Below are 115343 nucleotides of genomic sequence, written 5' to 3' on the forward strand. Positions count from 1 at the left end.
GCGGCTAGCGGAATTGTGTCGTGATCAGGATAGAGGCATTGTGTTTGAGGCTGGAATATATACGGGCCTATTGCTTCCTGCCATGTTAAAAACGGAGCAAGATGCTGTTCAGTTGCTGGCTGCATGGCGACAGGAACTAAAGCCTTGGGTAAATGAAATCTATGGGGCTGCTGGCGCTCCGGTAGACATTCTTAGCGATATCCCCAGATCTTTTGAACAAGCGTTACGATTATTGGAGCGTACGTTTTTGTTCCGGGCAGAAAGAGTCATGCTTCCCGGAGACCTACGTGAATGGGAGACAGTCCATGCTGAAATGGATGAAGCGTCTGACAGAGCCTCGGATGACCCCATGCGTTATGCAGAAAAGCTGTACTATGCGCTGGATATGGCTAATGGTAAAGCGGCGACCCGTGTCATTAAGGACATGGAAATCCAATTTCCACAGATTTATCGTACAGAATCTGCAATCAAGGCGGCATTCGCTCAGACATTCACACTGGCACTGAACAAGTATGCAGCTGGACAAGAACACAGCCGGACCGTGCTGGAGGAGCACTCTAACCTGATTACCAATGTATATGCTTATTCAACATTGGGCGAGCTGGTGGATCACTCGCTCGAGCATGTGTTGCAGTGGATTGGCCAGACTGATACGAGTGGCAAGGAGATCATCATGAAGCAAATGATTGACTTTATACATGGTCATTATGATGAAAATTTGCGACTGGAGTTACTGGCGGATATGTTCAATTACAATAGTGGGTATTTGGGCAAACTGTTCAAAAGTCATACAGGCGAGGCCTTTAATGCCTACCTGGATAAGGTAAGGATTGAGCGAGCAAGGGAATTGCTTGCACAGGGGATTAAGGTGCACCAAGTGGCGGGTCGCGTGGGATATGCGAATGCAGATTATTTTCATAGTAAATTTAAAAAATATGTTGGTATGTCGCCTTCCTCCTATCGTAATCAGACCCAAAAAAACGGAGGAACAGATGGCTGTTGATCGATTTTCTAAGTTTAACGTTATGAAGTCTCTCTTGCAGATGTCGGAGGTATGTCCTTCGAATGAAGAGAGGCTTTTTTTATATGTTGAAAAAGGACGGATCAATAGAAAATGTCACATTCATTATGGATTTTAAGGCATTTTCATAAAAACGCCATCGTTATGACACAACTTTGACACGATGTTCACATTTTTGATTCTATTTCATTTAAATTTATTCTATATAATGGGGATAATCTGAAGCCCGGTTATGGCAACCATGGCAAGTTAGCTGAGTGGGTCATTTCCTAAAAAAGTGACGGTTTCATATGTAAGAGTGTGAATACAATCACAAATACAAAAGACTTCAGATCACAAACATTAAATCATTGTTAAGGGAAGTACAGGGGAGGAGCAGCATCATGGACGTATTGGATTTGGCACGGTTGCAGTTTGCAACCACTACGATTCTTCATTTTGTTTATGTGCCGATCTCCATTGGATTGTCATTGTTGGTGGCAATTATGGAGACTATGTATGTTATCAAGAAAAAGGATTTGTACAAAAAAATGGCTCAATTCTGGGGGACATTTCTGCTGATTAACTTTGCGCTAGGGGTAGTCACCGGGATTTTGCAGGAGTTCCAGTTCGGAATGAATTGGTCGGACTTTTCCCGTTTTGTCGGTGATGTATTTGGTACGCCGCTAGCCATTGAAGCATTGCTCGCATTTTTCCTGGAATCGACCTTTATCGGTCTATGGGTGTTCGGCTGGGAAAGATTATCCAAAACTGTCCATTTAATTTGCATGTGGCTAGTAGCGATCGGTACGATGCTCTCGGCTTTGTGGATTTTGGCTGCCAATTCATTCATGCAACGTCCCGTAGGATATGGGGTTGTAAATGGCCGGGCAGAAATGCAGGATTTTGCTGCCTTGTTAACGAACGAGCAGCTTTTGTGGGAGTATCCTCACACCATTTTTGCTGCCATTGCAACCGGCGCTTTTCTCGTAGCAGGTATTAGTGCTTGGAAGCTAATGCATAAAAAGAATATGGACTTTTTTAAACCTTCTTTTAAATTGAGCATTATTGTTGCATTAATCTGTGCCATTGCTATTCCTTTGTTTGGTCATGGACAGGCTCAATATTTGATCAAAACACAGCCCATGAAGATGGCAGCCAGTGAAGCTCTGTGGGGAGACAGCGGCGATCCGGCGCCTTGGACGGTTATTGCAAATATTGATCCTGATAAGCAGGAAAATACCTTTGAGATTAAGGTTCCGTTTGCACTGAGCTTTCTGTCGTATAGCAAGTTTTCTGGCTCTGTGCCTGGTATGAAGGAACTTCAAGCACAGTATGAAAAGACCTACGGTCCAGGTGATTATATTCCGCCTGTCCGTACGACCTTCTGGAGCTTCCGCATTATGATTGCGGCAGGATGTGCCATGATTGCACTTGCTCTGTACGGAGCTTACCTGAGTTTTCGACAAAAATTGGAGGGCTCACATCGTTGGTTCTTCCGCCTTATGCTGTGGGGGATATCGCTCCCGTTCATTGGGAATACAGCAGGCTGGATCATGACAGAAATGGGACGTCAGCCGTGGACTGTGTTTGGCTTGCTTCAAACGAAAGATTCTGTTTCACCTACCGTTGTAGCAGGAGAAGTGCTGTTCTCCCTGATTGCATTTACGACGCTGTATCTCATTTTAACGGGTGTACTGGCATTCCTGTTTGCTCGCACCGCTCGTAAAGGCCCAGATATTGAGCCGCATCAGCATACAGTCATTCATGATCCATTTGCTCAAGGAGGTGACAGCATTGTCGTTAAATGATTTATGGTTCTTATTGATCGCAGTGTTGTTTACAGGCTTCTTTTTTCTAGAGGGCTTTGATTTTGGCGTGGGGATGGCAACAGGATTAGTGCCGCGTAATGACCAACAAAAACGTTTGATGATCAATACGATTGGTCCATTCTGGGATGCCAACGAAGTGTGGCTGATTACAGCAGCAGGTGCGATGTTTGCCGCCTTTCCGCATTTTTATGCAACGATGTTCAGCGGATATTATCTGGTATTTGTGTTTATTTTGCTAGGTTTGATCTTGCGAGGAGTCTCCTTTGAGTTCCGTGGCAAGGCCGAAGGAAAAGGGTGGACAGGAACGTGGGATACTTGCATTCTGATTGGCAGCTTCCTGCCGCCGATGCTGTTTGGTATGGCCTTTGCGGCTTTGGTGAAAGGTGTACCTATTCAGCAAAACATGGATTTGAAAGCCGGATTTTTGGATGTGTTCAATGGATACACCGTATGGATTGGACTGACAGTGGTCGGAATGTGCCTCATGCACGGGCTGACGTTCATTTCTCTGCGGACGATTGGTGAAGTCAGAGATCGTGCTCGTGTGATCGCGTCCAAATTTCTTCCGGTATTGGGAATTCTACTTGCTGGTATGGTGGTATGGACTTATTTTGCAACGGATTTATTTGCACGTCGTGGTCCCTTTATGTATGTTGCGGTTGCGGTGGGAATTCTCGCCTATGTGCTGACATGGTATTTCCTGAGGCAGCGCCGCGAAGGATGGGCTTTCGGGATGACAGGTGTCATCATTTTGCTAAGCTTCGTTTCGTTATTCGTTGGCTTGTTCCCAAGATTTATGGTGAGCTCGATCAACAGTGCTTTTGATTTGACGATATATAATGCAAGCTCCAGTCATTACACACTGAAAGCCATGACGATTGTTGCAGCAACGCTTTTACCCTTTGTGTTGGCTTATCAGGCGTGGAGCTATTTTGTTTTCCATAAGCGTCTCAGTGAGAAGGATCATCTGGAATACTAATGGATAAAGCCTGGTTTGAATTAAAGGGCATTCGGCCAGTAATGCTGCTGCTGGCCGCCCTTTCCCTGCTCCAGGGAGCAGCGGTAATTGCACAAGCCATCTTTTTGGCAAAGGCTGTAACGGTTTTCTTTAATAAAAATCCGCTGGTAATGGCTTGGCCATCGCTGGCGTTGTTTTTCGCGGCTTTTGCAGTGAGGCATACGATGATTTGGCTGCAACGCCGGACAGCCGGTCGTTTCGCCGAAGCAGCAGGCGCTTCCTTACGGGAGCGTCTGCTTGCGCGTTTGTTCGAGCGGGGTCCGGGTTTTGCCGCACGGGAAGGAAGCGGCAAGTTGGTGACGCTAGCGCTGGATGGTGTGGATCGGTTTCGCAATTATTTGGAAATATCCATTCCTCGTATGATAGACATGATGGCTGTAACCTTACTGGTGCTTGTGTATGTTTTCACATTAGATATGATTTCAGGTGTGATTTTGACGACTACGATGCCGATTTTGGTGGGCTTCTTTATTTTACTCGGCTTGGCGGCGCGAAAACAGGCAGACAAGCAGTGGCGTTCCTATCGTCTATTATCACATCATTTCACGGATTCGTTGCGTGGCCTACAGACACTAAGGTTTTTGGGACGCAGTCGGGCGCATGGGGAAAGCGTAGGGAAGGTCAGCGACCAATACCGTACGGCAACGATGCGTACGCTGCGGGTAGCGTTTCTTTCTTCATTTGCCCTCGATTTTTTCAGTATGCTGTCGGTCGCTTTTGTAGCAGTAGGCTTGGGGCTGCGTCTGATTAGTGGTTCGGTGGGACTGGAGGCAGCGCTTGCGGTGCTTATTCTGGCACCGGAATATTTTATGCCTATACGCCAGTTGGGATCAGACTATCACGCCTCATTGGACGGTAAGGAGGCTTGGGGAGCGATACGCTCCATTCTCGTTGCAGAGGATGAAACGATAGAGCCGAAGACAGCTAATGATAAAGGATTAGACATCACGGGGCAGAACATCCTCAAGCTGTCCGATGTGTGTTTTCTTAATGAAGACGGCTCCGCCCGGCTTGAACATGTGTCTGCAAGTGTTGAACCGCACATGAACATGATTGGCATCGTCGGAGCGAGCGGTGCAGGCAAAACGACATTGCTTAGTCTGCTTGGCGGCTTTTCTGACCCCACTTCAGGTGAGCTGATCCTTAATGGATGCCGATTATCTGTGGATACCAAAGCTGAATGGCAACGGCATATTGCCTATATTCCACAGCATCCTTACCTGTTTAGCGCTACTTTGGCAGATAATATTCGCTTTTATGAACCGGAAGCATCCAACCAGCAGGTAAAGTGGGCGATTGACGCGGTTGGACTGCGTGAACTGGTGAATGGCCTTCCGGGTGGATTGAATGAGTCTATTGGGGAAGCAGGTCGGACATTGAGTGGAGGGCAGGCGCAGCGGATTGCCTTGGCACGGGCTTTGCTTAGTAACCGTCCGATCATTTTATTGGACGAGCCTACGGCACATTTGGATATTGAGACAGAATGGGAATTAAAACAGACCATTTTGTCCGTATTGAAACACAAAAGAATGTTTCTTGCCACCCATCGGCTGCATTGGATGCCGGATATGGACTGTGTCTGGATGATGAATCAAGGCCGTCTGGAAGAGGTAGGTTCCCATCAGCAACTAGTTGCCCAAAAGGGAGAATATTACCGATTGCTGACGGGAATGTCGGAAGGAGGGGACGGACGATATGAGAGCAACGGACAATAGTAGCCAAGGCTGGTTTTTGCCTTATCTGAAACACTATTTTTGGGCCTTTCTAGCAGCAGCTCTTTTGGGTGCGCTGTCCATTGGGTGTGCAGGCGCGCTGCTCTTTACGTCCGGCCATCTGATTACTCGTTCGGCCTTAAAGCCTGAAAATATATTAATGGTGTATGTGCCCATTGTGCTTGTGCGAACGTTTGGTTTTAGTAAAGCCGTCATTCAGTATCTGGAACGCTTGGTAGGCCATGATGCTGCGCTGCGCCTTGTGTCTCGTATGCGAGTACGCTTGTATCGGGCAGTGGAACCGCAGGCGCTGATGATCCGCAGCAAATTTCGTACAGGGGATCTATTGGGATTGCTGGCGGAGGATATTGAGCAGCTTCAAAATATCTATCTGAAGCTGGTTCTGCCTGCGTTATCGGCTTTGCTGATTTATGCAGCAGGCATCTTGGCGCTTGGCTGGATGGACGGAACATTTGCCTTGCTGATGGCGCTATATGGGGGATTTTTGCTTTTCATCGCCCCGGCTATCTCACTTTGGACCTCACTCGCCAAACGGCGTACGTTCAAGCAGGAACGGAGTAAAGCCTATCAGGAACTGACGGATGCTTTGTTCGGCATGAGTGATCTGGTGCTGAGTGGACGGACTGGGCATTTCCTTAACACCTTTACACAACGGCACAAGAGGGCAGCCATGGTGGAAAATTCACTTCGTCGGAACGAGTGGCGTTCTCATTGGATCGCACAATGCCTGGTAGGCGGCGGAATTGTAATTATGACTGTGTGGGCCGGAGGACTGGTAGCACAGAATCGCATTGAAGCCACATGGCTGGCATCCTTTGCCTTAGTAACTTTTCCGTTGCTGGATGCCTTCGTCCGCGCTGGAGAAGCGGTGGTTCATGCGCCGGAGTATCAGGATTCACTTCGACGGCTAAAGGATTCCGAGAAAGATACATCTGCACTTGCAGCACGATCAGATGCAGGACAACCAGCAGCAGACGATGCAGCAGATACTAAAGAAGAACAGGCTACCGCTCAGCGATTAAGCCACGGGGGAGAGCTACTGCTGAACAACGTAAGCTACCGCTATGCTGCAACGCAGGAATGGAGTGTGCGTAATATCTCCCTACACGTACCCCAGGGGGGGAAGGTTGCATTGCTTGGCCGCAGTGGTGCGGGCAAGTCTACGCTGCTGAATCTGATTCAGGGAGCATTGCAACCTGATGAAGGGAGCGTCACTGTCGCAGGCGTTCCCGTATTTACAGGTGGAGCATACTCCAGTCTGTTTGCGGTGCTAAACCAGCAACCGTATTTGTTTGATACGACGGTAGCCAACAACATTCGTTTAGGACGACCCGACGCTTCACTGAATGAGGTTCGTGCAGTGACGGAGCAGGTAGGGCTTGGAGCTCTGATTGATTCTTTACCAGAGGGTTACGATACAAGAATGCAGGAGACGGGCCTTCGCTTTTCCGGTGGAGAAAGACAGCGCATTGCACTGGCGCGGATTTTGCTGCAAAACCATCCGATTGTTTTGCTGGATGAGCCGACAGTGGGGCTTGATCCACTGACGGAGCATGAACTTATGCAGACGATGTTTCGCGTACTGAAAGGCAAAACATTGATCTGGATCACTCATCATCTCACGGGTATGAAGCATATGGACGAGGTGATCTTTATGGAACAAGGCACCATCTCCATGCGAGGCAGTCATGATGAGCTTTGGCGCGATCATGCCCGGTACCGTAATCTGTATAAGCTGGATCATCCGGGTCTGGAAAATTAGTGATGATCACCATGTCGGATAATATGATTCATCTGCTAGAAGCTTTGAAACAAGGTATTTAAAATTTCGATTAACTTTTATATACTGGTTAGAGTTGATGCGTCACATGCTCATGTAGACATTCAACTGGAGGGGGCTGAAAGAAATGAAAACACTCATCTCTAAACATTGGCATTTGATGCTGATTGGTTTTGTAGCCCTGATCATGGGCGGGTTTGTCTTGTTTTATTTTCAGGGGAGCGTGTCGTCGTTTCCGGCCGTTCAACCTAAACAAGCTCAGGAAGAGCCAGATGAAGCCAAATACGAGATTGTGACAGTAGGTGTAAAAGGGGACGGTTTCTATCCTAAAAATATTGAAGTGAAAGCCGGCGTTCCAACCAAGATCAATTTCAAGAAAATGACGTCTTTTACTTGCATTGATGAAGTACAGTCGTTGAAGATCGGAATGGACGTTTACCTGGATCACGAAAATAATTATTTTACCGTCCAGGACTTGAAACCGGGCATATATGAGTATAATTGTGGCATGTACATGTACTACGGGACGATCACAGTAAAATAAATCAAAAAAAGCTTTCTGGCACATTGATGCCAGAAAGCTTTTTTTCTTTTAACTAGGTGAATTGGGACAGTATGTGTATATATATCATCATCCAGCTGTGGTGCAATATGCACTATCCTTTACCTCTGATCAGCTTACATTAGCTGATCTTTTGTTTTTTCTTCTCTCAGGAATTTACATGAGAACGGAGCAGGCGGAATGGTGCTGTACAAGCGATAGCGGTCGCCTTTGTCACCGGATTTCAACCTTTGTCTGCTTATCCAAGAAATCCGGGGACAACAGCGATGGGAAGCACCATCCGCATGCGTAGTGGCTTCAATGTAAATCTTAATCCACTCCCCATATATCTAATTTTGAACTGATTTTTCTCCTAATTCGTCGGGTACCCGCTTCTGAGCCAGCAAAGTATGATAATAGTATCTAGAGATGAGGAGGAGCTTGTTATGGGATCTTCAACTGAAACCGCTTCCAGCGCTGATACTGCGATTCCTGAATCCAATCGGGGAAGACCGCGTAAGGCTCGCGGATCGAAGCCCGAACGCGGTGAAAAAGGCCTGTGGAACAGCGTGAAACAGCAAAAGTATCTTTACTTTATGTCCATTCCTTTCGTCATATGGGTGTTTGTTTTCAGTTATTTTCCACTATGGGGCTGGACAATGGCGTTTCAAAATTATAAACCAGCCAAATCGTTTTGGGATCAAAAGTGGGTAGGGTTGGACAACTTTATTGAGCTTTTTCAGGATGAACGTTTTTATCTGGTATTACGCAATACGCTGGCGATGAGCCTGATGGGTATTGTTTTTGGTTTTGTTGTACCTATCTTTTTTGCAATTCTGTTAAATGAGTTGCGTGGTATGCTGTTCAAGCGAGTTGTGCAGACAGTATCCTACCTCCCGCATTTTGTATCCTGGGTAGTTGTGGCCGGATTGGTGACGAAAATGCTGTCCATTGACGGAGGGATTATTAACGATATATTGGTAGCGCTTCATATTGTGGATGAACCGATTCAGTTCATGGCCAAGGGGAGTTGGTTTTGGTACATTGTAACCGCTTCCGACATATGGAAAGAGACGGGTTGGAATACGATTATTTATTTAGCCGCCATCACAGGAATTGATCAGGAACAGTATGAAGCTTCGCGTGTGGATGGGGCCAGCCGCTGGAGACAGATGTGGCATATTACACTGCCGGGTATCCGCTCGACTATCGCCATTCTGTTTATTATGGCGATTGGGCATCTGGTCAGCAATGGTTTTGAAAAGCAGTTCTTACTTGGCAACAGTCTCGTAACGGATTATTCGGAAGTGCTGGATTTGTATGCACTGAATTACGGGATTAATTTGGGCCGCTTCTCTTACGGGACGGCAATAGGCATTTTCAACTCAATGGTTAGCATTCTATTGTTGTTTACAGCGAACGGTATATTCAAAAAACTGACCAAAGAAAGCATCATGTAGGGAGGGAGAAGCGAAATGACGAATAAGGCATTTAACGCTACACGGTCAGAAAAGCTGTTTGACTTGTTCAACTATATCTTAATGGCTCTGATCGTGGTGTTGACGCTGTACCCGTTTTTGAACGTACTGGCAATTTCCCTGAACAATTCGACGGATACGGTGCGTGGCGGTATTTATATATGGCCGCGCCAGTTTACACTCGAAAATTACAAAACGATTTTCCAATACGATGGCCTGCTTCGGGGTCTGCAGGTATCCATTTTACGTACAGTGGTTGGAACGCTGCTGGGACTCATCTGTGCTTCTATGCTTGCATTTACGCTGAGTCGGGTCGATTTCCGCGCGCGCAAGTTCATATCCACGTTTCTGGCGTTGACGATGTATTTTTCCGGCGGGATGGTGCCTGTGTTTATTTTGATGCGTGATTTGCATTTGCTGGGTTCGTTCTGGGTGTATATTTTTCCGGGGCTGATCAGCGCATTTAACGTTTTTGTCATTCGTTCCTTTATGGATGGTTTGCCATATGCGTTACAGGAGTCTGCCAAGCTGGATGGAGCAAATGACTTTACAATATATTGGAAGGTTATTCTACCGCTGTGCAAGCCTGTACTGGCGACAATTGCTCTTTTTTTAGCGGTAAATCAATGGAACGCATGGTTTGATACGTACTTGTACAACGGAACCGCCGCACAATGGACAACGCTGCAATTTGAGCTGATGAAGATACTGCAAAGTACGCAGCAAGGCGGCGCCAATATGGCGAATAACAACGATATGGCTAAGCAAATGGCTCAAATTTCGCCAGAGTCGATTAAAATGGCAATCACGATTACCGTCACGCTTCCTATTTTGCTCGTATATCCATTCCTACAAAAGTATTTTGTAGGCGGTATGACACTGGGAGCTGTTAAATCATAACAATCAAATCGTTACAGTCCATTCACAACGGTAAAATCCTACAAATGCAGGAGGTCTTGAACATGAAAAAACACTGGTCCAGATTTGTACTGATTCCCTTGCTCGCCGTATCTCTTGCAGCACTCGCAGGTTGCGGTGGAAGCGATAAAGCAGCAAAGGAAGGCTCATCCAGCGGCACAGATCCGATTACGTTTAGCTTCTTCGGAGCAGATACAAGCCCGCAATGGAATGGAATGAAAGATGAAATAGGCAAGGAAATCACCAAGAAAACAGGTGTAACTTTGAATGCGGAATTTGATGTCAGCGGCGGAGGTGGAGATGACCGAATTGCTTTGATGGCAGCAAGTGGAGAATACCCCGACCTCGTTTCTCCTAAAGCGAATATTAACAAGCTTGTGGATGCGGGGGCCATGATTGATCTGACCGATCTGATTAACGATCACGCGCCTAACCTCAAAAAGCTCTACGGTCCTTATATGGATCGGCTGAAATACAGCAATAAAGATCAAGCTATCTATGTTATTCCTACGTATGCAGGTGTTGGACAGGAGAGTTTTGATGCGACGGGAGGATTTGAAATTCAGCATAAGGTGCTTAAGGAGCTGGGATATCCCAAGGTAAGAACCTTACAGGATTTTGAAAACGTACTCAAAACCTATGCCGCCAAGCATCCGACGATCAATGGCAAAAAAACGATCCCTCTCACGCTGGATGCGGACGACTGGAGAATTATGATTACCGTAACGAACCCTGCCTTCCAGACGACTGGAGCGCCGGATGATGGTGAATATTTTATTGATCCCAAAACATTTGAAGCCAAGCTTCATTACAAACGTCCGGAAGAAAAGGAATATTTCCGTTGGTTGAACCACATGTACAATGAAGGGCTGCTTGATAAAGATTCGTTTGTGCAAAAAAGCGACCAATACAAATCCAAAATTGCCAGCGGTCGTGTCCTGGGTCTGATCGACCAGGAGTGGGGTTATCAGGATGCCGAAAATGCATTAAAAGCGTCAGGTAAGTCTGATGCCAGCTATGCACATTTTCCAGTTACACTTTCGGAGGAATATAAGGATCGTTCCTTTCAGGATACAGGCTTTGCGTCCGGTTATGGTGTAGGAATTACGGAAAGTTGCAAGGACCCGGTGCGGGCTATTAAATTCCTGGATTATTTAGCTTCTGATGAAGGACAGGTGCTTGTGAACTGGGGAATCGAAGGTAAGCACTATGAAATCAAAGATGGCAAACGCGTCATTCCTGCCGATGTATTGGATCAAAAAACGAACAATACAACCAGCTTCAATAAATCCACTGGAATAGACTTGTACACATTAATGAGCGGACACTATGGTGACGGGGTGAAAGACTCTACGGGTAACTACTACACTGCCAAATTCCCTGAACAAATTATCGCGGCTTATTCGAAGCCGGAGAAAGAATCACTTAAAGCGTATGGCGTAAAAACGTGGAAGGAACTGTTTCCAGGAAAAGAAGAATTTGATGTGAAGCCTTGGGGCGCGGCCTATAACATAACGACAGACAATGAATCCAACTATAACGTTACATTCAAAAAAACGACAGACATTATCCGCAAACGGATACCGGAAGCGATATTAGCACCAGCTTCCAATTTTGATACGATATACGACAACATGATTAAAGAACTGGATGCCGCCGGAGCTGTCCAAATGGAACAGCAATACACGCAACTGGTGAAGGACAGAGTGGAGTTATGGAGTGGGAAAGCGTCTAAATAGCAAGTCCATTTATCCAAACTTTGAAATCTCGGAGTGACAGAGCGCATGCGCCATGGGCAACACGGGAGCAGCGCTTTGTCTGACCCTGATGAGGGAGGGTTTGACGTGACGAAAAGCGAAAGGCCACAGTCCCTGCGGTTATGGTATCGCCAGCCTGCTGAGGTATGGGAGGAAGCATTGCCAGTTGGCAATGGACGGCTGGGAGCTATGGTATTTGGCGGAATCAGGGAGGAGCATTTGCAATTAAACGAGGATACGCTCTGGTCCGGATTCCCCAGGGATGGCGTTCAGTATGATGCATTGCGATATTTAGAACCTGCCAGAAAGCTGATTGCAGATGGAAAATACAAAGAAGCCGAACAACTGATTACTTCAAACATGCTAGGCCGCGATACAGAAGCCTACCAGCCTTTGGGAGATTTGTGGATTACGCAGGAGAACCTAGGGGAGATTGCGCATTATGAACGGGAACTGGATATGCAGACCGGAACGGCAGCGGTCACTTTTCAGAGTGATGGAGTCCGCTATACTCGTGAAGTTATCGCCAGTGCACCCGATGGAGTCATTATGGTGTCACTGACTGCGAGTAAGGTCGGAAAAATCCATGCATCTGTGCGCATCACTACCCCCCATCCTTGTGAGGATGAAGTTGGAGAGAATGCACTTGAGAATTCCTCCAAATGGGCTAGCGATGACGATCCATCCGAGGAACCGACCAGGGACTTTATTACGTTGACTGGACGAGCGCCCAGTCATGTGGAATCTAATTATCACGGCGATCATCCACAGTCTGTCGTTTACGAAAATGATTTGGGGATGGCTTTTGCCGTTCAGGCGAGGGTTATTCCCGAGGGAGGAACCTTGACGACGGGAGATGACGGAGCATTGATCATCTCGGACGCGGATAAAATCACGGTGTATTTGGCAGCAGCTACCGGATTTCGGGGATTCCAGGCTATGCCGAATAGTGATGCAACGGAGTCAGTAGAAGCGTGCAAAGTTACTCTAGACGGAGCGATTTCGCTGGGAAGTGAGCAGGTGCGGCAACGCCATGAGCAGGATCACCGGAAGCTGTTTGACCGTGTTGCATTAGAACTGGGAAGTGACACACTAACCGACGAGTCCGTTCTCCCGACCGACCTGCGATTAGAACACTATCAGAAAGGTCAGGCAGACCTGGGGCTGGAAGTGCTGTTATTTCAGTATGGACGCTATTTACTTATGGGCAGTTCACGTCCGGGCAGTCAGCCCGCCAACCTTCAGGGCATCTGGAATGACCGGGTACAGCCGCCGTGGAATAGTAACTATACAACCAATATTAATACACAGATGAATTATTGGCCCGCAGAGGTGTGTAATCTTGCCGAGTGCCATGAGCCATTGCTGCACATGATTGGAGAAGTCGGTCGTACGGGACGTAGGGTCGCTTCCATCCATTATGGGGCTCAAGGATGGACAGCTCACCACAATATAGATGTGTGGAGAAACGCCGGACCGTCAGGTGGTCATGCCAGTTGGGCATTTTGGCCGCTTGGGGGTGTATGGCTGACCGCTCACCTATGGGAACGTTATCTGTTCACCTTGGATACAACCTATTTGGCAGAACAGGCTTATCCGCTTATGAAGGGGGCGGCGGCCTTTTGCCTGGACTGGCTCGTGGAGGACCCGGATGGTCGGCTCGCAACGTCCCCATCCACATCACCTGAAAATAAATTCATCACTCCCGGCGGCGAGGATTGCAGTATATCCATGGGCTCCACGATGGACATGACGCTGATTCGGGAGCTATTAAGCAACTGTATTCAAGCCGCAGACCTGCTGGAATTAGACGATGAATTCCGCAAGCGCTGCGAAGAGACACGGGAACGATTAGTCCACTATCAAATCGGCCGTCACGGTCAGTTACAAGAATGGTTGGTCGATTTTGAGGAAGCGGAGCCTGGTCATCGACATGTTTCGCATCTTTACGGGGTTTATCCCGGCCGACAGATCCATATCCGCGATACTCCGGAGCTGGCTGAGGCGGCCCGCATATCGTTACGCCGCCGGCTCGATCATGGCGGCGGGCATACCGGGTGGAGCTGTGCCTGGTTGATTAACCTGTACGCCCGGCTGGAAGATGGCGACACTGCGCATCGGTATGTTCGCACGTTGCTGTCGCGATCGACCTACCCTAATTTATTCGACGCTCACCCGCCGTTTCAGATTGACGGTAACTTTGGTGCGACGGCAGGCATCGCAGAAATGCTGCTGCAAAGCCGCCTGGGTGAGCTGACGCTATTGCCGGCCCTGCCATCGGCATGGCCGGAGGGAAGGGTCAGCGGCTTGAAAGGGCGTGGCGGGATTACGGTCAGCATGGAGTGGTCCGGTTCGCGGCTCGTCCGTGCGGAGCTTACCGCATCTGTCCAGACGGGAAGCTGCACGATTCGCAGTGCACACCCGTTTAGCGCAGATGCTCGTCAGGCTCAGCCTGATCCCAAGCACGGAGGATTTATTTTGTCATGGATTTTTACCAAAAAGCAGGAAAAAACGAATGAACATACGATTATAATTGAGGGAGAGGGAGAGACACAATGACTATTTTTCAATTTCCGCAGGACTTTATGTGGGGTACCGCAACAGCCGCCTACCAAATCGAGGGGGCATATCAGGAGGATGGGAGAGGGTTGTCGATCTGGGATACCTTTGCCCATACGCCTGGTAAAGTGTTTAACGGGGATAACGGGAATGTAGCTTGTGATAGCTATCATCGCTACGAAGAAGATATCCGTCTCATGAAGGAACTGGGCATTCGTACATATCGGTTCTCGGTGTCCTGGCCGCGTATATTCCCGAATGGTGACGGTGAAGTCAATCAAGAAGGATTGAACTATTATCATCGCGTTGTTGATTTGTTGAACGACAACGGGATTGAACCGTTTTGTACACTGTATCACTGGGATCTGCCACAGGCGCTACAGGACGCTGGAGGGTGGGGAAATCGTCGTACGATACAGGCATTTGTCCAGTTTGCGGAAACGATGTTCCGTGAGTTTCACGGTAAGATACACCATTGGCTCACGTTCAATGAACCTTGGTGCATCGCCTTTTTATCCAATATGTTAGGAGTTCATGCTCCGGGTCTGACGAATCTCCAGACAGCGATTGATGTAGGACATCATCTGCTGGTCGCGCATGGCCTATCTGTACGCCGATTCCGCGAGCTAGGCACCAGTGGCCAGATCGGTATCGCTCCCAATGTCTCCTGGGCTGTTCCTTACAGCACCTCTGAGGAAGATAAAGCGGCTTGTGCGCGCACGATTTCTCTGCATAGTGACTGGTTTCTCCAGCCTATTTATCAAGGCTCGTATCCTCAGTTTTTGGTAGACTGGTTTGCGGAGCAGGGAGCCACCGTACCTATACAAGATGGAGATATGGACATTATCGGTGAACCTATAGATATGATCGGTATCAATTATTATAGTATGTCGGTTAATCGCTTTAATCCGGAAGCAGGCTTTCTTCAATCTGAAGAAATCAATATGGGACTACCTGTAACGGATATCGGCTGGCCGGTGGAGTCACGTGGGCTGTATGAGGTACTACATTATTTGCAAAAATACGGTAACATCGATATTTACATCACAGAGAACGGGGCTTGTATCAATGATGAAGTCGTAAACGGAAAGGTGCAGGATGACCGTCGAATTTCGTACATGCAGCAGCATTTGGTGCAGGTGCACCGGGCGATTCATGACGGCCTCCATGTTAAAGGGTATATGGCCTGGTCACTTATGGACAATTTTGAGTGGGCAGAGGGATATAATATGAGATTTGGCATGATTCATGTCGATTTTCGCACACAAGTCCGTACCCCCAAGGAAAGTTACTATTGGTATCGAAATGTAGTAAGTAATAACTGGTCGGAGACTAGACGTTAAATCAAGAGAAATGATCTGAATATAAAGCAAATTTAGGTCTGCCTCCGCTCCCGTTTGTTTAAATAGGAGGTCCTCTGGGGTAATAATAGCCAAGATGAATTACAGATGGTTCTAGTATGTAGAGACCGGCAGGAATAATAAAATAAAAAATGTGCATACTGAAAAAAATACCTGGCGAGGGCACTTTTTAAACTATTTTAAACTAGAGGGAGTGGAGGGTATGGCTTCGAATTTTAGAAAATCAGGATCAAGTGATAACCAAATGAGCCGCACGGTATCTGTTATTTCTTTGATCGCTTGCATTGTAGGTATTATTCTTATTTTGCTTGATATAGGGAATTTAACCGATCGTAATATCTATTTAATGACAGGCATTGGCGCCTTTGCTGCCGGAATTTTCATTTTTCTAATCGGGAAATCATTTGTCATTGCCCGTAAGAAGGAAGACCAAGAGAACGGGCATCGTTAATGCAATGGTTATGCTGTACAGAAAACGGATAACGAGAACAACAGCGCGGGGCTTCGAGCAGTGTGACATGATAACTGTAAGGAGTCCCGATTTTTGCTTTAATATAGCTTTTTTAAGATACTTCAAGATGCATAGTTAACGTTTTATATGTCATTTTTGAATTAAAAAGAAATTTTGAATTTGCAAGAGAAATTTTATTTTTAGAGAGGTTTTTCACAAAAATCGGACAAATAATCGACAATTCTGTTAACAATAAAAAAAGTGGCCGCTTTTCTGCTATCTTATATAAGGGCAACATTACAGGAGTTCGTTAGTCTTGAGTAATTTACTATTTTAAGGAGAGGGGAACAACATGAACAAAAAACCAAAAGCGATTATTGCGTTGGTTTTGACCGTGCTCACGGTAGCATTGCTCATTTGGACGTGTTTTTATGCTGGCGGAAAATACGTTGTTTTCGATCCGAAAGGACCAATTGGGCAAGCACAAAAAGAGCTGATCATTCTTACAACGGCATTGTCTGCGCTTATAATTGTACCGGTTATGATTTTGACTTTCTTCATCGTTTGGCGGTATCGAGATACCCCCACAAACAAGGTGAAGTATCAACCTCACTGGGATGACAGCAAAAAGCTGGAAACCACATGGTGGGCTATTCCGATTATCGTTATCTTTATTATTGCGGTTATCACTGCGAGATATACCTACTTGCTGGAGCCTTCCAAGCCGATTGCAAGTACGCAAAAGCCAGTAACGATTCAAGTAACTTCACTGGACTGGAAATGGCTCTTTATGTACCCGGAGGAAGGTATAGCTACAGTGAACCAAGTTCACATTCCTAAAGGTGTTCCAGTCCGTTTTGAACTGACTGCTGACGCCCCGATGAACTCATTCTGGATTCCGCAATTGGGCGGTCAAATCTACACCATGTCAGGCATGGCCATGAAACTGCATTTGCAGGCCGATCACGAAGGAACTTACTTTGGCTCGGGTGCAAACTTTAGCGGTGAGCATTTTGGACAAATGCGTTTTGATGTAGAAGTCCAGTCGGATGAAGAGTATAAAAACTGGGTCGCTGACATCAAGAAGCAGTCGAAGCCGCTGACGAAAGACGGCTATTTGGCGCTTGCAAAACCAGGTTTGTCCCAGCCTGATGAATACTCTTCGATTCCAGACGGCTTGTTCAAAGAGATTGTTAACAAGTATGTAGTGGAAGGCGCTCCTAACCCCCATGCTGGACATGGCGGAGCTACATCCACAGAAGATTCATCCAAATCCGGCACAGAAGATCATGCTGGAATGGACATGAGCGGACACAATTAAATGATTATAGGGAAGGAGGCCCCCAATGCTTGACAAAATAAAAGAGTTTGCATCCACTTTCTTCGTTACTGGAGACCCGATGATCTATGGAGCGGACGTTTCCATCGCATTAGCAACGATCGGGATCGTGTTTGTGCTCACTTATTTCAAAAAATGGGGCTGGCTTTGGAAAAACTGGTTGACTACGGTTGACCATAAAAAAGTCGGTATTATGTATATTCTTGCGGCCATCTTGATGTTATTCCGCGGAGGCGTGGATGCATTATTGATGCGTATTCAACTTGCTACACCGGATGTGACACTCCTACATCCTGAGCATTACAACCAGATTTTTACAACTCACGGCACAATCATGATCTTGTTTATGGCAATGCCGTTGATGTTTGGTTTGTTTAACATCGCCGTACCCCTTCAAATTGGTGCGCGCGACGTTGCGTTTCCTTTCCTGAACGCATTGAGCTTCTGGCTTTTCTTTATGGGTGCGATGTTGTTCAACTTGTCCTTCGTTATCGGCGGTTCGCCAGATGCAGGCTGGTTGAGTTATCCACCGCTCTCAGAACTGCAATTTAGTCCTGGCGTCGGTCAGAACTTCTATATCTGGGGTATTCAGATTTCTGGTATAGGTTCATTGGCTACAGGGATCAACTTTATTGTTACCATTATTAAAATGCGCGCACCTGGTATGACTTGGATGAAAATGCCTGTCTTTACGTGGTCCGTATTTTCATCATGTGTTATTATCATTTTCGCGTTCCCGATTCTGACGGTTACTTTAGCGTTGCTATTCCTTGACCGCTTCGGAGGAGGACACTTCTTTACCCTTGATTTCGGCGGTAACCCGATGATGTATATCAACTTGATCTGGATGTGGGGTCACCCTGAGGTATACATCGTAGTATTGCCAGCTTTCGGTATTTATTCCGAGGTTATCAGCGTATTCTCCAAAAAGAAATTGTTTGGTTACAAATCCATGGTTTACGCAATGTTCATTATTGCGATCCTGTCCTTCTTCACGTGGGCGCATCACTTCTTCACGATGGGATCAGGCGCAGATGTTAATGCATTCTTTGCGATTTCGACGATGGTTATCGCAATACCAACAGGGGTTAAAGTATTTAACTGGCTGTTCACGATGTACCGGGGTAAACTCGAATTTAAAACTCCGATGATGTGGTCTATTGCATTTATTCCGAACTTCTTGATTGCAGGTTTGACGGGCGTCATGTTGTCTGTAGCGCCTGCGGACTTCCAGTTCCATAACAGTTACTTCCTGATCGCTCACTTTCACTCCGCTCTAATTGGTGGGGTAGTGTTCGGTTACTTGGCAGGTCTGTACTACTGGTGGCCTAAGATGTTCGGTTTCACATTGCCTGAAACGCCTGGTAAATGGGCTTTCTGGTTCTGGAATATTGGTTTCTATGTATGTTTCATTCCGCAATATTCCCTCGGTCTGATGGGTATGACACGTCGTCTGAGCACTTATGGCTGGGATACTGGCTGGCAGCCGCTTAACATGGTGTCAACCGTTGGGGCATTCCTGATGGGGATTGGTTTCTTGTTCCAGGTTCTTCAAATTCTTCTGGGTATCAAAAATTACCGCAAGCTGAAGGATACAACTGGCGACCCTTGGGGCGGTCACACGTTGGAGTGGTCCATTCCTTCACCTGCACCGGAATACAATTTTGCTACCATTCCGCAAGTAGAAGAACGCGATGACTGGTGGGCAGAAAAAGATAAACGTGCAAAAGGTATTTTCAGAAAGCAACCGCCAATTGAAGCGATTCATATGCCGAAAAACTCGGCGATTCCATTCATTATGTCGGTATTCTTTTTCATTGCAGGTTTCGGGTTCGTATTTGGATGGTCGTTCTTCTATATTCCAGGGCTGATCGGCGTGGCAATTTGTATGATTTGCCGTTCGTTCTTCTCCTATGATGGCGACTACTATATCCCTGCGGATGAAGTAAAACGCACGGAAGCGGCAATAAGGGGGTCTGTATAATGGCACAAGCTGCAGCACATCACAGCCATGATCATGACCACGGGCATCACGATCCGCAAGAATTGAAGATGCTTGGTTTTTGGATCTTCCTCGTAACGGACGTAATCCTGTTCAGTACCTTGTTCGCAACCTTCGTTGTCCTTCGGAACAACACAGCCGGAGGACCAGGTGGCGCAGAGCTGTTTAACATGACGGGCGTTATTATTGAAACGTTCCTCTTGCTCACAAGCAGCTTCACAAGTGGTCTGGCTGTGTTGGCTATGAACAAAGGAAGCATGAAGGGATTAATCAGCTGGTTAATCGTGACAGCGATCCTGGGTCTTGGTTTTATCGGTTTTGAAGTTTACGAGTTTGTTGAGATGGTACATGAAGGTGCCAACTTTGGAACCAGTGCGTTCTTGTCGGCATTCTTCACATTGGTCGGAACACACGGACTTCACGTTTCGTTAGGTCTGGTTTGGATGATTGGACTTATGTTCCAGTTGAAAAAACGCGGGCTTACTCCAGAGACGAAGGGCAAAGTTTCGGCATTGAGCTTGTACTGGCACTTTTTGGACGCTGTCTGGATCTTCTTGCTGACAGTTGTCTATTTGATGGGGGTGATGTAGATGGCACAGCATCAATCAGGAGCGGGTTCGCATGGTCATGATGATTCTCACGGTTCAGTGAAATCCTATGTTATCGGGTTTATTCTGTCCATCGTACTGACCATCATTCCTCTCTTCGTGGTTATGAATCATATGTTGAGCCGCACTTCGACCATGGTTGTTATTTTAGCCGCGGCAGTGCTGCAATTTCTGGTTCAGCTTTTCTTCTTCATGCACATCCGTGAAAGCAATGGACCACGTTGGAATGTTATGACTTTGATCTTTGGTGTTGTGATCCTGTTGACTGTCGTTGGCGGTTCTGTATGGATTATGGAATACAACATGGTAGCACACTAATAAGTCACACTATTTTAGATAAGAGGAAGCGGCTCTATGCCGCTTCCTCTTTTTTTATAAAGGACCTGCTAGAATTTAAACTGTGGCTTCTTGAACTCAAGTTTGCACGCGTGTAAAATGGAATTGTATAACAGAAGAGTGAAAAAGATAATACTAATGGAGAGTGAGGAAAACGTCATGAACACCGAAATATTGTTTAAACCTTTTAAGATAGGTAACTTATCGCTTCCCAATCGGATGGTTATGGCTCCCATGACACGAAATTTTTCTCCCCAAGGTATTCCAGGACCTGAGGTTGCCGCGTATTATCGTCGCCGTGCAGAAAATGCTGTTGGATTGATTATTACAGAGGGAACAGCTATCAATCATCCCGCCGCTGTGGAGCACACAGGCATCCCTAACTTTTATGGTGAGGGATTGAAAGGATGGGCTAAGGTAGTAGAGGAGGTTCATGCGGCCGGCGGCAAAATTATACCGCAGCTCTGGCATGTGGGTACAGCCCGGAAAATAGGTGCGGATAACCAACCGAATCCCGAGGCATTGCCTGTCGGTCCTTCAGGTATTTCTCCCGCAGGTGAAAAGGTAGTTGAGCCATTGACGGAGGTGGAAATTACGGATATCATTGCAGCCTTTGCTCAGGCCGCTGCCGATGCCAAGCGGGTGGGGTTTGACGGCATTGAGCTTCATGGAGCACATGGCTATTTAATAGATCAATTTTTCTGGGACAAAACCAATAAGCGTACCGATCAATATGGAGGCGATTTGGTTCAGCGCACCCGGTTTGCGGTCGAGGTCATTGAGGCTTGTCGCCGTGCAGTAGGCCCGGATTTTCCAATTGTACTGCGATTCTCCCAGTGGAAGATGTACCATTATGGAGAAAAGCTGGCACAGACACCGCAGGAACTTGAACAGTTTCTTGCCCCATTGGTACAAGCCGGGGTGGATGTATTCCATTGCTCAAGCCGCCGTTTCTGGGAGCCAGAATTCGAAGGGTCAGATCTAAACCTGGCAGCATGGACCAAAAAGATAACAGGCAAGCCAGTGATTACGGTGGGGTCAATTGGTTTGGAGAAGGCCTTTTTGAGTGATTTGGAAAAAAACAATGATCGTCAGACTGATCAATCGAGTAGTGTAGAGGCCAGATTAGAACAACTCGTGGAGCTAGTAGAACGAGAGGAAGTTGATCTGGTTGCAGTTGGACGTGCATTGCTGGTTGATCCGGCATTTGCAGTAAAATTACGTGATCAACAGATAAAAGAAATAATTCCTTACAATGATGAAGTATTAAAAACGTTGAATTAGGAAAATTTCGGTTACAGGGCAAGCTGTAATATAAGCTATTCGTAAATTCTACGAATTTGCTATAATAGGAGCATCAAGTCGAAATACACGGGGTGAAAAGGATGAATTCTGAAACGGAAGCTTTGGATTGTGAGCCGGCTTGTCACGGTTCAGATCAGGAAATTGAGCGTATAAAATCTTCCCTAGTTGAGGATTCCATCGCATACAAAATGTCGGAGCTGTTTAAAGCGCTAGGTGACCCGACACGGATCAAGCTGATTTATGCCCTGGCTCAAAAGGAACTGTGTGTTCATGATTTAACACAGGTGTTGAACATGGGCCAATCTGCAGTATCCCACCAGCTTCGTTATTTGCGCAACCTGCGTATTGTCAAACGACGCAAGGAAGGCAAGACAGTGTTTTATTCACTGGATGATAATCATGTGGAGCAGATTTTTTTGCAAACCCATCAGCACATATCACATCAATGATTTTTGACAAACCAACAGCAGGGCGCCAAGCAATTGGCGCTCTTTTGGTGTTTGTCCATTGAAGTCGATTTTTTTTCGTTAAAAAGGGCTATGATCATTGACTTTTGCCCCTAAACCTGAATATAATGACCTTAACAAATAATATATGAACAGTTGCTCATATATAGCTAATTGGAGGCCAATTATTATGGATGCTCTAAAAAGAAATGAACGGCATGAATGGGTTTTGGAAGGTCTAGATTGCGCCAACTGTGCTCTAAAGATTGAAAATGGAGTCAGTAAAATAGAAGGGGTCCTCGATTGCTCGGTCAATTTTGTAACAAAAACGTTGACGATGACCACAACTTCGGATCAAAAAGAAGAGATTTTTCGCCAAACGGAACGGAAGGTCCACAGACTTGAGCCTCATGTTCGGATGGTTGCCAAAAGTGCGGGTGGACGCTTGCGCGAAGACAGTCGAAGTGGCGCTGGTGCAGTAGAGGCAAGCTGCACAGAGGATTGCGCATGCGGTCATGAGCATGAGGGTGAAGGACATAATCACAATGATGGAAAGCATGCTGCTCACAGTCATGGTGGTCATAGCCATGAAGCACATGGCGCACACGATGGGCACGACCACGGTAATCATGCACACATGCACCACAATCACCATGCAGTGCACGATCATGGTGAAGCTACCCATGCTCATTCACATTCACATTCGCATTCGCATGATGATAGTCATGCCGGGCATACGCATGATCATGGTACGGACGGTATGCGCCGCATGATTGCACGTCTGTCCATAGGAGCGGTTATTGCGGCTGTTGCCTGGTGGTTACCTGTCGAAGGTGTGGGCAAGCTGGCTCTATTTTTAGTGGCATATATCATCGTTGGCGGTGATGTTGTCTTGCAGGCTGCACGCAGCTTGGTGCGTGGAATGGCCTTTGATGAGTATTTCTTGATGACGCTGGCTACGGTGGGCGCATTTGCTATTGGGGAATACCCCGAAGGCGTAGCTGTCATGTTCTTTTATCAAATCGGAGAGCTATTCCAAGGCATTGCAGTTAACCGTTCACGTAAGTCCATCAGCGATCTGATGGATATTAGACCAGACTATGCCAACCTGAAGACGGCTGAATCCGTACGAAGGGTGTCTCCAGAAGAGGTCCGTATTGGAGATTTGATAGTGATCAAGCCGGGTGAGAAGATCCCGCTGGACGGTAAGGTTGTAGAAGGCAAGTCGCATGTCGATACCTCGGCGTTGACCGGTGAATCTGTGCCTCGTACCGTTGAGCCGGGAAGCAGTGTGATGAGTGGATTTGTGAACACGAACGGACTTCTGACGGTAGAGGTCAGCAAAGAATTTGGTGAATCTGCGGTCTCTAAAATTTTGGAACTGGTGCAAAATGCGAGTGCCAAAAAAGCGCCGACTGAAAAGTTTATCACGAAGTTTTCCAGATATTATACTCCTGTAGTGGTTATTGTAGCGTTGTTGCTGGCGGTTGTTCCTCCGCTTGTTGTGCCAGGTGCACAGTTTGCAGATTGGATATATCGTGCGCTTGTTTTCCTCGTTATTTCTTGTCCGTGTGCGCTGGTGGTGTCCATTCCACTGGGCTTCTTTGGCGGAATCGGGGCAGCCTCCCGTTCAGGTGTGCTGATCAAGGGCGGTAATTATCTTGAAGCCCTGAATCATGTGAAATATGCTGTTTTTGATAAAACAGGTACGCTCACCAAAGGTGTTTTCCACGTGACAGGGATTTATCCTGCCGAAGCTTTTACGAAGGAAAGTCTGCTGGAGACTGCTGCATTGGCCGAGATGCACTCCACGCATCCTATCGCAGCTTCTCTGCGTGAAGCTTATGGCAATGAACTTCAAACGGAGCGAGTCCAGCAATATAGCGAAATATCCGGTCACGGGATTCAGGCTCAGATCGATGGGCGCTTGGTATTGGCCGGAAACGCTAAGCTGATGGAGCGGGAGCATATTGCTTTTAATGTGGCGCAGCAAGCAGGACCATTGGATGTAGGAACGGTCGTACATGTGGCTGTAGACGGAACGTATGCCGGGTGCATTCTAATATCGGATGAGGTTAAGGAGGACGCGGCCAAGACGATTGCTTCGCTGAAAAAGCTGGGGGTGGTAAAAACCATCATGCTAACAGGTGACAATCGGACAGTTGCCGAAGCTGCAGGACGTCAGTTAGGCCTGGATGAAGTACGGGCAGAACTGTTGCCTCAGCATAAAGCCGAAGCCATTGAGCAGTTGTCTGCAAGTAAAAAAACGAGCGATAAAATCTTGTTTGTAGGCGATGGAATTAATGATACACCTGTACTTGCTTTGGCAGATGTTGGTGTAGCGATGGGTGGTTTGGGCTCAGACGCTGCAATTGAAGCAGCAGATATCGTAATCATGAACGACGAGCCTTCAAGGCTGGTGACGGCGATTCATATTGCTCAACGCACACGCCGTATCGTATGGCAAAACATTATATTTGCGCTAGGTGTCAAAGTAGTATTTCTCTCATTGGGCGCGTTTGGTATTGCTACCATGTGGGAGGCTGTATTTTCCGATGTTGGTGTAACACTGCTAGCTGTATTAAATGTGATGCGTGTGCTGAAGGTTGGTACTGACGAATAAAAAGGGAACCCCCCGTTAACATTGGATGTAGGCATCCTATGAAAACAGGGGGTGTTTCTTTATGGCTGCCATTTTTGTGCATACATGTGCTTTCCGCAGTATAGATCTATTTTTCTCATATATAGTAGTTGTGCAGAGATGTATAAATGTGGGGAGGGCCTAATACGTTTAAGGTAGGGACTTAATAAGTAAGGCCCACGTAACATTCGGTTGCTCAGCAATGAGTAAGCGTTTTCTTTATTTGGAGGGGTACTCGAATTCGTGTGTGCCAACTTGCTGACGAAAGAAAGGATGGATTAATGGCATGGAGGCTAAACTGATGCATGTATTCGCAGAGCTGTTGGGTGGCATAAACAGCAGGGATTGCAACGTTCCAGAGCCAGGTAAGGAGTCTGCTGCACGGAGATTGGCTATGGAGACGCTAAGAGCAGGAAGCCATCAAGTATCTGCTTCACAGGAGGAAGATCCATTGGGCTGGCTGGTTGGTTTAGCCGAGCAGGGTGCAATCAGTCGAGCGGAGGCATTGCTGGCTGCAAACCCGGAATTACTTGGAGAATCGATGCTGAATAACGGCAATGATACAGAGCAAGCCATGGATACACTACTAAAATGGAGCGATGAATACAGCGACACCTCCATACGGCTTTATGCTGATGCTCCTGCAAGTATGAGTCGTAAAAGTACAGGAATACGCGATCTTGACGGTTATAGCCTTCTGCATGGTCCATTGTCACTGGCATCCGGCCGCGTGAGGGAATTATGCTATGCCTATTTGGACGCGGCAGAGTCTGGACAAAAGATTCATGCCCTTGCCGGGGAGCTCGATCCTATCCTTGTCCCCGGTTCCCGTGCATCCGAGACGTACACAACATTTAATAAAGCATCTGGTTTGCCTGGATTGTGTGAGCACCTGTCCCGACGAATCATTGGCCTGCTGGAAACAGAGTACGAAGGCTTGTTTGAGTTGCTGGACGGATTGCCGCTGACTATAGCTTTGACTGAGCAGAACAATGCAGTGGGCATTGGAAGCCTGCAAGATATGCAGTTGGAGGCCCTACTGCGTGCAGCGTTGCGAAGCATGCGACAGGGAGGAGAACCACGGCTGGAGATTATGGTGCGCAATCCTACTGACGTAAACCAGTTCCAGACCATCCGAGACTGGATTGACGGCGTTGCCGAGCAAACGTTATGTGGCCGCCTGCGGTGCGTTCCATATCGGGTAGGTGTACTTTTGACGGTTGATACAAGTTTGGTGCTTAATGCAGGTCAAATAGGGGATGAGCAATCCGCACAGTCGGAGAAGTCGGACAACGCCGATAACATGTCCGAAGTGAGCGCACGACAGACCAAGCAGGCGGCTCAAGCCGCAGATTTGGCACGCTTTGCCGATACGGTCATTTTAGAAGTTTTACCAGCTCCATCTGCTGGTATCAGAGCTGGGGATCCGTTGATTCCATCTGTTGCTGATGGGCATGAGAATGCTAATGATACGATAAAACGCATAATGGAAGCTGTTCGGCGTGTAAAGCCTGAGGTTCCTATATGGGTGGCGATAGATAAAATTCACTATTTCCTAGATAGGAATTGGATCTGGGAGAACGAGCTAACGGGGGTCATTTGCTCAGACCCAGCAGTTCCTACTGTACGTCTTGCGGCTGCGCGTTGGAGGCTGCAACAGCAAGCCAATCGGCAACACACTTCAGAAACTGCACACACCCATGCGTGGAAGTTTCCACTTTAGCCTGAAGAATTTATGTGATAGAACGCTTTGAAATATTGAGGATACCTGCGTTGTTTACGCGGGTATCTTTTTTATTTAGGCTATTAGCAGTTTACAAGCGGAAAAGAAAGGGTATATAATAAAACAAAAGTTTCTCTAAGACAAAATAATTGTATAGATGCAAAAATGATTATCATTCTCACTGCCAAACATGCTGCTTCGGGCTTCCCGAAGCAGCATGTGCTATTTTAGGGCACTTAACAATGGATATCATTCTCAATGAAATGCAAGTACAAGGAACAAAAAATGGAAAGGAACGTGACATGATGCAAGCAGTTCAACGACTACAAGATACATTGTCTCCCTCTAACCGAGCACTTTCAAAAAACAGTGGCAGCGGACGCCCCGGTCCAAATCGCAAGCCGCAATTTCAGCTCAAAAGCATGCTGAAAAATAAGGAGATGCAGGCTGCTCTAGGCAGTGGAATACTAATGCTGATGGCATGGGGGGTTTCACATTGGTGGCAATGGCTATCCGTCATTCTCTATGTGGTGTCTTATGCCCTTGGAGGCTGGTCCAAAGCCAGAGAAGGGATTGAAACCCTGATCCGAGAACATGATTTGGATGTTAATTTACTCATGATCGCTGCGTCTTTAGGAGCTGCGGCCATTGGCTACTGGAATGAAGGAGCCATGCTGATTTTTATTTTTGCACTCAGCGGTGCGCTGGAGAGCTATACCACGGAGCGTAGTAGTAAGGATATTTCCGAGCTCATGGCGTTGAAGCCGGAAACAGCTTTGCGCTTGTCTCACGAGGGAACAGAAACGGTTGGCATTGAGCAGCTGTTGCCAGGCGACCTGCTGCTGGTTAAGCCGGGCGAACTAATTCCGGCGGACGGTCGAGTCTCCAAAGGTGTGTCGGCAGTGAATCAGGCATCCATTACCGGGGAATCTGTTCCGGTAAACAAGATGGCAGGTGACGAAGTATATGCAGGCACCATCAATGGAGAAGGCGTGCTGTATGTGGAGGTCAGCCAGTCCTCGGAAGATACTTTATTTTCAAAAATTATTCGTATGGTAGAAGAGGCACGGACCGAAGTTCCCGATTCCCAGCGATTTATTAAAACATTCGAATCGGTATACGCCCGAATTGTTGTTGCCGTCACGTTGATCGTCATTGTAGGTGCGCCCATTGTATTGGGCTGGACCTGGGCAGCGGCGTTTTACAAGGCGATGGTGTTCCTTGTCGTGGCCTCACCTTGTGCGCTGGCTTCATCCATTATGCCGGTAATGCTATCCGCTATTTCCAACCGTGCTCGGCGGGGCATCTTGTTCAAAGGTGGCGCACATGTGGAGAATATGGCACTGACATCTGTCGTTGCTTTTGACAAAACGGGCACGTTAACGAAGGGGTCACCTGTGGTCACGGATTGGATTATCGCCCCAGATTACGATGCTGATGAGCTATTGCATATTGTCGCAACAATCGAAAGCTATTCCTTACATCCGCTGGCACGAGCGATTGTAGCCAAAGCCGAAGCTGAATTGGAACAGAGAGAGCTTCTCACAGCCGAGCAAGTGCAGGCCCTTACCGGATGGGGAATGGAAGGCATCATAGGTGGGGTGAAATGGAGAATCGGTCGCACGAATGTGCTGGATGAACCTGGCCTTCTGGCTGGACCAGAGTGGGTGGAGAGTCGGGCCCGACTGGAAGCCGAGGGCAAAACCGTATCCATCATTCTTGCGGATGATCGGATTGCCGGGATGCTGGCGCTGCGTGACGAGTTGCGTCCACAGGCGCGCGAGTCCGTGAAACGTCTGCAAGCACAGGGTATCCGGGTCGTCATGCTGACCGGAGACCGACCGGAAACGGCTGCCGTGATCGCGGCGCAGGCTGGAGTCGACGCCGTATATGCTGGCTTAATGCCGGAGGACAAAGTCAGTCATATTCGTATGCTGCGAGAGCAATACGGGCATGTCGTTATGGTCGGCGACGGTGTGAATGATGCTCCGGCTTTGACTGCAGCTACTGTAGGGCTGGGCATGGGGATGCATGGCAGCGGAGCAGCACTGGAGGTTGCAGATGTGGTGCTAATGAACGACGGAATCGAGGAGATTGCTCCGACGATAGCACTGGCGCGCAAGGCGCAGCGAGTGGTCAAACAAAATATGATCTTCGCGGTAAGTGTCATTGTGCTGCTGGTGATCAGTAACTTTGTGCAAGATATAGCCCTGCCTTTTGGGGTCATTGGACATGAAGGCAGCACACTCCTAGTCATTTTGAACGGCCTGCGTTTATTGCGCTCATAAGAAAATAATCCAATTCACAAATCACAAGATTACAAACAAGAAGGAGCATTCAACCCTCTTACATCCAAGGGGGGATGAATGCTCCTTCTTTGGCAGTATCAGTCTATTTTGTATGCAAAGCAGGTTCATCTCATATCTTTAATTTGCGACTGCTGTACACCTATCTATGACGCGGTGTAGATCGCCGCAAGAACAGGGAAAACAATAATCCCGCCAGCGCAATCCCGGTTGCAATGATGAAGGCATCATTAATGCCATGGATCGTCGATTCTGTAACAGCGCTTCGGTATACCTGTTGTAGCGCGAGTGCAGAGCCGCTTTCCGCAGAAATACCCGCCGATTGTGCAAGGGTTTGTCCCAGTTGCGATACGCCTTCCGTTACAGAAGCATTCGCTGTGGTAGCGACATTCGCATAATCTGCCATATGAACTGTAGTCCGGCTACTCATTACTGTAATAAGCCAAGCGGTACCGATAGATCCAGCGATTTGCCGTACTGTATTGGACATGGCAGTACCATGACTGCCGAGATGGGCAGGTAGCTGGTTTAGCCCTTCCGTCTGGACGGACATCATCAGCAATGACATTCCGAAGCTGCGAATCGTATAGATGATCATAATATGTCCGTAGGTGGTGGCATCGGTCAGCAAACTGAATTCCCAGGTTGTGACTGCTGTAATGATCAGTCCAATGATCGCCAATGGCCTTGCGCCTATACGGTCAAATACTGCCCCTGATATCGGTGACATCACACCCATCAGCAGTGCACCCGGCAACAGCAGCAGACCGGATTGCAGCGGTGTAAAGCCGCGTATATTTTGCAAATAGATCGGCAGTAGCAGCATCCCGCCGAACATGGTCATATTGACGGTAGCCCCAACCAGCGTAGATACCGTAAAAATATCGTATTTAAATACACGGAACTCCAGCATAGGCTGCAACATATTTAGCTCGCGTACGACGAAAAATACAATAAACACGATCCCGAAAGCGAGCGAGAGTATGACCGTATTGCTACTCCAGCCTTTGTCTCCAGCCGAACTAAAGCCATACAACAGGAAGCCAAACCCAAGGGTGGAGAAGATGGTTCCCAACAGGTCAAAGTTCGGTTTCGTTAGCTTGGATACATTTTTGAGCCAGCGTATGGCAAACAGAATATCAATGACCGCCAGCGGAATAACGAGTAAAAATAGTAGCCGCCAGCTGTAATGCTCCACAATGTAGCCGGATAAAGTCGGTCCAATCGCCGGGGCAAACATCATGGCGATTCCCATAGTACCCATGGCAGCGCCCCGTTTTTCTGGAGGAAACATAGTCAGGAACACGTTCATGACCACAGGCATGATGATGCCTGCTCCGCTGGCCTGGATAACACGTCCAACCAGCATAGGCGCAAAGCCGGTACTGGCAGCACAGACGACAGACCCGGCAGTAAATAACCCCATCGCGGAGATGAACAGTGCACGTGTTCCGAATGACTCAATCAGAAAAGCAGTGATAGGAATCAAAATTCCGTTTGTCAGCATATATCCGGTGGATAACCATTGAACGGTTGTGGCAGATACATTGAAGTCATTCATCAAGTGTGGAATAGCCACGTTAAGCAGCGTTTGATTCAAAATCGAAATGAAGGCGCCTAGCAGTAGCACGGACAGAATGCGTCCGACGGACATTTTTTGATCCATGACAGCCTCCTACTTGTGGACTCTGATCGTTGCACTCATTCCCGGGATAATACCTAGGCCCTTGTAACCTTGAATGGAAATGTTGACAGGCACGACCTGCGTCACCTTGGTATAGTTGGCAGTGGTATTGGAAGTGGGCAGCAGTGAAAAGGTGGATGCGGTTGCCAGACCGATCTTTTCGAGTTTACCGGTCAGGGATGTATCTGGGTAAGCATCAATATACACATCTACGGTCTGGCCTACTTGAAGATCCTGCACAGCCGTTTCGTCTATATTGGCAGTAATCCAAAGATTGTTCAGATCAAATGCTTTCGCTAAAGGTGTGCCCGCCCCGACTATTGAGTTGTTGACTGCGGTTTGCTGTACGATGGTACCGTCAGTCGGGATCGTAACGCTGATCCGGCTTCCGCCTCCCTCTACACTACCAAGCGAGCTGCCAGCGGTATACGTTTTACCAACTTCAGCGTTCCAGCCCGTGAGCTTTCCTCCGCTTGGAGAGGCAACAGTAACTGCTTGTCCGCTTACTTGTGCATTGTCGGTTTTTATGTAGTTGGCGGATTGATTGTAGTAATAGGCGGCGGCTCCACCTCCTGCGAGAATAATGATGATTACGAGCAGATTAACTAATATGGCGCGCGAATTCATATTGTGCATGCCTCCTTAGTGTTTTTGGATGTTCAAAGTATGCGTCAAACGATTCATAATATTCAGATGGATTCTAGGAAAGGTTAAGAGCGTATGCAAAAGGATGATCTTGCTGATAAAGGATGATGCGCATAATGACGACCAGAATCATGATTGTATATGACAGTGAAAATGGACATACCGAACGTCTCGCTCGCTCAATCGCAGAAGGAGCACGCCTGAATCACACAGAAGTGGCGCTAAAGCATGTGAATGAGGCCGATGTGAATGAGCTAGTAAGCGCGGATGCGATCATATGGGGGTGCCCGGGTCATTTTGGTACCATCAGCAGCGGTCTGAAGAGCTGGATTGACAAGCTCGGATATTTGTGGGCGCAGGGCAAGCTGGTGGACAAAATCGGTGCAGTATTTTGCACAACTGCTACCGTTCATGGTGGATTGGAATCAACGCTTTTGAATTTGATTACTCCTATGCTTCATCAAGGCATGATTATTGTAGGCCTGCCCGCTAGCATCACGGAAAATGCGCTCTACGGCTCCTATTACGGTGTAGGGGTAACATGTCCGGTGGAGACAGACCCCGATGGACCGCCCAACCTTCCAACGGGCGATGATCTTGCGTTAGGTCGCTCTTTGGGCAAACGGGTTGCTGAGATGGCGGGACGGTACCGTAGCGCTGAAAGAGAATAGGAGGCCGCCGATGACCATTGCTTTTATCGCAGTAGCTGTGGTTGCCTTGATCTTTTTGCTGGTATTTAACACAAAGATGACGCGCAAGTCCTCGGCCAAGAATCGCCCCAGCCAAGAGGAATCCCGGCAAAGAAGTAAACGTCCTTATCCTGTGCAAGTGGAACCCAAGGCGCATGAATTAGCGGAACATAACGGAGAGATGCCGCCTAAGGATTCCGAAGTTGAAGAACATCGTGCCAAGGAGCATCAGAAGTTGCCTGATATCCAAACGGATATGAAGGTGGAAAAAGATCGCAAGAACATAGAAGGTGCTTACGGGGATCAGGATTATCGTGCAGCTTTGCGTGGTTTTGCTGGAAAGGACGGAGAAAAGGATGGAGGTTCCCCAAGATCCAATGGGAAGAAAGGGACTTCCAAAAGTAAGGACGAACAGTACCGTGAAGCACTGCGTTCCATGAACCAAAAAAAATGAGGTCCCATCATTTGAACATGGCAAAAAGGCTGCTTTTCTGTCTGAATTACAGGCAGAAAAGCAGCCTTTTTGTGCTGCGCGGCTATAGCCATTCGGTTAGCCCGATCATCGTAATCAAGCCAAGAATAAAAGAGAATGTGGCGATCCGCTGGTTACCGTCCCCGTGACTTTCGGGAATCAGTTCCTTATAGACAATAAACATCATAGCCCCGGCGGCAAAAGCAAGGCCATACGGCACCAGTCCGTTCACCCAACTGCTTAAATAAAAGCCGATCAGACTGGTGATGATTTCCACAGCTCCCGTTAGGGTAGCAATGCCCAATGCCTTGAAACGACCGATGTTTTGATTCACAAGGAATAACGCTACAATAAAGCCTTCAGGGGCATTTTGCAGACCGATAGAGAAGGCAATGAGATTGCCTAGATTCTGAGTCTCACTCGCGTAGCTGACCCCAACAGAGAGCCCTTCCGGCAAGTTGTGCAACGTAATAGCTGCAATAATGAGAAAAGATTTGGACTCCAATTGAAAAGTTTTGGAATCCGGGTCCTCCAAATCGGCATGGGGGATATACATTTCCATCACCAGTAATACGAGGCAACCAAGCAAAATTCCCGCAGTCAGCACGAACCAATTGGAATGCTGGATCGCTTCTGGAATAAGGTTATACACGGATGCAGAGGTCATAATTCCTGCGGCATAAGCCAGCAGAACATCGCGAAGCCGATGCGTGATATTACGCATAAACAATATAGGTACGGCGCCGAGTCCGGTGGACAGGGCAGAAATTAAGCTACCTACGAAAACGTCATTCATAATCGGGATAATCCCTCCATACCTCATTTATCTTTAAACTTCGCTTCATGAAAACTTCATTTGACTGTTTACAGCTCTTTCCGCATAATGAAATTAGGATTTAGAATCAGTCTAAGTCATAAGAAGCTAGAAAACAAGTGATTCGTTTTTACAACATCCGGGTGTCCACTTTTTGGGATGAGCTTCTGCTGGCACTACTTTTAGAGTATATGCAGCAGCCCAGCGCCCGGTACCGAAAACTCGCTATATAATACTTATGATATTTTAGGAGGAACCAAGATATGTACAAGTCCATTATTATAGGTACCGGCCCTGCCGGTTTGACCGCCGCTATTTACCTGGCACGTGCTAATATGAACCCGCTGGTAATCGAGGGACCACAGCCAGGTGGACAATTAACCACGACTACAGAAGTTGAGAATTTCCCAGGCTTTCCTGAAGGAATCATGGGACCTGATTTGATGGATAATATGCGTAAGCAAGCGGAGCGTTTTGGCGCTGAATTCCGCACAGGCTGGGTGAACAAGGTAGACACAACTGCTCGTCCATTTACGCTGGATGTAGAAGGTTTGGGTGAACTGGTTACCGATACGCTGATTATTTCCACAGGGGCGACTGCCAAATACCTGGGGATACCCGGTGAACAAGATAATATCGGACGCGGCGTGAGCACTTGCGCTACCTGTGACGGGTTCTTCTTCCGCGGCAAAGAAATCGTTGTTATCGGCGGTGGGGACTCTGCACTGGAAGAAGCTAATTTCCTGACTCGCTTTGCTTCCAAAGTAACGTTGGTACATCGTCGTGAAGAATTGAGAGCTTCTAAAATTATGCAGGATCGTGCTCGTGCGAACAGCAAAATTGAATGGGCGCTCAATCGTACTCCTATCGAAGTAGTTGCAGATGAAAACGGAGTAACTGGCTTGAAAGTGCTAAACAACGCAACAGGTGAAGAGGAAATCATTACAGTGAGCGGCGTATTCGTGGCAATTGGTCATCATCCGAATACAGGCTTCCTCGAAGGACAAATTACAACGGATGCGAACGGTTATATCGTCGTCAATCCGGGTACCTCCGAAACAAACGTGCCTGGCGTATTCGCTTGTGGCGACGTACAGGATACACGCTACAGACAAGCGATTACCGCAGCAGGTAGTGGTTGTATGGCTGCTATGGACAGCGAGAAATACATCGAAAGTCTGGAGCACAGCGCACTTGCCCTGTAATGATATTTGGAAGTATGAATAAATATAATGTAACAAAATAAATGATGAGGTGATATTCATGGAAAAAGCAATAGTTTACACATCTACAAACTGTCCGCATTGCCGTCAAGTAAAAAGCTACCTGGCTGAAAAAGGTGTCGAATACGAAGAACGCAACATTGAAACCAATGAAGCTTTTGCGCAAGAGGTTTGGGATATGGGCATTCGCGCTGTTCCATTGACTTTGATCGGAGAAGAACGTATTTCCGGTATGAACAAAACCAAGTTTGAAAAAGTGTTGAACGCTTAATCCAACCTAACAGCAGATAACGGATTTTGCAAAATCCTAAGCAAAAAAAGCGTACAGGAACCTGAGTGTTCCTGTACGCTTTTTTTATAAAGATACACGTACACGCCCGAGAAAAGGAGCTGTTGCCGCATAGGCGGCACCTAGCATCGTCGAACGGCTGCCAAGCGTGGAGAAACGAATCTGTAGTTGCCGGCGGTGATAGGGCAGGGCACGTTCGTCAATCACTTTACGCATACTTTGCTCCAACCAAGGTCTGGCTTCCGCGAGTGGACCGCCAATGATAAGCATGCCAGGGTTGAGGCTGTTCACAATGTTGGTAATACCCACACCCAAATATCGCCCGATTTCACCAAGGACGCTTAATGTACTCACATCACCTTGCTGGGCAAACGGTAATAATCCCGCTGTATTATGTGCGGGCAGCTTCAAGGTGGATGCTACATACGCCTTCTCCGAAGCATACAGCTCCCAGCAGCCTCGGCTGCCGCAGGAGCAGAGGCGCCCATTCCAGTCAATGGACATATGCCCGCTCTCGCCCGCGTATCCCCAAGCCCCTTGATACGGCTTGCCATCAATGATAATTCCGGCCCCGATCCCGGAGCCTGCACTGATGTAGACCAGATCCCGCACCAGCTGCCGATGATCGGCGTCCATACCATAGTACAATTCGCCTTGTGCACCGACGTTGGCCTCATTATCCACCACTATGGGAAGACCCAGCTCTGTCTCCAGCTGCTGCCGCAGCGGAACCTCTTCCCAGCCCAGATTGGGTGCGAATAAAACATTTCCGGTTTCATCCACCATCCCTGGTACCCCCAACCCAATGCCGACAATACCGTGAGGGGAGGGAGGGGTGACCTGCATGAGCTTCTGAACGAGCTTACGGATTTGTTCGATGACAAAGTCAGGATCATGCTGGGTTAGAGAAAGGGTAAGCTCTGTTTCAATGGTACCTGCCAGATCGGTCAGAGCGCCCTTGATGTACTGTACACTAACCTCGATACCAAGTACAAAGCCTGCACGGCTGTTGAACAGCAGCATTAAAGGTTTGCGCCCACCGCTGGATTCTCCTAATCCTGTCTCATACACCAATCCATCGGTGATAAGCTCTGCAACCAGGTTGGACACGGTGGCCTTGTTTAATCCGGTTTGACTGGATAACTGTGCCCGGGATAGAGGGGCATGAAGGCGGATGCGCTCCAATACAATGGATTTATTCAGCTTTTTGACAAGCGCCTGATCGCCAGTAACATTCATGGTTATTTCCCTTCCTGTTGATGTAATTCCCGTTATTATATCATAAAAATAAACTTAGTTTAAGCAATAGACAAAGTTTCTTGGCTGTGCTAGAATCGTTTTTGTAAACGTTTACTACAAAGGAGGAACTTATAATGGCTTATTTCGAACAAGTATCCAAAATTAACTTTGAGGGCAAGCAATCCGATAATCCTTTTGCGTTCAAATTTTATAATCCTCAGGAAATAGTAGCGGGAAAAACGATGGAGGAGCATTTGCGTTTTAGTATGGCCTATTGGCATACGCTGGTTGCAGGCGGCTCTGATCCTTTTGGAGTAGAGACTGCGGAACGCCCATGGTCCAAGTTTACCGGACTTGATTTGGCGAAGGCACGTGTGGAAGCTGCCTTTGAGCTGCTGGATAAACTGAATTTACCTTATTTCGCCTTCCACGATGTGGATATTGCTCCTGAAGGCGCGTCACTGAAGGAATTTTACAGCAATCTGGATACCATCGTGGATCTGATTGAGGAGCACATGAAGGCTACGGGGAAAAAGCTGCTGTGGAACACGGCGAACATGTTTAGCCATCCACGTTATTTGCATGGAGCTGCGACGACTTGCAATGCAGATGTATACGCACACGCAGCTGCTCAAATTAAAAAAGGACTGGAAGTGGGCAAACGTCTGGACGCAGATAACTACGTATTCTGGGGAGGCCGTGAAGGCTATGAAACACTGCTGAATACAGATTTGAAGTTGGAACAGGACAATTTGGGACGGATGTTCCATATGGCCGTGGACTACGCGCGTGAAATCGGCTTTGACGCTCAATTCCTGATTGAGCCAAAACCGAAGGAGCCAACCAAGCATCAGTATGATTTTGATGCGGCGACGACGATTGCCTTCCTGCAAAAATATGATCTGGATCAGCATTTCAAGCTTAATCTGGAAGCTAACCATGCCACTTTGGCGGGTCATACTTTTGATCATGAAGTACGTGTAGCACGGGTTAACGGCATGTTGGGTTCCCTGGATGCCAACCAAGGTGATTTGCTGCTGGGCTGGGATACGGACGAATTCCCGGTTGATCTGTATGATGCCACACTAACCATGTATGAAGTACTGCAAAATGAAGGATTAGGCCGTGGCGGTATCAACTTTGATGCCAAGGTGCGCAGAGCATCGTTTGAGCCAGAAGATTTGTTCCTCGCGCACATCGCAGGTATGGATACGTATGCGAAAGGATTGAAGGTAGCGGCCAAACTGATCGAGGATCGTGTGTTTGAGAACTTTATTGAGAAGCGGTACAGCAGCTTTAAAGAAGGCATTGGAGCAGACATTGTATCCGGAAAAGCAACGCTTGCTTCCCTGGCTGAATATGCTCTGGCGAACGAAGCACCACGCAAAAACGTGTCCGGTCGTCAGGAATATCTGAAAGCAACATTGAATCAATACATTTTGGCTGATTAATGCCGGAATATATATATGAATAAGGGCCGTACGATCACAGGGAAGGAGGAACTCCAATGCAGGAGAAGTTAAAACAGGAGCTGGAGCGCTATGTCATCGGCGTGGATTTGGGTACCAGTGCGGTCAAAACGGTGCTGGTCAACCGTAAGGGGCAGGTGGCTTATGAAACCTCTCAGTCATATCCTCTTCATCAGCCGAAAGCAGGGTATAGCGAACAGCAGCCTGAAGACTGGGTGCGTGGGACGTTAGCATCGTTGAAAGAGCTTGTAGAGAAGGCCGGAATCGCCGGAACAGATGCTGTGGACGGCATCAGCTTTTCGGGGCAGATGCACGGGCTTGTGCTGACTGACAAGGAAGGCCAAGTGCTTCGTCCAGCTATTCTATGGAATGACACGCGCACAACGGCACAATGCCGCCGTATTGAAGAACAGCTCGGGCCAGCGCTGCTAAGTATCGCGCGCAACCGCGCGCTGGAAGGCTTCACGCTACCCAAGCTGCTGTGGGTGCAGGAGCATGAGCCAGACGTGCTGGCTCGTGCGGCCCATTTTATGCTGCCCAAAGATTATGTGCGCTATTGTCTCACAGGAGAGTTGGCGATGGAGTATTCGGATGCGGCGGGCACACTACTGTTGGACATCGCGAATAAGCAGTGGAGCGAAGAGATCGCAGCTACGTTTGATCTGCCGTTGTCACTGTTCCCGCCGCTGGTGGAATCCTTTGACCAGACGGGTACACTATTGCCGGAGATTGCGGAGCAGAGCGGGCTTTCGTCTGAAACCAAGGTCTATGCAGGTGGAGCAGACAACGCATGTGGCGCGATTGGTGCCGGCATTTTGAGCGAAGGCCGCACCTTGTGCAGTATCGGCACCTCAGGAGTTGTGCTTTCCTATGAGGAACGCAAGGATATCGACGTTCAGGGACGGGCACATTTTTTTAATCATAGTGAGCAGGATGCTTATTATATCATGGGGGTTACACTCGCGGCTGGATACAGCTTGACCTGGTTTAAGGATACCTTTGCGCCGGAACATTCTTTTGATGCGCTGTTGGAAGATGTGAACTCGATCGAGCCAGGCAGCCGAGGGCTGCTGTTCACGCCTTATATTGTAGGCGAACGTACCCCTCATCCGGATGCAGCTATTCGAGGCAGCTTTATCGGGATGGATGCAGGGCATAAGCTTCCGCATTTTACACGAGCAGTGCTGGAGGGAATTACGTTTTCGCTCAAGGAATCCATTGATATTCTCAGAGGCACGGGCAAAACGGTGAATGAAGTGATTTCCATCGGCGGCGGTGCGCGTAATGAGACATGGCTGCAAATGCAGGCCGATATTTTTAACGCGGATATCGTCAAGCTGGAAAGTGAGCAGGGTCCTGCCTTGGGAGCGGCTATGCTGGCTGCATATGGTAGCGGGTGGTTTGAATCGCTGCAGGCGTGCGCTGAAGCTTTTCTGCGTGAAGCAGCAAGATATACGCCAAATCCGGAACGTGTGGCACAGTATGAAGGCTTATACGAGCTATACCGTGAAGTTTATCTACACACGCGGGAGCTAAGTGAGCAATTGGCGGTCTATCGGTAATACAGTGAACTTTGAACGTAAATGAGAAGCGGCTTCGGGTGTAGGAATCCCCGAAGCCGCTTATTTCATGGATGATAAGTTTTGGATTAAACACTTTTCTTCATTTTTGCATGACCTTCATTCACCGAGCTCACGGCACAGCCTGGGCATGACTTGCTCGATGAACAGCCAGCACAGGCGCCTTGGCGGCTTTTTCGCAAAAATCTTACCAGCACCCACGCACTGTAACCGAGGATCACCAATAAAATAATGATATTGACCATGGAATCCACTTCCTTTTATATACTCTAGGGTCTGACTTAACCCCAACCTAATAATCTGCCACACTGATAGATCAAGACGGCGATGATATATGCCACGGTCAAAGGATAGATCACAGAAAATGCGGTCCAGCGCCAGGAGAGTGTCTCCTTGCGAATAACCGCTACCGTAGCCAGACACGGCACATACAACAGAATGAACACCATAAAGCTAAATGAGGCAAGCGATGTAAAAGCATGACTGACTTGCAGTTCCAATCCCTGCATATCGGGAACATGATAAATGATATTCATCGTTGAGACGATAACCTCTTTGGCCATAAAGCCTGTAAGCAGAGACGCGCCTGCTTGCCAGGTGCCAAAACCAAGAGGGGCCAATAGAGGTGCAAACCATCCTCCAATCGTAGCGAGCAGGCTGTCATCCATTTCTACGCCAAAGCCCTGCGGACCGAAATTGGACAAGAGCCAGATGCCTACAGAGCCTGCAAGAATAATCGTTCCGGCTTTACGGACGAAGCCTTTGACCTTCTCCCATGTGCTGCGAAATAATGTAAGAGCCTGCGGCACCCGATAGGGAGGGAGCTCTACGATAAAGAGGGAGGGCTCACCTGATAAAATAGATACTTTGGAAAAAATTTTGGCAAGTATAAGCGATACCGTGATCCCTAACACATACATCAGCATGATAATGCTCGCCGCATGTGACGGGAAAAACACACCTGCAAACAACGCATAGACTGGCAAGCGGGCCGAGCATGACATAAAGGGTACCAGCAACGTTGTAATGAGGCGTTCTCTTGGTTGTTCTATGGTGCGCGCTGCCATAATAGCCGGCACATTACAGCCAAATCCGATGATGAAGGGAATGAAGCTTTTTCCGTTCAAGCCCACGGCTTGCATCAAGCGATCCATGAGTATTGTGACCCGTGCCATGTAGCCGGAGTCTTCGATCACCGAGATAATCAGAAATAAAATAGCAATTTGAGGCAGAAAAACAAGCACACCCCCGACCCCAGCCACGATGCCGTCCACGACTAGACTTTGCGTAAAAGCGGACGCGTTCAAGTGAACGAGTAATTCAGTAATCCAGTTGCTGAGTGTCCCTGAAAAAAATTCATCCAGCATATCTGAAAGAATGGTACCCGCCCAATCGAAGGTAAACTTAAAGGTAGTGTACATTAACAGTAAAAAGATCGGAATCCCCAAGTACCGATGAGTTAGCAGTGCATCCAGCTTATCAGTCAGGCTGTGCGGTCTGAGTTTGGATGTGTCAACTGCCTTGGTGCACAGCTCAGCAATCCATGCTGTTCTTACAGAACGAATATGTTGAGCAGGGGTGCTGGCATGCTCCTCCCTGAGAAGCTCTTCCTCGCAACGCTGGATGCGTGCAGTTACTTGCTCACGCTGTGTCTCATTCGTCATCCATTCCATGACGACCGGATTGTTTTCCAGACATTGCAGTGCAGCCCAGCGGAGCTGAGGCACAGATGTATTCGGCAGCAAGCTGCAAATATCCGCAATAGCAGCTTCGACGGCAGGGCCGTAATCTATTTGAAAAGCATTGGATGTATGTCTGACCTCTCGAAGGGAAGCAAGCATTTGCTTACTTCCACTACCTGTACGTGCCACCATCGGAATAATGGGAACGTTCAATTGATCAGCCAACAGTTCCTTGTTCACCCGAAGACCGGTGGCATCGGCTACATCGGTCATGTTTAAGCCGAGTACAAGCGGACGGCCGTATTCCAATAATTGTACGGTCAGATATAGATTGCGCTGGAGCTGGGAAGCATCCACGATGTTAATTAGCGCCGCAGGCGGTTCTTCCAGCAAATAACGGGTTGCGACCCCTTCATCCAGCGACAGAGGGAGTAAAGAGTAGGCACCCGGCAAATCCACCAATACGGCAGACTTGTCACGCAGGATTCCTGTTTTCTTTTCCACAGTGACGCCGGACCAGTTTCCTACTTCTGCATACGTACGAGTCAACTTGTTGAATAATGAGGTTTTTCCTGTATTGGGATTGCCGAAAAGAGCGATCATGTCCATGTCGGAACGACCTCCAGTTGCTTCACTTGATTTTGGCGGAGGCCGACTAACTGGCCGTTGCATTCAATGACGATCGGGCCGCCCAATAAACTGATCTTTTTTAAGCGTATAATGGAGCCTTCGTTGATGCCCATGTCTGTTAAACGGCGGCGCAATGAGGGGTGAAGAGGGGCAAGAGATTGCAAACGCACAGTCTGACCTAATGGTGTACGAAGGAGTGAGATACATTCTGCCATGGTGCTCAGCCTTTCTGATCTAGAATGAGAATCAATATCATTTACTTCCGATGCCAGTACCATATCATGAGGAGTACTAGATTGCTGTGATAAAATTCTCTGCGAACGACATGTTTATGTAAAGCCCTCCCTGTTATATAACAGATTAAGGTGTCGCAACCTGCCTTTAAATGCACTCATACCCGCTTGCAACCGACAAAACTAGAGCGTTTGGGGCAACTGTTTTTATGGTAAGATAGAGCTGTTTACAACTATGCTAAGAAGGGCAGGAACGCTCTGTATGAACAGAAAAATCGGGGTTAGGCTTGTAAAATGTCTGGTTGCAGGTGCAGCGCTGGCTGTGTTGCTGCCGCAGGCTGTAGAGTGGGGCAACAATGTGTATGCGGCGTCGGTCAAGCCGGCTCCCTCCGTATCATCGCAGCAGCTTCAAAACAAGCTTTTACAGGCAATGGCTACGCGGAGTGAAACGCTGACCTTTACATATCAAGGGCGAGTGAACGGTCTCAAGCAGCAGTTACAGACAGCCATCCAACAGGCGATGGAGAGCGATCCGTATGTGAATTATACGATCAAAAGCTACGCATTCAGCTATACAGGCACAACCACCTCCGCCCAGGTTACGATTCGTTTAAGCTACCGGGAAACGAAGGAACAGACGGCATATGTGGATAGCACAGTGCAAGCTGTGCTGGGGGATATCATTACGAAGGGAATGACGGATCATGAAAAGGTGAAGGCCATCCATGATTGGATCGTCGTTCGCCTGAAGTATGATGAAGCACAGCAAAAGTACACAGCCTATGATGGTCTGAAAACGGGAAGCACGGTCTGCCAGGGTTATTCGCTGTTGGCTTATAAAATGCTCGAACGAGCAGGGATTACAAATCGGATTGTGGAAGGTAGAGCAGGAGGGCAGTTGCATGCATGGAATCTTGTTTTATTAGATGGCCGATGGTATCACATGGATACGACATGGGATGACCCGACCCCCGATCGCGCGAACGAGGTAAGCACTTCATATTATCTGCTGACGGATTCAGAAATGCGGCGGGATCATTCGTGGGTTAAACAATATCCTCAGGCGAACACATCGTACCGCGAAACCTTATCGGCATTGATAGCTGCCGGAGGAGCAAAGGCTGCCGTGTATCAAAAACTGTACAATAACCTGGAATATCCATTGCAAGACGGCAAGGGACTGGTTAAATCATCAGCTGACATTAAGGAACAGGTTCGGAAGATGATAACTAAGGGAGAAACGTCACTTACTTTTGGCTATCAAGGGACGGAACGAAGTCTTAAGGAGGATTTACAGTCCTTGTATCAACTCGACTTGAAATCCATTTCCTATCAGATTACGGATCTCGGAAGTACCGGCAATCTTCGGGTAACCCTGAAATGGACTTAATTATTCGGCTGTAAAAAAGCCACCTTATCAAAGGAGTATTCTAATTTATATGCACAAGCGTTCCTTTACCTATTTGCTTGGCACGCAGACGATGTCCAATGCGGCCGACATTCTTTACATTATGGCACTTGTGTCGCTGGTTTTTCATGAAACAGACTCGATCTTCTCTTCAGTGCTCGTTCCGTTGCTGCGGATGGGGGCGCAGATGATCAGCGGCTTTTTGGCACCGCTCATTTTGGCCCGATTCCAGCTTCCTTTTATTTTATTCGTTTCCCAGTTTGGACAACTGGCTTTCTTCGCTATTCTGCTGGGACACTTATGGTCAGCGGGCACAGAGCCCGTATGGGTGATTGTGTTCGCGTTGGTGGCAGCCATGTCCTTTCTGGACGGCTGGACTACACCTGCTCGCAATGCACTGATTCCCCGCCTTGCTTCTGGGGAAGGACTCATGCGGGCAAACAGTCTGGTATCGGTCAGTGATCAGACGGTGCAATTAGCAGGGTGGGGGCTTAGTGGTGTGCTCGTAGCTATGCTGGGCTCGGAAAAAACATTGCTGGTGGCTGGCGGTCTGTATATGATAGCACTGATCTTCACCAGCTTGATTCGAGATCCCCTAGAGGGCAAAGCTCATTATTTGCTTCAGCCTGGAACAAGGGTACAAAATGGGGATTCCTTGGCTTCTGAGGTTGTAACCGAGCCGGGACAAGGGCAACATGACTTGCCTCCAGCGCAGTTGGAAGATAAGCTGTATGGTCCGGAATCAGAGAGCCCAGCGGTGCCTCCTAAACGTAAAAAAGAAATACTGCGTGAAGGCTGGAGTCTCATCGGAGCCAGTCACAGACTGAAGGCTCTTATTTTTATGGATATGATTGACCTGCTGGGGGGATCGGTTTGGGTAGGCGCGTTCACGCTTGCCTTCGCTCAGCAGGTCTTGCACAAGAGCGAGGCATGGTGGGGATACATTAATGCGGCGTATTTTGCAGGTGCGATTGGTGGTGGCATCATAGTCCTTGCCTGTGTCAAGCATTTGCAGCGCAGACTGCTGCCCGCTATGCTGGTGGGGATGGCAGGCTACGGGCTGCTGACGGCTTGGTATGCACTGAACACATTACCGCCACTAACGCTGCTTATCGTGCTGTTGATGGGACTACCTGCGGAAATGTCGGTCGTCTCCCGCCGCACGATGATGCAAATGAGTGTGTCGGTACATGATTTGCCCAAGGTGCTGTCCGCCCAGGCTACGCTGACAAGCCTGACGTTTTGTATTTCGCTGCTTTTAATGGGCTGGATTGCAGATCATCTGGGTATCGTTAATTTGTACTTGTTTTCAGCAGTGCTAACGATGATTGCTGTCATATACGGTATTTTTAGTCGTCGTGCCTTATCTATGTCTTTATCAGCTGAAGTAGCTACTTCTTCCAAATAAACAGAAAAAGAAAAAGCCCGTCTCCGGGCATATACAGGGGAACATGCGGATAATGGTCTTGGGACCAGGTGTACCAGCGTGTATTCCCTGATATGTGGAGACGGGCTTTTTAGCACTGTGTTCTATTATTTATCCGAAGACGGATTTGAACTCAAATCACATTCTTTTAGCGGAACGATTTTAGTACGTTTGATCCATTTGTAGCCAAGCCACAGCAGAAGGAACAGCGGCACACTCATATACGTAGCGATCATCGTTTTCCAGTCAATCTCCTGTCCAGTGAAGGCATCCGTCCCTTGCCCGATAATGACAATGATACATAGAGCAAAGGCAAACAACGGTCCGAACGGGAACCAGCGGGCTTTGTAGGGAAGCTCACTCAGACTGTGACCCTGTGCAGTAAAGGCACGGCGGAAACGATAGTGGCTGACGGCAATACCGACCCACGTAATAAATCCGCACATTCCAGAGGCATTGAGCAGCCAGTTATAGACTACACCGTCTCCGTACAAGGAGGCGAGAAAAGCAAGCATACCAACAGCAGTCGTGATCAAAAGTGCATTCATAGGAATGCCACGTCGATTGATACGCCCAAGGAAACGGGGAGCCTTGCCTTCCCGCGCCAAAGCGTACAGTACCCGAGTCGCTGCATACATACCCGAGTTGCCTGCTGACAATACGGAAGTCAAAATAACGGCGTTCATGACCGAGGCAGCAATGGCAAGCCCTGCTTTTTCAAATACGAGCGTGAACGGACTGACTCCGATATCACTGATATCTCCCCGCAGCAGATTCGGATTCGTATATGGAATGATCAAACCAATCACGAGAATCGCGAGAATATAAAAGAACAAGATACGCCAGAAGATTTGACGGATGGCACGTGGCACATTGTCACGCGGATTTTCGCTTTCGCCAGCGGCTACCCCAATCAGCTCGGTTCCCTGAAAGGAAAAGCCCGCAGCCATAAATACGCCCAATACAGCGAAGAATCCACCATGGAACGGGGCATCTCCTACCGTGAAGTTGGCAAAGCCAACCGCAGGACCACCCATGATGCCGAAAATCATCAGCACCCCTACGGCCAAAAAGATAATTACAGTCACAATTTTAATCATCGCAAACCAGTATTCGGATTCACCGTAGCCTTTGACCGTCAACGCATTCAGCAAGAAGATTATGGCGAGAAATAACAGACTCCACCAGGCAGAGTGGCTTTCCGGGAACCAGTATTTGATTAGCACGGTCGCTGCTGCCAATTCGGCAGCAATTGTCACTGCCCAGTTGTACCAGAAGTTCCAGCCCATGGCAAAACCAAAAGCCGGATCGACGAAGCGACCTGCATAGGTATTAAAAGAGCCGGATTCAGGCATAAACGTAGCCAGCTCACCGAGGCTGGTCATTAAGAAGTAGACCATGAGGCCAACTGCTGCATAAGCCAGCAGGGCACCGCCGGGTCCAGCTTCGGCGACCGCGCCTCCACTGGCGAGGAATAGCCCTGTTCCGATAGAGCCGCCGAGGGCGATCATCGTCATATGACGGGCTTTGAGACTTTTACGCAAGGTTGCGTCAGATGTTGCTTTGTGTTGCACGTTCAAACACTCCTTCATGAAATTGTATTTCATGTCAGGGCAAGAGCCAGAAGGAGGGGGAGTATATAAATCAAAAGACCGCAGGGAATACGCCTGCGGTCTTGTCTATGCATTCCGCACCATACCTTCTTCTATAACAAGATAGCTCAACACACGTGTCTGTGTTAGGACATCGCGTGACAGTTCTGCTCCTTTCGGTTAGCAGCCCCAGCATACGGAGTATTTACAAAGAGTCAGCTCCGCATACTTCGGCGGGTGTACCTTTCTACTGGAATCTCAGACGGCTCTTGGCGTCTCCTCCAGTGTACTGATTACATCCGCGACCTCTACCTCATCATAAAACAGGTTGATGAGGTGTATGACATGATATTTTATTGTATAGCGAACTACAGTATATCGTACCTGTACACCTTCTGACAATCGACAATTTTTAGAAAATCCACTTATCGATTCTTAAATCAAGAGTTCCGCTTGGCCATCTGCTGCCAAACCGTACCTGCGGCTTGTTCGCCTGATTCGATGCGCTCCAGTGCCATTTTAGCTTGCAGACTGACCTCAAATTCGGGGTCATCGACGGCCTTCTCCAGCGCATCACGCGCATCCTCGGTTCCAACCTCGTATAGAAAACGGGCTGCACGCCAGCGAACCAGCTTGCTGCTGTCCGACAGGGCTCCGATCATAGCGCTGGTAGCGACGGGATCGCCAATGTCCGACAACGTGTCGCCAGCAGTGCGGCGTACTGCCGCTGAAGGATCGCGCAGCGCCTCGAACAGCAGTTCCATTGCCTCCGGTGAGCGAATATCGCCCAGATAGACGACTCCCAGCCGCCGTAGCTGCATTTTGTCGTCATGTAGCGCTTGCCGGATCAACGGCAAATGCTCAGGCGTCGGCTCCAGCCGATCCAGCGCAGCGTAGCGTGTGCGCCAGTCTTCGTGTTGGAGGGCCTGCTTCAGCTCGGCATCGCTCCACTCGCGGCGTTCCTCCACGAATTCGCTGTTGTCCGCGCCGTGGGCAATCGCCTGCTGGATAATTTGTTCCAGCCGATCCTGCGGAAAGGCTGCCTCCAATTCCTGCTCAACCTCGCGGGCAATATCCGGCAGTTCACCGTAACGGACGCCGTAATCACTCAGCTTGCGTTCTTTGATCAGTGTTGCACTTGCCACGCGGGTAACGGCTTGCACGAAGCGGTCGGACAAGGAAATTCGTTCCTCCTGCTGTCCTGCCTTAACCCTAATTTGCATGGGAAGACCGCGGAAAAATTGTACAAAAACCTGTGCTTCGCCAAACGCTTCTCCCGAGGTTTCCTCCGGTAAATCCCAGTTTGCGTCAGCACCTTCCTCGCCTAGCTGATCCCGGACTTGACCCAGAATAGTAGACCAATCCGCATTTCCTTTACGGTCAAGGGCTACAAAATCGGTCGTGTGAAACACGCTTTTGACCCCTTCAATCGCCAGCATACGCCGGATAAATGGGGGAGCGGAACGTTCATTGTCCCGTGTATATGTTCTGCGGATACCTGCTTCCAGTCGCTCATCCAGATGCAGCATCATGGTGTTCGGACTGGGAGTTGGCTCGATAGATGTTATCTTCATAGCTCGGTACAGCCTCCTGTTCAAAAGTTCTCCATATATCATATATAGCTTATCTGTATTGTACCTCATTCTGTGTATGTCTCCAAAGAGAGAGTTTTTATTTATGAAGAAAATACAATGATATATATCACATTATTGATATAAGCATACCTGATGGATATGGAGGTTGTTTGAATAAAAACAAAATGCTATATGGGCCGAACTCAAAAAAGTCACAGGAAAACGGAGTAGGCAGGATGGTGCTGTCTATGCATTCCGCTTCAACGAATCATTTTGCTTCTGATGGATCAGGAGAGAAGCGATAAATCCCACAGACAGAACTGCCGCCAGCAGCATAAACGTAGTTATCTGATTGCCGCCATTTCCCATCAAACGAATGGAAAGCATAGGTGCTAGACTCGTACCGGCAAACAAAATGAAGGTATACAGTGAGACGGCTATGGCCCTTGCTGTACCGCCGAGCTGGCCAACTATTGCAATAAGTGAAGGGACACTTAGGGCAATGCCGCTAACAAAACATACACTTAATACCACGATAGCCATTAGAGAATGCGTCATTCCCATCAGCGCCAAGCTGAGAATGGAAAGAAGAAGAGCTGTACGTAGTAAAAGGTGAACACCGAATTTCAGGGCCAGTTGTCCGGCGAATGGGGAGAGAAGCATGCCGATGATGCCAGCGGATCTGACGTATAGCATCTGTTTGCTATTCAGGCCAAATTCGGGACTGCCAAGGTAGCTTCCCAAAACCGTATACATGCTCACAAAGGACATCAGAAGAACAAAAGCGATTGTGTAGCTTAACCATAAAGGATACGAGCGCAGAACGGTCCCCAACTGGCCGAAGGCTGCCCAAATGCGAACCCCTCGTTGCGGAGAGGGAGCTTTAGGCAGGAAAAAAAGAACGATCAGGAAGGTGATGGCGTACAAAACACCTAGCATCCGAAATACCATATTCCATCCGATCTGTCCACTAATGACAATACTAAATACCTGTCCGGTAATACCTGCCACGAGAAAGCCAGTGCTGATAAAGCCGATAGATGTTACCCGTTTTTCAGTCGGAAACATATCTACGGCATATGCGAGAGCAACGGGGGAAAAGGTGGCTGCCGCCAAACCCTGAAGCAAGCGTAGTGCAACTAATACGGAATACTGACTGGTTAAGCTGAGGGAAAACGACAGGATCGTCAATGCGAGCAGTCCAGCGACGATAACCTGCTTGCGTCCAAAGCGATCAGACAATCCTCCATAAATAAGACATCCCACCGCAAAGCCTAAGGAAAAGATACTTCCCGGCAGAGCCGCTTCAGCTAGTGTTTTTTCAAATACTTTAGCGAAGAGAGGGACCAAAGGGATCGTTACATATAGGCTGGACATCACGGCAACCGCTGACCAGCATAGGATTACAGTCATCCATACATAAGGGAGAGCAACATTTTCCTTCTGTATAACGCTATCATTTGTTCGTAATTTACTCATCAATAGAACACTCCTTCATCAAATAAGTAGTTTGAGATACAAACAATTAAATATATTAGATAACCTAATTATACGTTTAAAAAAAATTATCTGCCCACCCCCAGTTTATCTTCCATATGATGATGAATTTTTTCTATAATTCGCAAAAAAACGATCTGCTCCTCGGGCTCCAAAATACTTGCTAGGGAAGCACAGGAAGACCAAAATACAGGAAGCACTTGCTGCACAAGGTGAGATCCCGCTTCTGTAATGCGTACATGAATTTTTCGCCGATCTATAGAACTATGTTCTCTGATAATCCAGCCTCGTTGCTCTGTCCAATCCAGGAGGGATGTTGCAGATGCACGTCGGATGCCTAGACGGTCGGCAATCATAGAAGGGCTCATCTGGGCCTGAGATTGGTGCAGTGTCAACAGCAACAATAAATCTAGCTTACTCTCTGTCAGGCCGTAAGCAGCTAGATCCAAATCTATTGCGTCGAGCGTATTATCACTGGTCCATAGCAAAAAGAGACCAATACGGGCAAGTTGCCGATCCGTTTCTGCAAGGGCAGTTTGATCCATTAACTCCAGATAAGGTTCGGGTCCCAGACGAGGAAGAGACTGCTGGACGGTGTCCCGCTTACTTTGTTTTGGCGGCATAAGTTCACTCTTTTCATATAATTAGGTTATCTAACTATAAATAATATAACGTATTGCCATGCAAAAGACAATATCTAGCAAGAAATACTGCCACATTCCATACAGAAGCAGGGTTAAAAATCAGTTGAATGAACCAAACTGTGAGTAGGTTACCAAATTGCGCCAATAGATAAGTGAAGGAGGCGTTCCTATGTTCCGCAAGCAGGAAAGAACGCTCATTATTGTATGTATAGTAATTGCGGCCATTATGCTATATGCCGTAATTAAAAGCATAGCTCGCTTGACTCCCTAGTTGGTAATCAAGAGTGATTTCGAAGTTTTCCCTATTAAAAATGTGAAATGAAGGAGTGAAACCCATTTGTCTTCACTGGACCCTGTATTGCTAAGCCGGATGCTGACCGGGATTACCCTGTTTGTTCATATCGTATTTGCATCCATCGGCGTTGGTGTACCTTTAATGATTGCACTTGCAGAATGGCGCGGGCTGCGAACCGGTGATCCGCATTATACACTACTGGCCCGGAGATGGGCGCGAGGGTTTGTCATCACTGTTGCCGTGGGTGTCGTTACAGGCACCTCCATTGGTCTTCAGCTCAGCTTGCTTTGGCCTACCTTTATGCGGGTGGCTGGACAAGCGATTGCACTGCCCCTGTTTTTAGAGACGTTTGCTTTTTTTATCGAAGCAATATTCCTAGGCATCTACTTGTATACTTGGGATCGGTTTAAAAGTAAATATTTTCACTTAATGCTGCTCATCCCGGTAGCGATTGCCTCGTCTGCATCAGCGGTTTTTATTACGACTGTGAACTCGTTCATGAACCAACCTCAAGGCTTTACACTCAAAAATGGAGTCATGACCAATATTCATCCCATCGAGGCTATGCTAAACCCTGCCACGCCGACCAAAGTGTCTCATGTACTGGCTTCCTCGTATACATTGAGCGCAGGGGTGCTGATGGGGCTGGCTGCTTACAGCATGCTGCGGGGGCGTAACCACCCTTATTTTAAAAAGGCGCTGAAGCTGACGGCCACCTGTACCATTGTGTTTGCCATCAGTACAGTGATGATTGGAGACGCATCAGGTAAATTTCTGGCCAAATATCAGCCGGAGAAGCTGGCTGCCGCCGAATGGCATTTTGATACGATGACGCACGCCCCCTTTGTATATGGTGGCTTTATGGATGAAAACGGTGAAATCAAATACGCTCTGAAAGTGCCTTATGCACTTAGTGTGTTGGCCGGGAATTTGCCTAGTACGGAGGTTAAGGGGTTAAATGACTATCCGGTGGAGGAGCGTCCGCCGCTGTCTATTCATTATATGTTTGACCTCAAGATCACCACAGGAGTGCTGATTCTCGTCATCCCACTGCTATATCTGATCCGCAAGCGTTTGCCAGGTCGCAAACCCTACCCCAGATGGCTGCTGTTAGCGCTCATTCTGGTCGGACCGATGGCGATGGTAGCTATTGAGCTGGGCTGGATGTTTGCGGAGGTCGGCAGACAGCCGTGGATTTTACGCGGATATATGAAGGTGTCCGAAGCAGCAACTACTTCTACAAGTGTTGGGTGGATGCTAGTGTTGTTTGTTATTTTGTATCTGGTGTTGTGCTTCTCGGCCATCAAGGTACTCAGCAAACTATTCCGTAATAAGGATGCCGTGGAAGAGATAAGACAGCTGGGCCTGGAAGGGGCTGAAGGCAAGTGAACTATGAGATTGTAGGCATCGCCATTTTGTGGACCTTCCTGTTTGGATATTTGCTTGTGGCATCCATTGATTTTGGTGCAGGCTTTTTCAGCTTTTACAGTGTGCTGACAGGCCACCAGAACAAAATCCACAATATCATTCAACGGTATCTGTCTCCAGTATGGGAGGTTACGAACGTATTTCTCATCTTTTTTGTGGTGGGATTGAACGGTTTTTTCCCGGATGCAGCTTATTACTATGGGACGGCGTTACTCGTTCCCGGTAGTATTGCAATCGTGCTGCTCGCAATCCGGGGAGTATATTATGCTTACAATACGTATGGGCATTCGGGTAAAAATAATATCGTCTACATGGCGTTGTATGGTGCGACTGGATTACTGATTCCCGCGGCACTGTCGACGGTCCTCGCTATTTCGGAAGGCGGCATTATTTTGGAAAACAGCACAGGTGTTCATCTCCAATGGGGTCAGCTATTAAGCAACCCTTACACGTGGGCGGTTATTATTCTGGCGCTGGTGAGTGTATTGTATATATCGGCGATGTTTTTGTGCTTTTATGCCAAAAGGGCAGGGGACAAGGTCGCTTTCGAAATTGTACGAGGGTACGCGTTGCTCTGGAGTGCTCCTACGATTTTGGCGAGTTTGTTCGCATTTTTTCAGATTAACAAACAAAATCCGGACCATTTTGCCAATATGCTCAGTATGGCCTGGATGTTTGTCGCATCCTTCATATGCTTTGTAGGGGCAGTTTATCTGGTCTGGCAGCGGCGCCATTTGGGTATCTCCTTCATCCTGGTGATGCTGCAATTTGCATTTGCCTGGTATGGCTATGGCCGGTCACATCTTCCGTATGTTCTGTATCCCTACATTAATGTATATGACAGCTTTACGAACTCTACGATGGCATATGCATTGATTACGGCGTTTGTTGCGGGTCTGCTAGTGCTGATTCCTTCGCTGATCCTGATATTGAGATTGTTCCTATTCGATGCAAAGTATGTACGAGGACAAGCGGGAAAGAAAGGGTGAGTTAGAGTGGTTGCTTTCGAGCATTTTACGATCATGTATGAGTCGCCGATCATTATCGTGGTGGCGATTGTGTTTTTGTTCATTTATTCGGCACGCTTTAAAAACCCACAGGACTGACAATAACATGTGGAGCAGGCCTTCTGATAGACCCGGAAGGTCTGTTTTTGCTGTATTATAGCAGAATTTCCTTTACAGATGTGATTGAATTATACTTTACATATATCAGGATGTTGCATCATTTCATGTTCACATTTGAGTGACAATATATAGTTAAATTGAACCGTTGTGTTTTTGGAGAACGGGTCTGTCAGGGAGGGGGCTGCATCATGCCTAAAGTGCGTTTTAACAATATGGATCATGTAAATACCGATAAAACCATCAAGCAATTCAGACAATGGCGACAGGAGCGACGCAGCAAAATAAAGGATTATACGTTCGTTGTGCCAAACCATCCCCCGGAGCTGGAGTTCCTGCATCATAATCGGGAAATGGCGACGGCGACATGGGTGGGCCATTCCACCTTTTTTATTCAGTACCTTGGGCTGAATATTGTCACTGATCCGGTGTGGGCAGAGCGTATGGCTTTTGATAAAAGGCTGGCTCCACCCGGCATTCGCATTCAGGATGTGCCACCACTGGATATCATTCTGCTATCACATTCGCATTATGATCATTTACATTTGGCATCGTTGCGGAAGTTATATCGTGCAGACACATTGATGCTCGTACCCTCGGGGTTAAAGTCGAAAATGATCCGCAAAGGCTTTCGCAACTGCCATGAGCTGCAATGGTGGGAGCATTTTACGGTAGGCGGGGTGCGGATTACATTTGTTCCGGCACAGCACTGGACACGGCGTACGCCGTTTGATACCAATGCTTCGCATTGGGGTGGATACGTTCTGCAAAGTGAGCAGCAGGTGATTGGTTCTGCCACGTCTGTTGCAGGCTCAGATGCTCATGCAGAATCCGATTCAACGGAGGCACCTACGTTGTATTTTGTGGGAGATACCGGATATTTCCGTGGGTTTAAGGAGATTGGCGAGCGCTTTGCCATTGATCTGACCTTTATGCCGATTGGCGCGTATGAACCGGAATGGTTCATGACCTCACAGCATGTGACACCTGAAGAGGCGTTGCAGGGCTTTGTGGATTGCGGCGCAGATCAGATGATCCCGATGCATTATGGAGCCTTTAAGCTGGCGGACGATACGCCGAGAGAGGCGCTGGATCGTCTCGAAGTAGAGCGAGAGCGCTTGGGGATTGCAAAGGAACGCATCCATGTACTGGGGCACGGAGAGACGCTAAAAATTGGGCGCCGTTGCTCAACCAGAATCTGAGGGATTCAATAAAATACGTATATAAGAGGATTTTGCAAAAATCCAATAAGCGGCCCAGCGGACAATTAATATTGTCTGCCGAGCCGCTTTTTTTAGTTCTATGCTACCGTTCAGAATTAAACGGCTTCGATCTCACTCGCCAAAGAGGAGTCATTGTTCGCAATGGGATGACGAACGATTTTAACCTCATAGAACGTGATTTTATTTTCAATAATATAGTCTGGAATTTGACGGTGGTTGTGGGATTCACGGAACGCTTCACTTTTCGTCCAGCCTTGGAAGTTCTCTTTTTCCTTCCAGCGTGTGCTAATCGTTACTTCCTCATAATCCTTCGTGTTTTCCGTCAGCAGCACTTCCAGACCGAGGAAGCCTTCCATCTTTTCAACCTGTCCTTCTTTGTTAAATCTTTCGATGAGCAAATGGGCATTACCTGGTGTGATTTTAGATGTGTTTGTAACGATAACCATATTAAATTCCTCCTGAATGATGTGGTATGGTCGGTATAATAACCGGATAGCCATCCTCAAATTTGATGGTAGCGTTCATTTCATAAATGTCGCGAAGAAAAGCAGACGTCAAAATCTGACGGGGTTCGCCAGCAACGGCGATTCGTCCCCTTTTAAGCGCAATCATATGATGACAATAGGCCGCAGCTTGCTGCAAATCATGCAGTACCATAACAATCGTCAAGCCGGACTCGTGATTAATACGCCGCAGCATATCCATAACTTCAAATTGGTGGGCGATATCCAGAAAAGTGGTCGGTTCATCGAGCAAAAGAATACCCGTTTGTTGGGCCAAGGCCATTGCAATTCGCGCTTTTTGTTGTTCACCTCCCGATAGAGTATGGAACATCCGATCTGCATAGGGCTGAATGCCCGTGATTTCCATGACATGGTCGATAATTTGCTGATCTTGTCTGGTAGGTCGTGTCCTCAAGCCCTTGGCATGAGGAGATCTTCCATAAGCGACCAGCTCACGAACCGTTAATAACGGCAAAATATCCTTCATTTGCGGCAGCATTGTAATCGTCTGAGCCAAATCACGCCGCTTGTATTCCTCCACGGGCTTGCCCAGTATAGAAACCTTGCCCTGATCCTGCTTGAGCAGCCGGGTCAAAATCCGCAAAAGAGTAGACTTGCCTGAGCCGTTGGGACCGACAATGGCGGTGAGCTGGCCAGCGGGCAAGGTAATGTTCACATCGTCCAACTGGAAATATCCGCGTTGTAAGGAGAGATGTTCACCCTGAATGGCTGTCATCCGAAATTCCCCCGTTTCTTGAGCAGGATTAAGAAGAACGGTGCCCCAATGACGGCCAGCAAAATACCGACAGGCAGCTCAATCGGGTCAAACCAAGAGCGTGCGACTGTATCCGCTAGGACAACCAGTGTCCCACCGCCCACAATGGAAAGGGGGAGGAGGAAACGATAATCTTCCCCGATGAGTAGCCTTATAACATGGGGAACGACCAGTCCTACGAACCCGATCAGCCCGGCTACACTGACCGCCGTGCCGGCGAGCAGGGCAGAGAGCAAGATAATGAGCATCCGTTGAAGCTCTACCCGCTGGCCTAGCAGCTGTGCTGAATCGTCGCCCAGCAGCAGCAAATTCGCAGGCTTAATCGCAAACAAAGAGGCGATTAAGCCAATGATAGCGTAAGGAGCCATGAACTCCAGATGATGCCAGCTGCGTCCATTTAACCCGCCAGATAGCCAAGGAAGTACTGCCTGTACGCGGTCGCTGTACATGACCATCACGCCGTTGGTGAGCGCGCCCAACAACGCGTTGATCGCAACGCCAGCCAGCACAATTTTGACAGGGGAAGCCCCTCGGTCCCAAGCCAGTAGGTAAATGACGATCGCACTCAGAAAGGCTCCCAAAAAGGCGGTTACCGGAAGAAGGTAACTAAGCTGTGGAAGCATCACCATCGTAATAACGGCAGCAAGTCCACCTCCAGCCGATACACCAATAATGCCTGGGTCAGCCAATGGATTTTTCATGACGCCTTGAAGAAGTGCTCCTGAAGCTGCGAGACAAGCGCCTACCAATAAACCTACCAATACTCTGGGGAGTCGGAGATCCATTAGGATCGTGCGATATGTGGATTCATCATTATGTAGCAAAACCTGATTGATTTCTTGAAGTGGAATCGAAACCGAACCGTAGGCCAGACCGTACACAGAGACGGCTAGCAATAAGATCGGAAGGATAATCCAGGCGATGGTGCGTCTTCTGGCGCGCTGTAGTTTGTTCATCGCCATCGCCTATTTCGCCGGATACAGCTTTTGGTGCATCAAATCCAGCGCTTTAGTGACCCGTGTCCCTGGATTTGTCCCGAACAAATCTGAAGGTAAAACCTCGACCTGGCTGTTTTGGACTGCCCGGATTCCGTTCCAAGCTGCATTTTCCTGCATTTCTTTTATAAATGCGGCTTTAACCTCTTCCGTATTACCATGGGTCATGATGAAAATGTAGTCAGGGTCAGCCTGTACGATGCGTTCTGTGTTCAACTGCGCATATTGCGGGAAATTTTGCAGGCCCGGAAAATCAGCGGCGATATTGGAACCACCTGCAACTTCCAAAATGTTTCCGCCTAGAGAATTCGGCAGCGCTGCCATGTACGTGGCCGGGGCTCCGTAAACCAGCAACACCTTCGGTTTGGAGGTAGAGGCTGTTTCTTTTTGCAGCTTGGCTACTTGTTGGTCAATTTGTTGGTTCAGCTTTACGGCCCCGTCCTGCTTTTGCAGTAATTGTCCGTACAGCGTAATTTGTGACTGGATATCCTGAACTGAATTAGCCCCAGTCAGCAGCAGCTGTGAACCGACTCCTTCAATGGCTGGGATGTCTTTTTCATTCATAGGATAGTTGCCTAGTACGACATCCGGTTTGAGCATCGTAATTTTCTCCAGATCTACTTCATGAGTGGAACCTATTTGCTGAACGTTTTCAGCAGCAGGTACGACGGAAGGTCCATTGGAGTTGGGCCTCCCCACGGCTGTCCCGCCCAATGCGTAAATAATATCTAGATCGCCATTACTGAGCGCAACGATATGTTGAGGGACCTTTTGAAACGCCAACGTCCGTTTTGAGAAATCAGTAACTTGAATCGTCACGCCGCTTGTCGTGCTTGAAGTGGTAGATACGGAAGCACTGACTGGTTTGTGATCTGCGGTCGAGGTACCATTACTACATCCGGTAACTGCCAATAAAAGCGCTGCGGATGACCACAACACATAAGATTTCATGTTATTCCTCCTGCAATTTTCAAGTTAAACAATAATGATAATCATTTTCATTTATGTATAAGAGAATGATAATGAATATCACTGAGGATTGTCAATTGAAAAAAGTAAATTTTAAAATAAATTTTGAACTAAAAATAAAAGAGAGTCATTCGAATTATAGAAGAAGGAACTACAAATTTTTATTAAAAAATAGCATATATCAAGGGATTACGTACACACAAATACATATTGACATTTTCGAAAAGTGTAAGATATATTGGTGATGGGTTTACTTGATTTTGCGAAATTATGGAATAGAGAGGTGGGGAGACAAGCTCGAAAAGAGCTATTTTTTTTAAATTATTAATTGAGAATGATAATCAATTAGTTTATTCTCGTGGGGAGGGACTGCTGTCAAAATGAAGAAGGGGTATTCTGCAATTATTGCTGTGTTTCTGCTGGTGAGTGTGCTGAGCTTTTGGCCAACTTCGTCATCTGTAGGAGCCGCTGCGGCTTCTCCAAAATTGGCGGATGGTACATACACGCTCAAATACAATATTCTCAAGGCAGAAAATGATTCAGTGTCCATGGCTAATGATTATTTTGAAAAACCAGCTAAGTTGTATGTAAAGAAAGGTCAAATGACCATGCAAATTAAGCTGAATCATAGCGAATGGACAACCGGGTTTAAAGTGGATTATAAAGGCAAAATCATCGATACCAAAGTCATCCAAAAGGATGCCAAAACCGATACTCGCACCGTGCAATTTCCAATTGCGAGTATCAACAGCCCGTTGATCTCTAAAATTCATGTTACTGTCCCTGCATACAATTACGATCATGACTATACGATCCGCTTCGCTTTTGATTCCAAAAGCATCAAAAAAGTTGCAGCCGTCCAGTCAGCGAAATCAGCCAAATCTTCCAAAAAGTAAATTCAGGCTATCTTTATCGTTCATAAAATCAACATAAATTCAAGCATAAAAAATGAAGGAGTGTGTGTAGATATGAATATGGTAATGAATCGCTTTGAGCAATTTTCTTTCAAGAAGGTATTCGTAGCATTGATCATGACAGCACTTGTTTTTGCACTGATGGCTCCACTCTCTGCTAAAGCAGCAGCAGCCGACGGCACTTATAACGTAGATTATACCGTTCTGAAGGATCAAACCAATGAAACTTCTCGATTAGACAGCTATCTGACAAAGCCTGCTCAGGTTACGGTAGCCAATGGCAAAAATGTCGTTCGTCTGACTGTGAAAAGCAGCAATCTGATTACAGCGTTCAAAGTAGAGCAAAATGGCGTACTGCAAGATGCGACTGTAGTCAGCACAAATACCGCGAACAACACTCGTGTAGTGGAATTCGAAGTAGCTGACCTGAATGCAAAAGTAAATGCTTACGCTGAAATCACAATCCCAGTAGTTAACTACACAGGCAAGTACGATGTACAACTGCAATTCGACGAAATCTAATCCAAAATAAAACGTAAAAGGAGATTGAAAACATGAACATGATTATGAATCGTATGGAGAAGTTGTCTCTGAAAAAAGTAATGCTCACTGTATTGATGGCTGCGCTTGTTTTTGTGGTACTAGCCCCATTCTCAGCTAATCAAGCGAACGCGGCTTTGCCTAATGGAACGTATCAATTGCCTTATACCGTTTTTAAGGATGGAACCACTCAGCCATCTTACATGGATACCAATGGTTATGTGAAAAAACCAGCTACACTGATTGTTACGAATGGTCAATACAAAGTGCGTGTAGCTATTACCAAAAGTGCTTGGGTTACTGAATTTAAAACTCAACAAAACGGTCAGTATGTGAATGCGACTGTGGTCAGCACATCCGGCGATACAAGAATAGTTGAATTCCCGGTAACTAGCTCGTCTCAAAAATTGAATGTCAAACTGCATGTAAGCGTACCTAAAGAATACACTGGCGGTATTCCTTACGATCACGACTATGTTGTTCAGTTCCAATTCGACGACAGCGATATCTAAGGGTTTCTTTTTGAAAATATGATTTTGAATTGAATACTCATTTGGAGCTCAGTTCCAGAGCTCCAAATGAGTATATTTTAAGTAGGGGGATACATCACCTTGAAAAGCCGATTTAACAAATATATTACGACATTCGCTGCTATTCTAATGTTGTTTTCTTTATTTTCACCATACGCAGGAGCAACACCCGAGGATGAATCCACTTCGTCGAATTTGCCTGACTCAAGCACTACAGTGACTAGTGCTACGTATGCTACTTATGAGTATCCGGTAGAACTGCCCGGTCCATATGTTGAGCCTACCAATGCTATAACTACTACTGAAGCGACTTATGCAGATGGAGAATACCTGATTGATTATAAGCCTTTACGAAAGACAGTCAGCGGAAGCACCAAGGACTCGAGTTTTAAAACAAACTATACCTATCCTGGAGACTTGATCATTAAAGATGGAAAATACCATTTTTCATTTAAATTTGCGGAGGCTCAAGGACTTTCGAAATTTTTAGTAGAACAAAACGGGGAAACGGTTCCCGCCAAAATAGAAGTAGATTCCGGAAAAGCTTCGGGAACTGTTAGCTTCGATGTTTATGATTTTCATCAAAATGTAAATACAGAGTTTGGATTTAACAGTAGTTCTCCATGGTATGTAGATACCGATCCAGACCGTTCAGTGAAGGAATGGATTGAGTTTGATCCTTCCAGTTTGAGACTTAAAAACTCAACGGAGAATCCAACCGTTCCACCAGTGACACCGCCGGTAACGCCTCCTAGCACAGGAGAAAAATTAGCTGATTTGGACTTTACCCTCTTGAAAGATGGAACAGATGAAAAGTCTATGATGGATGGGTATACAGAGAAACCAGGCTCACTAATAGAGCGTGGAGGTAAACAATATGCCCGGTTTACATTAAAGAATAGCAAGCAAATTGATGGCTTCAAAGTAGAGCAAAATGGAGTGTTAACCGATACCTCTATTGTAAGTGAAGATCAAAATGCGAATACACGAGTTATCGAGTTTGAAGTAAAAGAACTGCCAGCCAAGCTGAACGCATGGGTGAGCATCAACTGGCCTGAGCTTAGCTACGTGCATACTTATAATGTAGATCTTCAGCTGTCTTCTGTACCTGTACCAACAACTTTGGCGGATGGAACGTACGCTATTAACTTTAATACCCTGCACGCAACTAAAGATCAGCCATCAGCCATGGCGCAATATCTGTTGTCTCCAGCGACTTTGACAGTAGCGAAAGGACAAAAAGAAGTTTCTTTCACCATTAAAGACAGCACTACTGTAACAGAATTCAAAACAGAGCAAAACGGGACACTTACGGATGCAGATATTGTAAGTGAGGACAAGACAGTCAATACGCGTGTTGTGAAATTCAAAGTAGCCGATTTGGACGCGATTTTGAATGCACAGGTACATGTGAGTACGACTTATCCAGGTGGGGTTTATGAGATGGATCATAAACTTCGTCTTCAGTTCGATAAAAATAGTATCACAGAAAATGGAACCTCTCCGGAAACAAAATCCAATCTGGACTTCACTCTTTTGAAGGATGGAACGAATGAAAAGTCTATGATGGATGGGTATACAGAGAAACCAGGCACCTTGATTGAACGTAATGGCAAGAAGTATGTCCGTTTTACCTTGAAAAACAGTACGCAAATTGACGGCTTTAAGGTAGAGCAAAACGGAGTATTAACTAATGTTGCTACAGTAAGTGAAGACAAAACTGCAAATACACGAGTTATTGAATTCGAGGTTAAAGAAATACCTGCTAAGTTAAGCGCATGGGTAAGCATCAACTGGCCTGAGCTGGGCTACGTGCATACTTATAATGTAGATCTTCAATTGGCATCTGTGCCCACATCACCTAGCTTGGCGGATGGAACGTATTCTATTAACTTTAACACCCTGCACGCAACCAAAGATCAGCCATCAACCATGGCACAATATCTGTTGTCTCCAGCGACTTTGACGGTATTGAAGGGACAAAAAGAAGTTTCTTTCACCATTAAAGACAGCACTACTGTAACAGAATTCAAAACAGAGCAAAACGGGACACTTACGGATGCAGATATTGTAAGTGAGGATAAGACAGCCAATACGCGTGTTGTGAAATTCAAAGTAGCCGATTTGGATGCAATTTTGAATGCACAAGTGCATGTGAGCACCACCTATCCAGGTGGGGTTTATGAGATGGATCATAAGCTTCGTCTTCAATTTGATAAAAACAGCATTACGAATGCTCCAACCCCGGTTGATCCTGGGACGCCAGGCACACCAGGCACGCCCGGAAAGAATTTAGCTGATGGAACGTATTCGATCAATTTCGATGCGCTGCACGCAACCAAAGATCAAAAATCGGCCATGGCGCAATATTTATTATCTCCGGCCACGCTGACGGTATCAAAAGGCAAGTATGAAGCCTCCTTTACCATCAAAGACAGCACCACCGTGACAGAGTTTAAAACAGAACAAAACGGAACGTTGGCAGATGCAGATATCGTAAGTGAGGACAAGAATGCTAATACACGTGTTGTGAAATTCAAAGTAGCCGATTTGGACGCTATTCTGAATGCACAGGTCCATGTGAGCACCACCTATCCAGGTGGGGTTTATGAGATGAATCATAAGCTTCGTCTTCAATTTGACCGCAGCAGCATTACAGCTAAGGGACCGGATAACGGAACCACAACCCCAGTTGAAAATGGCAGATACAGCATTGATTTCTCCGTACTCAAAAACGGAAGCAATGAAATATCTGTGATGGATGGGTATATGCAAAAGCCAGCTACACTGTTAAAACAGTCTGGTAAAAATATCATTCAAATTAAAATGGACAAGAGCAGCTGGATTAAAACGTTTAAAGTAAATGGTTCTGAAGCTCAGGTGGTTGAACAGTCCACCTCTGCAGACACAAGAACAGTACAATTTGAAGTGCCTAATCTTTCAGATAAAGTTACAGTGAACACGCATGTCATCGTACCTGGATTGGATTTGGGTGGCATCCCTTACGACCACGTATATGATGTGCAGTTCCAATTCGAGCCTGCCACCATTCGCAGCTTTGTGGAGCCTACTTCTTCAGGGGCAGCTGATCCTATCGTTAAATTGGATTTCGACAAGCTTGCCAATGGTAAATATGCATTGAAATTCAGCATTGTGCTGCCAGATGGTGTCACAGGATCTGATTCTCCGGCTCAACGCTTCATCACTAATGAACCAGCGCAATTGGTCGTGGAAGGCGACAAACGGTTTGTAGGTCTGAAGCTGCAAAACAGTAATGAAGTTAAGGCGCTGCGCATTTGGGATAACGCAAGTGGAGGTTATCAGGATGCAGAAGTGACCCGGGAAGATGCAGCAAGTAATACGAAGGACGTTCGTTTCAGTGTGAGTGACTTTAAGAACAACGTAAAAGGTCAACTGGTTGTCTACGAAGCTCCTAAAGTGGCAAGTAGCGCGCCGATGGTTTTCAAGGCGGAGGATCGAGTAGAAAAGGTATATGATTTTGAATTTAAATTCGATACCAGTAATGTATCTTATCACAACGAAACCAAAGCAGACAAAGTAGAACAGGGGAAAAATAACTTAGCCGATGGAGAGTACACTGCGAACTTCCGTGTGCTTGCAAACGGAACGGACAAGGATTCTTTGGTGGCTCCATTTGTACAGAGTCTGGCGAAGTTGATTGTGAAAAATGGTAAGGTCCAGGCCCATGTAACCGTAACGGACAATCAGGCTTTGAAATTATTCCAAACGGACTTTGAGGGCCGTTATGCTAATCCAACGATTGTGGCTTCCGACACAAAAGGGGATACACACACAATTGCCTTCGAAGTACCTGATCTGGATAAAAAGCTGAGTGTGTACACACAGGTATATCTGCCTGAGAAGTACATTTTTAATGAGAAATTCGGCGGACAGATTCAATTTGACCGTGCGTCACTCAAAGGTGAGGGAGTTAATGCAGCTACAACTGCAACCGCTACTGAACCGACAGCAGCTTCTACGGACAAAGCAGCAGAAACGACCACACCGGTAGCTGAAGCAAAACCAGCAGTTGAGCAACCAGTTCAAACGGCTTCCGAGAAGCAATACACGATCAATTACAACGTATTTAAAGACAAAACAAATGAAGCGTCCGTTATGGATGGTTATCTCGATAAACCAGCCACATTGATTGAAAAGGGAGACAAGCGTTATATCCAAGTCTCTTTGAAAAACAGCTCTTGGATGCCAACCCTACAAGTGGAGCAAAACGGTACCCTAAAAGATGTGGAAGTGATCTCCACATCCGGTGATACACGTATCGTCCAATTTGAGGTAGGGGACTTGTCCCAGAAAATCAGTGCTTACACACACGTCATTGTGCCTGGTTTGGTCCTTGGCGGAGTACCATATGATCACTGGTATACGGTTCAGTTCCAATTTGATGAAGCAAGCCTAAAGGTGAAATAACCTCAGGTTATGACATCAATAAAGCCTGAATAACAGCAAAGCTTGTATGCGAGCAAGTCTTGGTGCCCCGGCATCAAGACTTGTCAGCATTTACATACCTGAAAAAATTGGGACTACGCTGTTGCTCTATATTTTGAATTGAGGTGATTGGATTTTCATGAATCAGTATGCAGCTTTGACTCAAAAGAAATCGTTTGTTTTCTATATGTTAATCGGCATTATGATCTTATTGCTGGCCGGATGCTCCGGGGGAGCACAGGCTGGACAGAACCCTAGCGATGGTTCGACTTCAACGGCAGCATCAGATGCAACTGAAAAGTCGTCTAATGATAAAACAGCAACTCCACGTATTGTGGCGACTACAGTAGCCATTTCTGAAATTACGAATGCGCTGGGCTTGGATTTGGCTGGCAAGCCGACAAGCACCAAAGTATTGCCTGATCGTTACAAGGATGTCCCTGATGTGGGAAATCCGATGAGTCCTGATATGGAAAAAGTAATGTCCTTGAAACCTACAGATGTACTGTCGGTGACCACACTCAAATATGATTTGGAGCCCAAGTTTAAGGATCTGAACATCAATGCTGAATTTTTGAATTTTGAAAGCCTTGCGAATATGCAAAAGGAAATTCAAAAGCTGGGAGACCGATTTGATAAAGCTGAAAAGGCGAAAGAGATTAATGGGGCCTTGGATGCCAAAGTTGCTGAGATTCAGCAAAACATCAAAGGCAAGAAGTCTCCTAAAGTACTAATTCTACTGGGTGTTCCGGGAAGCTATCTGGTGGCTACCGAACATTCCTATATTGGAGATCTGGTTAAAATTGCAGGCGGAACAAATGTAGTTCAAGGCGAGAAAGTGGAGTTCATAGCCCATAATACCGAAGCCTTGCAGCAATCCAACCCCGATATCATTTTGCGTGCTGCACACGGGATGCCGGATGAGGTCGTAAAAATGTTCGATGAAGAGTTCAAAACTAACGATATCTGGAAGCATTTCAACGCTGTGAAAAAAGGGCATGTTTATGACCTGCCTGAACCGTTGTTTGGCACCACAGGGAATTTAGCGGCAAGCTCTGCGCTGGATGAGCTGATGAAAATGCTGTATCCTTCGAATTAAAGGAAGCTGATGACATGTCCAAAAAATTATGGAGCCTTATTGTTGTAATTGTCTTACTCGTCGCTGTCATGCTGTATTCAGCGATGACAGGCAGCCTCAAGGTGAATTTGAGCCAGTTGGTGACCGGATTGTGGACAGGTACAGATGATCAGGTGAATGTGGTCAAGGACCTCAGACTACCGAGAATTATCGTAGCTGTGATGGCGGGAGCAGCACTTGCGGTGGCGGGTGTTTTGCTGCAAGCTGTCATGAAAAACCCCCTGGCGGATTCTGGCGTGATCGGCATTTCTTCGGGAGCGGCCTTGGTCTCGCTGATCGCGGTGACCATCTTTCCCGCGCTTTATTTCTGGATGCCGTTCTTTTCATTTATTGGCGGTGCGTTGGCCTGTCTAATGGTCTACGGATTTTCATGGAAATCCGGCTTGCATCCCATTCGCCTTATTCTGATTGGGGTGGCAGTAAACGCCATCTTTTCCGGCCTAGGTCAGTCGTTTAACTATCGGGGCAGTTATGCGGTCACCAGCATTAATCAGGTCACCACCTCAACCTTGTCTATGAAAAAATGGGTAGATGTTGAGGTAATTGTGACCTATGGCGGGATTGGGCTAATTTTAGCCATGCTCGTCTTCTCCTGGTGTAATTTCTTGTCACTTCAAGATAAAACGGCTAAAAATTTGGGTCTTAACGTGACGCGCGCACGACTTTTGATTTCTGTGATTGCAGTGCTGCTTGCAGCAACTGCTACAGCTATCGCAGGGGTGATTGCTTTTATCGGCCTGCTCGTTCCGCATTGTGCCCGCTACCTGGTTGGTTCGGATCATAAGTGGCTGATTCCGTTCTCTGCCTTATGCGGCGGTTTGCTGCTGTTGCTTGCGGATACACTGGGGCGAACGGTGCTTGCTCCCAATGAAATTCCAGCCTCTATTATTATGGCAGTCATTGGCGGACCGTTCCTAATATTCCTGATCAGAAAGGCGGATCGCACCTATGGACATTAAAGATATAACCTTCTCCTATGATCGGAAAACAGACCGTTTACATGCGATCAATGCTGTTATTGAGCGGGGACGAATTACTACGATTATTGGCCCCAATGGATGTGGCAAATCGACACTGCTCAGCGTGATGTCCAACAATGCTGTTCCTCGCATGGGCCAGGTGATTCTGGACGGCAAGGAGATAGCCCACTACAAGCCCAAGGAGCTGGCCCGTCAATTAGCGGTAGTTCATCAGCAGAACGAAGCTCCCTCCGACCTGACAGTAGAAAAACTTGTCAGCTTCGGAAGACTGCCTCATAAGAGCATGTTCACAACCAGCCGAGACGAGGACGAGGAAGCAGTCGAATGGGCTATAGCCTGCACCAATCTGGAGGAACGCAGAACACATACACTGGATCAGCTCTCAGGAGGAGAACGGCAGCGTGTGTGGATTGCGATGGCCTTGGCACAGCGAACGCCGATTTTATTTTTGGATGAGCCGACCACCTATCTGGATATGTATTACCAGCTTGAGATTTTGGAGCTTATTCGGCAGCTCAATCGGGAGCACGGACTGACCATCGTGATGGTCCTGCATGATATTAATCAGGCTATTCGGTATAGCGACGTGATGATCGCTATGAAGGAAGGACGCATAATAGCGAATGGTCCGCCTAAAGAGGTCGTTACATCCGAACTGATTCAGGCAGTCTATGGTGTCAAAGTAGTCATAAGACAGGACGAGGAGGCGGGGATGTATCTTATTCCGATAGGCGTCGGAGCTTCCGAACATTTACAAGTACAGAGAGAGTGTAAGGTATCTGTCCTTGAGTTATCTCATTGAATTTGAAACATAAAAATGGTTCTGGTCGAGGTGTTTGTCAGGTGACAATCGTGAAGACAGAAGCATTTTTTTATTTTATTTATAAGATATTGGATGAGATTCAGAGACAGTTCTGCTTAGACTACGGTTCGAATCCGATCTTTTGTGTGTTATACTATTGCCGTCGGTAATTTTGTGTTTAGCACTTTACTAATGATAAGGATGGTATGCTTATATGATCAGTACAAGCGGCGTAACGCTTCGTTATGGTAAACGCCCACTTTTTGAAGACGTAAATATCAAATTTACTCCTGGGAACTGCTACGGCCTGATTGGGGCGAATGGCGCGGGTAAGTCCACCTTTTTGAAAATTCTTTCCGGTGAAATCGAAGCCAATTCAGGTGAGGTTCACATGACACCGGGCGAACGGATGGCTGTCCTCAAGCAGAACCATTATGAATACGATGAATTTCCGGTTCTGGAAACCGTTATTATGGGTCATACGCGTCTGTATGAAATCATGAAGGAAAAGGATGCACTGTACGCTAAAGCAGAGTTTTCCGAAGCAGACGGTTTGCGTGCTGGTGAATTGGAAGGCGAATTTGCAGAGCTGAACGGTTGGGATGCCGAGCCGGATGCGGCTGCATTGCTGATCGGTCTCGGTATTCCACGCGATCTGCATGACAAAAAAATGGCTGAGATGAGCGGCAACGACAAAGTGCGCGTTCTGTTGGCACAAGCGTTGTTTGGTCGTCCGAACAATTTGCTGCTTGATGAGCCTACCAACCATTTGGACCTCGAATCCATTCAGTGGCTGGAGAACTTCCTGATGGACTATGAAGGCACCGTCATCGTTGTATCCCATGACCGTCACTTCCTGAACAAGGTATGTACGCATATTGCGGATATTGATTTTGGTAAAATCCAGATGTATGTCGGCAATTATGACTTCTGGTACGAATCCAGCCAGCTTGCGCTTACACTGGCTCGCGATGCGAACAAGAAGAAGGAAGAAAAAATCAAAGAACTGCAAGCCTTTATTCAGCGCTTTTCTGCGAATGCTTCCAAGTCCAAACAGGCGACTTCGCGTAAAAAGCAACTGGATAAAATTACGCTGGACGACATCCGTCCATCGAACCGTAAATATCCGTTCATTAACTTCAAGCCTGAGCGTGAAGCGGGCAAACAATTGCTGACTGTAGATAGTGTCAGCAAAACCGTGGAAGGCGAGCAAGTGCTTAACGAGTTCAGTCTGGTTGTGAACAAAGGCGATAAAATTGCGTTTGTAGGTCCGAACGGTCTGCCTAAAACGACGCTCTTCCAGATCTTGATGAACGAACTGGAAGCGGATAAAGGTGAATTTTCCTGGGGGATTACAACGAGCCAAGCGTATTTCCCGAAAGATAACTCCACTTATTTTGAAGGTGTGGATATGAACCTTGTGGACTGGTTGCGTCAATATTCCAAGGATCAGGATGAAACGTTCCTGCGCGGCTTCTTGGGACGTATGCTTTTCTCAGGCGAAGAAGCGCTTAAGAAAGCAAGTGTACTGTCCGGGGGAGAAAAGGTTCGCTGTATGCTGGCGAAAATGATGTTGAACGGTGCTAACGTACTGCTTCTGGAAGAACCGACCAACCACTTGGATCTGGAGTCCATCACAGCGCTGAACAATGGTCTGATCGACTTTGACGGGACTATTTTGTTCACTTCTCATGACCATCAGTTCATTCAAACCATTGCGAATCGCATCGTGGAAATTACACCAAACGGCGTAATCGACCGTACGATGAGCTATGATGAATACTTGGAAAATGAAGAAATCGCTAAATTACGTGAACGCATGTACCCGGTAGAAATCGGCTAACATCCGAACTGCTAATTTCAGCAAATAGATAAACGAAAGAGGAGCTCCATCAGGCCATTGATATGGCCGGGAGACTCCTCTTTTTTCGTTTTGTGCCATGCCCTTAGCTTAATCGGTTCCGAGAATGAGGTAAGATAGATCTTGCCTGCTCTTCGGTACCCTATATAGCCTATGGGGTGGCTTATGATCCGCCTGTACGACGGCGTTGGTTGTTCGGCTTCTTCGTATTTTGGCTTTTCAGTGTTTTGGTGGGACCGCCTTGAAAGCCGCCCTGCTGTGAAGCGCCGGACTGCTGTTTTTTTTGTGCCAGTTTTTCCCGAATGGCATCTGCGAGATTAATTTTACGTGGTTCCTTAGCATCGCTCATGAATAAATTCCTCCTGTTGCCGCCAGATTCAAGTCAATCATGCTGGATTGAAGAAAAACGCGGCTGTGTCCTCATTTTATACGTTTTTAAAAGAAGGGACAAGGGCAACAATGATAACACATCGCTGGAGTAAGGTAGGAGGGAAAATGTCTGTTTTTTGCATAAAGGAAAAATTGTTTTGTGTAACCTACAGGGATGGTGCCTGGCAATACTTTTTCGTTGTGCCTACAGCGATGTAGAGCGGAAAGACTGTTTCTCTAGACCCACACAAAGTACGTCTGTTATCCTGAAAATAACAGTTATCCAAAGGAAAATTGTTATTTTTAGTAGCAGCTTTGCTGCTTGTTTGAGGAGTAGTGTAAGGACAGCTGTGCTGCTTATTTTAAAGAATGGTACGACGGCAGCTATGCTGCTATTTTTATTTCTGGGCAGGTCTCTATGCTGCAAACTATCTATTTGAAGGAGTGTCCTCGGTTGTGGTAAATGTCTATGATGAAATACGAAAAGGTGAGCGAGGGGCGTGGGTGAGTATTGCTGCTTATCTCTTGCTGTCCGCCTTTAAGCTGATTAGCGGATATATATTTGCTTCTAGCGCGTTGCTGGCCGATGGATTCAACAATGTCACCGATATTGTGGTGTCGATTGCTGTATTAATCGGTCTAAGAATCTCCCAGAAACCACCAGATTCCGACCATACCTATGGACATTTTCGGGCCGAAACGATCGCGGCGTTGCTGGCGTCCTTTATTATGGCTGTCGTTGGTTTGCAGGTGCTGATTGACGGAATCGGAAGCATTTTTAAGGGAGGAAAGCAAACACCGGATATTACCTCTGCGGGTGTGGCTGTGATTTGTGCAGTGATTATGTTGGGAGTGTACCTGTACAATAACAGGCTGGCTCGGCAAATCAACAACAAGGCGTTGCTGGCGGCGGCCAAGGATAATCTATCGGATGCACTTGTCAGTGTTGGAGCAGCAGTGGGCATTATCGGGGCACAGTTTGGGCTGCCGTGGTTGGATACTGTTGCGGCGATTGTGGTAGGGTTCATCATTTGTAAAACAGCGTGGGAGATTTTTAGGGATTCCACACATAGCTTGACTGATGGATTTGATGAGCAAGAACTGTCCGACTTACGGAGTACGATTGCTCTTATACCTGGAGTGGAGGGAATTCGTGACGTTAAGGCACGGGTACACGGTAACCATGCGCTGGTGGATGTGGTCATTGAGGTCAATCCGCAGCTCAGTTTGATCGAAGGACATCGGATCAGCGACCGGATTGAGGAACGTCTACAAGAGGTTCATAATACGATGCACGTTCATGTCCATGTAGAACCTAAATTATAGATTAATTATTAAATAATTAGTATAAAAAGTGACTTTAGACCTATACCTAAAATGGTGTACACGCTATCTTTTGTGACGTTTGGATTATATCTCTCTTCCTGCTGCTTTTACTATAATGAAGGCATGTCCGGCTATATTCGTCGGAATTATGCTCTTCAAATTCGTAAAAACAGCCAGGAGGTGCAACATTGAGAAGACGCGTGATGGGAATGCTCATGACGTCAGCCGCGCTGTTGGCAGCAATTCATGTGGCGCCGGGTCAGGTTGACGCAGCGGCATCGACTACAGCATCCGCAGGCCAGAAGGCGGTTATCCAGGCGGCTGTAAAGCTTAGATCTGGCCCTTCCACTACGGGCGATGTAGTCAGCTTTATGAAGCAGGGAGAGGCCGTAACGGTATTGGAGAAAACAAACAACTATTGGTATAAGGTCAAGACTTCTGATGGAGTAACCGGCTACACAAGCAGCTCTGACAAGTACATAAAAGTTGGCGCTACCAGCGTCGCTGCTGCTGCCACGTCGCCTGTCAGCCGTAAAACGGAAGCCTCAGAGTCAGCTAAAACTGTTTCAGCTTCAGTTAAAAATGTTTCAACTAAAGAGGCTTTGGCTTCAGTGAATAGTTCTGCCGGTCAAACGAAAGCTACGATTCAAACGTCCGTTCGTTTGCGGGCGGAGGCATCCACTTCTTCCGAGGTTCTGGGCTATATGAACACAGGGGATGTCGTAACGATTACCGATTCAAGCAACGCATATTGGTTCAAGGTCACCACTGCTGACGGTACAGTAGGCTATGTCAGCTCATCTCCACAATATATTCGTATTGGTGAGGGCGTTGTTGTGCAGCAGGCAGTAGCTTCTGCGGCTGCACCAGCTTCAGATACTACTGCCCTACCTGCGGTAGCGTCTCCTGTATCGACGGTTAGCTTGTCTTCTGGTGATGCAGCGGCTGCAATTGAACAGGTTATTGACACAGGTATGACTTACCTTGGAACACCTTATGAATATGGTTCTGATCGCAACAGTACGGCTACTTTTGATTGCTCGGCATTTACTCGCCAAATTTTCCGTCAGGCTGTAGGTATCCAGCTTCCGGCAGATTCTCGTTCACAGGGTGAGTGGATCAAGCAGAATAGTCAGCCGAATACGGATATGACTACACTGAAGCGTGGCGATCTGCTCTTTTTTACAAATTATAATGCATCTTCAGGGGCGTACACGTCCTTGGATAATTCCTCCCAAACGATTACGCATGTAGCTGTATACTTGGGAGACAACAAGCTTCTCCATACGTTTTCTGTAGCGGCCGGTGGTGTTAAAGTTACGGATTTCAGCAAGCCTTGGCAGGATCGTTTCCTGTTTGGAGGCAGCGTGATCCAATAGAAACGTCGTTCACTGTTAAAAGTTACATCAAAAAAGGATGTTCCACAACTCTGTTGACCAGGGTGGGAACATCCTTTTTTGATAAGCATATGATACATAACACTTTTGGGCGTACCAATCATCCAATGCCTATGAGGCTCGTTTTCTTCCGGTAAAGAGTGAAATAACGAATAACACCAAAAATAGTACAAATAACATTTTGGCGATTGTAGCGGCTACGGAGACGACGATACCAAAAAAACCTAAAATCCCGGCGATCACAGCAAAAACTAAGAATAAAGCCGACCATTTCAGCATGTTCTGTATCCTCCTTTGATTGTATATAATGTGGCATACTCGCGCCCTGATCGAGCGTGGTAGCAGATGACAGTGACTTCTACAGATTAAGCGTGGCTGTGCCATCATTATATGGTGTTTTAAACGATGCAAGGGCCTGTGAATCATAACGATTGGAGCACAAGGAGCTACCAGTCTGGACGTTGTTTCGTGTCCGAATGTAGAGGGTAACTATGCAGTAATCATAAACATCATCGTGAAAGACGAAAGAGAGGTTACGCTATGTTAACACAGGTCAGCATTTTTATTATTGCTATCGCATTTGCCGTTCTCGTTATTTACCTTATTAAGACTTTGAAAGCAGCCCAAGGTTCTCTGGATAAGGTGACTCAAACCTTGCAGGAAGTACAAAAGACAGTCGATGAACTGAGTTATGAAGTAAAGCAAACGGTTCGACATGCAAATGACATCACCGCAGATGTTGATCATAAATTGAAGCAAGTGGAACCAGTGATGGAGTCGGTTAAAAACCTGGGGGAGGTACTTAGTGAAGTGACGCTGGCCGCCAAGCAGGCTTCAACAGCGTTAATGACACGGCTTCAGAAGTCGCGAAGCACTGCGAGCAGCCCTTCCGGAACGGAGAAGGCAATCAAGTCAACGGTTTCGAACAGACCTTTGACTGCAACAGAGCGGACGGTTCAGAGCTACAATGCCACTTATGGGGAACCTGCGGGCAAGCCAGCTAAGAACTGGCTGGGTTATGTAGACATCGCTGCTGGGGTGTGGCAGAAAATGCGTCAGTAGTATAGTGCTGAACCGTAAACTATTGGAAATTCATTGAAAGGGTGAGAATTATGATGAAGACATTATTACTAGCCGCTGGTTTGCTCACTCCCTTTTCCGGACAGGATACGGTTCAGCAAACCGTCTCCCCGCAGACAGCGGGGCATATGGTAAGGGCTGTTCAGACGATAACCGCTCCACATGCTGTGCCAGCTGATTTTCAGACCTTAAATGGCATATCTCTGGATGATACTCGTACGGATGTATTAAAAAAACTGGGCAAGCCACTTCGAGTCAAGAAGGATATGCTGCTGCTTTCTACAGAATATCAATATCCGGATGTCGTGGTAGGTATGCGTGATGACGTCGTCTCTTATGTGCATGTAGATCCTGCTGCCGGTCGAATCAAAGTGAATGATAAGTGGCTGCCACTGCAACGGAAAACGCTGGATCAGGCGCTAGGCGGCTCGCAATTTACGGCAGAAGACGGAGAAGTATATGTACGCGGGCAGCGTGCGATCAAAGTGTTTACGGATAAGACGTCTGATAAGCCGAAGTATGTTGAGTTTTTTGATGAAACGGAGTGGTGATCGATTTTTTCAAGGCGTGACATCATATGGAAGTTTCAAATGGATGAATGAAGTGTAATAGTCAGGGAAGTCAATCCTTAAAGGAGCGTGAGAAACATGAATCAGACCAATCATAAATCTTATGCCAAGGTGGTAGAGAACGGTGTACAAGCCGTTGAAGCTGTGAATGAGTTGCGTAACACGGGCTATCGTTATGAGGATGTGTTCGTGCTCGCTCATGATCAGGATCGGACGGATCGTATCGCCGATACGGTGGCTGCCAAGGAAATCGGGATTAAGGAAGAAGGCGTTTTCGACTCATTAGCGAATTTGTTCCGCTCCCGTGGCGATGAGCTTCGTGCTAAAATCACTTCCTTGGGTTTTACAGATACGGAAGCAGATTTTTATGAAAAAGAATTAGATCAGGGTAAAGTGCTGGTTATTGCGAAAAAAGCGTGATATTTCCAGCTCATCATAGGATCAAACAAGCTTAGATTTGAAAAAGATGTTGGCCGCAGCACGAGTGTTTCGCGGGTCCTCCAAAAACATAGATAAGGAATGGGGCTTCAGCCTCATTCCTTATCTATGTTTTTGGAATGCCTGCTTACGGAAACGCTATTTCCAATCAACATGGGTGTTGCCCCCTAAGCAGGTATAGTATAATACATGGGTTACAGATAAGGAGAGAGCAATGAGAATTCTAATTGTTGACGATAATCCAACGAATGTCATTATTATTCGTGAAATACTAAAAAAAGAAAATTATCGCGATGTAATCTCTGCCAGCTCGGCCGCAGAAATGTTGGAGCATCTGGGAATCGGCGACCGTACCATTAGTCTCCGGCCCCGTCCTTCGGATATTGATTTGGTGCTGCTGGATATGATGATGCCTGAAATGGACGGCATTGAGGCTTGCAGTATTGTGCAGGAATATGAACATTTAAAAGATATTCCGATTATTATGGTTACCGCTGTAGGCGATTCTAAAAAATTGGCCGAAGCCTTGGATGTGGGAGCCGTCGATTATGTCACGAAGCCGATCAACAAGGTAGAGCTAATGGCTCGTATTCGATCTGCCTTGCGTCTCAAGCAGGAAAAGGACTGGCATAAGGACCGGGATCAGCGAATCCAGGATGAATTGAAGCTGGCTGCGATGGTGCAGCAGGCGGTGCTGAGTCCTGCCATTCAGGACCCGATGCTGCAAGCGAATGCACTGTACCAGCCTTCCTTTGAACTGGCGGGGGATTTATATTCATGGTATCCGCTAGGGGAAGGGAGATATGCCGTCATTTTGCTCGATATGATGGGCCATGGCATTTCTTCTTCTCTGTTTTGCATGTTCATTGCGTCTGTACTTAAGGATACGGTGACCACGTATGTGGAGCCGGAGAAGGTCATACAAGAGCTGAATCGTCGTTTTAATCAACTGGATTTGGGCAAGCAACTGGTACAGTATTATTTTACGGCGATTTATATGGTGATTGATACTCGTTCACGGCGAATTGACTATGTAAATGCAGGGCATCCTCCCGGCTTGCTGTTCAATCAGGACGGCAGTATAACCAAATTAGACCGTGCGTGTAGCCCGGTCGGATTGTTTGATAAAATTGATGCAGAGATGCACACGATTTATTACGAAGGAACTGGGCATATCGCTTTGTATACAGATGGCTTGCTGGAGGCGGTAGAAGGTGAATATGAGGAACAATTGGATTATCTGACTGCCTGTCTGCGTAAGTATGAGGAATGGAATGAAGAAGCGATGCTGGATGCATTTTTTCGTAATGACGGGGGACCGCAGGATCGCGATGATGATAAGTGCCTGATCTGGATTTCGCTGAAAGAGGGAGAGAGCTTGCATGAAAATCAGAAATAAGCTGCTGATTGGCTTTGGATCGCTTATGGCGATCCTCCTTGTGCTGACGCTAATCAGCTATGACCGGATGGGGAGCCTGAATGAACAGCTAAACCAGGTTTATCAAGAACGATATGTGAAGGTCCGGAAAACAACAGCTATACGCGGACAGGTGAACGATATGGCTAAAGTGATGGCCAATCTAATCTTGAATCCAGGCTCCTCTGTCGGCGAGGCCAAACGCGAGCTCGATGATCTTTCCGCTGTGGGTACTAAAGTGATGGCTAGTCTGCAAACGGATTCCGGAACCAGTGAAGAGCAACAGCAGATTGACCGGGTGGCTGCTGCATGGAAAGACTTCATAAACTACGAAGAGAGACTCATTTCCTTATTGGGGCAAGATCGTATTGAGGAAGCTAATGCTTTCCGTAATAGCACTGGACTGCCTGCTCAAGAGGAGGCAATGAACAGCATTAATACCCTTGCCGTTTTTCAGGATCGGGAAATTGATAACGATATGAAGCAAGCCAATCGGGCCTATGAGGAATCTGTGCAGATTACCACAATCCTGATGGCTGCTGGTCTGATCATGGGCTTACTGGTTATTTTGTGGGTGCTCCCGAGCATTGCCAAAGGTCTAAATACTGTTAACCTCATGATGAGCGGCTTTGGCAAGGGAAAGTACAGGGCTATCAGCCGGATGAGTGTGGCCTCCAAAGATGAAATCGGAGAGGTTGCTCGTGTGTTTCAACAATTGGCTGGCGACCTAGATGAAAAAAGGAAATTCGAGCATTCCGTCCTTCAAACGCAGAAGGATCAAACCTGGCTTAATGCCAATACTGCTCGGTTAACTGAGCTGTTTCGTGGTGTGAATTCACTGGAGCAGGTTGCTCAGATGTTCATTAGTGAGTTTACGCCCATCCTGGGAGGCAGTTACGGAGCCATCTACCTGCAAGGAAAAGATGTAGAAGACCACCGATTCAAGTTGTATGGCTCCTATGCAAAGGTGACTGGCGAAGGCTCGATCAGAGACGTTATCCAGGTGGGCGAAGGTTTGCTTGGACAGTGTGTTCTGGATCGTAAGCCAATCTTGGTTACAGAGGCGCCTGAAGGATACTTGTCCATTGGCTCCGCCTTAGGAGAAAGTAAGCCCGTGGGAATTATGATTTTCCCTATTATGTTCGAGGATGAATGCATTGGTGCCGTGGAAATAGCGTCACTGGATCGCTTCAGTGATCTGGAAACGAAGCTGTTTGCTCAGTTAGTGGAGAGCTTGGGGATCATTTTGAACAATATCAAGGGACGGATGCGAGTTGAGCAACTGCTGCGCGAATCGCAGGCACTTACCGAAGAATTGCAATGTCAGTCTGAAGAGCTGCAAACTCAGCAAGAAGAACTCAAGCGTTCCAACGAGAATTTGGAGCAGCAAACAGAGGAGCTTAAGCGTTCCGAGGAATTATTACAGCGTCAACAGGAAGAATTGGAGCATTTTAATACTGAACTGATTGCCAAAACGAGAGCACTGGAAGAACAGGTTCGAGAAGTGGAAGAAAAGAACGATGAGATCGAACGTGCACGAGCCCAGTTGGAGCAACAGGCGATGCAGCTTGGGATCACAAGCAAATACAAATCCGAGTTTTTGGCCAATATGTCGCATGAACTGCGTACTCCGCTAAATAGCTTGCTCATTCTTTCTCAGCTACTGTCTGAGAACAAGGAAGGCAATCTCAAGCCCAAACAGGTGGAATATGCACAAACCATTTATATGTCAGGCGCGGATTTGTTGAAAATGATTGATGAAATTCTGGATTTATCCAAAGTGGATGCTGGAAAAATGGATATTAATCATGAAACGGTCCATTTGGAGGAGCTGGAGCTGTTTGTTGAACAGAATTTTGCTCCGGTCGCAGCCAAACGTGAGCTTCAACTGCATACCGAAATTGAAGAGAACTTGCCAGATGCCATTATTAGTGACGGTTATCGTCTCAAACAAATTTTACGTAACTTGCTGTCCAATGCGTTCAAGTTCACCACCGAAGGCTCTATTCGTTTCAAGGTATCTCGGGCAAACGGAGAGCAGCTTCCAGATATGTTAGATTCACGAAAATCCTATCTGGCTCTATCTGTACGTGATACAGGCATCGGAATTGCTTCAGACAAAACAGATCTGATTTTCGAAGCCTTTCAGCAGGTAGACGGTACGACTAGCCGGAAATACGGGGGAACAGGGCTAGGGCTGTCGATCAGCCGTGAGCTTTCCAAATTGTTGGGCGGTGCCATTACAGTCGAGTCCGAGCAGGGACAGGGCAGTTGCTTCACACTGTATTTGCCGGAACAAACGCCTACCGAAAAGAATATGGATTCTCATTCGAGAGAGGCGTTTGACAGTACAGATGTACATCCGGATTATGAGGGTGTCGCTGCTTCAGCGGAAGCAGATCTTCCAATGATTATGCCTGCTGAACGCTTACCTGTGTATCAGATGCCTGCGAAGAGCGGAGTAGAGGACATACATCCGGGTGATGACCGAAACGAGATTACCCCGCAGGATAAAGTGTTGCTGATTATTGAGGATGATATTAATTTTGCTAATATTTTGTATGACATGGCCCATAGCCGAGGCTTTAAGGCGCTGATCGCTCTCAAAGGAGACGATGGGCTAAACATGGCTCATTCTTATCTGCCGGACGCTATTATATTAGATATTCAGTTACCTGTGATGGATGGCTGGTCCATTTTGGGCGAGCTGAAAGGAAACTCATCGACACGTCATATTCCAGTACATGTTATTTCGGTCATTGATGATGTGAAGCAGGGCTTGATGATGGGCGCGATTGCCTATCTCAAAAAGCCTTCTTCGAAGGAGAGTCTGGATAAGGCATTTTCACACATAAAATCGTATACGGACCAAATGGTAAAACGCCTCCTTGTGGTCGAGGATGACGATAATCAGCGCAAGTCCATTATTGAGCTCATCGACCATGATGATGTGGCCATTACGGCGATCTCGACAGGTAAAGAAGCACTAAACGAGCTGGCCACCCAGCGGTATGACTGCATGGTACTGGATCTGATGCTCAGTGACATGACAGGCTTTGAGTTGCTCGACCGCATTCGGGAAAATGAGCAGCTCACCGATCTGCCGATCATTATTTATACAGGCAAAGATCTGGATAGTAAGGAAGAAACACAACTTCGAAAATATGCAGAGTCTATTATTATTAAGGATGTCAAATCGCCGGAACGACTTTTGGATGAGACTACGTTGTTCCTGCATCGGGTGGAAGCCAATCTTCCTGAGGACAAACGTAAAATTTTGCAGAAGCTTTATAACAAGGAAGAGTTGTTTGAAGGCAAAAAAATATTGTTGGTAGACGATGATATTCGTAATGTATTTGCTCTGTCCAGTGTGCTAGAAAGCTATCGTATGGAGGTTACCTTTGCTGAAAATGGAAGGGAAGCACTGGAAATGCTTGAGCAGACGCCAGATTTTGATCTGGTGCTGATGGATATGATGATGCCTGAAATGGATGGATATGAAGCGATGCGACGTATTCGGTTAATGCCACAATTCGAGAAGTTGCCTATTATTGCCCTGACAGCCAAAGCGATGAAGGATGATCGTTCCAAGTGTATTGAGGCAGGCGCTTCCGATTATGTAAAAAAACCGATTCAAACCGAACAGCTTTTATCATTAATGCGGGTGTGGTTGTATTCGTAATCCAAAAAAATGGGTAATATAAATTGACACTTGATTGAGAGCGGTACAGGCAAAACCTATTTAGGAATTGGAGAGAGATTATGACATCGAAGGATATGGCGGATAATGCTGCTAATGAAGTGAAATCGAATGACAATGAGCGGGAAATGATTGAGATTGAGCTGTTGCTGGAAGGTATACATCGGCTGTACGGCTACGATTTTCGCAACTACGCTCTGCCATCGATCAAGCGGCGTATTTATTATCATGCGCAGTCCGAGAACGTAAGCACGATATCAGGACTTCAGGAGAAGGTGCTGCATGATCGCAGCGCCTTTGATAGACTGGTACAGAGTCTTTCCATTCCGGTGACCGAGATGTTTCGCGACCCGGAGCTGTTTTTAATTTTCAGGCAAAAAATCATTCCTATTTTACGGACGTATCCGTATATCCGAATATGGCATGCAGGTTGCTCCACAGGTGAGGAAGTGTATTCTATGGCAATCATGCTGCATGAGGAAGGCTTATATGACAAGGCCCGTATTTATGCGACGGATATGAATAACCTGTCTTTACAACAAGCGAAGGAAGGCGTATATGGGATTGACCGAATGAAGCTGTATACCAAAAATTATTTGGAATCTGGGGGCACACAATCGTTCTCTGAATATTATACAGCCAAGTATGATTCGGTGATGTTTCACCCCTTTTTACGAAAAAATATCATTTTTGCTGAGCACAATTTAGCGACAGACCGGTCTTTTAACGAGTTCAATGTTATTTTTTGCCGGAATGTTATGATTTATTTCAACGACGAACTTCGCAACCACGTACATGGGTTGTTTTACGATAGCTTGAGTCATTTTGGTGTGTTGGTGCTTGGGGCCAAGGAATCCATACATTTCACCGATTATAGTGATTCCTACGAGCCGCTGGACCGGGTAGAGAAGATATACCGGAAGATTAAATAGAGATGCTTAGGAGGATTCCATGGGGCTTCATGAACCGATTCATATATTGCTGGTAGATGACAGACCTGAGAACCTGCTCGCTCTTGAGGCAGTGCTGGAGAGTGAACAATATAATCTGGTAAAGGCCACATCTGGGGAAGAAGCGTTGCGATGTCTATTAAAAGATGAATTTGCACTCGTTGTCCTCGATGTGCAAATGCCGGGTATGGATGGAATTGAGACCGCAAAGTTAATCAAGGCCAGAGAGAAGACGAAGGATATTCCGATTATCTTCATTTCAGCTAACAGCAAGGAAGCGGAGCATTTGTTTGCGGGATATTCAGCGGGCGGTATTGATTATATGGTAAAGCCGTTCATCCCTCAAATTCTCAAGTCCAAAATTGAAGGCTTCGTACAAATGTATCTAACAAACAAGCGCTTGAAAACACAGTCCATGCTGCTTCATCAGAAGACGCAGGAGCTGGAAAAGATGAACAGCGAACTGATTGCCGCCAAGGAGGCGGCAGAGATTGCTGCTAATGCCAAAACCGAATTTTTGGCAATGATGAGCCATGAGATTCGCACGCCTATGAACGGTGTCATTGGTATGATTGATCTGCTGATGGAGACAGAGCTGCAAAACGATCAACAGGAATATGCCGATATCATCCGTCGCAGTGCGGACGCGCTGGTCGCAGTCATTAATGATATTCTGGACTTTACCAAGCTGGAGTCAGGCAAGATGGAAGTTGAGGAGTATCCATTTGATTTGGTTTCCTGTATCAAGGAAGTTTTCAGCCTATTTACCGTAGAGGTGAACCGCAAGAATTTGGAACTGGTTTATTTTCTCGATGAACAGATGCCTCCCGTGTTATATGGAGATATGGGTAGACTGCGTCAAGTACTGATTAACTTGGTCTCCAATGCTGTTAAATTTACAGATCAGGGCGGGGTATATGTTTTCGCATCTGTTAAAGAGCGTAGCGACAATGGGCTTACCGTTGAGTTTTCTGTAAAAGATACAGGCATTGGTATTGATCCTGCCAAGGTTGGAAGGCTATTTCATCCCTTTTCCCAACTGGATTCTTCAATGACACGCAAATATGGTGGAACTGGTCTAGGACTCGCTATTTGCAAAACCTTAGTGGATATGATGGGCGGAGATATCCGTGTGGATACAAGTGGAGAACAGGGTGTGGCGTTTCATTTTACAATGAAGCTTGGCGTTGCCAAGGAAAATGAACTGGAGGGGGAGTCCAGCCACGATTGGGAAATTCCACAACAGGAGCCCCCAACCCGTAAACCTGTACTGGTCGTGGATGACCATCCCATCAACCAGAAGCTGATGGTGAATATACTGGATAAGCTCGGTTTGGCTTCAGACGTGGCAGCAGATGGGCAACAGGCGCTTGATATGGTCACTGCGAATCAGGATTACGACTATATCTTTATGGACTTGCAGATGCCTGTAATGGACGGTCTGGAGTGTACGAGTAGAGTACGTGAACAATTGGCGGGAAGATCTCAGCCTGCCATTATCGCTATGACAGCTAACGTCATGGATGGGATTCAGCCCCGATGTATTGAAGCTGGAATGAACGATTATATTAGTAAGCCCGTTAAAATCAGCAGTGTAAAACAGGCGTTGCTCCGGCATTCACCGGACCATTTTCCAATGCAGCCAGGTAAAGACCGAATCAATGAAGCCTAGCTGGTGGTATTTTACAGGTGTATAAAAAGTTATAACGTGATTCAAACACTCGTATATTGGGTTAGTATGTAGGGAAATCTTTTTTTGGGAGAGTAGGCCAATGAATACTAATAAAAATGAGAAGTTCAATGCGATCACAGAAACAGCAGATGGTGTAAATACCGTTTATCTGAGTGGAGAATTGGATCTTTCGGTAGCACCTGATTTTCGTCTGGTCATGGAGCCTTTAGTGGGGGAATCCAGCCAGGATTTGATTGTTAACTTGAGAGACCTTAAATACATTGACAGCACTGGCATTGGTATTTTGTTATCTATTTTAAAAGCAAGGCATGGGATGGAGTCCCGGTTTACGGTTCAAGAGGTACCGCCTCAGATTCAAAAACTGTTTGATATGACCGGTATTGCCAAATTCTTTGCCCCCCAGGAGAATTCCCAATAGGAAAGGAAAGAAAAAGAAATGAATGCTCAAATTCAAAAAGTAGTTCTTAACTTGCCGGCCACAGCTGACTTTGTTGATATTGTAAGATTAAATTTATATGGTATTGCCGCGAAAATGGGATTCTCTTATGAGGAGATTGAAGACATGAAAGTGGCCGTATCGGAAGCCTGTAATAACTCTGTTCTCTATGCATATGGTCATGAGGGAGGAGTCGTGGAAGTAACATTCGAATTTGACGAAGCTTCGTTGTCCATTCGTGTCAAAGATGAAGGGGAGAGCTTTGAACGTGTGGAGGACCCGACTTGTATCGCATCCTTGCATGACAAGGAGTTGAATGATGCGCAGATCGGCGGATTGGGCTTTTATCTCATGCAGGCGCTTATGGACGATGTTCATATCTTGAATGAGACAGGAAAAGGCACCGAAGTGGTGTTGGTAAAGCGTCTGACCAGAAGTGAGGAAACAGTATGAATGAAAAGGTAACTCCCCCGGAGTCGATGGATGAAGCCGTTGGTCTAATCTGGGAGTACCAGCAAACCAAAGATAACGAAATTGCTACCGTGCTGATCCGCAAGTATGAGCCCATGGTCAAGATGGCTGCTGGGAAGATATCCCGTAACCGCCCGGACTTATACGAGGATTTATATCAGACCGGTCAGATGGCTTTGATACGTCTGCTCCAGCAATACGATATCAGCTTGGGTATCCCATTTGAGCCGTACGCTATGAAAAGTATGCTGGGACATATGAAAAATTATTTGCGCGACAAATCCTGGTACATACAGGTTCCTCGTCGCATCAAGGAAAAGGGTGCGCTTGTTCAACATGCCATTGATGAGCTGACTGTCAAATTAGAACGCTCACCCAATGTGAACGAGATTGCGGAGTATCTGGACCTTACCGTTGAGGAGACGATCGAGGTGCTTGCTGGCCGTGAGTGCTACCACTATGTTTCACTGGACTCGCCATTATCTCAGGAAGAGAGTGCAGCTACGTTAGGAGAGCTTATTAGCTCAGATGCTAACGATTTTGACACGGTGGAAAAACGGATGGATCTTCAGCAGGCTTTAAGCCAACTGAAAGAGCAGGAACAGAAAGTACTTCTTCTGGCATTTCAGGACGGTCAATCTCAACGTGCGATTGCACAGACGTTGGGCGTATCACAGATGAGCGTTTCCCGTATTCAGAAGCGGGCAACAGAAAAGTTGAAGCAGATTATGTCTAATTCCTCTATTTCATGACAAGATCGCTGAATTCATGGCTTATAATATTTGACGTCCCATCGTAAGGACACGTTATTCCAATTAGGGAAGCGTGTCCTTTTTATAAAGCGGAAAAAACAAAGAAAGGATGGAACCCATGACAGCATTTGAACAGATTTCTACCTTTCGTGGAGGCTGGGAATGGTGGGATATCTGTGCTGCGGACTGGCAGGATTCAGTCATACAGCACTTGAAGGAGAAGCTCCCAGAAGCCGCAGAGTGGCTGGATAAGGTAGAGGACATTCCATCCAGTTTTATTTCTGTGCGCTTTCCAGATGGCAATCAGCCGTTGATGTGCGGATCGTTGATCTACTCCGTTCAGGAGGAGATCGACAGTCAGCGCAATTGCAACAAGTTTTATTTTCTAGTCCTAGACCAGAAGCTAGTGACCTTAAATCTAGACCAAAATACACGTGAAATTATGCATACCGCGGAACGCCAAACCATGCTGGAACAGTGTGAGGATGCAGCAGACGGCATGTTCGTATTGGCGAGAGCCGTGCTTCATTATTTTCATACGGGAATGGATAAGTTTGAGATCAACCTGAGAAGACTGGAAGAGGACATGGAGAAAAGGAATGCACGTACGCTGATGGATTCTATATTGAATGCGCGTTTCGAGCTGTTGTATTGGAGCAATATGTTCATCCCTTTTTCAGAGCTGGTCACGGCTTCCCGCGAAGCATATCTGGATAAGCTGGAGGAGAATCGCTTTTTTAAGCAGTTATTGTACCGTGTCACTCGGATGGAGGGACTTTTCCGCCATTATGAAAAGGAAATCGACACATTGATCTCCATAGATGATGCCATTTCCGCATTTAGGGGCAATGAGATTACGAAGACGCTCACCATTGTGACCGCTGTATTTACGCCTGCCACTGTAGTGGGTGCTATTTGGGGCATGAACTTTGAAAATCTGCCTTGGATTAAAACAGGCTGGGGCTTCACCATTGTGATTGTTGCTACTCTGCTAAGTATGGCGGGGATGTACGGCTGGCTGATGATGAAGGGGTGGACGGGAGATTTATTAAAAACAAACAAGCGTAACAAATTGTAGTGGCTGATTACAGCTGTTGCAATTTACAAATAAAAAACGATCCATCGTAACTAGAGGCTCTTTGAGGAGTCTATTACCGGTTACGAAGGATCGTTTTTAATTGAGATAGAAGACAATTACTTAGTACCTTGGCTCATTTTGATATATCCTAACAATTCGGCGATGAAATCTCCGATGACCGGAAGATTTAACTGCACTAGGAAGCTGAGCAACCAAGCGAGTAAGGCGAGTACGACGACTGTACCCAGTGTAAGGCCGAGACCTCGTGAAATCCCAGCCGTCAGATTGCTGATAATTCTTCTTTTTGTGCTGGAGTAGTTCTCTATAATATCTTTGAATTCTGCTTTTTCCAATGTATCTGCAATTTGATCTAAGCGTTTATTAAGCCGCTTAACCTCATGGCGCAGCTCAAAAGGATGTTCATTCACATCAAAATCTCTTTCATGATCATGCTTTTTAACATGAGTAGGTGAGGTCTGCTTGGATGAAACCTCGTCTGGTTGATCTTGTGTCTGCAGGGGGTGAAAGGTTCTCTTGTTGTTCCGGGCAAGATCATCTCCATAGGAGTGTGGTTTGTTCATGGTCATCCCAGCCTTTCTATCATTTAAAAACAGCCAGCTTCTTGCATGCTGGCTGTTCAGTGTTTGGAGCTTATTTTGGTTGTAATCGAAATGTGTTGTTATTAGGAATTTGCATTTAATTGCTTCTGAGTGTCCTTGGCTGCCTGAGCCGTTGCATCCATAACCTCTTTATCTGCTTTGGCCGCTTCATTAGCAACATCCGCAGAGGCTTTAGTTACGCTGGATACGATGTTGTCTTTGCTCTCGGCTACCGTTTTGGCTACATCTGCTGTTTTGGTGGAAACGGTTTTAGCCAAATCCGTTGCTTTGCTGCTGACTACGGATGCGACATCCTTGGTTTTATCGGAGACAACGGTCATTTTTTCGGACAGATCGCTACGCAAATCGCGGCCTGGTTTTGGAGCGAACAGCAGGGCTGCCGCAGCACCAATCAAACCTCCAATGAATAAACCCTTTGCAAAACCTGAAGTGCTTGCCATATTTTGATTGTCCATGTTACTCATGATATATCACTCCTTTTATAGAATAAAAAATATATATAAATGTTAGGTAGCCCTTCTTAATAGTTTGGACACAAGTCCGAGCAAGAACACGAACAATGCGGTTCCAAGTATGGCTGGAATAACTGCAAAATCTCCGATGACTGGGCCCCAGTCTCCTAGAATCATGGCACCGAGCCAAGCTCCTACAAATCCAGCAATCATAGAGCCCGCAATGCCGCCAGGCATTTCATGACCAGCTAGAGCATCGCCAATCAATCCGATAATAATAGCCATTACAATACTTAGGACAATTCCCCACACAAGGATCGCCTCCTTTATCTTGAGTTCACACAACGATAATGTTTTTGATGAATCTTTGAGCTTTCGTTATTTCTTCGCCTTGCTTACTTCGTATATAAACGTTGTGACCGTGAGTGAAACAAAAAGCCATCTTAGAGCGCTTATGGACGGGGGAGAGATGAAGGGGAGGAAGGCCACAGACGCGCTTGCCAATAGACCACGGGAACGGTAAATACCAGCCAGATCATACCTGCAATATAGCCGCCTACAATGTCGGTAGGAAAATGAACTCCTAAATATACACGGCTGAGGCCAATCAAGAGAATGAGCAATGCACCAAGAACACACGGAAGGAAGAATGTTCGCTTATGAACCATTCGTTCTATAGCCCAAATGGCAAATATCATTCCGTAAAATCCCATGGAAATCATCGCATGACCGCTGGGGAAACTGTAACCCCCCGCTTCCACCAAATGTTGAAGAGACGGGCGTTCCCGTTGTAAAAATTCTTTTATGATCGTATTTAGCACCCACATCGCGGTAAAGCTGCTTAGGATGGCAAAGGAGTACGCTTTTGAACGGAGATAGACCCAGCACAAGATTGCGGTACCGATTGCTATCAGTAATGATATGCGGAATGAGCCTAACGATGTAATGAAGATGGCGACGGGTAGCAGTTGGTAATGAGTAGCAGCTGTGTCTGGAAAAACAATATCTTGAATGCGCTCATCCCAATATAGAAAAGGAGCTGTGCCAATCCATCTTACTGAATAGGCAATGAGAAGTAAGACAGCGATCATGATCATAGATGCGGATAGACTGCGACGCAAATAGCTTGGTAAGAATCGGAATCGTTGAGGTTCATGGGATAGCATATGTAGTAAATCGCCTCCTTATGGCTGTGATAGATTGATTTTGTGTACTATTAACTTAACGAAAAATGAACTGGAGAGCAAAATCAGACAGAGACAATAGGCTGATTGACGCATATAAGTGCGGGGTAAAGGGATCGTATTACAGCGTTTGTAATGCCAGGGCCGGAAGTGGATTAGGAATCACGAAGTAAGGGCTGCTTTACGGAACTGAAATCCATGGAGGTGTTAAGGATGATTAAAATAGTGACATCAGCAGAGAGACATACCTCAAATAAAGGATGGATTCATAGTGAGTTTAGCTTTTCGTTTGCAGATTATGAAGATCCGAGCAATGCCCATTTTGGATGTATGCTGGCCCATAATGATAATGAGCTTAAACCGCAGCAAGGGTTCAAAAGACATCCGCATCATGATTTGGAAATCGTTACCTATGTAATTGAAGGTCTTCTGCATCATAGCGACAGCTTGGGCCACGAACAGGATCTGAAAAGCGGCTCGATCCAGGTTATGAGTGCAGGCACCGGGATTGAACATGAGGAGCGAAATCCTGGGGATGAAAAACCGGTTCGCTTTTTGCAAATGTGGTTTCTACCTGAGAGTCCTGGCCTTCAGCCTTCTTATCAGGTACAAAGATTCAAGCATAGTGAACGCCTAAATCGACTTCAGCCTGTAGTGTCTGGTTCAGAGGTGGAGGGAGCGCTATCCATTGCACAGGATATAAATCTGTATCTGAGTAGATTGGAAAAGGGACAGCAGCTTGAATATCCGCAGCAAGAAGAGCGCCGTACTCACATTTATATCATTAGCGGTCATGTCGAAGTTACGTGTCAGGATGGGGAATTTCAGTTAAGACCTGGTGATGCCGCGCGAATTCAAAAAAGCTGTACATTAAAGATACTAGCTACAGGGAATGAGGAAATATCTGAACTGGTATTAGTAGATTTGCCTTGAAGTGTCCATGGGTAAAGGAAGAAGTGTATGAAAATACGTATATGCATCGAAAAAATAAAGCTCGTATCCCTTGTGCGTCTGTTAAGACGACCGGAGATACGAGCTTTATTTATGGTGACAAACTTTAAATAGCCAAGCTGTCTGTCCTACAAGCTGGTTTAGGAGGACTTACGCAATCTACCCAGTTCGGAGACAATGGCTTCAACCTCTGAAATGCTGAGGTTAGGCTTGCTGATCACCATATCGTAGACATCATGGATGTCCTCGTATTGCTCTAGCGAGAAAGCGGAAGCCTGCATAGCAGCACCACTCGCCATACGAAGCTTGGTTTTAATGCCCTCAATCATATACTCAATGTTGGCATGAGACGGTACAGACAAATCCATCGTTAATGTTCCATCCTTTCATAACAGGGGAAGTTGCCTGTATTGTATCATGTTTTTGTTGTAGAATGTACTGATAGCCAGATTACCGATATACAACTGAATGAAGGAGGATGGACAAAGTTGTCTTTGTATAATCGAGCTTCTACATCCGGTCGCTCACCCTTAGAACCTACTAAAGTAGAGAAAACAGATCGCGACGGACTCGCACCGTTTTTCCGAGAAATTCAACATCAGCATGCTATGGATAAGTTGACTTTTGTATGTATCGGTACAGATCGCTCGTCGGGTGACTCACTCGGGCCACTGGTAGGCACCATGCTCAAGGAGCAAGGCTTTCCGAATGTGATTGGCACAATGACGGAGCCTTGTGATGCGGATCATCTGGTTTCATACTTGGAGCGTATTCCCCAAGATCATCATGTGATCGCCATAGATGCTTGTCTTGGACAGCATGGCTCAACGGGAATGTTCCTTGTTGCCCGTGAATCGCTAACCCCTGCGCGATCGGTTGGTCTGTCTCTGCCGTCTGTCGGGCATTATAGCGTTGCAGCGATTGTGAATGAGCGCAGTGCCAAACCGTACTGGACACTCCAGATGACGTCGCTTCACCTGGTCATGACGATGGCTGCATATATTGCAGATGCAGCGGCTTGTGAATTTGGTTTAAAAACAGCTTCGCAAGATTTTCCAGCGGGTTACCGTTTCAGATATTGATGGTCTGCTTAATAATATACATCAGCATGTTCTACTTACTAATATATTCAGAACGAATAGATTATATACAGAGAAGGAAGGGTTCCACATGGAAAAGGTATTATGCGAAGGAACGACGATCTGCTATGCCGAACAAGGAAAAGGAGATCCGATCATTCTATTGCACGGATTTTGCGGAAGCTCCTCCTATTGGGATGAGGTTGTTCCCTTGCTATCCCCAAGCTATCGTTGTATTGTTCCAGACTTGCGTGGACACGGACGCAGCGATGCTCCACTCGGAGCCTATACGATTGATCAAATGGCAGACGATGTGCTTAAACTTCAGGAACAGTTGGACATTCCTCAGGCTGCATGGTTTGGCCACTCCCTAGGAGGCTACTTGGCCCTTTCCGCGGTACAGAGACATGCAGAGCGTCTGACAGCCTTTGGACTGATTCATTCGACGGCTTATGCAGATACGGACGAAGGTAAAGAAAAGCGGAACAAGGCTGTATCCACCATTCAAACGGAAGGGATTACAACCTTTGTAGATGGACTCGTACCAGGATTGTTTGCTCCTGAACATGTGGAGTCGATGCCGAACCAACTACTCAAAGTCAAAGAAATTGGCTACAAAACACCTCCTCAAGGAGCCGTAGGAGCATCACTGGCTATGCGCGAGCGCCCGGACCGTCGGGATGTGCTGTCAGCTTCTGCATTGCCAGCTCTTTTAGTAGCAGGGGAGCAGGATCAGGCGGTTCCTCCAGCACGGACGTTTACAACAGATCGAACCGGGGTAACCCAGGTTACTCTACCGCAGTCTGGACACATGAGCTTGATCGAAGCACCGCAGTTATTAGCGAATGCCATCTTGTCATTTTTAGACCAGAACTTGAAAAAGTAGAGTAAGGTAAGTCTAGAAACCGGAACCTTCTGATGTGGTATTAGAGGGGATCCGGTTTTTTGCTGACTTGTTGCTTCCTATTGGTTAATGTGCAAAATGCCTAAGTCATATTGTTTTTGTTCAAGGCAAACGCCGTCGGCAAACCGTCAATACTCTCTAAATTCTTCTCGTATGCATACTTTTTAAGTGCTTCTTCGCCCATCTGAATCGCCACGTCCTTCAGCTTTTCCCGTTCGCTCGTGTAAGTCATGAAGGGAACTGCAAAACCACATGAATGTTGCACCATATGAACATCAACAACAATGATTTGTCTTGCCCCAGGCAGTGGATTGAAGAGAGGATAGAGCTCATTCCAACGCTTTGTATTGGGCAACACGACTGTGCCAGTACCAAAGAGCCTTAATACACAGGGCTCACCTTCAAATGCACAGAACATGATGGTTACCCGTCCGTTCTCTATAATGTGCGCACTTGTCTCGTTGCCACTTCCAGACAAGTCGAGATAGGCTACCTTATGATCTGACAATATACGAAAAGAATCGTAGCCCTTGGGGGAAATATTCACATGCCCCGTCTCAGATACAGGTGCTGATCCTACAAAGAAAATATGCTGCCGCTGTATGAACTCCTGATATTCCGGTAGTATCGAACTAAATTGTTTTCCCATACTTCAACATCCTTCCCGTAAAATATTAACTCATAATTTTGTTTCTCGAGAAAATAAATATTATATTTTATTTCGCGAATCAATGGGTTAAAAAAAGTTATTTCTGTTTCTTATGAAACAAAAATAACATGAGACTAACGGGGAATCAATATCAAAATTTCGAATACTTGTATTTGAAGTTGGTTACATGATCGGCTACAAAACACTGTGCTACCCGAATGTTACGTGTTATACGTGATTTTCTGAGTGCCGGATCATTGATGCTATAAATGATTTGTAATTGTGCTATATGAGATTACGCCATGTCGGCGGCATTTGGCTTTTAGACAAGGATGTCTTACAATCAGAAGGGACAGGGTTGCTGGGTCTCTAGGGCATCAGGATGAAAGGAAGGGAACGGCTTGCTTAGAAAAGATTATTTGCTTAGCATGATGGAAGAATTGACATCAGCAGTAGCATCGGTGCTCGGTCTGAGGCGTGAAAATAAACACGTCGAAGCGCTAAAACAACTAGATGACCTACTCAACAAGCAGTTTCGCCTTCGTTCAGATTTGCTCAGACGATTGCCGCCGGAACAAATTATTGAGCTTTTCCGAATGGGCCCTGGGATGGAAGCGGATGAGCTTCAGCAAGTGGCTCGCATTCTGGAAGAAGAAGCTGTTATATACATGGAGACCAGCAGATTAGACGAGGGCATACGAATTTTAATGAAATCTCTTCATTTATATTTGTACAGCGATCTGAATGGCGCGACTCGTGATCTACAGGTCCTGCCTGAACGAATAGCGTGTATCGTAAAACTGCTTCATGAATATGAACTCTCTCCGGAAACCAGCAAGCTGTTAGCTGTTCATTATGAGCGGGAAAACAGGCTGGACCAAGCCGCAGATGTCTGGTTTGGATTGGCATGGGAGCAGCCGGAGCTGAGATCAGAAGCAGAGACATTTTACAGTCAGTTACTGGATAAGACCGATGCAGAGCTAGAACGGGGTGGAATTTCACGCCAGGAAATCATCGAGGGTTTGTCCGAGATCACCCAATTACATGAAAGAAAGTGAGATGTACCTTTTGGATTCACTGCGCGAACTTGTATACCAATTGACCACGGGAGGATCCCTCATAACAGCAACGCTGAGTCAGCTGCGCAAACGTGAGGATGCTTCTTTTACTAAAGTACAAATCAAACCTGTGGAATTGAAAAACAAACTGCATTACCAGTTTGCCTTTCATTACAGCAACAAAGTCATTCATGAAAATCTGACCCCTGACGAAGCTAATGAGCGCATGACTGCCTTGTTTGAGGACACATTCCGTCAAGGACTTCTATGTGCCAAGGATGCAGACTACCAGGTGCTAATCAGTAAAAAATATAAAGTATCCATTCTGACAAAGTCACCGAGCAAAAGTAAAGCCGATCTGTCTCATAATCGCAAAAAGCAATATGTGCTTGAGGAAGGAGAGCGTATTCCTTTCCTGATTGAGCTGGGGATTATGAATGAGGACGGTAAGGTACTGGCCCGCAAATACGATAAATTCCGTCAAATCAACCGTTTTCTCGAAATGGTGCAGGATGTATTGCCCAGCCTTCCGGTAGGCCGCCCATTGACGATTGTAGATTTTGGCTGCGGCAAGTCGTATTTGACCTTTGCCTTATATCATTATTTGGCAGTACAGCAAAAACGACCTTTGCAGATTGTCGGTTTGGACTTGAAGGCAGATGTCATTGAAACCTGTAATCTTCTGGCTCAAAAGCTGCAATATCGACAGTTGGAGTTTCTGGTCGGAGATATCGCAGACTACAATGAACTGGAGCAGGTGGATATGGTCGTTACCTTGCATGCATGCGATACAGCAACAGATGCAGCGCTGGAAAAGGCTGTCCGCTGGGGAGCGTCTGTCATTTTATCAGTTCCGTGCTGCCAGCATGAGTTGTTTAGCCAACTGGAAAATCCGGTATTGGAGCCTTTGCTCTCCCATGGCATTTTAAAAGAGCGTTTTTCTGCACTGGCAACGGATGGAATCCGGGCCAAGCTGCTGGATATGATGGGGTATCGGACACAGCTCTTGGAATTTATCGACATGGAGCATACGCCTAAAAATATTCTGATTCGTGCTGTCAAAGGCCAAGCGGGAGAACGGTCCGTTCTGTGGGGTGAGTATACAGCATTTCGGGATTTTATACATGCTGATCCTTATTTGGAACGTGCCTGTGCGGATTTGCTTCCCGAAGGGGCGGGACAGCAGCAGACACACAGCTAAGAATATAGCAAAAGTGGAGCCACTGCAGGGTGGCTCCACTTTTTTGTAGTTTACAGTTCATGGTTGCTGTACGCAAACATCTACCCGCCATAGGCACTTCTAAAAGCGGTGCACAAGACATCACGGTCCACCTTCCACAATGCCGCGAGCTCCTCGCTGACATCTTCGTCCCACCAGTCGCACAGTAGTTTGCGATTACTATGGTTTTCCGCAATCCAGATGAGGTGGCCGACGACCTTGCGGCAATATAGCTCCTCGCCCTGCTTGACCAGATCAGGAGCAATGTGAACAGGCAGACGTTTGCAGGTTCGGTACAGCTCTTTGCTGCATGCGCGGCGGATACCACGAGCCGTGGGTAAACGGGATTGTGGATTGTCATGTTTGGGGAATTTGCCGGGAGGCATATTGTACCCCCTCCTCTCTCTCACAACTTATGCGGGCACAGGAGCTGGGGTCACTGACCGCCCTAATGGAGCGAAGTGGCGACTTGTTCTGCCGCTGTGATACACTAATGAAAATAGAGAAACAGGCAGGGAGTGGGAAGGAAAAATGGACCATATATCTAGTATCATTAATTATTTGTTTGAGATCATTCGCAGTCTTGGGTATTTTGGTATTATGCTAGGCTTGATGGTGGAGGTCATTCCAAGTGAAATTGTCCTCGCTTATGGCGGTTTTTTAGTGTCCTCGGGTCATATTAATTTTTTTGGCGCAGTCGTGTTTGGAACGATTGGCGGGGTGCTGGCCCAGCTGTTTATTTACTGGATCGGACGCTATGGCGGCAGACCCGTATTAGATAAGTATGGTAAATACATACTCATCAAAAAAAGTCATGTTGACCACGCTGAAGCCTGGTTCAATAAATATGGCACAGGGGTCATTTTTACAGCTCGCTTTATCCCTGTTGTTCGTCACGCGATCTCAATCCCTGCCGGGTTGGCTCGAATGAACGTATGGCGCTTTATTATTTTGACGACGCTGGCGATTATACCTTGGTCTGTTTTGTTTATATATTTAGGTATGCTGCTGGGAGACAAGTGGGAGCAAATTGACGAAGTGGCGGCACCTTATATCAAACCCATTTTGCTGGTTGCTCTTGCACTCTTGATCATTTATTTTGTTATCAAATGGATTGTAGCCAAAAACAAAAAAGGAAGTGTATAACATGAGCCGTACTAACGTATCGCAATATTTCGGCAAGGGCTTGAGTCCTGAACAATTTATGGAGGGCATGGAAAAGAACAAAGAAGCCTTCCGCTCTGGATACGATCAGTTTGTGTGGAGCAGCGAAGAGGATCGGGAGTTTTTTGAAAGCCTGAACCATCGTGATGATCTGCGTGTGCTTATTTTGGCTGCCGACTGGTGTGGGGATGTCGTACGCAATGTGCCAGTTGTGTTCCGCGCGCTGGAGAATAGCGGTATTCCAACCGAAGTATTGATTCTAGAAAATCATCAGGCGCTGATGGACGACTTCCTGACAATGGGCGGACGTGCTGTGCCGATTGTGATTTTTGCGGATACAGGAGGTCATGTACTTGGCCACTGGGGACCACGCCCTGCACATGTCCAACAAATTATGATCGAATTCAAACGTGAAAATCCAGATCGGGAAGCCGATGACTATCAAGAAAAAATTGCAGTAGCTCGCAAAGAAATGGCTGAAAAATATGGGGAGGGAACCGAGGTCCATCCTGTGATTGTTCAGGAATTACGCGAGCTGATCTCGGGATTTTAACTTATGACCTTATCAATTCGCAGCTTTAATCTGGGTCCACTTCAAACAAATGCTTATTTGCTTCAAGGGGATGATCCACAGCGCGCCGTTATTATTGATCCAGGAATGAATCCGGGTCCTTTGCTGAGAGCGATTGAGTCTCTAACCATTGAAGCTATTCTGCTGACTCATGCCCATTTTGACCATATTGGAGGGGTGGAGGAGATTCGCAATGCGAAAGGATGCCCGGTGTATCTACACGCTTTGGAGCAAGACTGGCTCACATCTCCTAAGCTGAATGGCTCCCTGATGTGGCCAGAGGCATCTCCACCGATCTCGACAGGACCTGCCGAATATGATTTGGCGGAAGGTCAGCAATTAAATCTAATCGGACACACGTTCAAGGTGCTCCATACACCGGGGCATTCACCCGGAAGTGTTAGCTTCTTGTGTGGCAAAGATCTTTTCTCGGGGGATGTGCTATTCCGTCAGGGCGTCGGACGCACAGATCTGACTGGTGGTCGGGAACGCGACTTGTATGATTCCATTCAGAATAAGTTGTTTCCGCTTGGAGATGACGTTACAGTTTATCCTGGTCACGGACCCAAAACATCCATTGGTTATGAGAAAGCCAACAATCCGTATATTCGGTAAATTTGATAAACGTTAATTAATTGAGGCAAAATCAAAGAAGTGACAGGTTTTGCCTCAATTCGACAACAAAATATAAATTATGTATAGACAAAGGTTTTTATTTTTGTTAACATAAATTTATTAAAGTTACATACTAAACTCGCGAAGCACGCAAGCTGTGGATGAATCCCGGTTTGCGTTCTTTTTTTTGCCCATTAAGAGGATAAAGAGGCATGAGGCCATCAGATCACAAGGGGGAGCAAGAATGAAAAGAAAACATATATATGGGGTACAACGTGAGAACGAAGGCAGTTTCCGTCTTTCCAAAATAGTAGATATTGAAGATGTTGTGGTAGGTTCCGAACCGAAGATCATAACTTGGAAAAAGGTAAAACGGCGGGGCGGAACCCTTACGCAAAACTGGCATATACGGCTTAACGAGCATAGATTTGGACGTGGAGACGATCGATTATGAAGATACATAGATGATATAGACAAGCTACCTTTTTTTTAGTAGACTTAGCAGATAAGTTCAGACAAACGGGGGGGGCTAACGATGCATCATTTAGGAGCTAGAATTATGATCGTCGCGGATGCTTTTGAGCAGAATCTTCCTGTGGGCGAACATGGTTATATCATTGCTTACGACCGTAATGCGGACAATGCTTTTGACTATGTCATTCGCGTACCGAAGGTGAATCGCAATTTTTTCGTACCATCCGGAGACATCGAGCTGGAAGAAAGTATTCTCAAGCTGGAAGCCGAGCGGATTGAGCGTGAAGCGCTGATAGATTACGCCCTTGCTACTCATAATGAGAAGCTGTTCAGACATGTGATGAATGGTGGTCATGATTCAGTAGAGACTGAGGAAGAAGAAACCGCGGCAGAATTGTTGTCACAGGCTGATTTTATCAAACAAGTTAATTTGCGTGCTTGGATATAGGAATCGGCTGTTGCCGACTCTTTTTAACAATATATAATGGGCACGATTTCAGCTGCTATAGTTTTCTTGAAAGAGCACCGAAAGGTGCTTTTTTTATATTCTTTTAGTAACATTTACCTCATTAATGTACAGTCTGCTTCTGTACCGCGTCAAAGATTGAATTGTATAGGGTTCTATCCTATAATTAAAAACGTTATTTCAAAGTTCGGTGTAACATTTTTGATACCAGGATTTTGCAAAATCCGATTCCAGTCGCTTATTGGATTTTTATATATACATGAGGAGGGTTTTGAATGAACATTTCCAAGGAAGATGTCCGTCACGTAGCCAGGCTGTCCCGGTTGAATTTGACCGAGAATGAGGAAGAAACGATGACAGGGCAATTAAACGCCATTCTCCATTATGCGGAGAAGCTGAATGAGCTGGATACGGAGCAGGTAAAACCGACCACTCATGTGCTGCACGTCAGCAATGTCATGCGGGACGACGAAGTTCGCGGAAGTTTGACGCATGAGCAAGTGATGCGTAATGCACCTGAAGAAGAAGATGGACAGTTTAAAGTTCCTGCTGTTCTGGAATAGATTTCACATTTGAAAGGAGGATGCAAATTGAGCTTGTTTAATAACACATTGCCGGAAATACATAACAAGCTGCATCAAAAGGAAATTTCCGTGAGTGATCTGGTGGGGCACGCTCTGGAGACAATTGATGCGCGGGAAGACAAGATCAGAGCCTATATTACCGTTGACGAGGAACAGGCCCGGGCATCCGCACGTCAGCTGGATGATCAGCTGATTTCCGGAGAGGAAAGAGGATTGTTGTTTGGCCTGCCGGTTGGTATTAAGGATAATATCGTGACGGAAGGGCTACGCACAACATGTGGCAGTCAGTTTTTGAAAAATTTTGATCCCGTTTACGATGCCACAGTGGTTGGCAAGTTACGCGCAGCGCAAACCGTGACACTTGGTAAAATGAACATGGACGAATTCGCTATGGGTGGTTCTAACGAGAACTCCAGCTTTTTCCCCGCACGTAACCCTTGGGATTTAGAACGTGTTCCCGGCGGTTCCAGTGGCGGCTCGGCTGCGGCTGTTGCGGCGGGTGAAGCTTATTTCACGCTCGGTTCCGATACAGGCGGCTCCATTCGCCAGCCCGCTTCTTATTGCGGCGTAGTTGGCCTAAAACCAACCTATGGTCTGGTATCCCGTTTTGGACTGGTGGCCTTTGCTTCATCTTTAGACCAAATCGGTCCGATTACAAAAAATGTTCAGGATTCGGCCTATGTCCTGCAAGCCATTGCAGGCTATGACCAGAAGGACTCCACCTCTGCGAAGGTAGACATTCCTGATTATTTGAACGCTTTAACCGGAGATGTAAAAGGTCTTCGTATCGCTGTACCTAAAGAGTATCTTGGTGAAGGCGTAGACCCACAGGTCAAGGAAAAGGTGCTTGATGCACTGAAAACTCTGGAAGGATTGGGCGCTGTATGGGAAGAGGTATCTCTTCCGCACACGGAATATGCGGTTGCGACATACTACCTACTGGCTTCATCCGAAGCATCATCCAATCTGGCCCGCTTTGACGGTGTGCGCTATGGTGTGCGCGCTGACAATCCAGATAACCTGCTTGATCTGTATCATCAGTCCCGTACGCAAGGGTTTGGTCCTGAGGTGAAGCGTCGGATTATGCTTGGCACCTATGCACTCAGCTCCGGGTACTACGATGCTTATTATTTGAAAGCTCAAAAAGTGCGAACACTGATCAAACAGGATTTTGATCGTGTATTTGAACAATATGATGTGATTATCGGACCTACTGCACCGACTACCGCTTTCAAAATCGGCTCCCAAGTGGATGACCCATTGACGATGTATTTGAACGATATTTTGACGATTCCGGTGAGTTTAGCTGGCGTGCCGGCGATCAGTATTCCTTGTGGTCTTGCAGATGGAATGCCAGTCGGACTACAAATTATCGGGAAAGCCTTTGACGAGTCTTCTGTACTGCGCGTAGCGCATGCATTCGAACAAAATACTGAATTTCACAAGCAGCGTCCGCAGCTGTAATTTGCCAAAAAGGAGGGAACCTATTCATGTCTACAACTACATCGAAGTATGAGACGGTCATTGGACTTGAAGTCCATGTGGAATTGCATACGAAGTCCAAAATATTTTGTGGATGCTCGACATCCTTCGGAGCGCCGCCAAACTCTCATACATGTCCGGTCTGTCTTGGACATCCTGGAGTATTGCCTGTATTGAATCGTCAAGCCGTTGATTATGCGATGAAAGCGGCAATGGCGCTCAATTGCACCATTGCTGATGTGAGCAAGTTTGACCGCAAAAACTATTTCTACCCCGATTCACCGAAGGCTTACCAAATTTCGCAATATGACCAACCGATCGGCGAGAACGGCTGGATTGATATTGAAGTGAACGGTGAAACCAAGCGTATCGGTATTACCCGGTTGCATCTGGAAGAGGATGCGGGGAAATTAACCCATGTTGATGGTGGCTATGCGTCTTTGGTTGATTTTAACCGGGTCGGCACACCATTGGTTGAAATCGTTTCGGAGCCGGATATATCTTCGCCGGAAGAAGCCAAGGCTTATCTGGAAAAAATACGTGCCATTATGCAGTATTGTGACGTATCCGATGTGAAGATGGAGGAAGGCTCACTTCGTTGTGATGCCAATATCAGTCTTCGTCCGCATGGTCAAAAAGAGCTGGGAACCAAAGCGGAACTGAAAAACATGAACTCCTTCCGTGGCGTACAGCGCGGACTGGAATATGAGCAGTTCCGGCAAGAACAGACCCTGGACGAAGGTGGAACGATCGTACAGGAAACACGTCGCTGGGATGAGGCACAGGGTAAAACCCTGTCCATGCGTGGTAAGGAACAGGCGCACGACTATCGTTATTTCCCGGACCCGGATCTCGTTACACTGCATATTGATGAGGAGTGGAAAGAACGTATCCGTGCTTCGATTCCTGAATTACCCGACCAGCGCAAAACACGTTACACTTCGGAATATGGATTACCTGAGTATGATGCACAGGTAATTACGTCCTCCAAACCATTGGCTGATTTGTTCGAGGATAGTCTTCAGTACACCAAGGATGCCAAAGCAGTATCCAACTGGATTATGGGAGATTTACTAGGCTATTTAAACAGTGCCAGTGTAGAACTGTCGCAGGTTAAATTGACAGGTCGGGGCTTGGGTGAAATGATCGGACTACTGGAGAAGGGGACGATCAATAGCAAAATAGCCAAAACGGTCTTCAAGGAAATGCTGGAAAGTGATAAACTGCCACAGCAAATTGTTGAAGAAAAAGGGCTTGTGCAAATCAGTGATGAAGGTGCAATTCTGACAATTGTCGAGCAAGTTGTAGCAGCCAACCCGCAATCGGTGGAGGATTACAAAGCTGGCAAGCAAAAGGCCATCGGCTTCTTGGTCGGTCAAGTGATGAAGGAGAGCAAGGGAAAAGCCAACCCGGGTCTCGCTAATAAGTTGCTGACAGAAGTGTTGAACCGTTAATGGCATAGTTATGACAGGGGCTTGTCTTTTAGGGACAGGCCTCTTTTGCATAAGTGCAGAGAACGTATGGGCATCGAACAAGTATCAGAATCGTAATGACATATTATAGTTTCCTTAGGAGGGCAAACAGCATGGTTACCCTATGTTCATTGGAAGATGATGATATTGTCAGTCAGATATGGCGTCTTCAGCACGTCGCTTATAGACTGGAAGCTGAGCTGATTGGATTTGATGAGATTCCTCCACTGATGGATACATTGGAGACACTTAGAAGCTGTGGAGAGTCTTTTTATGGGTGGTTGGAGGATGATGAACTGCTAGGAGCGCTAGCTGTGCAGTCTGAATCGTCTGGTTCGCTTACCCTTACACGTATGATGGTTCATCCAGATCATTTTCGCAAAGGGATTGCGGACTCCTTAATGAAGCATGTTTTGAATGAATATCAGAATGTCCCGCTGTTTATCGTCACCACAGGAACTTTAAACACTCCTGCAGTGACACTTTATCGAAAACATGGTTTTCGACCCGTTTCCGCGGCAGAAGTGGCCCCAGGTGTGGAATTAACCACCTACCATTTGCATAACGTGGAATAATACTCACAAACCGCGTGCCCGGACAAGGAAGCACGACACAACCGGGAGGAGAGACTCGAATGAATAATCCGTGGATTATAGATGATTCACATATCATTTTACGGCTATTACTGTCCATGCTACTCGGTGGATTCATTGGCTTTGAGCGAGAACGTTCCAATCACGCTGCTGGTTTGCGGACTCACATTATGGTCAGTCTTGGTGCGACGCTGATTATGCTGCTCTCCATTTACGGCTTTGCTGATTTTATTAAAGAAGCTAATGTGCGTATAGATCCAGCTCGTTTGGCTACGGCGGTGATTACTGGCGTAGGCTTTTTGGGGGCAGGTACAATTATGTTCACAGGTAAATCCATTACTGGACTCACGACGGCTGCTTCCATTTGGGTTGTAGCTGCCATTGGCCTTGGGGTGGGAGCAGGCTTCTATTTACCTTCTATAGCAGCAACGGTGCTCGTATTTTTAAATTTATGGGTGTTCAACAAATTAGAACTTCGGTATATGCGTGGACGCAAGCCTCATCTTATTACACTGTACGGATTGTCCTCTCACGGATTGCTCGATCAAATTTCGACTTATTTAGAGCAAGAAAAAGTGGAAATACGTAAAATTATGATTAAAGAACATGAGCATGTTCCATTTCATGAATTGCATCCGGATCGTCAGAGTATGGAGGTTTCCCTGGAGGTGCTGGCCCGACATGACTTTAATGCGGTACGTATTGCAGCTGATTTACGACAATGGGAAGATATAGCTGCAGTCTCCGTTGAGTGATCATAACCCTTTTTTTTACAGTTACTATCAAATCTGATTGGGTACTATGTAACCATCAAAGCATTTTTCAGCGGAGCTACGTATGGAATTCAAAGGGGAGGATGGCATGAACTCGGAACAACCGTTACCGTCTGGACAGCCTGGGCAGCCACATGGACAGAAACAGCGGGGACGTCTGCAATACGCTAAATTTCGCAAAGTAATTGCTATTATCATGGCAGCACTGATACCAGGAATGGGACATCTTTTCTTAGGATTGTTTATTAGGGGACTTACATTTATTGTATTGCTCCTGCTAGATATTTTTGCGATGCTGTATGTTTCCTCAGATGGATTGAGGATTAACATCCCATTACTTATTTTGCTTGGATTGTTCATACCCGTATTATATTTTTATAATGTATATGATGTATTACAGTCAGCGGATTACATGGTTCGTTATCGGCGCAAGCCGGATCAATATGCACGAATGGATGCTAGAGGTCAGCAAAGCAGTCCTTTTTATGCATGGGAAAGAGGTTTTGCTTTTGCAGTGCTACTGGTGGCAGGCGGTGGACTTATGATTCTGTTCCGCATGAAACCTCGCTGGTTAAGCATTTTCTTCGAAGATTATGGATTTCTGACGCTGGCCATTATATTAATGATGATCGGTTTATTCCTTTTTCTAAGGGAAGCCTTTCTATCCTTTAAACGTAAAAAGTTGAAAGAAAGAGGGTGAAGCAGGCGTGCACCGCAAAATAAGAGTCGGCCGCTACACCTCTTCGCTTCTGTTGATGGCTGTAGGCATTTTGCTGATTGTAGATGTGCTTCAGAATACGGAATATATGCTTCAGCTCCTTGTGTGGTGGCCTGTCATTTTTGTACTTTGGGGACTGGAGTATCTGATTTTTTTTGGTGTGTATTATCGCAAAGAGGGCAAGCCTGACAACGGACGACGTTTTAGACCTGACTTAAAGGGGATTCTGTCCGCTTTGGTAGTGGCTGCTTCGGTTTTTATCGTGACCCAGCAAAACCATTATATGTACCTGTGGAACCGGGTTAGTCTCAATCTGACATCGGCCTCTATGGATTTTAGCCAGGCTAAAGAGAATCGGTATGATATGGGCGGTGTGCTGGTACCGGTAACTATGCAGACGTCCGATTTAGTAGTTGATTCAGTGAATGGAGATATAACACTGATCAGACGGCCGGTATCCAATATAGAGGTACGTGGGACTCTATGGGTGGATCAAGCGCCTGCTGCCGAAGCGGACAAGATTGCTCAAGCTTCTTCACTGACTTCTACCGACGGCAAGACCATCCAGATTCGTCCAGAGGTACAGTCATACGGAGCATCAAGTAAACGTCAGCCTCGTATGAACATGTTGATCACCGTACCAGAGGATCGGCGGTTCAACATGCAGATTAGAACCTCCAACGGGAATATCACCTTGAATGGAGTTGACGCTATCGACAGCATCCGGCTTGAGAGCGGTAATGGGAATCTCACAGTTAATGACGCTATTGGCAATGTCAAAGGAGGCACCCTGAACGGACAAATTAAATTGCATCGGATTTCCGGAGATGTGGATGTACGCACGAACCGTGGAGATATGCAGGCAGGGGATATTGAAGGGGCCGTGTCACTCCACACCATGGTAGGTGACATTCAGGTCGCTCGTTCGGAAGGGGATATCACCGTTGATACTCAGAATGGTGACATGAATGTGCTGAATTCTACAGCCAAGCTGAATGCAAATTCGCTTAATGGCGCTATCAAAGTGCATAGCGAGCAGGTAGGTGGGGATTGGAAAATATACAGTGCTGTCGGTGATATCGTATTGGAACTTCCATCGAATGGAGATTTTCAGTTAGAGGGTTCAAGCAGTTATGGTAATCTTCAGTCTGATTTTCCGTTTAAAATAGACAGTAAAAGCATTTCCGGCCAAAACGGAGATGGCAAATATGTGATTAGCGTAGAGGGTAACAGCAATTTAACCATTAAAAAGTTGCTGATGCCGTCGTTACCTGACTTGGATGATTCTGGGGGATCGACTGTGCCTGATGCAACTGGAATTTCTCCAGATGAGACTGAAGTTCCTGTGAACGATACTTCTATAGGAACATCCAGGGACAATACGGCGCGTTGACAAGAATCTTGAGTAGACCGTACAATGTGAATAGCTTTAGAAGTGAATTTTAAATAGATGCGTGGTAATTGATAGGATTGCAAGTAAGGGATAAGGCGGTGGACATATATGGCAGCACGCGTCCAGCATGCTTTGGAACTTCTGAAGAAGACAGGTGTACGCATAACACCCCAGCGCCATGCCATATTAAACTATTTAATGGAATCTATGGGGCATCCGACTGCAGATGAAATATATCGTGCGCTTGAGTCCAAGTTTCCAAGTATGAGTGTGGCTACGGTTTATAATAACTTAAAGATGTTTATAGAAGCGGGTATGGTACATGAGTTGACCTATGGAGATAACGCCAGTCGTTATGATGCCAATATTTCGGAGCACTATCACATCATTTGCGAAAAATGCGGAAAGATTGAAGATTTCAGTTATCCGTATTTGGCAGATGTGGAACGCCATGCCGCGTTGGAAACTGGCTTCGAGGTGCATGGACATCGTATGGAGTTACACGGAGTATGCAAGGCTTGTAGTAACAAACAATCGTAACGAAACAAGGAATAGAAGTCTTTTGTGCGGTATGTATATATTGTAATGGATTGGAAACGTGAGGAATTCCCCATAAGTGGGGATTTACCGCGTTTTTTTATTTGAATCACTTTGTTTTTTGTTTCAAGTAATCTGTTAAAGTTACAAAATACAGAAATCAAAATTTCTTAAAATGGAGGTTCCATATTGGCCAGAAATCATTCCAGACGCCGCCGTAAACGTTCTCGATTCAAAGGAGCGGCAAGCCTGCTATTAATCGCAGCGATTATATGTGCAATTACTGTCGTATGGTACGGTAATCCTCTTCACGAGAAACCCGATTGGCAGGGGAGTGTCCGACCTATTTTTATGAAGGGCAAGTTGACCGGATATGAAGCTCAAAGCTCCGGTAAGAACATCCTGATGCCGCTTAAATTGATACAAGGCCAAATTGACCCTACAATTCGTTATGAGGATGACAGCCAAACCGTCATTATGGCAACGAGACAAAGCTTGCTCCATATGAATGTTTCAAAGACACAAGGCGAACTGAATGGTAAAACATATACGTCTAGCGCTGCTCCTCAGATAATCAGTGGAGAGGTGTATGTCCCCATTGAGGCTGTACGTGAAGTATATGGTATATCCATCCACGAAGACCCTGTAACAGGTGCCGTCATTCTGATGAAAGCCGGAGAGAAGGTCAGGCTAGGTAGTGTAGAAAAGAAAGATGGGCAACAGGATGCTAGGATAGCTTTGCGTAAAGAAGCCTCTAGTCTATCCTTTATTCTGGCAGATGTATCACAGCAGACGAAAGTACGCATCTGGTCTCAACAGGGCGACTGGTATTTTGTGCAGTTAGACAATGGTTATGCAGGATACATTAAGTCAGACTGTATCTCTGAAGGAGAAGAACTTGTGATACCTTCGGTTAAGGACGATTTGTCAATCTCGGAGAAGCATTGGCAGGGTAAACCTGTGAATCTCGCTTGGGAAGCCGTCTATAATCGTAGGCCGGATCCTTCCAAATTTGATCCTATGCCTGGAGTAAATGTGGTGAGCCCTACATGGTTCAGCGTCGTTGATCATGAGGGTACTGTAGAAAGCAAGGCGGACCCTGCATATGTCAGCTGGGCACATCGTAAGGGGATAGAGGTATGGGGCTTGTTGAGCAACAGCTTTAATCCCGAAATAACAACAGAGGCACTATCTACCTTTGAACGTCGAAAGTCGATTGTAGATCAGATGATTTCACTTGCCCAAGAAAATGATCTGGACGGTATTAATATTGACTTTGAAAATGTTCATACAAAGGATGGTCCCAATGTCACCCAATTTTTACGGGAACTTAAACCGATGGCTCGGGAACATGATTTGATACTGTCCATTGATGTTACTCCTAAATCTCAAAGTGAGATGTGGTCTGCCTTCTTGGATCGGAAATCATTGGGCGCGATTACTGATTATCTCATGGTAATGGCGTATGATGAGCATTGGGCAGCTAGTCCAAAAGCCGGTTCGGTCGCCTCGTTACCATGGACAGAAACGTCAATTAAGCGCATTCTTCAGGAAGACGAAGTGCCGCCTCAAAAAGTGATTTTAGGTATTCCGTTATATACTCGTGTTTGGTCCGAGACTCCCAAAGAAGGGAAGATTAAGGTCACCTCCAAATCAATTGGTATGGAGTCAGCGGCGGAAATCGTAGCCCAATTTAAGTTGAAACCCAAATTTAAAGCTTCCGAAGGTCAGAATTATGTGGAGTATACCGAAGACGGTGTGGTCAAAAAGATTTGGTTAGAGGATCAGATATCCCTGAAAGCAAGAGTAGAACTTGCCCAATCACTGAACTTGGGTGGAATTGGTGTGTGGAGTCGAAGCTTTGCAGATAAAAACGCTTGGATAACACTGAAAGAAATAATTAAATAAAATAAAAAATTATACAATTGAAGAAGGAAGTTTCTTATTTATGTAGAAATGATCACATGTATCCAAATATCCAATTTAGCGGTTATAGCCGCCTTGCAGGTATGGAGGGTGAAGTGCAGCTAACCAAATTAAACCTGATGCATGATGAATTGTTGCAGGAAGATTCAATAGGTGTTATTTCGTACAGAAAGCCAGGAGAATATTTTCATGGTTCAATGTTGTACGACTTTGATGAACTCATTCTAATTATTGGAGAAGGCCGGGAGCCAGTTCGATCTATTCAACACTTATATATCAATGGATTAAAATGCCAAGTGTTGTACACAACGCTTAGTTGTCTGAAGGGTTGGATTATCGCAGGTGAACAAGCCAACATTATAGATTATGTGCTAGAAGGTCGTATTGTCTGGGAACGGGATGACAGGGTACGTCTTTTAAGACAGGAAATTATTGAATTTGACGATCCACTGCGGGAGCAGAAGCGATTTCATGAGTTCTCGCGCTTTCTGGTCAATTACGTTCAAGGTAAAAAAGCAGTGCGAGAAGGGCGAATCATTGACGCTTATCAAAGTGTCCTGAAGGCACTGGATCATTGGGCGTCTATTGAACTCATTGAACGTGGGATTTATCCGAAGGTTCACTTATGGGTTCAGGTGCAGCCGCTGGATCGAACAATTGAGAAGCTGTATAACGAGCTCACATTAAGTACGGAGACTCTGGAGCAACGGGTTGAACTGGTACTGCTTGCTTGTGAATTTTCAGTCATGTCAAAAATGGAGGACTGCTCCTCTCCGCTATTCCGTATATTAGGCAGCAGACGGGAACCTTGGTCTATAGATGAACTTATGAATCATCCTGAGTTAAAAAATCTACAATTAGATCTTACCGTCGTGCTCCGTAAACTGGTTTATCGTTCACTTATTAGAGAATCAGCCATCGGGGAATTTAGGGATCGCGGACAAAATCGTGAACTGCGCTACTCCCTTCTTTGATGAGCGGAGAATAATTAATCAGGAAGAAAGGTCGATAAACGATCTATTCTTCCTTTTTTCTTGCGCGATTTAGAATTTACAGGAAATGAAAATAAACAAATGATTATTTTAGCTTGACGAGTATGTAAAATATGTGCTAAGTTATAACTCGCCCCATTAAGCAACATGAATAATTTAGAACTGTCTAAAGCAGGATAAAAGGTGTTGCATCAAGCAAGAAAATAAATTTTTAAAAAATGCTTGACGAAAAATGAGGTTGTGTGTTACATTATTTAAGTCGCCGCTGAGACGCGGTGGTGAAACAAAGTAAGAAAGAATGAAGTTTGATCTTTGAAAACTGAACAACGAGTGAGTAAATGATTTTGTTCGCAAAATCAAACTAGAGATATTTTATCTCGTCAGTTTCAACATGAGCTAATCGCTCTTTCTATAACCAACTTCGGTTGGTCTTTAATGGAGAGTTTGATCCTGGCTCAGGACGAACGCTGGCGGCGTGCCTAATACATGCAAGTCGAGCGGGGTTATGTAGAAGCTTGCTTCTACATAACCTAGCGGCGGACGGGTGAGTAACACGTAGGCAACCTGCCCACAAGACAGGGATAACTACCGGAAACGGTAGCTAATACCCGATACATCCTTTTCCTGCATGGGAGAAGGAGGAAAGGCGGAGCAATCTGTCACTTGTGGATGGGCCTGCGGCGCATTAGCTAGTTGGTGGGGTAATGGCCTACCAAGGCGACGATGCGTAGCCGACCTGAGAGGGTGATCGGCCACACTGGGACTGAGACACGGCCCAGACTCCTACGGGAGGCAGCAGTAGGGAATCTTCCGCAATGGGCGAAAGCCTGACGGAGCAACGCCGCGTGAGTGATGAAGGTTTTCGGATCGTAAAGCTCTGTTGCCAGGGAAGAACGTCTTGTAGAGTAACTGCTACAAGAGTGACGGTACCTGAGAAGAAAGCCCCGGCTAACTACGTGCCAGCAGCCGCGGTAATACGTAGGGGGCAAGCGTTGTCCGGAATTATTGGGCGTAAAGCGCGCGCAGGCGGCTCTTTAAGTCTGGTGTTTAATCCCGAGGCTCAACTTCGGGTCGCACTGGAAACTGGGGAGCTTGAGTGCAGAAGAGGAGAGTGGAATTCCACGTGTAGCGGTGAAATGCGTAGAGATGTGGAGGAACACCAGTGGCGAAGGCGACTCTCTGGGCTGTAACTGACGCTGAGGCGCGAAAGCGTGGGGAGCAAACAGGATTAGATACCCTGGTAGTCCACGCCGTAAACGATGAATGCTAGGTGTTAGGGGTTTCGATACCCTTGGTGCCGAAGTTAACACATTAAGCATTCCGCCTGGGGAGTACGGTCGCAAGACTGAAACTCAAAGGAATTGACGGGGACCCGCACAAGCAGTGGAGTATGTGGTTTAATTCGAAGCAACGCGAAGAACCTTACCAGGTCTTGACATCCCTCTGACCGGTCTAGAGATAGGCCTTTCCTTCGGGACAGAGGAGACAGGTGGTGCATGGTTGTCGTCAGCTCGTGTCGTGAGATGTTGGGTTAAGTCCCGCAACGAGCGCAACCCTTATGCTTAGTTGCCAGCAGGTCAAGCTGGGCACTCTAAGCAGACTGCCGGTGACAAACCGGAGGAAGGTGGGGATGACGTCAAATCATCATGCCCCTTATGACCTGGGCTACACACGTACTACAATGGCCGGTACAACGGGAAGCGAAGCCGCGAGGTGGAGCCAATCCTAGAAAAGCCGGTCTCAGTTCGGATTGTAGGCTGCAACTCGCCTACATGAAGTCGGAATTGCTAGTAATCGCGGATCAGCATGCCGCGGTGAATACGTTCCCGGGTCTTGTACACACCGCCCGTCACACCACGAGAGTTTACAACACCCGAAGTCGGTGAGGTAACCGCAAGGAGCCAGCCGCCGAAGGTGGGGTAGATGATTGGGGTGAAGTCGTAACAAGGTAGCCGTATCGGAAGGTGCGGCTGGATCACCTCCTTTCTATGGAGAATCGTTTCCTGCAATGGAAACATTCAAATATGAAGCATAAGCTTCAAACTTACTCACTCGTTGCTCAGTTTTGAGAGTTCAAACTCTCAAATTGCACCTTGAAAACTGGATACCGAAACGAAATTGCGTTTTAGAATATTCCTTTAAGCTGATCTTGTGTAAACAAGTGAAATAAAGGTAGCATATCGTATTTACATTGTAGATACTAGGTTAAGCTACAAAGAGCACACGGAGGATGCCTAGGCGCCAGGAGCCGACGAAGGACGTGGCGAACAACGATAAAGCCTCGGGGAGCTGTAAGCAAGCTTTGATCCGGGGATGTCCGAATGGGGAAACCCGGCTGTCTTCATCGACAGTCACTACTCACTGAATTCATAGGTGAGTGAGAGGCAGACCAGGGGAACTGAAACATCTAAGTACCCTGAGGAAGAGAAAACAATAGTGATTCCGTCAGTAGCGGCGAGCGAACGCGGATTAGCCCAAACCAAGGAGCTTGCTCCTTGGGGTTGTGGGACGTCTCACATGGAGTTACAAAGGAACCGGTTAGATGAAGAGGTCTGGAAAGGCCCGCCAGAGAAGGTAAAAGCCCTGTAGTTCAAAACCTGTTCTCTCCGAGACGGATCCCGAGTAGTGCGGGGCACGTGAAACCCCGTATGAATCCGGCAGGACCATCTGCCAAGGCTAAATACTCCCTGGCGACCGATAGTGAAGCAGTACCGTGAGGGAAAGGTGAAAAGCACCCCGGAAGGGGAGTGAAATAGATCCTGAAACCGTGTGCTTACAAGAAGTCAGAGCCCAATTTAGGGGTGATGGCGTGCCTTTTGTAGAATGAACCGGCGAGTTACGTTCCCGTGCAAGGTTAAGGTGAAGAGCTGAAGCCGCAGCGAAAGCGAGTCTGAATAGGGCGAATGAGTACGTGGACGTAGACCCGAAACCGGGTGATCTACCCCTGTCCAGGGTGAAGGTGCGGTAACACGCACTGGAGGCCCGAACCCACGCATGTTGAAAAATGCGGGGATGAGGTGGGGGTAGCGGAGAAATTCCAATCGAACCCGGAGATAGCTGGTTCTCCCCGAAATAGCTTTAGGGCTAGCCTCGGAAAGAAGAATCGTGGAGGTAGAGCACTGATTGGGTGCGGGGCCCGCAAGGGTTACCAAGCTCAGTCAAACTCCGAATGCCATAGATTTAGTTCCGGGAGTCAGACAGTGAGTGCTAAGATCCATTGTCGAAAGGGAAACAGCCCAGACCATCAGCTAAGGTCCCCAAGTGTGTGTTAAGTGGGAAAGGATGTGGAGTTGCACAGACAACCAGGATGTTGGCTTAGAAGCAGCCACCATTGAAAGAGTGCGTAATAGCTCACTGGTCGAGTGACTCTGCGCCGAAAATGTAACGGGGCTAAACACACCACCGAAGCTATGGCTTGATGCATTTGCATCAGGGGTAGGGGAGCGTTGAATGCGGGTTGAAGGTGTACCGGAAGGAGCGCTGGACTGCATTCAAGTGAGAATGCCGGTATGAGTAACGAAAAGATCTGTGAGAATCAGATCCGCCGAAAGCCTAAGGGTTCCTGAGGAAGGTTCGTCCGCTCAGGGTAAGTCGGGACCTAAGGCGAGGCCGATAGGCGTAGTCGAAGGACAACAGGTAGAAATTCCTGTACCACCGTAATCCGTGATGAGCGATGGGGTGACGCAGTAGGGTAGTGACGCGGACTGATGGATGTCCGTCTAAGCAGTGAGGCTGATGTGTAGGCAAATCCGCACATCGTTAAGGCTGGGCTGTGATGGGGAGCGAAAATTACAGTAGCGAAGGTCATGATCTCAGACTGCCAAGAAAAGCCTCTAGCCAGGAGAAGGTGCCCGTACCGCAAACCGACACAGGTAGGCGAGAAGAGAATTCTAAGGCGCGCGGAAGAACTCTCGTTAAGGAACTCGGCAAAATGACCCCGTAACTTCGGGAGAAGGGGTGCCTCGGTAGGGTGAATAGCCCGAGGGGGCCGCAGTGAAAAGGCCCAAGCGACTGTTTAGCAAAAACACAGGTCTGTGCGAAGCCGCAAGGCGAAGTATACGGGCTGACGCCTGCCCGGTGCTGGAAGGTTAAGGGGAGTGGTAAGCCTTCGGGCGAAGCTATGAACCGAAGCCCCAGTAAACGGCGGCCGTAACTATAACGGTCCTAAGGTAGCGAAATTCCTTGTCAGGTAAATTCTGACCCGCACGAATGGCGTAACGACTTGGGCGCTGTCTCAACGAGAGATCCGGTGAAATTTTAATACCTGTGAAGATGCAGGTTACCCGCGACAAGACGGAAAGACCCCATGGAGCTTTACTGCAGCTTGATATTGAATTTGGGTACGATCTGTACAGGATAGGTGGGAGCCGTTGAATCTTGAGCGCCAGCTTGAGAGGAGGCATCCTTGGGATACCACCCTGATCGTATCTAGGTTCTAACTTGGTACCGTGATCCGGTGCGAGGACAGTGTCAGGTGGGCAGTTTGACTGGGGCGGTCGCCTCCTAAAGAGTAACGGAGGCGCCCCAAGGTTCCCTCAGAATGGTTGGAAATCATTCGAAGAGTGCAAAGGCAGAAGGGAGCTTGACTGCGAGACCTACAAGTCGAGCAGGGACGAAAGTCGGGCTTAGTGATCCGGTGGTACCGCATGGAAGGGCCATCGCTCAACGGATAAAAGCTACCCTGGGGATAACAGGCTTATCTCCCCCAAGAGTCCACATCGACGGGGAGGTTTGGCACCTCGATGTCGGCTCATCGCATCCTGGGGCTGAAGTAGGTCCCAAGGGTTGGGCTGTTCGCCCATTAAAGCGGTACGCGAGCTGGGTTCAGAACGTCGTGAGACAGTTCGGTCCCTATCTGTCGTGGGCGTAGGAAATTTGAGAGGAGCTGTCCTTAGTACGAGAGGACCGGGATGGACGTACCGCTGGTGTACCAGTTGTTCCGCCAGGAGCACCGCTGGGTAGCTATGTACGGAAGGGATAAGCGCTGAAAGCATCTAAGCGTGAAGCCCCCCTCAAGATGAGATTTCCCAATTCGTAAGACCCCTTGAAGACGACGAGGTAGATAGGTTGGGGGTGGAAGTGCAGTAATGCATGGAGCTGACCAATACTAATCGGTCGAGGGCTTATCCTAAGATAAGACGCAATAAGTTTCGGATTCAGTTTTCAAGGTGTAACCTTGAAACAAGTGTTAATATTCCCTGATAGCTCAGTTGGTAGAGCACTCGACTGTTAATCGAGTTGTCACAGGTTCGAGTCCTGTTCGGGGAGCCATATGGAGAGGTGTCCGAGTTGGCCGAAGGAGCACGATTGGAAATCGTGTAGGCGCCAAAAGCGTCTCGAGGGTTCGAATCCCTCTCTCTCCGCCAGAATTATTCTATAGCATGGCCCGTTGGTCAAGGGGTTAAGACACCTCCCTTTCACGGAGGTAACAGGGGTTCGAATCCCCTACGGGTCATAAAAAAAATTGCATTAAAAAGTTTGTTATGGTATAATACGAGAAGTGTTCCGTTGAGGAGGCTTAGCTCAGCTGGGAGAGCATCTGCCTTACAAGCAGAGGGTCGGGGGTTCGATCCCCTCAGCCTCCACCATTTTAAAATAAATACTTATTACTGTCGCGGGGTGGAGCAGTTCGGTAGCTCGTCGGGCTCATAACCCGAAGGTCGCAGGTTCAAATCCTGCCCCCGCAACCAATTTAAATCTATTATGGAACTGTGGTGTAGAGGCCTAACATGCCTGCCTGTCACGCAGGAGATCGCGGGTTCGAATCCCGTCAGTTCCGCCATTATTAATGTATTAATTGATAAAGGGTCTTATTGTAAGGCTCGGTAGCTCAGTCGGTAGAGCAGAGGACTGAAAATCCTCGTGTCGGCGGTTCGATTCCGTCCCGAGCCACTTTTAATTGAATAGTTTTTGTGCCGGTGTAGCTCAATTGGTAGAGCAACTGACTTGTAATCAGTAGGTTGGGGGTTCAAGTCCTCTCGCCGGCACCATTTTGGAGGATTAGCGAAGTGGCCAAACGCATCAGACTGTAAATCTGCTCCCTTACGGGTTCGGTGGTTCGAATCCATCATCCTCCACCAGTTTTATAGGGGCATAGTTTAAAGGTAGAACAACGGTCTCCAAAACCGTTGGTGTGGGTTCAATTCCTGCTGCCCCTGCCAATTACTTCTTTTCCTGTGGCGGTCGTGGCGAAGTGGTTAACGCACCGGACTGTGACTCCGGCATTCGTGGGTTCAAGCCCCATCGGCCGCCCTTTCTTATTGGGGATTAGCCAAGCGGTAAGGCAACGGACTTTGACTCCGTCATGCATAGGTTCAAATCCTATATCCCCAGCCATCTTATGCGGACGTGGCTCAGCGGTAGAGCATCGCCTTGCCAAGGCGAGGGTCGCGGGTTCGATTCCCGTCGTCCGCTTTTTATACTCTGGCGCCATAGCCAAGTGGTAAGGCAAAGCTCTGCAAAAGCTTTATTCCCCAGTTCAAATCTGGGTGGCGCCTCCATAACTTAATATGCCGGCGTGGCGGAATGGCAGACGCGCTCGACTCAAAATCGAGTGGGAAACCGTGGAGGTTCGAGTCCTCTCGCCGGTATATATAGAAGGATGATAAAATGCTTTAATGCATTTTATCATCCTTTTTATTATTCGTATTCTTAACTTTGGCAACAAGATTAACTTGGATCCAGATGAGTGGAAGATAAGAACTTTGCAGAGATCCTTTTTAATTAGGTTTATATTTGACTGGGACTTTGAAAGTTGTAGTAGGATGATGGTACTGAAAAAACATTTATAGTTTATTAAGTGTAAGAGAAATGAGGAATGCATATGCAGGAAAGAATTTTGGAAGCTTTTGTAGAGGAAGTTCATGAGAATGGCTTGAAATTTACTATGGATGATCTTGCGAAAAGACTTGCCATCAGTAAGCGTACATTGTACGAGAATTTTTCATCTAAGACGCTTATTTTAGAGACACTGATTGAGCGTACAAATGATGATATGATTCAAAAGACAGAACAAATTATCCGAAACAATGAATTATCTTTGTTAGAAAAGATTAAACAGTCGATTAGGGTTATGCCGCTGTATTATAAGTTTTATGATTTAAGAATATTAGACCAGATGAAAAAATATTATCCTGAGCAATGGAAAAGAGTACATGCTGATTTAAATGATTGGTCTCCGATTAGAACATTAATTCAGGAAGGTATCCGAGAAGGAATTATTGTGAATAAAAATGAGGCTCTGATCATGAAGCTTATTATTGATTCAGTAAATTTAACGCTTGATCAGCGTTTCTTTCTGGATAACAGTGTGACGGTAGAGGAAGCAACTTATTCCATTGTAGATATATTGTTATTTGGGTTAGTCGAAAAACAAAAATAGCCTAATAATATGTGCATATTAATAGAGGCTTTTTTTATGTGAAAACTAATAAAACAATTAAAGTTTTTTTGTTTTTGAAGTTGGGATACTGAAATTAACTATTGATAAATAAAAGGGGTTCTGAAAAGGAAGGGTGGAAATATGTCTATACTGACAAGAAATCGGGGAGCAATGCTGTTATTGATGCTTAACATTTTTTTAGCATTCATGGGGATTGGATTAGTTGTTCCTGTTTTACCTAAATTTATAAGCGAGCTAGGGATGAACGGTTCTTCCATGGGGCTGATGGTTGCAGCTTTTGCGTTGACACAGCTTTTATTATCACCGCTGTCAGGAAAATTATCTGACCGTTATGGACGTAAAAAGTTGATTGTTTCTGGAATGTTCATTTTTATGCTGTCAGAGCTTGTTTTTGGACTGGCGAGTTCCGTCCCTACTTTGTTTGTTGCACGAATCATGGGCGGGGTAGGGGCAGCGTTGCTTACTCCTTCTATTATGGCCTACGTCGCTGATGTGACCTCGTTTGAAGAAAGAGGCAAGGGTATGGGGATGATTAATGCAGCGATTAACACAGGCTTCATAATCGGACCAGGGATTGGCGGTTTGCTTGCTGCCTATGGAATACGTATTCCCTTCTTTGCGGCGGCAGGTGCTGCAGGGATAGCGGCTATTTTGTCTCTGCTCGTGTTGCCGGAGTCTTTGAGCAAGGAAAAGCAACAGTACAATAGAGAGCTTCCGCGGGAAAAAGAAAACCTTTTACAGCAATTTGCGAAGTCCTATCAATCTCCGTATTTCATGGGCTTGCTCATTGTATTTGTCGTTGCTTTTGGATTGGCAAATTTTGAAACGGTATTTGGACTGTTTGTTGACCATAAATATGGTTTTACACCAATGGATATTGCCATCATTATAACGACAGGCTCTATTTTGGGAGCAGTTGTGCAAGCAACTATATTTGGTTGGATCATTAACCGTTTTGGTGAGAAAAAAGTAATTCACCTTTGCTTGGCTATTGGAGGACTGTTTATTTTCCTAACTTTATTTGCTGAGCAGTACGTGATGATTATGCTGACGACTTTTATCATTTTTCTGGCTATGGATATCCTTCGCCCGGCAGTAAGCACTTCTCTATCGCGGCAGGCTGGGGATGAGCAAGGGTTTGTAGCGGGTATGAACTCGTCCTATACCAGCTTGGGGAATGTCATTGGACCGTTAATTGCGGGACTGCTGTTTGATGTTCATATTAATATGCCATATATGGTTGCAGCGGTAGCTTTATTTGCTTGTCTCGTCCTCTCACTACGCTCTAAGCATGCAGGAAAGCGGCACTCAACATCCCTTGCAGCAGAGCAGCATAGAGGAGGATAGCCGCAGGTCTATATCCATCCCCGACTTAGGTCTAGGTTCAAAAACCGTCTGGGGTCCGTTTTGTCAAACGCTAGGTCAGCGTACAATAAGGACATAAGCAAGACACAGTGAAAGGCGGTGAGAGATGATGAGAGTTAACAAAGGGAATGGGTTAGCCATTGTACTGATCGTGTTGGGTTCGATTATGCTGCTCGGTAAGTTTACTCCGTTTTTCGGTCACTTTGTAGGACATCTGATTGGTTACTTAATTCCGATAGCCATGGTTATGCTGGGGTACTACGGTGTGAAAAGAGGAAATGCACTCTTCGGCTGGATCGTGCTTGTGCTCGGGGTACTGATTTTGCTGGGCAAGCTATCCTGGCTAATTGGACCACTGCTGGCAATCGGGTTAATCATATTTGGTGTATCTATGCTGAGTGACCGTAGAAGTCGCTACTGAATGTGACAGTTTGAGGATGAAGAATAATGTACGAAAGCAAAGAGCAAGAAATGATGAAAATACGAAATTGTGAAAGGAGTAGACGCCAATGAGTGTTTTTCGAAGAATGCGTGATATTACGGTAGCAACCTTCAA

At 46.7% G+C, this 115343-nt stretch carries 101 protein-coding genes, 15 tRNA genes, 2 rRNA genes and 1 riboswitch (2 of these 119 only partly in view); of the genes, 94 read left to right on the forward strand and 24 right to left on the reverse strand.

All coding sequences use genetic code 11. From position 1 onward, the window contains the following. From BN1546_RS15345 to BN1546_RS15445, 21 genes are all read left to right on the forward strand, one after another. On the forward strand, positions 1-1003 hold the 3' portion of the coding sequence (locus tag BN1546_RS15345) for a response regulator transcription factor (protein WP_090738186.1). Its footprint begins 647 nt before the window's first position; the window shows 1003 of its 1650 coding nt (coding positions 648-1650); its start codon lies off the left edge, out of view; the stop codon is at positions 1001-1003. A 401-nt stretch (positions 1004-1404) separates the two neighbouring features. Further along, positions 1405-2811, forward strand: a complete 1407-nt coding sequence (locus BN1546_RS15350; RefSeq protein ID WP_025674770.1) for a cytochrome ubiquinol oxidase subunit I — start codon at positions 1405-1407, stop codon at positions 2809-2811. Further along, positions 2798-3811: a cytochrome d ubiquinol oxidase subunit II gene (gene cydB, locus BN1546_RS15355; protein WP_025674771.1), complete on the forward strand. Its 1014-nt coding sequence runs from the start codon at positions 2798-2800 to the stop codon at positions 3809-3811. The genes BN1546_RS15350 and cydB overlap by 14 nt, the downstream gene beginning before the upstream one ends. Beyond that, the gene (gene cydD, locus BN1546_RS15360; protein ID WP_090738188.1) at positions 3811-5565 is read left to right on the forward strand and encodes a thiol reductant ABC exporter subunit CydD; all 1755 of its coding nucleotides are present in this window, start codon (positions 3811-3813) and stop codon (positions 5563-5565) included. Before cydB ends, cydD begins: the two co-directional genes overlap by 1 nt. Continuing rightward, positions 5546-7345 (forward strand): thiol reductant ABC exporter subunit CydC, encoded by a 1800-nt coding sequence (gene cydC, locus BN1546_RS15365; protein WP_090738190.1) that lies wholly within the window; start codon positions 5546-5548, stop codon positions 7343-7345. The genes cydD and cydC overlap by 20 nt, the downstream gene beginning before the upstream one ends. A 145-nt stretch (positions 7346-7490) precedes the next feature. Further along, on the forward strand, positions 7491-7907 hold the full coding sequence (locus BN1546_RS15370; RefSeq protein ID WP_013373114.1) for a cupredoxin domain-containing protein: 417 nt from the start codon (positions 7491-7493) through the stop codon (positions 7905-7907). 443 nt (positions 7908-8350) lie between these two features. Further along, on the forward strand, positions 8351-9364 hold the full coding sequence (locus BN1546_RS15375; protein ID WP_090738192.1) for an ABC transporter permease: 1014 nt from the start codon (positions 8351-8353) through the stop codon (positions 9362-9364). A gap of 15 nt (positions 9365-9379) precedes the next feature. Continuing rightward, on the forward strand, positions 9380-10282 hold the full coding sequence (locus BN1546_RS15380) for a carbohydrate ABC transporter permease (protein ID WP_013373111.1): 903 nt from the start codon (positions 9380-9382) through the stop codon (positions 10280-10282). Positions 10283-10344: 62 nt separating this feature from the next. Then, positions 10345-12039, forward strand: a complete 1695-nt coding sequence (locus tag BN1546_RS15385; protein WP_090738194.1) for an ABC transporter substrate-binding protein — start codon at positions 10345-10347, stop codon at positions 12037-12039. A gap of 105 nt (positions 12040-12144) precedes the next feature. Then, on the forward strand, positions 12145-14616 hold the full coding sequence (locus BN1546_RS15390; protein ID WP_090739156.1) for a glycoside hydrolase family 95 protein: 2472 nt from the start codon (positions 12145-12147) through the stop codon (positions 14614-14616). After that, the gene (locus BN1546_RS15395) at positions 14613-15959 is read left to right on the forward strand and encodes a GH1 family beta-glucosidase (RefSeq protein ID WP_090738196.1); all 1347 of its coding nucleotides are present in this window, start codon (positions 14613-14615) and stop codon (positions 15957-15959) included. The genes BN1546_RS15390 and BN1546_RS15395 overlap by 4 nt, the downstream gene beginning before the upstream one ends. A gap of 220 nt (positions 15960-16179) precedes the next feature. Further along, complete coding sequence (locus BN1546_RS15400) at positions 16180-16428, forward strand: hypothetical protein (RefSeq protein ID WP_013373107.1); 249 nt, start codon at positions 16180-16182, stop codon at positions 16426-16428. Between the two features lie 352 nt (positions 16429-16780). Then, positions 16781-17749, forward strand: coding sequence for a ubiquinol oxidase subunit II (gene cyoA, locus BN1546_RS15405; protein WP_090738198.1), 969 nt, complete (start codon positions 16781-16783; stop codon positions 17747-17749). A gap of 25 nt (positions 17750-17774) precedes the next feature. Continuing rightward, complete coding sequence (locus BN1546_RS15410) at positions 17775-19751, forward strand: cbb3-type cytochrome c oxidase subunit I (protein WP_013373105.1); 1977 nt, start codon at positions 17775-17777, stop codon at positions 19749-19751. Next, positions 19751-20359: a cytochrome o ubiquinol oxidase subunit III gene (gene cyoC / locus BN1546_RS15415; protein ID WP_013373104.1), complete on the forward strand. Its 609-nt coding sequence runs from the start codon at positions 19751-19753 to the stop codon at positions 20357-20359. The genes BN1546_RS15410 and cyoC overlap by 1 nt, the downstream gene beginning before the upstream one ends. Beyond that, on the forward strand, positions 20360-20695 hold the full coding sequence (gene cyoD / locus BN1546_RS15420; RefSeq protein ID WP_013373103.1) for a cytochrome o ubiquinol oxidase subunit IV: 336 nt from the start codon (positions 20360-20362) through the stop codon (positions 20693-20695). A gap of 177 nt (positions 20696-20872) precedes the next feature. Beyond that, positions 20873-21997: an NADH:flavin oxidoreductase gene (locus BN1546_RS15425; RefSeq protein ID WP_016324728.1), complete on the forward strand. Its 1125-nt coding sequence runs from the start codon at positions 20873-20875 to the stop codon at positions 21995-21997. Between the two features lie 101 nt (positions 21998-22098). After that, the gene (locus tag BN1546_RS15430; RefSeq protein ID WP_007432172.1) at positions 22099-22467 is read left to right on the forward strand and encodes an ArsR/SmtB family transcription factor; all 369 of its coding nucleotides are present in this window, start codon (positions 22099-22101) and stop codon (positions 22465-22467) included. A gap of 187 nt (positions 22468-22654) precedes the next feature. After that, entirely contained in the window at positions 22655-25087 is a 2433-nt protein-coding gene (locus tag BN1546_RS15435) for a heavy metal translocating P-type ATPase (RefSeq protein WP_090738200.1), read from the forward strand. Between the two features lie 304 nt (positions 25088-25391). After that, positions 25392-26828: a PEP-utilizing protein gene (locus BN1546_RS15440; protein ID WP_090738202.1), complete on the forward strand. Its 1437-nt coding sequence runs from the start codon at positions 25392-25394 to the stop codon at positions 26826-26828. Positions 26829-27133: 305 nt separating this feature from the next. Continuing rightward, entirely contained in the window at positions 27134-29116 is a 1983-nt protein-coding gene (locus BN1546_RS15445) for a heavy metal translocating P-type ATPase (protein ID WP_304364169.1), read from the forward strand. 160 nt (positions 29117-29276) lie between these two features. Here the strand turns inward: BN1546_RS15445 and BN1546_RS15450 are convergent, their stop codons facing one another. Together BN1546_RS15450 and BN1546_RS15455 are read right to left on the reverse strand one after the other, a co-directional pair. After that, positions 29277-30800 (reverse strand): DHA2 family efflux MFS transporter permease subunit, encoded by a 1524-nt coding sequence (locus BN1546_RS15450; RefSeq protein WP_090738206.1) that lies wholly within the window; start codon positions 30798-30800, stop codon positions 29277-29279. 9 nt (positions 30801-30809) lie between these two features. Then, positions 30810-31445 (reverse strand): HlyD family secretion protein, encoded by a 636-nt coding sequence (locus tag BN1546_RS15455; RefSeq protein WP_058711483.1) that lies wholly within the window; start codon positions 31443-31445, stop codon positions 30810-30812. A gap of 134 nt (positions 31446-31579) precedes the next feature. Here BN1546_RS15455 and BN1546_RS15460 point away from each other — a divergent pair, with 134 nt between their 5' ends. Together BN1546_RS15460 and BN1546_RS15465 are read left to right on the forward strand one after the other, a co-directional pair. Next, positions 31580-32134 carry an NAD(P)H-dependent oxidoreductase gene (locus BN1546_RS15460; RefSeq protein ID WP_013373096.1) on the forward strand — a complete coding sequence of 185 codons (555 nt, stop codon included), beginning with the start codon at positions 31580-31582 and terminating at the stop codon, positions 32132-32134. A gap of 10 nt (positions 32135-32144) precedes the next feature. Continuing rightward, on the forward strand, positions 32145-32606 hold the full coding sequence (locus BN1546_RS15465) for a hypothetical protein (RefSeq protein ID WP_090738208.1): 462 nt from the start codon (positions 32145-32147) through the stop codon (positions 32604-32606). Between the two features lie 82 nt (positions 32607-32688). Here BN1546_RS15465 and BN1546_RS15470 read toward each other — a convergent pair whose 3' ends face one another. After that, on the reverse strand, positions 32689-33420 hold the full coding sequence (locus BN1546_RS15470; RefSeq protein WP_013373094.1) for a ZIP family metal transporter: 732 nt from the start codon (positions 33418-33420) through the stop codon (positions 32689-32691). Between the two features lie 281 nt (positions 33421-33701). Between BN1546_RS15470 and trxB the strand changes: the two genes are divergently transcribed. Beyond that, the gene (gene trxB / locus BN1546_RS15475) at positions 33702-34643 is read left to right on the forward strand and encodes a thioredoxin-disulfide reductase (protein WP_025674803.1); all 942 of its coding nucleotides are present in this window, start codon (positions 33702-33704) and stop codon (positions 34641-34643) included. Between the two features lie 58 nt (positions 34644-34701). Then, complete coding sequence (locus BN1546_RS15480; RefSeq protein WP_013373091.1) at positions 34702-34932, forward strand: glutaredoxin family protein; 231 nt, start codon at positions 34702-34704, stop codon at positions 34930-34932. A gap of 84 nt (positions 34933-35016) precedes the next feature. Here BN1546_RS15480 and BN1546_RS15485 read toward each other — a convergent pair whose 3' ends face one another. Then, positions 35017-36189: an ROK family transcriptional regulator gene (locus BN1546_RS15485; protein WP_025674804.1), complete on the reverse strand. Its 1173-nt coding sequence runs from the start codon at positions 36187-36189 to the stop codon at positions 35017-35019. A gap of 134 nt (positions 36190-36323) precedes the next feature. On the opposite strand from BN1546_RS15485, the gene xylA reads away from it, so the two are divergent. Beyond that, positions 36324-37640, forward strand: a complete 1317-nt coding sequence (gene xylA, locus BN1546_RS15490) for a xylose isomerase (RefSeq protein WP_090738210.1) — start codon at positions 36324-36326, stop codon at positions 37638-37640. A gap of 56 nt (positions 37641-37696) precedes the next feature. Then, complete coding sequence (xylB, locus tag BN1546_RS15495) at positions 37697-39220, forward strand: xylulokinase (protein ID WP_090738212.1); 1524 nt, start codon at positions 37697-37699, stop codon at positions 39218-39220. An 86-nt stretch (positions 39221-39306) separates the two neighbouring features. Here the strand turns inward: xylB and BN1546_RS15500 are convergent, their stop codons facing one another. Genes BN1546_RS15500 through BN1546_RS15510 form a run of 3 tightly spaced genes read right to left on the reverse strand, consistent with a single transcriptional unit; the run spans position 39307 to position 41828 of the window. Then, positions 39307-39483, reverse strand: a complete 177-nt coding sequence (locus tag BN1546_RS15500; RefSeq protein ID WP_090738214.1) for a FeoB-associated Cys-rich membrane protein — start codon at positions 39481-39483, stop codon at positions 39307-39309. Positions 39484-39519: 36 nt separating this feature from the next. Continuing rightward, positions 39520-41529, reverse strand: coding sequence for a ferrous iron transport protein B (gene feoB / locus BN1546_RS15505; protein WP_090738216.1), 2010 nt, complete (start codon positions 41527-41529; stop codon positions 39520-39522). Further along, positions 41520-41828, reverse strand: coding sequence for a FeoA family protein (locus tag BN1546_RS15510; protein ID WP_238791542.1), 309 nt, complete (start codon positions 41826-41828; stop codon positions 41520-41522). The genes feoB and BN1546_RS15510 overlap by 10 nt, the downstream gene beginning before the upstream one ends. Before the next feature lie 217 nt (positions 41829-42045). Between BN1546_RS15510 and BN1546_RS15515 the strand changes: the two genes are divergently transcribed. Continuing rightward, positions 42046-43173 (forward strand): transglutaminase domain-containing protein, encoded by a 1128-nt coding sequence (locus tag BN1546_RS15515; RefSeq protein WP_090738218.1) that lies wholly within the window; start codon positions 42046-42048, stop codon positions 43171-43173. Between the two features lie 49 nt (positions 43174-43222). Next, positions 43223-44599 (forward strand): MFS transporter, encoded by a 1377-nt coding sequence (locus BN1546_RS15520; RefSeq protein ID WP_040102871.1) that lies wholly within the window; start codon positions 43223-43225, stop codon positions 44597-44599. A gap of 125 nt (positions 44600-44724) precedes the next feature. On the opposite strand, the gene BN1546_RS15525 is transcribed toward BN1546_RS15520, so the two are convergent. The 4 genes from BN1546_RS15525 to BN1546_RS15540 all read right to left on the reverse strand — a co-directional run bounded on the left by BN1546_RS15525 (position 44725) and on the right by BN1546_RS15540 (position 49903). Beyond that, positions 44725-46191 carry an amino acid permease gene (locus tag BN1546_RS15525; protein WP_013373076.1) on the reverse strand — a complete coding sequence of 489 codons (1467 nt, stop codon included), beginning with the start codon at positions 46189-46191 and terminating at the stop codon, positions 44725-44727. Between the two features lie 134 nt (positions 46192-46325). Next, a riboswitch (Lysine riboswitch) is annotated at positions 46326-46528 on the reverse strand. 121 nt (positions 46529-46649) lie between these two features. Further along, a complete protein-coding gene (locus BN1546_RS15530; RefSeq protein WP_016324726.1) occupies positions 46650-47783 on the reverse strand; it encodes a virulence factor in 1134 nt (377 codons plus the stop codon). A 246-nt stretch (positions 47784-48029) separates the two neighbouring features. Further along, positions 48030-49262: an MFS transporter gene (locus BN1546_RS15535; RefSeq protein ID WP_090738220.1), complete on the reverse strand. Its 1233-nt coding sequence runs from the start codon at positions 49260-49262 to the stop codon at positions 48030-48032. Between the two features lie 86 nt (positions 49263-49348). After that, the gene (locus tag BN1546_RS15540) at positions 49349-49903 is read right to left on the reverse strand and encodes a MarR family winged helix-turn-helix transcriptional regulator (protein WP_090738221.1); all 555 of its coding nucleotides are present in this window, start codon (positions 49901-49903) and stop codon (positions 49349-49351) included. A 358-nt stretch (positions 49904-50261) separates the two neighbouring features. Here BN1546_RS15540 and BN1546_RS15545 point away from each other — a divergent pair, with 358 nt between their 5' ends. The 3 genes from BN1546_RS15545 to BN1546_RS15555 all read left to right on the forward strand — a co-directional run bounded on the left by BN1546_RS15545 (position 50262) and on the right by BN1546_RS15555 (position 53973). Further along, entirely contained in the window at positions 50262-51608 is a 1347-nt protein-coding gene (locus BN1546_RS15545; RefSeq protein ID WP_013373071.1) for a cytochrome ubiquinol oxidase subunit I, read from the forward strand. After that, positions 51605-52636 (forward strand): cytochrome d ubiquinol oxidase subunit II, encoded by a 1032-nt coding sequence (locus BN1546_RS15550; protein ID WP_090738223.1) that lies wholly within the window; start codon positions 51605-51607, stop codon positions 52634-52636. Before BN1546_RS15545 ends, BN1546_RS15550 begins: the two co-directional genes overlap by 4 nt. Positions 52637-52962: 326 nt before the next feature. After that, positions 52963-53973 carry an MBL fold metallo-hydrolase gene (locus tag BN1546_RS15555; protein WP_090738224.1) on the forward strand — a complete coding sequence of 337 codons (1011 nt, stop codon included), beginning with the start codon at positions 52963-52965 and terminating at the stop codon, positions 53971-53973. A gap of 116 nt (positions 53974-54089) precedes the next feature. On the opposite strand, the gene isdG is transcribed toward BN1546_RS15555, so the two are convergent. From isdG to BN1546_RS15575, 4 genes are read right to left on the reverse strand one after another with little or no spacing between them, the layout of a single operon-like run. Further along, positions 54090-54440 (reverse strand): heme oxygenase, encoded by a 351-nt coding sequence (gene isdG, locus BN1546_RS15560; protein WP_025674837.1) that lies wholly within the window; start codon positions 54438-54440, stop codon positions 54090-54092. Position 54441: 1 nt separating this feature from the next. Further along, on the reverse strand, positions 54442-55233 hold the full coding sequence (locus BN1546_RS15565) for an ABC transporter ATP-binding protein (RefSeq protein ID WP_090738226.1): 792 nt from the start codon (positions 55231-55233) through the stop codon (positions 54442-54444). Further along, positions 55230-56228, reverse strand: coding sequence for a FecCD family ABC transporter permease (locus tag BN1546_RS15570; protein WP_173364590.1), 999 nt, complete (start codon positions 56226-56228; stop codon positions 55230-55232). The genes BN1546_RS15565 and BN1546_RS15570 overlap by 4 nt, the downstream gene beginning before the upstream one ends. Before the next feature lie 9 nt (positions 56229-56237). Next, on the reverse strand, positions 56238-57218 hold the full coding sequence (locus tag BN1546_RS15575; RefSeq protein WP_090738228.1) for an ABC transporter substrate-binding protein: 981 nt from the start codon (positions 57216-57218) through the stop codon (positions 56238-56240). Positions 57219-57616: 398 nt separating this feature from the next. On the opposite strand from BN1546_RS15575, the gene isdC reads away from it, so the two are divergent. From isdC to BN1546_RS15620, 8 genes are all read left to right on the forward strand, one after another. Further along, complete coding sequence (isdC, locus tag BN1546_RS15585; RefSeq protein WP_013373064.1) at positions 57617-58132, forward strand: heme uptake protein IsdC; 516 nt, start codon at positions 57617-57619, stop codon at positions 58130-58132. Positions 58133-58204: 72 nt separating this feature from the next. Further along, positions 58205-58672: an NEAT domain-containing protein gene (locus BN1546_RS15590; protein ID WP_013373063.1), complete on the forward strand. Its 468-nt coding sequence runs from the start codon at positions 58205-58207 to the stop codon at positions 58670-58672. A 32-nt stretch (positions 58673-58704) separates the two neighbouring features. Beyond that, positions 58705-59202 carry an NEAT domain-containing protein gene (locus BN1546_RS15595; protein WP_013373062.1) on the forward strand — a complete coding sequence of 166 codons (498 nt, stop codon included), beginning with the start codon at positions 58705-58707 and terminating at the stop codon, positions 59200-59202. A 99-nt stretch (positions 59203-59301) separates the two neighbouring features. Then, positions 59302-63669: an NEAT domain-containing protein gene (locus BN1546_RS15600; RefSeq protein WP_090738230.1), complete on the forward strand. Its 4368-nt coding sequence runs from the start codon at positions 59302-59304 to the stop codon at positions 63667-63669. 157 nt (positions 63670-63826) lie between these two features. Further along, positions 63827-64786, forward strand: coding sequence for a heme ABC transporter substrate-binding protein IsdE (isdE, locus tag BN1546_RS15605; protein ID WP_090738232.1), 960 nt, complete (start codon positions 63827-63829; stop codon positions 64784-64786). 14 nt (positions 64787-64800) lie between these two features. Continuing rightward, a complete protein-coding gene (locus tag BN1546_RS15610; RefSeq protein ID WP_013373059.1) occupies positions 64801-65784 on the forward strand; it encodes a FecCD family ABC transporter permease in 984 nt (327 codons plus the stop codon). Further along, positions 65774-66607 carry an ABC transporter ATP-binding protein gene (locus BN1546_RS15615; RefSeq protein ID WP_058712535.1) on the forward strand — a complete coding sequence of 278 codons (834 nt, stop codon included), beginning with the start codon at positions 65774-65776 and terminating at the stop codon, positions 66605-66607. Before BN1546_RS15610 ends, BN1546_RS15615 begins: the two co-directional genes overlap by 11 nt. A 214-nt stretch (positions 66608-66821) precedes the next feature. Further along, on the forward strand, positions 66822-68450 hold the full coding sequence (locus tag BN1546_RS15620; RefSeq protein WP_090738234.1) for an ABC-F family ATP-binding cassette domain-containing protein: 1629 nt from the start codon (positions 66822-66824) through the stop codon (positions 68448-68450). A 181-nt stretch (positions 68451-68631) separates the two neighbouring features. Here the strand turns inward: BN1546_RS15620 and BN1546_RS15625 are convergent, their stop codons facing one another. Further along, the gene (locus BN1546_RS15625) at positions 68632-68817 is read right to left on the reverse strand and encodes a hypothetical protein (RefSeq protein WP_090738236.1); all 186 of its coding nucleotides are present in this window, start codon (positions 68815-68817) and stop codon (positions 68632-68634) included. 476 nt (positions 68818-69293) lie between these two features. Here BN1546_RS15625 and BN1546_RS15630 point away from each other — a divergent pair, with 476 nt between their 5' ends. Continuing rightward, positions 69294-70163: a cation diffusion facilitator family transporter gene (locus BN1546_RS15630; protein ID WP_013373054.1), complete on the forward strand. Its 870-nt coding sequence runs from the start codon at positions 69294-69296 to the stop codon at positions 70161-70163. Between the two features lie 188 nt (positions 70164-70351). Then, on the forward strand, positions 70352-71542 hold the full coding sequence (locus BN1546_RS15635; protein ID WP_064963544.1) for a C40 family peptidase: 1191 nt from the start codon (positions 70352-70354) through the stop codon (positions 71540-71542). 129 nt (positions 71543-71671) lie between these two features. On the opposite strand, the gene BN1546_RS15640 is transcribed toward BN1546_RS15635, so the two are convergent. Further along, positions 71672-71839, reverse strand: coding sequence for a DUF1328 domain-containing protein (locus BN1546_RS15640; protein WP_013373051.1), 168 nt, complete (start codon positions 71837-71839; stop codon positions 71672-71674). Between the two features lie 261 nt (positions 71840-72100). On the opposite strand from BN1546_RS15640, the gene BN1546_RS15645 reads away from it, so the two are divergent. The 11 genes from BN1546_RS15645 to BN1546_RS15695 all read left to right on the forward strand — a co-directional run bounded on the left by BN1546_RS15645 (position 72101) and on the right by BN1546_RS15695 (position 84144). After that, positions 72101-72622 (forward strand): DUF948 domain-containing protein, encoded by a 522-nt coding sequence (locus BN1546_RS15645; protein WP_090738238.1) that lies wholly within the window; start codon positions 72101-72103, stop codon positions 72620-72622. Between the two features lie 50 nt (positions 72623-72672). After that, a complete protein-coding gene (locus BN1546_RS15650) occupies positions 72673-73191 on the forward strand; it encodes a hypothetical protein (RefSeq protein ID WP_090738240.1) in 519 nt (172 codons plus the stop codon). 96 nt (positions 73192-73287) lie between these two features. Continuing rightward, positions 73288-73629 (forward strand): YflT domain-containing protein, encoded by a 342-nt coding sequence (locus tag BN1546_RS15655; protein ID WP_013373048.1) that lies wholly within the window; start codon positions 73288-73290, stop codon positions 73627-73629. 232 nt (positions 73630-73861) lie between these two features. Then, complete coding sequence (locus BN1546_RS15660; RefSeq protein WP_058831093.1) at positions 73862-75046, forward strand: PP2C family protein-serine/threonine phosphatase; 1185 nt, start codon at positions 73862-73864, stop codon at positions 75044-75046. Further along, positions 75030-78746, forward strand: a complete 3717-nt coding sequence (locus tag BN1546_RS15665) for a response regulator (RefSeq protein WP_090738242.1) — start codon at positions 75030-75032, stop codon at positions 78744-78746. Before BN1546_RS15660 ends, BN1546_RS15665 begins: the two co-directional genes overlap by 17 nt. A gap of 80 nt (positions 78747-78826) precedes the next feature. Continuing rightward, complete coding sequence (locus BN1546_RS15670; protein WP_017425950.1) at positions 78827-79696, forward strand: CheR family methyltransferase; 870 nt, start codon at positions 78827-78829, stop codon at positions 79694-79696. A 19-nt stretch (positions 79697-79715) separates the two neighbouring features. Next, positions 79716-81386 (forward strand): response regulator, encoded by a 1671-nt coding sequence (locus BN1546_RS15675; RefSeq protein ID WP_025675411.1) that lies wholly within the window; start codon positions 79716-79718, stop codon positions 81384-81386. A gap of 100 nt (positions 81387-81486) precedes the next feature. Beyond that, positions 81487-81825: an STAS domain-containing protein gene (locus tag BN1546_RS15680; RefSeq protein WP_013373043.1), complete on the forward strand. Its 339-nt coding sequence runs from the start codon at positions 81487-81489 to the stop codon at positions 81823-81825. A gap of 18 nt (positions 81826-81843) precedes the next feature. Continuing rightward, the gene (gene rsbW, locus BN1546_RS15685) at positions 81844-82296 is read left to right on the forward strand and encodes an anti-sigma B factor RsbW (RefSeq protein ID WP_090738244.1); all 453 of its coding nucleotides are present in this window, start codon (positions 81844-81846) and stop codon (positions 82294-82296) included. Continuing rightward, positions 82293-83066, forward strand: coding sequence for a sigma-70 family RNA polymerase sigma factor (locus BN1546_RS15690; protein WP_013373041.1), 774 nt, complete (start codon positions 82293-82295; stop codon positions 83064-83066). Before rsbW ends, BN1546_RS15690 begins: the two co-directional genes overlap by 4 nt. A gap of 118 nt (positions 83067-83184) precedes the next feature. Beyond that, entirely contained in the window at positions 83185-84144 is a 960-nt protein-coding gene (locus BN1546_RS15695; protein WP_064963539.1) for a magnesium transporter CorA family protein, read from the forward strand. A gap of 116 nt (positions 84145-84260) precedes the next feature. On the opposite strand, the gene BN1546_RS15700 is transcribed toward BN1546_RS15695, so the two are convergent. From BN1546_RS15700 to BN1546_RS15715, 4 genes are all read right to left on the reverse strand, one after another. Further along, positions 84261-84731, reverse strand: coding sequence for a DUF5665 domain-containing protein (locus BN1546_RS15700; protein ID WP_090738246.1), 471 nt, complete (start codon positions 84729-84731; stop codon positions 84261-84263). A gap of 95 nt (positions 84732-84826) precedes the next feature. Continuing rightward, positions 84827-85228, reverse strand: a complete 402-nt coding sequence (locus BN1546_RS15705) for a YtxH domain-containing protein (RefSeq protein WP_064963538.1) — start codon at positions 85226-85228, stop codon at positions 84827-84829. Positions 85229-85270: 42 nt separating this feature from the next. Continuing rightward, a complete protein-coding gene (locus BN1546_RS15710) occupies positions 85271-85528 on the reverse strand; it encodes a GlsB/YeaQ/YmgE family stress response membrane protein (RefSeq protein WP_039276219.1) in 258 nt (85 codons plus the stop codon). Positions 85529-85668: 140 nt separating this feature from the next. Further along, on the reverse strand, positions 85669-86382 hold the full coding sequence (locus tag BN1546_RS15715) for a phosphatase PAP2 family protein (RefSeq protein WP_040102889.1): 714 nt from the start codon (positions 86380-86382) through the stop codon (positions 85669-85671). A 231-nt stretch (positions 86383-86613) separates the two neighbouring features. Between BN1546_RS15715 and BN1546_RS15720 the strand changes: the two genes are divergently transcribed. Continuing rightward, complete coding sequence (locus BN1546_RS15720; protein WP_019688597.1) at positions 86614-87333, forward strand: pirin family protein; 720 nt, start codon at positions 86614-86616, stop codon at positions 87331-87333. 158 nt (positions 87334-87491) lie between these two features. Here the strand turns inward: BN1546_RS15720 and BN1546_RS15725 are convergent, their stop codons facing one another. Next, positions 87492-87719, reverse strand: coding sequence for a DUF1128 domain-containing protein (locus BN1546_RS15725; protein WP_013373034.1), 228 nt, complete (start codon positions 87717-87719; stop codon positions 87492-87494). A 42-nt stretch (positions 87720-87761) separates the two neighbouring features. On the opposite strand from BN1546_RS15725, the gene yyaC reads away from it, so the two are divergent. Continuing rightward, positions 87762-88433 carry a spore protease YyaC gene (yyaC, locus tag BN1546_RS15730; protein ID WP_176702335.1) on the forward strand — a complete coding sequence of 224 codons (672 nt, stop codon included), beginning with the start codon at positions 87762-87764 and terminating at the stop codon, positions 88431-88433. Positions 88434-88521: 88 nt separating this feature from the next. After that, on the forward strand, positions 88522-89316 hold the full coding sequence (locus BN1546_RS15735) for an alpha/beta fold hydrolase (protein WP_013373032.1): 795 nt from the start codon (positions 88522-88524) through the stop codon (positions 89314-89316). Between the two features lie 100 nt (positions 89317-89416). On the opposite strand, the gene BN1546_RS15740 is transcribed toward BN1546_RS15735, so the two are convergent. Then, positions 89417-89983 (reverse strand): pyridoxamine 5'-phosphate oxidase family protein, encoded by a 567-nt coding sequence (locus BN1546_RS15740; protein WP_090738248.1) that lies wholly within the window; start codon positions 89981-89983, stop codon positions 89417-89419. Positions 89984-90384: 401 nt separating this feature from the next. Here BN1546_RS15740 and BN1546_RS15745 point away from each other — a divergent pair, with 401 nt between their 5' ends. Further along, on the forward strand, positions 90385-91041 hold the full coding sequence (locus BN1546_RS15745) for a DUF6483 family protein (protein ID WP_044786236.1): 657 nt from the start codon (positions 90385-90387) through the stop codon (positions 91039-91041). Further along, the gene (locus tag BN1546_RS15750; RefSeq protein ID WP_090738251.1) at positions 91028-92242 is read left to right on the forward strand and encodes a class I SAM-dependent methyltransferase; all 1215 of its coding nucleotides are present in this window, start codon (positions 91028-91030) and stop codon (positions 92240-92242) included. The genes BN1546_RS15745 and BN1546_RS15750 overlap by 14 nt, the downstream gene beginning before the upstream one ends. 80 nt (positions 92243-92322) lie before the next feature. On the opposite strand, the gene BN1546_RS15755 is transcribed toward BN1546_RS15750, so the two are convergent. Then, positions 92323-92646, reverse strand: a complete 324-nt coding sequence (locus BN1546_RS15755) for a hypothetical protein (RefSeq protein ID WP_013373028.1) — start codon at positions 92644-92646, stop codon at positions 92323-92325. A 145-nt stretch (positions 92647-92791) separates the two neighbouring features. Here BN1546_RS15755 and BN1546_RS15760 point away from each other — a divergent pair, with 145 nt between their 5' ends. From BN1546_RS15760 to BN1546_RS15935, 36 genes are all read left to right on the forward strand, one after another. Next, entirely contained in the window at positions 92792-93406 is a 615-nt protein-coding gene (locus BN1546_RS15760) for an undecaprenyl phosphate transporter UptA (protein WP_013373027.1), read from the forward strand. Position 93407: 1 nt separating this feature from the next. Continuing rightward, on the forward strand, positions 93408-93977 hold the full coding sequence (locus BN1546_RS15765) for a thioredoxin family protein (protein ID WP_013373026.1): 570 nt from the start codon (positions 93408-93410) through the stop codon (positions 93975-93977). A gap of 3 nt (positions 93978-93980) precedes the next feature. Next, complete coding sequence (locus BN1546_RS15770) at positions 93981-94610, forward strand: MBL fold metallo-hydrolase (protein WP_025675431.1); 630 nt, start codon at positions 93981-93983, stop codon at positions 94608-94610. A gap of 244 nt (positions 94611-94854) precedes the next feature. Next, complete coding sequence (locus tag BN1546_RS15775; RefSeq protein ID WP_040102895.1) at positions 94855-95064, forward strand: hypothetical protein; 210 nt, start codon at positions 94855-94857, stop codon at positions 95062-95064. An 81-nt stretch (positions 95065-95145) separates the two neighbouring features. Then, positions 95146-95532: a hypothetical protein gene (locus tag BN1546_RS15780; protein ID WP_016324719.1), complete on the forward strand. Its 387-nt coding sequence runs from the start codon at positions 95146-95148 to the stop codon at positions 95530-95532. A gap of 293 nt (positions 95533-95825) precedes the next feature. Continuing rightward, positions 95826-96113 carry an Asp-tRNA(Asn)/Glu-tRNA(Gln) amidotransferase subunit GatC gene (gatC, locus tag BN1546_RS15785; RefSeq protein WP_090738252.1) on the forward strand — a complete coding sequence of 96 codons (288 nt, stop codon included), beginning with the start codon at positions 95826-95828 and terminating at the stop codon, positions 96111-96113. Between the two features lie 27 nt (positions 96114-96140). Beyond that, positions 96141-97598 (forward strand): Asp-tRNA(Asn)/Glu-tRNA(Gln) amidotransferase subunit GatA, encoded by a 1458-nt coding sequence (gatA, locus tag BN1546_RS15790; protein ID WP_025675437.1) that lies wholly within the window; start codon positions 96141-96143, stop codon positions 97596-97598. Positions 97599-97624: 26 nt separating this feature from the next. Continuing rightward, positions 97625-99070: an Asp-tRNA(Asn)/Glu-tRNA(Gln) amidotransferase subunit GatB gene (gatB, locus tag BN1546_RS15795; protein WP_013373020.1), complete on the forward strand. Its 1446-nt coding sequence runs from the start codon at positions 97625-97627 to the stop codon at positions 99068-99070. 131 nt (positions 99071-99201) lie between these two features. Further along, positions 99202-99663 carry a GNAT family N-acetyltransferase gene (locus BN1546_RS15800; RefSeq protein ID WP_013373019.1) on the forward strand — a complete coding sequence of 154 codons (462 nt, stop codon included), beginning with the start codon at positions 99202-99204 and terminating at the stop codon, positions 99661-99663. 59 nt (positions 99664-99722) lie between these two features. Further along, positions 99723-100436 (forward strand): MgtC/SapB family protein, encoded by a 714-nt coding sequence (locus tag BN1546_RS15805; RefSeq protein WP_090738254.1) that lies wholly within the window; start codon positions 99723-99725, stop codon positions 100434-100436. Between the two features lie 82 nt (positions 100437-100518). Continuing rightward, positions 100519-101154, forward strand: coding sequence for a hypothetical protein (locus tag BN1546_RS15810; RefSeq protein ID WP_025675442.1), 636 nt, complete (start codon positions 100519-100521; stop codon positions 101152-101154). A 7-nt stretch (positions 101155-101161) separates the two neighbouring features. After that, positions 101162-102565 carry a DUF4097 family beta strand repeat-containing protein gene (locus tag BN1546_RS15815; RefSeq protein ID WP_090738256.1) on the forward strand — a complete coding sequence of 468 codons (1404 nt, stop codon included), beginning with the start codon at positions 101162-101164 and terminating at the stop codon, positions 102563-102565. A gap of 108 nt (positions 102566-102673) precedes the next feature. Beyond that, positions 102674-103105 carry a Fur family transcriptional regulator gene (locus BN1546_RS15820; protein ID WP_013373015.1) on the forward strand — a complete coding sequence of 144 codons (432 nt, stop codon included), beginning with the start codon at positions 102674-102676 and terminating at the stop codon, positions 103103-103105. 186 nt (positions 103106-103291) lie between these two features. Further along, positions 103292-105010 (forward strand): glycosyl hydrolase family 18 protein, encoded by a 1719-nt coding sequence (locus tag BN1546_RS15825; RefSeq protein WP_090738258.1) that lies wholly within the window; start codon positions 103292-103294, stop codon positions 105008-105010. 56 nt (positions 105011-105066) lie between these two features. Continuing rightward, complete coding sequence (locus BN1546_RS15830; protein ID WP_013373013.1) at positions 105067-106002, forward strand: nucleotidyltransferase-like protein; 936 nt, start codon at positions 105067-105069, stop codon at positions 106000-106002. Positions 106003-106452: 450 nt separating this feature from the next. Beyond that, positions 106453-108006 (forward strand): 16S ribosomal RNA (locus BN1546_RS15835). Positions 108007-108223: 217 nt separating this feature from the next. After that, positions 108224-111151 (forward strand): 23S ribosomal RNA (locus BN1546_RS15840). The 16S and 23S rRNA genes sit together here with 15 tRNA genes alongside, the layout of an rRNA operon. Positions 111152-111215: 64 nt before the next feature. Continuing rightward, a tRNA-Asn gene (locus BN1546_RS15845) sits at positions 111216-111291 on the forward strand. 3 nt (positions 111292-111294) lie between these two features. Continuing rightward, positions 111295-111386: transfer RNA gene (locus BN1546_RS15850), tRNA-Ser, on the forward strand. Positions 111387-111403: 17 nt separating this feature from the next. Beyond that, positions 111404-111475: transfer RNA gene (locus BN1546_RS15855), tRNA-Glu, on the forward strand. A 57-nt stretch (positions 111476-111532) separates the two neighbouring features. After that, a tRNA-Val gene (locus BN1546_RS15860) sits at positions 111533-111608 on the forward strand. Between the two features lie 25 nt (positions 111609-111633). Further along, positions 111634-111710: transfer RNA gene (locus BN1546_RS15865), tRNA-Met, on the forward strand. Between the two features lie 15 nt (positions 111711-111725). Continuing rightward, positions 111726-111802 (forward strand) — tRNA-Asp (locus tag BN1546_RS15870). Positions 111803-111839: 37 nt separating this feature from the next. Next, positions 111840-111912 (forward strand) — tRNA-Phe (locus BN1546_RS15875). Positions 111913-111934: 22 nt separating this feature from the next. Next, a tRNA-Thr gene (locus BN1546_RS15880) sits at positions 111935-112010 on the forward strand. Between the two features lie 4 nt (positions 112011-112014). Continuing rightward, positions 112015-112100, forward strand: a tRNA-Tyr gene (locus tag BN1546_RS15885). 7 nt (positions 112101-112107) lie between these two features. Continuing rightward, positions 112108-112181, forward strand: a tRNA-Trp gene (locus tag BN1546_RS15890). An 18-nt stretch (positions 112182-112199) separates the two neighbouring features. Beyond that, a tRNA-His gene (locus tag BN1546_RS15895) sits at positions 112200-112272 on the forward strand. 9 nt (positions 112273-112281) lie between these two features. Further along, a tRNA-Gln gene (locus BN1546_RS15900) sits at positions 112282-112356 on the forward strand. 6 nt (positions 112357-112362) lie between these two features. Next, positions 112363-112434: transfer RNA gene (locus BN1546_RS15905), tRNA-Gly, on the forward strand. Positions 112435-112445: 11 nt separating this feature from the next. Beyond that, positions 112446-112520 (forward strand) — tRNA-Cys (locus tag BN1546_RS15910). 11 nt (positions 112521-112531) lie between these two features. After that, positions 112532-112610 (forward strand) — tRNA-Leu (locus tag BN1546_RS15915). A 233-nt stretch (positions 112611-112843) separates the two neighbouring features. Next, entirely contained in the window at positions 112844-113401 is a 558-nt protein-coding gene (locus BN1546_RS15920) for a TetR/AcrR family transcriptional regulator (protein WP_040103827.1), read from the forward strand. Between the two features lie 141 nt (positions 113402-113542). Further along, positions 113543-114769, forward strand: coding sequence for an MFS transporter (locus BN1546_RS15925; RefSeq protein WP_090738260.1), 1227 nt, complete (start codon positions 113543-113545; stop codon positions 114767-114769). A 127-nt stretch (positions 114770-114896) separates the two neighbouring features. Beyond that, the gene (locus tag BN1546_RS15930) at positions 114897-115208 is read left to right on the forward strand and encodes a LiaF transmembrane domain-containing protein (protein ID WP_016324716.1); all 312 of its coding nucleotides are present in this window, start codon (positions 114897-114899) and stop codon (positions 115206-115208) included. An 88-nt stretch (positions 115209-115296) separates the two neighbouring features. Next, positions 115297-115343: the 5' end (the start) of a PspA/IM30 family protein gene (locus BN1546_RS15935; protein WP_040102898.1), read on the forward strand. The gene runs 622 nt beyond the window's last position; 47 of the gene's 669 nt are visible here — the first part of the coding sequence; the start codon lies at positions 115297-115299; its stop codon lies beyond the right edge, outside the window.

Source organism: Paenibacillus sp. Mc5Re-14, assembly GCF_001049835.1.
Taxonomy (GTDB): Bacteria; Bacillota; Bacilli; order Paenibacillales; family Paenibacillaceae; genus Paenibacillus; species Paenibacillus polymyxa_C.

What these genes read in the sequence shown, in the direction of transcription:
- BN1546_RS15925 (WP_090738260.1), top strand. Translation starts at nt 113,543, where the DNA reads ATGTCTATACTGACAAGAAATCGGGGAGCAATGCTGTTATTGATGCTT.
- BN1546_RS15425 (WP_016324728.1), top strand. Translation starts at nt 20,873, where the DNA reads ATGAACACCGAAATATTGTTTAAACCTTTTAAGATAGGTAACTTATCG.
- BN1546_RS15820 (WP_013373015.1), top strand. Translation starts at nt 102,674, where the DNA reads ATGGCAGCACGCGTCCAGCATGCTTTGGAACTTCTGAAGAAGACAGGT.
- BN1546_RS15775 (WP_040102895.1), top strand. Translation starts at nt 94,855, where the DNA reads ATGAAAAGAAAACATATATATGGGGTACAACGTGAGAACGAAGGCAGT.
- BN1546_RS15465 (WP_090738208.1), top strand. Translation starts at nt 32,145, where the DNA reads ATGACCATTGCTTTTATCGCAGTAGCTGTGGTTGCCTTGATCTTTTTG.
- BN1546_RS15485 (WP_025674804.1), bottom strand. Translation starts at nt 36,189, where the DNA reads ATGAATGTTACTGGCGATCAGGCGCTTGTCAAAAAGCTGAATAAATCC.
- BN1546_RS15540 (WP_090738221.1), bottom strand. Translation starts at nt 49,903, where the DNA reads ATGCCGCCAAAACAAAGTAAGCGGGACACCGTCCAGCAGTCTCTTCCT.
- BN1546_RS15500 (WP_090738214.1), bottom strand. Translation starts at nt 39,483, where the DNA reads ATGGTCAATATCATTATTTTATTGGTGATCCTCGGTTACAGTGCGTGG.
- BN1546_RS15930 (WP_016324716.1), top strand. Translation starts at nt 114,897, where the DNA reads ATGAGAGTTAACAAAGGGAATGGGTTAGCCATTGTACTGATCGTGTTG.
- BN1546_RS15680 (WP_013373043.1), top strand. Translation starts at nt 81,487, where the DNA reads ATGAATACTAATAAAAATGAGAAGTTCAATGCGATCACAGAAACAGCA.
- BN1546_RS15450 (WP_090738206.1), bottom strand. Translation starts at nt 30,800, where the DNA reads ATGGATCAAAAAATGTCCGTCGGACGCATTCTGTCCGTGCTACTGCTA.
- cyoC (WP_013373104.1), top strand. Translation starts at nt 19,751, where the DNA reads ATGGCACAAGCTGCAGCACATCACAGCCATGATCATGACCACGGGCAT.
- BN1546_RS15765 (WP_013373026.1), top strand. Translation starts at nt 93,408, where the DNA reads ATGAGCCGTACTAACGTATCGCAATATTTCGGCAAGGGCTTGAGTCCT.
- BN1546_RS15395 (WP_090738196.1), top strand. Translation starts at nt 14,613, where the DNA reads ATGACTATTTTTCAATTTCCGCAGGACTTTATGTGGGGTACCGCAACA.
- cydD (WP_090738188.1), top strand. Translation starts at nt 3,811, where the DNA reads ATGGATAAAGCCTGGTTTGAATTAAAGGGCATTCGGCCAGTAATGCTG.
- BN1546_RS15920 (WP_040103827.1), top strand. Translation starts at nt 112,844, where the DNA reads ATGCAGGAAAGAATTTTGGAAGCTTTTGTAGAGGAAGTTCATGAGAAT.
- BN1546_RS15565 (WP_090738226.1), bottom strand. Translation starts at nt 55,233, where the DNA reads ATGACAGCCATTCAGGGTGAACATCTCTCCTTACAACGCGGATATTTC.
- BN1546_RS15430 (WP_007432172.1), top strand. Translation starts at nt 22,099, where the DNA reads ATGAATTCTGAAACGGAAGCTTTGGATTGTGAGCCGGCTTGTCACGGT.
- BN1546_RS15380 (WP_013373111.1), top strand. Translation starts at nt 9,380, where the DNA reads ATGACGAATAAGGCATTTAACGCTACACGGTCAGAAAAGCTGTTTGAC.
- BN1546_RS15650 (WP_090738240.1), top strand. Translation starts at nt 72,673, where the DNA reads ATGATGAAGACATTATTACTAGCCGCTGGTTTGCTCACTCCCTTTTCC.
- gatC (WP_090738252.1), top strand. Translation starts at nt 95,826, where the DNA reads ATGAACATTTCCAAGGAAGATGTCCGTCACGTAGCCAGGCTGTCCCGG.
- BN1546_RS15770 (WP_025675431.1), top strand. Translation starts at nt 93,981, where the DNA reads ATGACCTTATCAATTCGCAGCTTTAATCTGGGTCCACTTCAAACAAAT.
- isdE (WP_090738232.1), top strand. Translation starts at nt 63,827, where the DNA reads ATGAATCAGTATGCAGCTTTGACTCAAAAGAAATCGTTTGTTTTCTAT.
- BN1546_RS15690 (WP_013373041.1), top strand. Translation starts at nt 82,293, where the DNA reads ATGAATGAAAAGGTAACTCCCCCGGAGTCGATGGATGAAGCCGTTGGT.
- BN1546_RS15810 (WP_025675442.1), top strand. Translation starts at nt 100,519, where the DNA reads ATGGAATTCAAAGGGGAGGATGGCATGAACTCGGAACAACCGTTACCG.
- BN1546_RS15615 (WP_058712535.1), top strand. Translation starts at nt 65,774, where the DNA reads ATGGACATTAAAGATATAACCTTCTCCTATGATCGGAAAACAGACCGT.
- BN1546_RS15400 (WP_013373107.1), top strand. Translation starts at nt 16,180, where the DNA reads ATGGCTTCGAATTTTAGAAAATCAGGATCAAGTGATAACCAAATGAGC.
- BN1546_RS15830 (WP_013373013.1), top strand. Translation starts at nt 105,067, where the DNA reads ATGTATCCAAATATCCAATTTAGCGGTTATAGCCGCCTTGCAGGTATG.
- BN1546_RS15435 (WP_090738200.1), top strand. Translation starts at nt 22,655, where the DNA reads ATGGATGCTCTAAAAAGAAATGAACGGCATGAATGGGTTTTGGAAGGT.
- xylA (WP_090738210.1), top strand. Translation starts at nt 36,324, where the DNA reads ATGGCTTATTTCGAACAAGTATCCAAAATTAACTTTGAGGGCAAGCAA.
- BN1546_RS15375 (WP_090738192.1), top strand. Translation starts at nt 8,351, where the DNA reads ATGGGATCTTCAACTGAAACCGCTTCCAGCGCTGATACTGCGATTCCT.
- BN1546_RS15385 (WP_090738194.1), top strand. Translation starts at nt 10,345, where the DNA reads ATGAAAAAACACTGGTCCAGATTTGTACTGATTCCCTTGCTCGCCGTA.
- BN1546_RS15520 (WP_040102871.1), top strand. Translation starts at nt 43,223, where the DNA reads ATGCACAAGCGTTCCTTTACCTATTTGCTTGGCACGCAGACGATGTCC.
- BN1546_RS15530 (WP_016324726.1), bottom strand. Translation starts at nt 47,783, where the DNA reads ATGAAGATAACATCTATCGAGCCAACTCCCAGTCCGAACACCATGATG.
- cyoD (WP_013373103.1), top strand. Translation starts at nt 20,360, where the DNA reads ATGGCACAGCATCAATCAGGAGCGGGTTCGCATGGTCATGATGATTCT.
- BN1546_RS15515 (WP_090738218.1), top strand. Translation starts at nt 42,046, where the DNA reads ATGAACAGAAAAATCGGGGTTAGGCTTGTAAAATGTCTGGTTGCAGGT.
- BN1546_RS15640 (WP_013373051.1), bottom strand. Translation starts at nt 71,839, where the DNA reads ATGCTGAAATGGTCGGCTTTATTCTTAGTTTTTGCTGTGATCGCCGGG.
- BN1546_RS15755 (WP_013373028.1), bottom strand. Translation starts at nt 92,646, where the DNA reads ATGCCTCCCGGCAAATTCCCCAAACATGACAATCCACAATCCCGTTTA.
- BN1546_RS15750 (WP_090738251.1), top strand. Translation starts at nt 91,028, where the DNA reads ATGAAAGAAAGTGAGATGTACCTTTTGGATTCACTGCGCGAACTTGTA.
- isdC (WP_013373064.1), top strand. Translation starts at nt 57,617, where the DNA reads ATGAAGAAGGGGTATTCTGCAATTATTGCTGTGTTTCTGCTGGTGAGT.
- BN1546_RS15655 (WP_013373048.1), top strand. Translation starts at nt 73,288, where the DNA reads ATGAATCAGACCAATCATAAATCTTATGCCAAGGTGGTAGAGAACGGT.
- BN1546_RS15480 (WP_013373091.1), top strand. Translation starts at nt 34,702, where the DNA reads ATGGAAAAAGCAATAGTTTACACATCTACAAACTGTCCGCATTGCCGT.
- BN1546_RS15575 (WP_090738228.1), bottom strand. Translation starts at nt 57,218, where the DNA reads ATGAAATCTTATGTGTTGTGGTCATCCGCAGCGCTTTTATTGGCAGTT.
- BN1546_RS15800 (WP_013373019.1), top strand. Translation starts at nt 99,202, where the DNA reads ATGGTTACCCTATGTTCATTGGAAGATGATGATATTGTCAGTCAGATA.
- BN1546_RS15670 (WP_017425950.1), top strand. Translation starts at nt 78,827, where the DNA reads ATGACATCGAAGGATATGGCGGATAATGCTGCTAATGAAGTGAAATCG.
- BN1546_RS15460 (WP_013373096.1), top strand. Translation starts at nt 31,580, where the DNA reads ATGACGACCAGAATCATGATTGTATATGACAGTGAAAATGGACATACC.
- BN1546_RS15735 (WP_013373032.1), top strand. Translation starts at nt 88,522, where the DNA reads ATGGAAAAGGTATTATGCGAAGGAACGACGATCTGCTATGCCGAACAA.
- rsbW (WP_090738244.1), top strand. Translation starts at nt 81,844, where the DNA reads ATGAATGCTCAAATTCAAAAAGTAGTTCTTAACTTGCCGGCCACAGCT.
- BN1546_RS15805 (WP_090738254.1), top strand. Translation starts at nt 99,723, where the DNA reads ATGAATAATCCGTGGATTATAGATGATTCACATATCATTTTACGGCTA.
- BN1546_RS15695 (WP_064963539.1), top strand. Translation starts at nt 83,185, where the DNA reads ATGACAGCATTTGAACAGATTTCTACCTTTCGTGGAGGCTGGGAATGG.
- BN1546_RS15780 (WP_016324719.1), top strand. Translation starts at nt 95,146, where the DNA reads ATGCATCATTTAGGAGCTAGAATTATGATCGTCGCGGATGCTTTTGAG.
- BN1546_RS15610 (WP_013373059.1), top strand. Translation starts at nt 64,801, where the DNA reads ATGTCCAAAAAATTATGGAGCCTTATTGTTGTAATTGTCTTACTCGTC.
- BN1546_RS15350 (WP_025674770.1), top strand. Translation starts at nt 1,405, where the DNA reads ATGGACGTATTGGATTTGGCACGGTTGCAGTTTGCAACCACTACGATT.
- BN1546_RS15725 (WP_013373034.1), bottom strand. Translation starts at nt 87,719, where the DNA reads ATGGATTTGTCTGTACCGTCTCATGCCAACATTGAGTATATGATTGAG.
- BN1546_RS15720 (WP_019688597.1), top strand. Translation starts at nt 86,614, where the DNA reads ATGATTAAAATAGTGACATCAGCAGAGAGACATACCTCAAATAAAGGA.
- BN1546_RS15760 (WP_013373027.1), top strand. Translation starts at nt 92,792, where the DNA reads ATGGACCATATATCTAGTATCATTAATTATTTGTTTGAGATCATTCGC.
- BN1546_RS15740 (WP_090738248.1), bottom strand. Translation starts at nt 89,983, where the DNA reads ATGGGAAAACAATTTAGTTCGATACTACCGGAATATCAGGAGTTCATA.
- BN1546_RS15625 (WP_090738236.1), bottom strand. Translation starts at nt 68,817, where the DNA reads ATGAGCGATGCTAAGGAACCACGTAAAATTAATCTCGCAGATGCCATT.
- feoB (WP_090738216.1), bottom strand. Translation starts at nt 41,529, where the DNA reads ATGGACATGATCGCTCTTTTCGGCAATCCCAATACAGGAAAAACCTCA.
- BN1546_RS15590 (WP_013373063.1), top strand. Translation starts at nt 58,205, where the DNA reads ATGAATATGGTAATGAATCGCTTTGAGCAATTTTCTTTCAAGAAGGTA.
- gatB (WP_013373020.1), top strand. Translation starts at nt 97,625, where the DNA reads ATGTCTACAACTACATCGAAGTATGAGACGGTCATTGGACTTGAAGTC.
- BN1546_RS15715 (WP_040102889.1), bottom strand. Translation starts at nt 86,382, where the DNA reads ATGCTATCCCATGAACCTCAACGATTCCGATTCTTACCAAGCTATTTG.
- BN1546_RS15440 (WP_090738202.1), top strand. Translation starts at nt 25,392, where the DNA reads ATGGAGGCTAAACTGATGCATGTATTCGCAGAGCTGTTGGGTGGCATA.
- BN1546_RS15555 (WP_090738224.1), top strand. Translation starts at nt 52,963, where the DNA reads ATGCCTAAAGTGCGTTTTAACAATATGGATCATGTAAATACCGATAAA.
- BN1546_RS15665 (WP_090738242.1), top strand. Translation starts at nt 75,030, where the DNA reads ATGAAAATCAGAAATAAGCTGCTGATTGGCTTTGGATCGCTTATGGCG.
- BN1546_RS15660 (WP_058831093.1), top strand. Translation starts at nt 73,862, where the DNA reads ATGAGAATTCTAATTGTTGACGATAATCCAACGAATGTCATTATTATT.
- trxB (WP_025674803.1), top strand. Translation starts at nt 33,702, where the DNA reads ATGTACAAGTCCATTATTATAGGTACCGGCCCTGCCGGTTTGACCGCC.
- BN1546_RS15535 (WP_090738220.1), bottom strand. Translation starts at nt 49,262, where the DNA reads ATGAGTAAATTACGAACAAATGATAGCGTTATACAGAAGGAAAATGTT.
- cyoA (WP_090738198.1), top strand. Translation starts at nt 16,781, where the DNA reads ATGAACAAAAAACCAAAAGCGATTATTGCGTTGGTTTTGACCGTGCTC.
- BN1546_RS15620 (WP_090738234.1), top strand. Translation starts at nt 66,822, where the DNA reads ATGATCAGTACAAGCGGCGTAACGCTTCGTTATGGTAAACGCCCACTT.
- BN1546_RS15455 (WP_058711483.1), bottom strand. Translation starts at nt 31,445, where the DNA reads ATGAATTCGCGCGCCATATTAGTTAATCTGCTCGTAATCATCATTATT.
- BN1546_RS15510 (WP_238791542.1), bottom strand. Translation starts at nt 41,828, where the DNA reads ATGGTACTGGCATCGGAAGTAAATGATATTGATTCTCATTCTAGATCA.
- BN1546_RS15410 (WP_013373105.1), top strand. Translation starts at nt 17,775, where the DNA reads ATGCTTGACAAAATAAAAGAGTTTGCATCCACTTTCTTCGTTACTGGA.
- xylB (WP_090738212.1), top strand. Translation starts at nt 37,697, where the DNA reads ATGCAGGAGAAGTTAAAACAGGAGCTGGAGCGCTATGTCATCGGCGTG.
- BN1546_RS15645 (WP_090738238.1), top strand. Translation starts at nt 72,101, where the DNA reads ATGTTAACACAGGTCAGCATTTTTATTATTGCTATCGCATTTGCCGTT.
- BN1546_RS15470 (WP_013373094.1), bottom strand. Translation starts at nt 33,420, where the DNA reads ATGAATGACGTTTTCGTAGGTAGCTTAATTTCTGCCCTGTCCACCGGA.
- isdG (WP_025674837.1), bottom strand. Translation starts at nt 54,440, where the DNA reads ATGGTTATCGTTACAAACACATCTAAAATCACACCAGGTAATGCCCAT.
- BN1546_RS15370 (WP_013373114.1), top strand. Translation starts at nt 7,491, where the DNA reads ATGAAAACACTCATCTCTAAACATTGGCATTTGATGCTGATTGGTTTT.
- BN1546_RS15705 (WP_064963538.1), bottom strand. Translation starts at nt 85,228, where the DNA reads ATGAGTAACATGGACAATCAAAATATGGCAAGCACTTCAGGTTTTGCA.
- BN1546_RS15445 (WP_304364169.1), top strand. Translation starts at nt 27,134, where the DNA reads ATGCAAGCAGTTCAACGACTACAAGATACATTGTCTCCCTCTAACCGA.
- cydC (WP_090738190.1), top strand. Translation starts at nt 5,546, where the DNA reads ATGAGAGCAACGGACAATAGTAGCCAAGGCTGGTTTTTGCCTTATCTG.
- BN1546_RS15700 (WP_090738246.1), bottom strand. Translation starts at nt 84,731, where the DNA reads ATGACCATGAACAAACCACACTCCTATGGAGATGATCTTGCCCGGAAC.
- BN1546_RS15595 (WP_013373062.1), top strand. Translation starts at nt 58,705, where the DNA reads ATGAACATGATTATGAATCGTATGGAGAAGTTGTCTCTGAAAAAAGTA.
- BN1546_RS15570 (WP_173364590.1), bottom strand. Translation starts at nt 56,228, where the DNA reads ATGAACAAACTACAGCGCGCCAGAAGACGCACCATCGCCTGGATTATC.
- BN1546_RS15675 (WP_025675411.1), top strand. Translation starts at nt 79,716, where the DNA reads ATGGGGCTTCATGAACCGATTCATATATTGCTGGTAGATGACAGACCT.